The following is a 115,343-nucleotide window of genomic DNA, read 5'->3' as shown; positions in this document are numbered from 1 at the left end:
CCAGTCCGGTGATCCGGGCAGCCGCCACTACCGCGACCTGTTCGGCGCCTGGGCGGGCGACGCCGCCTTCCCTCTTCTCTACAGCCGCTCCGCGGTCGAGGCGGCCACGGAGCAAATCGTCACGCTGGAGCCCGCAGCGGACGGTGCGTAGCGCTGCGAACAAGTCCCGCCTCCCGGCCCGTTGGCGGGCACCCTCTTGTCGTTTACGTTAGCGAGTAACAAAAGTTATCCGCTAACACGGAGGCCCGCATGGACGGTCCCACAGTCCTCGTGGCAGGCGCCGGGCCGACCGGGCTCGCGCTGGCCTGCGGCCTCCGCGCCGCCGGAACGTCCGTCCGCGTCGTCGACGCCGCGAAGGAGCCCGCGCGCACCTCGCGGGCGCTCGGGCTCCAGCCCCGGGGCTCCGAAGTCCTCGACCGCCTGGGCGCGTTGGAGGACCTGCCGCGCAGCTCGATCCCCATCAGGCAGGTGATCGCCCATGTCGACGGCCGCCCCGTCGCACGGCTGAAGCTCGGCCGCCCCACGAAGCTGGTGACCCGGCCAGGTCTGCTCATCTCGCAGGCGGAGGTGGAGGCCCGGCTCCGGAACCGGCTGTCGCAGCTGGGCGTCGAGGTCGAGTGGGGCCGGGAGTTGACGTCCGCGGAGCAGGACGCGGACGGCGTCACGGCCACGCTCAACGGGGACGTGACCAGCGGGACAACCGGCGAGATCGCGGACGGGAACACTGGTGAGCCGATCCGTGCGGACTGGCTCGTGGGATGCGACGGGGCGCACAGCCGCGTGCGGCGAGCGGCCGGGATCGGCTTCCCCGGAGTACCGGTCGTCGAGCGCTTCCTCCTCGCGGACGTACGGGCCCAGCTCCCGTTCCCGCGGGACGCGGCCTCCGTGTGGCTGCGGGGCGAGCAGATGTGCGGTGTCTTCCCGCTGCCGGGAGACACCTGGCGCGTGATGGCTCCGGCCGCCGCCGGCACCGGCGCCGACCTCGGCCCGGAGGAGCTGCTCGGGGTGCTCGCCGGGGCGCTGCGGGAGATGGCGGGGCTGGAGTCCGTGCCGGTCCGGGAGACGCTGTGGACCTCCACGTTCCGCATTCACCGGCGGCTGGCCTCCACGTACCGGCAAGGGCGGATGCTCCTGGCCGGGGACGCGGCCCACATCCACAGCCCGCTGGGCGGGCAGGGCCTCAACACCGGGCTGGGCGACGCGGAGAACCTGGCCTGGAAGCTCGCCCTCGTGGCCTCGGGACGGGCCGGGGACGGGCTGCTGGAGACGTACGAGGCCGAACGCCGCCCCGTCGCACGGGAGGTGGTGGAGTCCACCAGCGCACTGACCCGGGTGGTGACCGGGCAGAACGCACCCGCCAGGGCCCTGAGGGACCACGTTCTCGTGCCTCTGCTGAACCGGCCCCTCGTGCAGCGGCTCGTCTGGGAGGAGGCGTCCCAGCTGAAGATCGGCTACCGGGGCGGGCCGCTCGCCCGCCGCTCACCGCGCACATGGACGACGCGCGGCCCGCACCCCGGCGACCGGGTCCCCGATCTGGAGTGCACGACCGGCGACGGCCGCGGCACCCGCCTGCACGCGGAGCTGGGATCCCGCTGGGCGCTGCTCCTGCCCCGCGGCGCGGAAGGGGGCTGCGCCGAGCTCGCCCGCCGGCGGCTGGGAGGCGCGGAACGTGTCAGCGTCCTCACCCCGGCAGGCCGCAGCCCCGGCGGCGCTTCCGCCCCGCACGCGCTGCTCGTCCGGCCCGACGCCCATCTGGCCTGGCGCGGCACTTCCCCGGACGCGCTGGCCGCATGGCTGACGAGCGCGCTGGTCGGCGGCCATGTCCGGTGACGACGCCCGGCCGCCTCGCGGAAGCGCACCGGGCCCGGACCCCGCTGACGGCGCGGCCGTGAGTCCGTCCCCCGGCAGCTCCTCCGGCTCCTCTCCCGCGCAGGGACAGGGCCTGCGTGAGCGCAAGAAGGCGCAGACCCGCCGGACCATCCAGGAGCACGCCCTGCGGCTGTTCCTCAGCCAGGGCTACGAGAAGACCACCGTCGCGGACATCGCCAGGGCCGCAGGCGTCTCCCACATGACCTTCTTCCGCAACTTCCCCACCAAGGAGTCCGTCGTCGAATCGGACGACTACGACCCGCTGATCGCCCGGCTCATCCGGGAGCGGCCGGCGGACGAGGACGTCGTCACCGCTCTCCACCGGGCGCTGGCCGAGGGCCTGGCCGCCGTGTACGAGGCGGACAGAGAGGCACTGCTCGTACGCACACGGCTCGTACTGACGACGCCCGCGCTGCGCGCCCGCGTATGGGAGAACCAGCACGCCACAGAGCGGCTGTTCACCGACGCGCTGACGGCGCGGCGGCCGTCGGAGGACCCCCTGCGGGTCCGCGTCCTGGCGGCGGCCTCACTGGCCGCCATGACCACGGCCCTCACTGTCTGGGTGGACCGCGCTGGAGACGAGCATCTGCCGGACCTCGTCGACGCGGCGTTCGAAGCGCTGCGCACGCCGCGGCCCGATGGACCGCAACGCGACGGAGACGACCGGTAGTTCGGCCTGCCGGACGTGCCGCCGCTCTCCCCGGCGCACTCCACGGCGCACTCCACGGCGCGCTCCTCGGCGCACTGCGCGGCGGGCCTCCGCGCCGCCCGCTCCGCCGGACTGAATGCGCCCGAGGGGGGTAACCGGGCGCCATGGCAGCCAGGGAGAACGTCTTCGTACTCGGACTCGACGAGCGCAACCGCGAGCTCCTGCACGATCTTCCCCATCTGGCCGCGTACCGCTTCCACGCGCTGCTCGGCCACGAGGAACTGACAGAGGGCGACACGGTGCCGCTGCGGGACCTGCTGGAGAAGGCGGAGAGCAGGCTTGAGGCCTTCGACGGAAGCATCGACGCGATCGTGGGCTACTGGGACTTCCCGGTGAGCTCCATGGTGCCGATCCTGTGCGAGCGCCACGGCCTGCCCTCCGCACCCCTGGAGGCGGTCGTCAAGTGCGAGCACAAGTACTGGAGCCGCCTGGAGCAGCAGAAGGTCTGCGACGCGCATCCGCCGTTCGCCCTCGTCGATCTCGAAGACCCGGTCCCGCCGCCGGAGTTGGACTTCCCGATGTGGCTCAAGCCGGTGAAGTCCCGCTCGTCGGAGCTGGCCTTCCGGGTGAGCGGTCCGGAGGAGTTCGCGGACGCGGCCGCCCGCATCCGCGACGGCATCGGCGGGATCGGCAAGCCCTTCGACTCGGTGCTGTCGCTGCTGGACCTGCCGCCGGAGATCGAGCGGGCGGGCGGCCAGGCCTGCCTGGCCGAGGGGGAGGTCTCCGGCCGCCAGATCACGGTCGAGGGCTACTGCTTCGGCGACAAGCCCCATGTGTACGGAGTGATCGACTCGGTGCTGTACCCGGGGACGTCGAGCTTCCTGCGGTACCAGTACCCGTCCTCCGTGCCGGCCGGGGTCGCCGGCCGGCTGACGGACGTCTCCGAGCGGGTCGTGCGGCAGGTCGGCCTGACGGACTCGACGTTCAACATCGAGTACTTCTGGGACCCGGAGCGCGACCGGATCGACATCGTCGAGATCAACCCGAGGCTCTCCCAGTCGCACGCACCGCTCTTCGAGTTCGTCGACGGGGTGCCCAATCACCAGTGCATGGTCAGCCTCGCGCTCGGCGACGATCCCCGACTCCCGTACCGCCAGGGCCCGTTCGGGGTCGCCGGGAAGTGGTTCCTGCGCCGGTTCTCCGACGCGCGCGTGCGCCGCGTCCCCGGCCGGGACGACGTCTCCCGGGTCGAGCGGGAGATCCCCGGCGCGATCGTCGACGTCGTCCCCGAGGAGGGCGACCTGCTCTCCGGCCTGCCGATGCAGGACAGCTACAGCTACGAGCTGGCGGCCCTCTACATCGGAGCGGAGGACGAGGCCGAGCTCGACCGGAAGTACCGGCGCTGCCTGGAACTGTTGCCGTTCGAATTCGACGAGTAGGAGAGCCGAATGCGGACCACGGGAATGAAGGAGGTCAGCTCCGGACCGCACGCCGTGAAGGAGGAGGAGCACGTCTGGATCCCGGCACGGGACGGGACGCGCCTCGCCGGACGGATCTGGCGCCCCGTCTCCTCCGACACCGAACCGGTCCCCGCGATCCTGGAGTTCATCCCCTACCGCAAGCGCGATCTCACCGCGCTGCGGGACTCCGTCAACCACCCGTATCTCGCGGCGCACGGCTACGCGTGCGTGCGGGTCGACCTGCGCGGCAGCGGCGACTCCGAGGGCCTGCTCGCCGGCGAGTACCTCGAAGAGGAGTTCCGCGACGGCGAGGACGTCCTCGCGTGGATGGTCCAGCAGCCCTGGTGCAACGGGCGCACCGGAATGATGGGCATCTCCTGGGGCGGCTTCAACGCGCTCCAGCTCGCCGCGCGCCGGCCCCCGGGCCTCGGTGCGGTCGCGGCCCTGTGCTGCAGCGACGACCGGTACGCCGACGACGTGCACTACATGGGCGGCTGCCTGCTCAGCGACAACCTGTCGTGGGCCTCGACGATGCTCGCCTACGTCTCGTGCCCGCCCGACCCCCAGGTGGTGGGTCCGCAGTGGCGGGAGATGTGGCACGAGCGGCTGGACGGGATGAGCCCGTGGCTGGCCGAGTGGCTCGATCACCAGCCGCGCGACGCGTACTGGCGCCACGGCTCCGTGTGCGAGGACTACTCCGACGTCGAGTGCCCGGTGCTCGCCGTCAGCGGCTGGGCCGACGGTTACTCCAACGCCGTCTTCCGATTGCTGGAGCGGCTCGACGTGCCCCGCCGGGGCCTGATCGGCCCGTGGTCGCACAAGTACCCGCACCTGGGCGTGCCGGGTCCGGCCATCGGCTTCCTCCAGGAGCTCGTGCGCTGGTGGGACCACTGGCTCAAGGACGAGGAGAACGGCGTGATGGACGCGCCGATGCTGTGCACGTGGATGCAGGAGAGCATGCCGCCGTCCACCGCCTACGACGAGCGCCCCGGGCGCTGGGTGGGAGAGCCCGGCTGGCTCTCGCCGCACGTGCGGCGCGTACAGCACCCGCTCGGGGAGCACCGGATCGGACGGCCCGGCGAGCGGCTGACCTCGCCGCCTCTGAGCGTGGAATCGCCGCTGTCCGTGGGCCAGTTCGCCGGGAAGTGGTGCTCCTACAACGCCCCTCCGGACCTGCCGTACGACCAGCGCGAGGAGGACGGCGGCTCCCTCGTCTTCGAGAGCGAGCCGCTGAGCGAGCGCTGCGAGATCCTCGGCGGACCGGTGCTGCACGCGACGCTGGAGGTGGACCGGCCCGTGGCGATGGTGGCCGTCCGGCTCTCCGACGTGGCGCCCGACGGACGGGCCACGCGGGCCACGTACGGGCTGCTCAACCTCACCCACCGGAACGGCCACGCCGAGCCCGAGGACCTCGAACCGGGTCGGCGCTACCGCGTCCGCGTCCAACTCAACGGTGTGGCACAGGCGTTCCCGGCGGGGCACCGGATCCGCATCGCCCTGTCGACCTCGTACTGGCCGCTGGCATGGCCGCCGCCGGAGCCGGTGCGGATGACCGTGCATCCCGAGGACAGCGAGCTCGAACTGCCGATCCGCCCGATCGTCGAGCCCGACGAGCTGCCCACGCCGCTCTTCGGGGAGCCGGAGGGCGCGCCGCCGCTGCCGAGCGAGGTGATCAGGCCGGGCGAGCAGCGCTGGACCGTCTCGCGTGATCTCGTCGACTACGGGTCGGCGCTGGAGGTCGTCAAGGACCTCGGCGTCCTGTACATGGAGGACATCGACCTGGAGGTGACCCGCCGGGCGTACGAGCGCTACCGCTGGACGGGAGACGACTTCGGGTCCGTGTGCGGCGAGATCGAGTGGGTCATGGGCTTCACCCGGGACGACTGGGACGTGCGTACGACGACGCGGACGGTGCTGACGTCCGACGTGTCGAACTTCTATCTGCACGCCACGATGGATGCGTACGAGGGCAACCGCCGCGTGCGCTCCCGCAATTGGGAATACACCATTCCCCGCGACCACCTCTGAACCTGCTGCCCGGCGTCGGGGCGGTCCTCCCGGTGCCCGGAAGCTGAGCGTGTAGAGCAGCACGGAACTGCGGAGCCGCGCCCGCGCCCCTCGTCTCGGCTTTCGAAGGGCGCACCCGGGCGGGACCGGCCGGGTGGCCCGACGGGTGCGCGCGCCGAGGTCAGTGCGTGCCGTCGGCGCGCGGAACGCCCGCGTCCGGGCGGGTGTTGAGGCACACGGCCATGCAGCCCAGAACGACGGCGGCCGTGACCGGTACGGCCCAGGTGATCCTCTCCGCGAGCAGCAGCCCCGACCAGGTGATCGCCAAGAACGGCTGGGCCAGGTTGAGTTGGCCGACGCGGGCGGTTCCGCCGGCCGCGAGTCCGTACAGCCAGGCCAGCGAGCCGAGGAACATGCTGGCCACTCCCGCGTAGGCGAGGCACGCCCAGGCCGACGGTGCGGCGCTCCCGGCGGCCTGTACGGGGAACAGCACGACCAGCGCGACGGCGCACGCGGGGGCGAGCAGGATCATGGCCCAGCACACCGTCGCCACGGCTCCGATCCCGCGGGCCACGCGTGCGCCCTCGACATAGCCGACGGCCGCACTGAGCACGGCGGCGACGAGCCAGCCGTCGGCCGCGTGCAGGCTGCCTCCGCCCTGCACGATCGCGAAGGCGATCACCGCGCAGAGTCCGATCGCGCAGGCCGCCCAGAATCTCGCGGCCGGACGCTCTCCCCCTCGGATCGCGGCGAGCACCGCGGTGGCGGCGGGCAGCAACCCCACGACGACCGCGCCGTGGTGGGCCGGTACGCGTTCGACCGCCAGCGCGAGGAAGAGCGGGTAGCCGACCGCCTGCCCCAGTCCGGCGATCAGCAGACCGGGCAGCCACCTGCGGCCCGGCCAGCGCAGCCGGCGCGTCGCCGCCAGCGTCGCGACGCCCAGGGCCGCCGCGATCAGTATCCGCGCGGCGGTCAGCGTGCCCGATCCGAAGACCGGGGCGGCGATCCGGCTCACCGGGGCGGTGCCGCTGAAGCACAGGACACCCAGGCTTCCCACGACGGCGCCGCCGAGCAGGCGCGAGCGGCCCGAACCGCGGGCCGGGGCCGCCGCTCCGGCGTTGCCCTGCGTCGCGTCCGCGTCCCGCGTCCCGTCCGCGTTCTGCGCTGCGTCCGTGCTCTGCGTCCCGTCCGCGTTCTGCGTCATGTCCGTTCACCGCCGCGGCGCTGCCGGGCACGGTGGTCGCGTACGTTCTGGCGGTTGCCGCAGCGGCTGTGCGCGCACCAGCGCCGACGGCCCGGCTGGGACGTGTCCACGAAGAGGAACGCGCAGTCGTCAGCGGCGCATTCGCGGAGGCGCCCGGCCAGGGAACCGGTCAGCAGGTCGATGCCGTCGCGTGCCACGGCGGACAGCGACGCGGACGCCTGGTCGCCGGTGAGCAGGCGCAGTTCACCGTCCGCCGAGAGCTGCGGCGCCGGATCGGGTCGCGCCGCCGCGCGGTTGACGACGGCGATCCCGTCCGCAGTCCCTTCCGGGACCCCTGCCGCGAGCGGACGGCCGTGAATGCGCGCGAGGAAGAGCCCGTAGAGCGCTTCGCGCAGCGACCGGGCGGCGCGCAGATCGGACTCGGAGACCGCGCTCGCGCCCGTCCAGAGCCCGGCCCCCACCAGCCACCGCGACAGGTCCTCGGGGCGCTCCAACTGCTCGACGGGCGCGACGTGCCGCCACAGCACCGTGGAACACAGATCCAGGCTCGGCCGCCCCGCACGGAAGCGGAAGCCGTCTCCGTCGGCGGTCCTGGGCGGTTCGGCGGGTGCGGGTCGCTCGGTGGGCACGCGGGCAGCGTAATGAGTTCAAGTGCTTACACGGAAGAGTCTGCCGCGGACGATGCCCGCGGCCCCGTCACCCGGCGTCGGGCCGGTGCGGCGTGAGCCCGCAGCGGTGGGCGGGGGCCGCGAGCGTCAGCGAGAAGCGCTTGGCCGCGGCGGCGACGGCCTCCCCTGAGCCCGAAAGCGACGTACCGTCCGAGAAGTTGCTCAGGGCCGCGGCGCTGATGCCGCCGATGGCCAGGCCCGAGTGGTCGAAGACGGGGGCCCCGGCCGCGATGACACCCGATTCGTTCTCCTCGTGGTCCTCCGCGTAGCCGCGCGCTCGTACCGTCGCGAGCTCGGCGAGCAGCTTCGCCGGGTCGGTGTGCGTGCGCTCCGTACGCGCGGGCATGCCCGTGCGCTTGAGGAGCGCGAGCACCGACTCGTCGGGCATGGAGGCGAGTACGGACTTCCCGACCGACGTGGAGTGCAGGGCGAGGCTCATGCCGACGCGCGAGGCCAGCCGGTAGGGCTTGTCGCCCTCCAACTTGGCGGCGTAGACGGCCTCGTCGCCGGTGAGCAGGGCGAAGTGGACCGTCCAGTTCGTCTCGTCGCGCAGCTCCTCCAGGGTCGGCCACGCCTGTCTCGGCAGGTCGACCTCGCGCTGGTGGCTGCCGACGAGCGTGAGCGTGCGCGGGCCGCTGGCGTAGCTGCCGCGGCCCAGCGAGCGGGCGAAGCCGCGCTCGACGAGGGTCTGCAAGATCCGGTGGACCGTGGGCTTGGGCAGCGCCGTGACCTCGGAGATCTCGGCGATGCTGCGGTGCTGCGCGAGTGCTTCGAGCACATCGAGCGTCTTGTCCGCCGCCGTGCGCCGCCCCTCACTGGCCATCCGCCCAGTCTAGCCAGCCCCGCCGGCGGGGGCGTGCGTGCGGGAAAGCCCGGAAATTCCCCATACGTGAGCAACGTTCGGCCCGTTCCTGCTTGAGCTTCCTGCTGCGAGGTGGGTTCCCAGCGGCAGGAGGCTGTGGCAGCATCTCGGCACTTCGAGTTTTTCCGGAACGGAATTCCTTCAGGCGGAATACCGATCAGGCGGAACACCGAGCTGTGGCGAAGGCGGCAGGAACGTGCGTACGCAGACAGGGAGCGACCGCGAGCGGTCGACCGGGGCGCAGGAGCTGACAGCTCTGGCAGCGCGGCTGCTGGAGGAGTCCGGCCTGGCGCCGCGCTCCGCGCGCTCCGTGGCGGACTCGCTGGTGGCGTCGAACCTGCTGGGACACGACTCGCACGGCGTGCGGCGGCTGCCCGGCTACCTCGCGGCCGTACGCGAAGGGCTGATCGACCCCGGCAGGACCGGGCGCGTCCTCACCCGGCGGGGCGCCACGGCGGTCATCGACGGTGAGCGCGCCTTCGGGCAGCTCGCCGCCGGCCTTGCGACCGACGAACTGCTCGCTCTGTGCGAGGAGTTCGCGGTCGGGGTCGTCACCGTGCAGAACTGCAACCACGTCGGCAGGCTCGGCGAGTACACCGGCCGCCTGGCCGAACAGGGCCTCGTCGCCCTGGCGTTGTCGAACGCCGACCCGACGGTCGCCCCGTACGGCGGCAAGGAGCGCCGTCTGGGGACCAACCCGATGTCCTGGGGCCTGCCCCGCGCGGAGGGCCGGGCGCCGCTCGTCATGGACTGGGCGACGGCGGCCGTCGCCGAGGGCAAGCTGGCCCTCGCGCGGACAAGAGGACTGTCCGTCGCCGAGGGGCTGCTGATCGACGCCTCGGGTACGGGCTCGCGCGACCCGGACGACTTCTACCGGGGCGGCGCCCTGCTGCCCTTCGGCGGTCACAAGGGCTACGGGCTGAGCGTCGTGATCGAGATCGTCGGAGGTCTGCTCAGCCGCGCGGGGATCTCCAGCATGCCCGGCTACGAAGGGCACTTCGGCACGGTGCTGATCGGCGTGCGCATCGACGCGTTCGTGCCGCTCGCCGAATTCCGCACGCAGACCGAGGAGTTCTGTGCCGCGCTGGCCCGGACGGAGCCTTCCGCCGGCGCGGAGGAGGTTCTGGTTCCCGGGGAGCCGGAGGAGCGAACGCGAAGGTACCGGCGCCGGCACGGCATCCCGCTCCCGCAGGGGACGTGGGAGGAGCTGCTGGCGCTCAAGGGCGCCGCCGACGGGGACGGCCAGGACGGTGGACGGCCCGCGCCGCACGGCAACCAGGGGGACCACGCAGATCCTTGAGGAGACGACGATGTCCCAGGCAGCACCACCCCCGACCACGAGGAACACACGGAACGACAGCGAACTGCGGCGTGTGGTCACGGCGTCCGTCGTGGGCACCGCGCTGGAGTGGTACGACTTCTTCATCTACGGCACGGCCGTCGTGCTCGTCTTCAACGACCTCTTCTTCGTCCAGGACGACCCGGCCATGGGCACGCTCATCGGGCTCGCCACCTTCGGTGTCGGGTTCATCTTCCGTCCCGTGGGCGGCTTCTTCTTCGGTGCGCTGGGCGACCGCATCGGGCGGCGCTCGACGCTCGTACTGACCACGCTGGTCATGGGGTTGTCCACCGGCGTGATCGGCCTGCTGCCCACCTACGACTCGATCGGGCTCGCCGCACCGGTGCTGCTGACGCTGATGCGCGTGTGCCAAGGGCTGGGCGCGGGCGCCGAGTTCGGCGGTGCCTCGACGCTGCTCGCGGAGCACGCACCGGCCCCGCGGCGCGGCTTCTACGCCTCGTTCGCGCAGATGGGCGTGCAGGCGGGGCTCGTGCTGGGCATGGTCGTCTTCCTGTTCGTCGGGATGCTTCCGCAGGCGAGCCAGCAGTCCTGGGGGTGGCGGCTGCCGTTCCTCTTCAGCTTCGTGCTGATCGCCGTCTCGCTCTATCTGCGGCTGCGCGTCGCCGAATCCCCCGTCTTCCGGCGGATGAAGGAGAACCGGAGCGTCGTGAGGCTGCCGGTGCGCGAGGCGCTGCGCCGCTATCCGCGCAGCTTCCTCGTGGGGATCGGCGCGCACATCTGCGACACCTCGGTCGTCTACATCTACGCGACGTTCTCGGTGTCGTACGTGACGGTCCAGGTGGAACAGCCCAAGTGGGTCGCGCTGACCGGGGTGATCTCCTTCGGGCTCGTCGTGATCGCGCTTCAGCCCGTGTACGGCGCGCTGTCGGACCGCATCGGGCGCAGGCCTCTCAACCTCTTCAGCGTGATCTTCACCGGCCTCTTCGCGTACCCGTTCTTCCTGCTGCTGGACACCGGTGTGCCCGTCGTCATCTGGCTGGCGCTGATCATCGCCACCTCCCTCGGGCTGGCGCCGATGATCGCCGTCCAGCCGGCCTTCTACGCCGAGCTGTTCGGGGCGCGCGTGCGCTACACCGGGTTCGCCGCGTCACGCGAGATCGGTGCGGCGCTCGCCGGGTTCTCGCCGTTCATCGCCGCCGCGCTGCTCGGCTACGCGGGCGGCGACCCGTGGCTCGTGGCGGCCTTCATGGCGGCGACGGCGGCGGTGTCGCTCGTGGCGTTCCTGTACTCGAAGGAGTCCCGTGAGATGGACGTGACCCTGGAGGAGTACGCACCGGCCGGCCCCGGCGGACCCGAACCCGCCAAGCCGACGCCGCCCGCGGCGGAGACGGACTGACGCGGACGAGCACGGAACGGCGCCGGGGGCGCGGAGAGACGCCGGGAGCAGGGCCGGGCACGCGGCCCCTGGCACGAGTGAAGCGGGAGAGCGGAGAGCGTCATGGAGTTGCGCGACAAGGTCGCCGTCGTCACCGGCGGCTGCACGGGCATCGGGCGGGCCACGGCGCTCGCGCTCGCCGACGCGGGCGCGCGCGGCGTCGCCGCGAACTGGACGCGGTCGGCCGACGCCGCGGACGCCCTGGCCCGCGACGGCGCCTCGCGGGGATGCGAGGTCCTGACGGCCCGGGCGGACGTGTCCGACGACGCGGCCGTGCGGGAGTTCGCCGGGACGGTCCTGGAGCGGTTCGGGCGGGTGGACGTCCTGGTCAACAACGCGGGCACCACCCGTCCCGTCCCCGAGGCCGATCTGGAGGGGCTCGGCGACGACGTCTGGCACGAGCTGCTGGACGTCAACGTCGTGGGCGCCTTCCGCGCCGTGCGGGCCTTCGCGCCCGCGCTGCGGAAGGCGGCGGGAGCGGTCGTCAACGTCTCCTCCATCTCCGCCTACCGCGCGGGCGGCTCCTCGATCGCGTACGGCGTGAGCAAGGCCGCGATGCTTCAGCTCACGCGCAACCTGGCGAGCGCCCTCGCCCCGGACGTACGGGTCAACGCCGTCGCCCCCGGCACGGTCGCGACCCGCTGGCAGACCGGACTGCACGGCGAGGAGGGCTTCGCGGAGCGGGCGGAGGCCGAGCGCAGGAGCGTGCCGCTGCGGCGCACGGCAGGCCCGGAGCATGTGGCGCAGGCCGTACTCGGGCTGCTGGGAATGGACTTGGTGACCGGAGAGACGGTGATCGTGGACGGCGGCAAGCACGTCCGGTACTGACACCGCACGGAGCCGGCCCCTGGTGGCCCCGCGCAGGTCCGCGCGCTGCGGGGCTACTTCGCCAGCGTGCGCGCCTGATCGAGCGCCAGCGCCCACGGGTAGCCCTTGCGGTCGCCCTCCCCCGGCGGGTGCGGCTGGAAGCCCCCTTCGCCGAACAGGACCCGCACCCCGGCGCCCCGCAGCGTCTCGATGCTGCCCCCGAACTGCGGGTGCGTGGCGTACGCGCTGTTGACGCACGGCATCACCACGAGCGGCCACCGCCTGCCGAGAGCCTCGATCACGCGGCCGGTCACGAAGTTCGTCGTCAGGCCCAGCGCGCAGGCGTTGACGCTGTTCAGCGTCGCCGGGGCGAGGACGGTCGCGTCCGCGGGCGGCCACAGCTCGCTGCCGCCGAGCGTCCGCGGGACGTGGCGCACCGGATATCCGGTCTGCCCCTCCAGTGCGGGGAGTTGGTCCTGGAGCCACCCCGCGGCGGTCGGCGTGAGACCGACGCAGACGGTCCAGCCGTCGGCCTGTGCGCGCCACACGACATCGACGAGGTCGACCACGGGCGGAGCCGCGCAGCCCAGGAGGTGCAGCACACGAGAAGCCATGCGAGGTATCCCACCACAGCAGACCCCTCCCGTAACGCGATGTGTCGCGAGCGGATAACCGGGGCGGACGGGCGGAGTGCGCGCGCGAGGCGCGCCGCCGCACCGCCCGTACGTTCAACTCCCGTGCTGGGCAAGGCGATCGGCGGACTTCCGGGCACCGGAGGGCGCGCCCTCGCGGTGCCCGGTGAGGTCGACGACGACGCGCCGTTCGGCCGTCCCCTGCGCCTGCCGCTCCCAGGCGCCGGGCAGCCCGTCCAGGGGCACCACCTCGTGGTCGACGGTGAGGCGTCCGTCCGCCGCGTACCGGAGCAGGGAGCGCAGCGCCTCCCCCTTCTGCTCCGTGCCGATCTCGTTGTTCGTATAGCCGAGAATGCGCGCTGAGCGGCTGCGGACGACGGCGGAGGCGAAGCTCGCCGTCTCGCCTGCGGAGCTTCCGAGGTTGACGAACCTGCCGCCCTGAGCGAGGAGTTGCACGGCGGCCGTCGCCGGCACGCCGCACAGCGGGTCGATGACCACGTCGGTGTCGCGTGCGCCGGCGTCGGCGAGCCTGGCGGCCAGCTCGTCCGGATCGTCGTCGTCGTGCAGCGCGACGACGGCGTGCGCCCCGCACGCCTCCGCCCGCTGCTGTGCGCGGCGCGAACGGGAGGCGGCCACGACCCGGCCGGCGCCCGCGAGGCGGGCCGCCTGGATCGCGACCTGCCCGACGACGCTGCCCCCGCCGAGGACGAGGACCTTCTCACCGGCTCGCATGGCGCCCTTCCAGGTCAGGGCCGTCCATGCGGCGATCGCGGACAGCCCCAGCGCGGCGACGAGGGTGTCCTCGACGCCGCCCGGGAGCGGTGTCAACTCGGTCTCGGGGACCAGCACTTGCTCGGCCATGCTGCCGTCGCCCGGGGCCATCCCGGCGGCGGTCGGGAACCACACCCGCGTACCGCCGGGCAGCCCGGCGGCGTCATGGACGACGCCGACTCCCTGGACGCCGGGGACGTAGGGAAGCTGCGGCGGCCCGAAGTACGACGTGCCCGTGGCGCACAGGACGTCCAGCGGCGTGATCGGCACCGCCGTCGTGGTGATCAGCGCGTGATCCCGGGCGCCCCGCGGCGGCGGACGCTCCCGCAGCACGGGTGCCGTGCCGTGGCGTTCGATGAGGGCTGCTCGCACCGCGCCCTCACGTCGCGTAGTCGGGGTAGGGAAGCGTGAAGTGCTGAAGCCGGCGTGCGTACTCCTTCTGGAATCCCAGCGGTTCGTGGTCGCGCTCGAACATCGCGATGAACAGCGTGAGGGTGAGGAAGGGATGCGCGCCGAGCTCGAAGAGGCGCGGGTAGTCGTGCGCGGCGAGCGCTTCGCGCTCCTCCGGCTCGAACGCCAGCCACGTCGTGGTCTCGGCCCGTACGCAGCCCAGGATGGTGCCCGCGCGCGTGGCCTCCCACCACTCGACGGTCCCACGTGGGTCGTCCCGGTAGCGCTCGACGAGTTCGGGGTCGCGGTCGATGGTGTAGAGGAACTTGTCGACCAGGTACTTGCTCATGCCGGTGCTCCGTTCGGATACCAGGTGAAGTAGGCCTCCATGGTGTGGAAGAGGTCAAGGCTGTCGACGTGGTCGGCCTTGGCGTTCTCACCGGCGACGCCCATCATCAGCATGAAGTCCATGAAGCCGTGGGTCGCGTTCCCCGGAGCGTGCAGGCTCTCCAGGCTCACCTCGGACAGGCAGCCCTCCAGGTCGCCGTTGGCGATCCAGTCGACGGCCTTGCGGTCGAACTCCGGGTCCGGGCCGTGCTCGCCGAACTGGCGGGGGCCTCCGAGCTCCAGCGACAGATGACCCGTGCCGATGATCGCCACCCGCTGGTCCGAGGGCCAGGACTCCACGATCTCCCGTATGGCGCGGCCGAGTTGGACGAAGCGCTTCGGCTGAGGGAGCGGCGGCGCGAAGATGTTCGTGTAGACGGGGACGATCGGGAGGTCCGCCTCCGGGCGCAGCGTGATGACGGGGCACGTGATGCTGTGGTCGATGCGCAGCTCGTCGCTGAACGCGAGATCGAACCCGGCGTCCAGGCCCTGCCGCAGGATGTGCCCCGAGAGCTCCTCGTGCCCGGTCAGCAGCATCCGGGGAAGCCCGAACTCCCGCTCCTCGTTGTAGAAGTTCCCGTCGTAGAAGGGCGCCTTCCCGACGAGGAACTGCGGCATGTTGTCCAGCCACAGCTGGTGGAAGTGGTCGCTGCCCACCATCACCAGGACGTCCGGCCTGGCGCGGGTCAGCGTCTCGCGGAACCTTTCGATCTTCGCCACCCACTCGTCGGCGAAGGGCGGACGTTCCTCTCCCGTCGACGTGCTCGCCCGGTAGTAGAACGGGTGGTGCGTGGAGGCGATAACCGCGACGACCTCGGCCATGGTTGCTCCTTGGGATGTCGTGTCAGGCGGTGTCCGGAGCCACGGAGGTCGCGTTGCGGTCCACGGACAGGTAGATGTCGCCGGCCACCGGCCGGCGGGTCTCCTCGGCCAGCTGCCCGAGCAGTCCCGCGGTGCGCGCGAGGAGCGCGAACCCTCGCAGCAGGTCGACCGGCAGGCCCAGGTCTGCCAGCGCGGCACCGCACACGCCGGCGCCGTTGAGTGGCAGGCGCCTGCCCAGTACTTCGGAGTGCACGCGGCCGACGGCCTCGAACAGGCGCAGATGCGGGCCCTTCAGGCCCTCCTCGTCGGCGACGGCCAGCAGCCGCGCGGTGCGCGGGTCGCGTTCCTTGTGCACGGGATGGCCGAGCCCCGGCACGAAGCGTCCCGCTGTACGGGTCCGCTTCACCGCCGACAGCGCCAGCGCGTCCCAGCCGGCCTCGTCCTCCGGGTCCTCGGGGGTTTCGGCGCGGTGCTCCTCCAGTACGCCGCTGAGGAACCGGCCGCAGTCCTCCGTCACGCCCAGGAACCGGGATCCGCCGCCGAGCAGGCCCGCCGCCAGGGCGCCCTGAAGCGAGTCGGGTGCGGACAGATAGGTCAGCCGCGCGGCGATCGCGGTCGGCGTGAACCCGTGGTCGGCGAGGGCCACGAGCACCGTCTCGAAGAGGCGGACCTGACCGGAGGTGGGGCGCCGCTGCGTCACCATCCACATCGCGAGCTCGCCGAAGCCGACGTGCCCCATCAGGTCGCCGGCCAGGTCGTGCCCGAGCAGCGAGATCGTCTCGGCGTCCGACGTACCGAGCGACGTGGGGTACGACGGTGCGCTGGGCGATGAGCCGTTGTCCACTGCGTGCCCTCCTCGGCGGTCTGGGTGTCCGGTCGTCAGCGGCGCGGCGAGGTGAGCCAGGCGCGCAGCTGCTCACCGTGCTCGTCGAGCCCCGGCGGCGGCAGGTCGTAGCGCGCGGGGCTCTCGGAGAAGGTGATCGGGTTGCGCACCGAAGGGACCGCGCGCTCGCCCTCCCCGACCCGTACGACCGGGTCCAGGCCCAGCTGTTCGGCGAACGCCACGCCTTCCTCGACCGTGTTGATGGGCCCGCACGGGACGCCCGCGTCGAGAAGTTCGCGGAACCAGTGCATCCGCCCCCGCGTCCGCAGCCGTTCGACGAGGAGCGGCCGGAGCTGTTCGCGGTTGGCCGTGCGCTCCTGGTTGGTGCCGAACCTGGGGTCGGCGGCCAGCTCCGGGACGCCCAGCACCTTGCACAGGGCGGCGAACTGCCCGTTGTTCCCGGCCGTGACGATCAGATCGCCGTCGGCGGTGGGCAGCGGCTCGTAAGGGAACAGGCTGGGGTGTGCGTTGCCCATGCGCTGCGGGACGACGCCGCCGGCGACGTAGGCGCTGGTGTGGTTCACCATCCCCGACAGGGCGGTGGAGAGCAGGTTGACCTCGACGTGCTGCCCGCGGCCGGTGCGGTTGCGGTGTTCCAGCGCGGCCAGCACGCCGATGGCGGCCTGCATGCCGGACATCACGTCGAACACCGAGATCCCGGAGCGGTACGGCGGGCCGTCGGGGTCGCCCGTCAGGCTCATCAGCCCCGAGATGGCCTGCACGATGAGGTCGTAGCCGGGCAGCGCGGCGCCGCCGCCGGAGCCGAAGCCGCTGATCGACGCGTAGACCACGGCCGGATTCCCCGCCGCGACGCTGTCGTAGTCCAGACCGAACTTGACCAGGCCGCCCGGGCGGAAGTTCTCCAGCAGGATGTCGGCGCGGGCCGCCAACTCCTGTGCGACGGCGCGGTCTTCGGCGTCGCGGAAGTCCAGCGCGATGGAGCGCTTGTTGCGGTTCATGCCGAGGTAGTACGTCGCTACATCGCCACGGAGCGGGGGCGACCAGGTGCGGGTGTCGTCGCCGGCCGGGCCCTCGACCTTCACGACCTCGGCTCCCATGTCCGCCAGCAGCATGCTCGCGTACGGGCCCGCCAGGATCCGGGAGAAGTCGGCGACGAGCAGCCCGGCGAGGGGCCCCCGGCCCCGGTCCTGCTCCGGATGTGCGTCACCCGCCATGACATCCACCAAGAGAGCCCTCCTGCCCGCTCTCCGGACAACTGTCCGGACTCGGAAAGCATCGGTGCGCGGGCGAGCGGATGTCAAGGGCGCACCGGGAGCCGGGAGGGGCCGGGCGTCGGTACGGGTCGGGCGGGGTCAGGAGACCTCGGGCTCGACCACCGCGCGCGGCAGGGCGTCGTAGACCGCGAGTTCGGCGCTCACCGCGCTCGCGGTCTCCCGCAGCAGGGGCAGGTACTCCCCGGTGAGCGTCTCCACCGAGGTCTCGGCCGCGTGGACGGTGACGTTCATGGCGGCGACGACCCTGCCCGTGCCGTCGCGCAGCGGCGCCGCGATCGAGCGGATGCCGGAGGCCAGGTCTTCGTCGGTCAGGGCCCAGCCCCGCGCCCTCACCTGGCGCAGCACGCGGTCCAGTTCGGCCCGCTCGGGCTGCCACTTGGCGACGACGCCCGCGCGGCTCGGCTCGGCGAGCGTGCGCTCGAGTTCGTCCTCGCCGAGATCGGCCAGGAGGATCTTCCCGAGCGACGTCGCCGGGGCGGGGAATCGCGTGCCGATCTGCACCGCCAGCGTGATGATCTTGGGCACGGCGACCCGGCCGACGTAGACGATGTCGGAGCCGTCGAGCTGCGCGATGGAGCTCGACTCGTGCGTCCGCGCGACGAGTTGCTCCATATGCGTCCGCGCCACCTCCCACAGCCCCATGCCCTGGACGTACGTCAGGCCGAGTTCGAGAACCCGGGGCGTGAGGGCGAAGCCGGCGTCGGCCGCGCGCACGTACCCGAGCGACTCCAGCGTGCGCAGGATGCGGCGCGCGGTGGGACGCGCGAGCTTCGCGGCCGTGGCGACCTCGCTCAGCGACATCACCGGCCTGTGCGGGTCGAACGCCTTGATGACGTCGAAGCCCCGGGCGATGGACTCGATGAAGTCGGGGTCAGGGTCACGGCGGGGCATCGGCACTCCTGCTGCTGGCTGCGTCTCGGTCGACACGTTCCAGGGCCCCCGACGCGCGGTCGCGAGCCTCGCGGACTTGCAGTCAACCACGTGGCGCGTGACCGCCGTCCCGTGACCTTGACAGCCCACAGGCCCGCTCGTACTTTACTGCTCCACGGACGATTGTCCGCACACCGGACACCGCGAGGAGCACGCCGTGACGAGCGTTCCGCAGCAGCAGGTGGATACGGGAACCGCGCAGGGAAGGTCCGCGACCACGCCGAGAGTCGTCGCCGTCGGCTTCGGGGTGCTGTGCCTCTCGTACATGCTCAACGCGATGGACCGGCAGATCTTCTACCCGCTGCTGCCGGACATCAGCGACGAGTTCGGGTTCAGCCTCGAACAGGGCGGCACGCTGGCCACCGGCTTCACGCTGGGCCTGGCAGCGGCCGGACTCGCGGGCGGCTTCCTCGCCGACCGGCTCTCGCGGCGGAACATCCTCGTGATCGCCGTCCTCATGTACTCGGCGGGCACGGTCGGCGTTCCGCTGGCCGGCGGCTTCGTGGACATGAGCGCCTACCGGCTGATCTCCGGCGTCGGAGAGGGCGTGCACGCGGCGGCGCTGTACGCGGTGGTCGGCGCGTTCTTCTTCCACCGGCGGGCGGTGGCCGCCGGTGTCGTCGGCGTCTCGTTCGGCCTCGGCATCTTCCTCGGCCCGCTCGTCGGCACGCAGATCGTCTCGGCGTGGGGCGACTGGCGCGGGCCGTTCTACGTCTTCGCCGCCGCCGGCGTCGTGATGTCGCTGCTCATCGTGGCGGTCGTCTCGAAGAAGCTGACCGAGGTGGTGACCGGTGCGCAGGACTCCTCGGAGCGGACCTACGACCACGTGCCCGCGAACCCGGTGAACCGCAACACCCTGGGTCTCGGCGTCGCCTGCGCCGTCTCGGGCCTGGTCTTCTACGGCTTCCTCGGCCTCTACCCCACGTTCCTCGCCAAGGAGCTCGGATTCGCCGCCGGCGAGGCGGCGTTCGCGCTGTCCATGGCCGGGTTCGGCGCCATGATGGCGCTGCCCGCCGGCTGGCTGGGCGACCGCTACGACCAGCGCATGCTGCTGGCCGCCGGGTTCGCCGGTGCGGGCGTGTGCACGTTCCTCGCCTACCAGGTGGTGACGACGCCGCCGGGGCACTACGTACTGGCCTTCCTCATCGGCACGTTCGCGAGCGGCGTCCTGTTCACCAACTGCACCACGGCCATGCAGCGGGCGGTCCGGCCGCAGCATGTCGGCCGCGGCGCCGGGATGTTCATGCTCACCTACTACGTCGGCGCCGCCTTCTCCGGCCTGGTCTTCGCCTGGCTGGTCGGCCGGCTGGGGTGGGGCGGCGCCGGGCTGTGGCAGCTGACGCTGCTGCCCGTCCTCGGGATCGCCGCGGTCAGCGTCGTGCGGACGTCCCAGATGCTCGTGCCGTACGGCGCCACGGCGAAGTAGCCGCCGCCAGAACTCTGGTGGAGGGGTGGAGTGGTGGAGGGGACAGACATGACAACCGACGGTTGGACTCAGCAGACATCAGAGACAGGACGTCCGGTCGTGCTCCGTCACGGCACCGTTCTCACGATGGACGACAGCAGGACGGTGCTCACCGACGCGGACGTGCTCGTGACCGGCGAGCGCATAGCGGCGGTCGGGCGGGCGCTGGAGGTCCCCGAGGGAACCCGCGAGATCGACGCGGCCGGTGGCATCGTCATGCCCGGCATGATCGACACCCACCGGCACATGTGGCAGACCGCGATGCGCGGGTACGGCGCGGACTGGACCCTGACGCAGTACTTCGTCTGGTACTACCTCGAACACGGCAAGGTCTTCCGTCCCGAGGACGTCTACGCCGGGAACCTGCTGTCTGCGGTCGAGTCGATCGACGCCGGCGTGACCACCACCGTCGACTGGTCGCACGGCCTCCAGACGACCGACCACGCCGAGGCCGCCGTCGACGCGCTGGAGGCGGTCCCCGGGCGGTTCGTCCTCGCGTACGGGAACATCCAGGCCGCGCCGTGGGAGTGGTCCGCAACGGCGGAATTCCGCGCGTTCGTCGAGAGGCGCTTCAGCGGAAGCGACATGCTCGGCTTCCAGATGGCCTTCGACGTGACGGGCGATCCGGAGTTCCCCGAGCGCGCGGCGTTCGAGGTGGCGCGCGACCTCGGCGCCCCGGTGACGACGCACGCCGGCGTGTGGGGCGCGACCAACGACGACAGCATCCGACTCATGCACGACCACGGCTTCATGACTCCCGGCACCGTGTACGTGCACGCCGCGACGCTGAGCCCCGACTCCTACAACCGCATAGCGGCCACCGGGGGAACGGTCTCGGTGTCGACCGAGAGCGAGCAGAGCTGCGGGCAGGGCTACCCGCCCACGTGGGCGCTCAGGGCGCACGGCATCCCCGTGGCGCTCTCCATGGACACCAGCGCCTGGTGGAGCGGCGACCTCTTCTCCGCCATGCGCGCGACGCTCGGAGCCGACCGGGCACGCGAGCATCTGGAGGCGCACGCCGAGGGCGAGACGGTCACGCACTGCCGTCTGCGCGCCGACCAGGTCGTCGAATGGGCGACCCGGGGAGGCGCGAGGGCGCTCGGGCTGGACGACGCCGTCGGCAGCATCGAGCCCGGCAAGAAGGCCGACGTCGTACTGATCAAGAACGACCACTCCCCCGCGATGTTCCCGCTCCTCAACCCGTACGGACACGTCGCCTTCCAGGCCCAACGGGCGGACGTGCACACGGTGTTGGTCGACGGCAGGGTCGTCAAGCACGATCACCGGCTCGTCGGCGCCGACCTGCCCGCGGTCCGCCGCACGGTCGAGGCCACCGTCGAGCATCTGCGCGGCGCCCTCGGCGAGGAGGCGTGGCGGCAGGGGATGAATCCCGAGATCCCCGAGACCAAGGTGCTGGACAACCCGTACACCTACACCGGCTACCGCAGCGCGGCCACGCACCAGGTGAGCGGCTAGGAGCAACCGGCCCCGGACCGGCGAGAGCCGGTCCGGGTTCCAGGGGTTCTAGCGGCCGGACTCGGCGCGCAGGATCTCCGAGGCGCCGGCCATCGCGCGGAGCTTGCCCTCCGCGGACTGCCGCGGCAGGTACTTCATGCCGCAGTCGGTCGCGACGACGATCCGCTCGGGGTCCACGTACGGCAGCGCTCGGCGGACCCTCGCGGCCACGGTCTCGGCGGACTCCACCGCGTGATCGGAGAGATCGATGACGCCGAGTATCACCGTCTTGTCCGGCAGGTGCTTGAGCACCGAGGTGTCGAGGTTGGACTGGGCGGTCTCGATCGAGACCTGATCGCAGGCGCAGTCGGCGAGTTCGGGAAGGAAGGAGTAGCCGGAGGGCCGTTCGTGGATGATCGCGGCGTAGCCGAAGCAGATGTGCACGGCCGTGGTCCCGGGAGCGTTCTCCAGCGCCCTGTTGAGCGCCTTCAGCCCGAACTCCCGCGCGGGTTCGGGGCGTGCCTGCATGTAGGGCTCGTCGATCTGCACGATGTCGGCCCCGGCGGCGAACAGGTCGTGCACCTCGGCGTTGACGGCCTCCGCGTAGGCCATCGCCAGCGCCTCGGGATTGCCGTAGTGGTCGTCCTGCGCCTGCTGCGACATCGTGAACGGCCCAGGCACGGTGACCTTGACGACGCGGTCGGTGTTGGCGCGCAGGAAGCGCACGTCCGCGGCCTGCACCGGCTCGGGGCGCCGTATCGGCCCCACGACGCGCGGGACGGGGTTGGGGTGGCCGCTCCGGTCCAGCGCCTCTCCGGGGTGGTCGATGTCCACGCCCTCCAGCGCGGTGGCGAAGTGGTTGGAGTAGCTCTCCCGGCGCATCTCCCCGTCCGTGACGACGTCGAGGCCCGCCCGCTCCTGTGCCCGTACGGCGAGCAGGGTCGCGTCGTCCTGCGCCTCCGCCAGGTGCTCAGGGTCCGCACGCCACAACTCGCGCGCGCGGACTCGCGGAGGGAACCGGTCGGCCAGCCTCGCCCGGTCGATGAGCCACTCGGGCTGCGCATAGCTGCCGACCAACGACGCGGGGAAGAGAGGAAGTGCGCGCATGGCCGAAACACTCCCGGACACGGCGCCGTGAGGCAATACGAGATCCGCGGCGTCTCGTGTGGCGGGCCGCGGGTCCGTACGGGCGCGGCTACGGAAGCCTCGCCGACGAGGCAGGAAGCGCACGGAATCTAGACTCGGCGCATGTTGTGGGGGCGCGGTGCCGAGCAGGCCGCGATCGACGGGATGCTCGCCGCGGGCCGCGGCGGAGCGGGCGGCGCGCTCGTGCTGGTGGGCGAACCCGGCGCGGGGAAAACGGAGTTACTCGCCTTCGCGCGGTCGCGGGCCGGAGATCTGCGAGTGCTTCACGCCCGGGGCAGCGAGGCCGAGTCGGTGCTCCCCTACGCCGCGGTGCACCAACTGCTGCACCCGGTGCTGGACGGAATGGGGCAGCTTCCCGAGCCGCAGGCGGACGCGCTGAGCATCGCGCTCGGCCGGAAGGCCGGACCGGCCCCCGACCGCTTCCTGGTGTCGACGGCCGTGCTCACCCTGCTCTCCGACCTCGGCGGCGAGCGGCCCGTGCTGTGTCTGGTGGACGAGTTGCACTGGGTGGACGAACCCTCCGCCCAGGTGCTCGCGTTCGTCGCCCGGCGGCTCGGCAGCGAGCCGGTGGTGCTGCTCGCGGCCTCGCGGCACGGCGAACCGGCGGTCGCGACCGGCATGGAAGAGCTACGTCTGCGAGGGCTCGCCCCCGGCGACTCAGCGAAGCTCCTCGACGCGCGCTGGGGCGAGGACCTGTCACCGGCGGTCCGGGACCGGCTGGTGGCGGCGACCGGCGGCAATCCCCTCGCCCTGGCGGAGATCCCCGGAACCCTCACCGAGCGGCAGCTGCACGGACGCGACGCGCTGCCCGATCCCCTGCCGCTGGCAGGCGAGTTGGAGCGGGTCTTCTCCCGCGTGATCAGGCAGCGCGATCCCGCAGAGCGGAGCCTTCTGCTGCTGTGCGCGGCGCAGGGCCCGGGCGATCTGGCCACGATCCGGCGGGCGGCCGGCGCGCTCGGCGTCGGCTGCGCGCCGCTGGAGTCGGAGGAGCTGGCGGGGTTCGTACGCGTGGAGGGCTCCACGGTCGTCTTCCGTCATCCGCTGGTCCGAGCCGCCGCCTACCACGACGCCGCCCCGCACGCCCGGCGCGCAGCGCACGCGGCGCTCGCCGGCGTGCTGGCGGACCACGAGCGCGAGGCGGACCGCAGGGCGTGGCATCTCTCGCAGGCCGCGGACGGGCCGGACGAGAACGTCGCGCGAGAGCTGGAGCGTTCGGCCGGCAGAGCGCTGCGGCGCTCCGGGCACGGCGCCTCGGCCACCGCGCTGGAACGTGCGGCGGAGCTGAGCCCGGACGAGCCCGACCGCGCCCGCCGTCTGGCCGCCGCGGCGGACGCCGCCTGGACGGGCGGCGACCTCGTACGTGCCCGCGGCCTCGCCGACCGGGCCGACCAACTCAGCGGCGCCTCCCCGGCGGTGGAGCTGCGGATGCGGTATCTGCGCGGAATGATCGAGCTGCGCGGCGGTGTCGCGACCGACTCCCTGGCGATCCTGCTGTCCGCCGCGGACAAGGCCGCGGAGAGCGATCCGCGGCTGTGCGTGCGCATCCTCGTCTCCGCCGGAGAGGCCGCCTTCCTCGCGGGCGACGCGGCAGCGGCGCGGGAGGTCGACCGCCTCATGGCACGCCTTCCGCACACCGGCGAGGGCCGCGATCGCGTACTGGCCCGGCTCTTCCTGGCGGTGGCGCCGGTCAGCAGGGGCGAGAGCCCCGCGTCGCTGGCGTCCGATCTCCGACGTGCCGAGGAGACGGGCGACCCCTATCTGCTCGTACGAGCCGGGGGTCTGGCCTTCGCCCGGGGCGACTACGACCTCGCGCGGCGGCTGCGCACCCGCGGAACGGCGCGGGCACGGTCGCTCGGCGCGGCCGGGACGCTCGCCTGGGCCCTGTGGTATCAGGCCAACGACGAGATGCTGCGCGGACGTTACGCACACGCCGAGGCTCTGGTGAGCGAAGGGCACGACCTGGCCGCGGAGACGGGCCAGCCCAATCTCGGGTGGCAGCACCAGGCGACCCGTACCGCCCTGGCAGCGGTACGCGGACGCGGGCAGGAGGCCCGGCGGCTCGCCGGCGAGGTCACCGCGCAGGCCGGCGCCCGCCGGCTGGCGACCGCGGGGGCGACGGTGCGCAGCGCCCTCGCCCGGCTCGCGCTGGCGGAAGGCGACGGCCAGGAGGCGGCCCTGCATCTGGAGACCATGCGCGGCTTGATGTCGACCAGTCACCACCGGGTCTCGCTGACCGTGATCCCCGATCATGTCGAGGCCGCCGTACGGGCGGGACTGCCCGAGCAGGCCCACGAGTTGTACGCGCGCTTCATGCCCCGGGACACCGCGTCGGCGCCCGCCCAGGCGAGGGCGCTGACGGCCCGTACGCGCGCGCTGGTGACCGACGGCGACGAGGCGGACCGCTCGTTCCGGGAGGCCCTGCGCCTGCACGCCGAGGTGGATCTTCCGCTCGACCGCGCACGCACCGTCCTGCTGTACGGCGAGTTCCTGCGGCGGCGGAAGCGGCGGGCCGACGCCCGCACACGGCTGCGCGCCGCCCTGGAGGAGTTCGAGCTGCTCGGCGCGGCGGCGTGGGCCCGGCGCGCCCGCGAGGAACTGCGCGCCACGGGCGAGACCGTGCGCCGCCGGGACCCGCACGCCCTGGAGTCGCTCACGCCGAAGGAGCTCCAAGTCGTGGAGGCGGTCGGCCAGGGCCACACCAACCGGGAAGCGGCGGCGCAGCTGTTCATCAGCCCGCGCACGGTCGACGACCACCTCCGCAAGGTGTTCCGCAAGCTCGGCATCAGCTCCCGTACGGAACTCGTGAGGCTCGCGCTGACCGGCGACGGCGTCGGGGACAGCCACGGTGACGACCCCCGCGGCGCCGCACGGGACCAGCCGTAACTCACGTGTTCCCGCCCGGAGCTGGAATACCGGCGATCTCGCCGGTTCGAGGCACCGGCACCGCTGTCTAGCGTGAGCCGAGCACGGCTTGCGGTCAGCTTGCCGTCGACTTCCGGAACGGCGATCGACCGGCGCACGCCGCCGGTCGCTCAAGGGGGATGTCCATGACGCGTGCCGACGACGCACCGGCGACCGTGCTGGGCGGGGAGTTCATCCACGACCGCCTCGCCCGCTACGAGCAGCTGCGCCGCGAGGGCCCGGTCCACGCGGCGGTGATGCCCGACGGGCTGCGCGTGTGGATGGTGACGCGTTACGACGAGGCCCGCGAGGCCCTGGCCAGCCCGTCGTTGAGCAAGGACTCGCGCCGTGCGGCCCCGTTGCACGAGCGCCGGGCGCGCGAACAGGGAACTCCTCTCACGCCCTTCCCCGAAGCGCTCACGATGCACATGCTCAACAGGGACCCTCCGGACCACACACGGCTGCGCAAGCTCGTCGGCAGGGCGTTCACGGCGCGCAGAGTGGAGATGATGCGGCCACGGATCGAGCAGATCACCGACGATCTGCTCACCGGGCTGGAGAGCGAGCTGGGGCGCACGGGGGAACGGGAAGTCGAGCTCCTCGGCTCCTTCGCGTTTCCGCTGCCGCTGACGGTGATCTGCGAACTCTTCGGCGTACCGGAGGCCGACCGCGCCCCGTTCCGGTCGTGGTCCGACGTCATCGCCCGGTACGCCTACGGCCCTGAGGCGTACGAGGCCACGTTCACGATGCTCGACTTCCTGACGGACCTGGTCACTTCGCGGCGCCGGCGGCCCGCGGACGACATGCTGAGCGACCTGGTGCGCGCGGGCGACGGCGACGGCGACGAGCGGCTCAACACGTCCGAACTGATCGCGATGGCCTTCCTGTTGCTCTCCGCGGGCCACGAGACCACCGCGCACCTGATCGGCAACGGCGTCCTCGCGCTGCTGAGCGACCCGGACCGCGCGGCGGCGCTCCGTGCCGACCCCGGGCTGGTGCCCGGCGCGGTCGAGGAGATCCTGCGGCATCAGAGCCCGGCCGGCATCACGACGCTGCGCTTCACCACCGCTCCCCTGCGCCTCGGCGAAGTGGAGATCCCCGAGGACGAGTTCGTCGTGATCGCCCTCGAATCGGCGAACCGGGACCCCCAACGGTTCGGCGCCGCCGGTGACTTCGACGCTCACCGCTTCGACGCCGGACACGGGCAGCCCGGCCACCTCGCCTTCGGCCACGGCATCCACCACTGCCTGGGAGCCCCGCTCGCCCGGCTGGAAGGCCGGATCGCGCTGGCCGGACTCCTCGCGCGCTTTCCGCGCATGACTCTCGCCACCCGGCCCGAACAGCTGCGATGGAGGAACAGCCTCATCTTCCGCGGCCTGGAGACCCTTCCCGTGAAGCTCACATGAGGGCGGTACGAACCCCGGAGTCTCAGGGAACGACCGAGGAGACGCTGAGCATCGGAGAGCTGGCGTCCCGCTCGGGGCTGCCGGTCAGGACCGTCCGCTACTACTCCGAGATCGGCCTGCTCAAGGAGGCGGGACGCAGCGCCGGCGGCCATCGCCGCTACACGCCGTCGCAGCTCGAACGCCTCTGGCTGATCAGGCGGTTGAGGGCACTGGAGACGCCGGTGACGGCCATCGCCCGCGTCCTCGCCGGCGAACGGACCCTCAGCGACCTCGTCGCGGCCGAACTGGAGGCCGTCCAGGGGGAGTTGAGGCGGCTGAACCGCCGCCGGGCGACCCTCCACGCCTTGCACACGTGCCCGGAGAGGGAGCGCCTGCACCGCCTGGCCTCACTCACGTCGTGCAACGCCCCCGACGACGACCGGAGTTGACCGAATCGGCCGAATCGACCGGAATTGATCGAATGCAGCCCCGTCCACCGGATCCTTCCGGTGGACGGGGCGCGTACGGCGACGGTCGGCGGCGTGGATCGGCGCCGCCGTCGGGCGGCGGCGCTCAGCCGCATTCCAGGCTCAGCCGATTCCCAGGCTTCGCAGGACCTGGCGCTGCCCGGAGTTCAGCCGGGTCGGGAAGTAGAGGTAACACACGCCGCCCGTACCGGACTTGACCTTGCCGTCCTCGTCCTTGCGCTTGGTCCGCAGCCAGATGTTCTCCCACTGGCGGCGCTTGTAGACGTGGCGTACGGCGTCGTTGTCCTCCGAGGCCGGGTCGTTGGCGATGACGTCGCCGTCCTTGGTGAATCCGATGACGGTCATCAGGTGGCCTGCGGTGCCGTAACCGGCGCCGTCCAGTTCGGACTCGATGAACGACTGAGAGGTGATGACGGGGATGCCCGCCGCGACGAGACGTTCGACGTCGGTGAGGCTGCCGAGCCGGGTGACCACCGACTCCATGTCGCGGTACGTGGCCGCGTAGGCGGCGTTGAAGGGCCAGTTGCCGCAGCCCTCGTACTGGTAGTCGAAGGTGTAGCGGGCCGCGTGGCACACCTGGGGGTCGGCGAAGTCCGGGTCGACCCACTCCAGGTCCTTCTCGGACGGCTTGCGGCCCCAGTACTCGAGGATCATCTGCGAGGAGGTGGGGCTGCACCAGGCCTCGCCGCCGCCGTCGTACTCCGGATACTGCCCCTTGTGCACCTCCTGCGAGTAGCGAGGCACCTTCAGCTCGACGCCGCGCCCCGGGCCGGGCTTCGAGGCGGGCACCGTGAAGCGGTCGGGAACGTCCGAGCTCATCGCGCTCAGGCGCCAGACGGCCGGCTCGGCGCCGCCGGCCAGCGCGCGGTAGAGGGTGAGGCGCACCTGGAACGCCTTCAGCCGGAGGCCGCTGTCCAGCTTGTCGATCGAGAACGTGTCGGTCCACACGCTCGACTTGCCGTCGCTCTGGTCGTCGACGGAGGTGCGGCGCGGAACGTCCTTGCCGTCTCCGGCGGTCCAGATGCCCATCGTGTACCAGGGCGTCTTGGTGCCGTCGGTGTAGACACCGTGGAGTTCGACGCGCAGCCACGTGCCCTTTGGTGTGTGCGCGTTCCAGGACGTGACGACCTCGCCCGCGGCGACACCGGCGGGGCGCAGCGGCGAGGTCCACGTGGCGTACTCCCAGGTGGCGGTCTCGCCGGTGTGCGGGTCCTTGTACTCTGCGGTGCCCTGCGGGGTGTCGAAGATCACGGCCGGACGGCCCTGCCGGACCACGCGCGTCCCCTCGGCCTCGCCCTCCGCCCAGTCGCGGGCGGCGCTCCAGCTGCGCAGCGAGATCTTCGACTTCTCGCCTCCCACTCGCCCGGGCCGTGCGGCCCGCTCCGCCGCGGAGGCCGGCGAAGAGCCCGCGAAGGCCGCCGTGGCGACGGCGGCGGCCAGTACGGTACGGCGCGTGGTGGGTCTGCTGTTCATGGCCATCGATCCCTCAATCCCGGTTCCCATGCGGCAGGTGCGCGTCAGAGTGCCACTATCCCCGTTCCGGCGCCCCGCGGGCCAGCAGTCCGGCTGCGGCGCCCCCACCAACATTGGAGTGGACCACTAACAGGGCAGACGGCCACGGCCACGGCCCGGCGGGCCCGGTCCGGGGTCGGGCGGGGGTCGGCCGTGCCCGGGACGATCACGGCCGGATCCCGGCGGCGGGGTCTCCGCCGTACGCTGATCCGGTGTCCAGGCGCCTCCCTGCCGTCCCCGTCGTCCCTCTCGACGCGCTCACCGCCCGGCTGCGGGACCGGCCGCCGTCGTGCGGGCCCGTGCGGCTGGTCGCCGTCGACGGGCACGCCGGGTCGGGCAAGACCACCTTCGCCGGGCGGCTCGCCGGGGAACTCGGGGGCGCCCCCGTACTGCACCTGGACGACCTGGCCAGCCACGACGCCTTCTTCGACTGGACCGGCCGGCTCACCGAGCAGGTGCTCACACCGCTCTCCCAGGGACGCACAGCGCGCTACGCCCCGTACGACTGGACCCGGGCGACCTTCCCCGGCGATCCGGACGCCGCGGCCACCCTGCGGCCCGAGCCGGTGGTCCTCGTCGAGGGCGTGGGGGCGGGGCGGCGTGCCCTGCGGCCGCATCTGGCCTGTCTGCTGTGGATGGACATGGCGGCCGGGGACGCGTGGCGGCGCGGGCGCGCACGGGACGGCGGGAAGCTCACGGAATTCTGGGAGGCGTGGACGCACGCGGAGAGTGCGCATTTCGCGGAGGACCCTTCGCATTCATCTGCGAATTTCGTGGTGCGTCAGGGAGCGCAGGGATTCGAGGTGCGAGAGGGGCCCGCGGGAGGGTGCTGACAGTCCCAACTCCTCACCGTCGGTGACCCGTTGGGAGCTTCCGGCACCTCTTCCGCACCAGGTGCACCGGGGCCGCTTGACCCGGGAGCCTCACAGGAATTACTTTTCCAACAAGCGGTCTGTACAGGTCGCCCGCAGACGCGAAGCCCCCGGTTGTTCCCCCGTGATCGGGGGCTTCGTTCTGCCCGCGTTCCGTCCCGCGGCCGTATCCCCCTCCAGCGGTGTTCACCGTATGTGACGGGAGTTGACCGCCCGGCGTCCCCACAGGGTTCCTGCCGCGTCGAGTGCACCGCCCTTCGGCCCGGACGATCTCGCAGGTACGATGCGTAGGGCGGCGGGACATCGGGAAAACCAGGGTCAACGAGCCCCAATTCCCGCCCGGAGTACGGACGTTCGTCCCACAGCTCATCCGGCTGCCCGGCGCGGGGCACCGGGGCGCAGGGCCCCCGGGGGACGGAGCGGGCGGGCCTTCGGCGGATGACGGGGGGACGTTTCGTGGGGGACGTGATGGACTACGGCACGCAGGGCGGCCCGCATCTGCACACCCCTGCCGACCTCGCCTGGCTGCGTGGCGTGGACGCCTACACCGTGGGCCAGTACGCCCAGGCCGAGGAGGAGTTCCACACGGCCGTACGGCTCGATCCCGGCATGGCCGACGGCTGGCTCGGCCTGCATGCGCTGCGCGCGGACACCGCGACGGCGCTGCTGCGGATGTACCACAACCGCGGTCGCTTCGGTGAGCAGCGCAGGCGTCACGCCCGCAACCTCAACTCCTGGTATTGGCTCGGCTGGTGGGTGCAGCCGGTGCTGGAGAGCGAGCGCGATCTGCTGCTGGCGCACGCGTCGCACTGGCTCGACGGGCGGCACGTCGCCGAGCTCGACAGGGCGCTCGCGGACTGCCCTCCCGTGGAGACCGATCCGCAGGTGCGCTTCCTGCACGCGTGCCGCGCGTATCTCGCCAAGGACTGGGAGCGCCTCGTCGCGCACACCGAACCCCTCGTCGACGACGCGCTGCTGGGCATAGAGGCCGGCCTGTTCGCGGGGATGGCGCGGGTGCGGCTGGAGATGTACGGGCAGGCGGAGCCGCTGCTGGCCGCCGCGCTGATGCGCTGCCGCAGCGAGCAGCCGCAGCGCAAGGAGCTGCGCTACTGGCTCGCGCGCGCCCGCGAGGGCACCGGCCGCAGCGCCGCGGCCCTGCCGCTCTACCGCGCGGTGCACCGGATCGACCCGGCGTTCATGGACACCGCCGCACGGCTGACCACCATCGCGGAGAGCGACGGGCTCGGCGACGGCGGCGACCTGGCCGCGGCCATAACCCTGGCCGGCTCCGACACGGGCGCCGGCGGCCGGGCAGGGCAGGACGGCACCGCCGGCCTGGACGGCCCGTACGAGTCCGGGATGGACGCGGCCGAGACGTCCGCGGCGGAGCCCGGCCCCGGCGGCGGCCCGGCAGCCGGCGCCGGCCTCGACGGGCTGGGCGTGCCCGGCATGGCCGACGTCCCCGACCCCGCGGAGACCGCCGACCCGAACGTCGACCCCGGCGCGGACGCGCTGCGCCTGGAGGACTCCGGCGACCCGGCGGAGCCGGTGCGGGTCGACTCCGACGCCGTGCGGGACCGGATGATCCCGCACGCCGGCGGCTCGGGCGTCGACCGCGTGCTGACCGGCCCGTCCGACCCGGTGCTGCTCGCCCAGGCGCTGGACGAGCTGGAGCGGATGGTGGGCCTGGAGCCGGTCAAGCGGCAGGTGCGTGCGCTCTCGGCCCAGCTGCACATGGCGCGGCTGCGCGCCGCGCAGGGCCTGCCCGTCCAGCCGCCGAAGCGGCACTTCGTCTTCTCCGGCCCGTCCGGCACGGGCAAGACGACCGTGGCACGCATACTCGGCCGCGCGTTCTACGCGCTGGGACTCTTGGGCGGCGACCATCTCGTCGAGGCCCAACGGGCCGATCTGGTCGGCGAGTTCCTCGGTCAGACGGCGGTGAAGGCCAACGAGCTCATCGACTCGGCCCTGGGTGGCGTGCTCTTCGTCGACGAGGCGTACGCGCTGTCCAACTCCGGCTACAGCAAGGGCGACGCGTACGGTGACGAGGCGCTTCAGGTGCTGCTCAAGCGCGCGGAGGACAACCGCGACCAGCTGGTGGTGATCCTCGCCGGCTACCGGGAGGGCATGGACCGGCTGCTGGCCGCGAACCCGGGGCTCTCCTCACGCTTCACGACGCGCGTCGACTTCCCCAGCTACCGGCCGCTGGAGCTGACCGCGATCGGCGAGGTCCTCGCCGCCGACAACGGCGACGTGTGGGACGAGGAGAGCCTGGAGGAGATGCGCAGCATCAGCGGCCACGTCGTCGACCAGGGCTGGGTCGACGAGCTGGGCAACGGCCGCTTCCTGCGCACCCTTTACGAGAAGAGCTGCGCCTACCGCGACTTGCGGCTGTCGGGCTATCCGGGCACTCCGACCAGGGAGGACCTGGCCACGCTGCGGCTGCCGGACCTCATGCAGGCGTACGGTGAGGTGCTCTCCGGCCGGGGTCCGGACGGTCCGCGCCTGGATCCTCCTCCTCCGCTCGCCTGACCGCCCCGACGGAGCCCCCCTCTCCGGGCGTCTCCGCGCCGCGGTCCGCCTCGGCGGGACCCGAAGAGGCCGAACCGGACGAAGCGGCCGACGCCGCCGCCTGTGAAGCCGCGGGTCCCGCGCCGCCCGAAGTCCCGCCCGCACTCCGCTGCTTGGGCGGGGCGCCCGCCGACTCGTGCGCCGGGTCGCGGACTTCACCGACGAGCATCTCCAGCACGTCCTCCAGCGCCGCCAGTCCGAGCACCCGTCCCGACGCGTCCGCGACGGTCGCGAGGTGCGATGCGGCTCCCCGCATCGCCGCCAGCGCGTCGTCCAGGGGCAGTTCGGCGCGGAGCGTCGTCATGGAGCGCCACAGATGCTGCGGCACGGCACGGTCGTGCTCCGCGAGGTCCTCGGTCAGGTCGAGTATGTCCTTCACATGCAGATAGCCCATGAACGCGCCGTCGGAGTCGCACACCGGGAAGCGCGAGTAGCCGGTGCGCACCGTGAGTTCCTCCACCTGCCGCGGCGTGACGTCCGGCCCCACGGTCACCAGGGAGCCGGGGGCGAGGAGCACGTCCGTCACGGGACGCGAGCCGAGCTCCAGGGCGTCGGAGAGGCGCTCGTGTTCCTCGTGGTCCAGCAGCCCGGCCTGGCGTGAGTCCGCGAGGAGGTCGGTGAGCTGCTCGCTGGTGAAGGCGGCCTCGACCTCGTCCTTGGGCTCGACGCGGAAGAGACGCAGTACGACCGTGGAGCAGCTGCCGAGGCCCGCCGTCACCGGGCGGCACAGCCGGGCGAAGGCCACCAGGGCGGGCGAGAGCCGCAGCGCGGTGCGCTCCGGCGCCGCCATCGCGAGGTTCTTCGGCACCATCTCGCCGATGACGAGGTGGCAGGCGACGACGACGGCCAGCGCCACGACGTAGCCGACGGGGTGGACCAGCGCTTCGGGCAGCCGTACGGCGTCGAAGAGGGGCTCCAGCAGGTGCGCGATGGTGGGTTCGGCCACGGCGCCCAGCGTCAGCGAGCACACGGTGATGCCGAACTGCGCGGCGGCCATCATCTGCGGCAGGTTCTCCAGGCCGTTGAGGACCCGGCGGGCGCGCGCCGAACCGGCCGCCGCCAGCGGTTCGATCTGGCTGCGGCGCACCGAGACCAGAGCGAACTCGGCGCCGACGAAGAAGCCGTTGGCGAGCACCAGCAGTATGGCGAAGAGGATTTGGAGGGCGCTCACCCGAGGCTCCTCTCCGCGGGCACGGCGGCCCGCGCGGGCGGCGCACCGCCCCGTCCGCTCTCCTCGGCCCGCACGATACGGACGCGTTCGGCGCGGTGGTGGTCGACGAGGCGCACCCGCAGCTGCCAGCCGGGCGCACCGGAACCGCCCGGCAGGTGCGCGGTGTCGCCCGGGGCGGGGATGCGCCCGAGGCGGTCGGCGACGAGGCCGGCCACCGTCTCGTACGGGCCTTCAGGCGCGTCGAGGCCGATGCGGCGCAGCACGTCGACGCGGCAGGCGCCGTCGGCCTCCCACGCGGGGCGGCCCTCGGGGTCGGGGGCAGCGGGCGCGAGCACGGGTACGTCGTCGCCGTCGTGCTCGTCGCGCACTTCGCCGACGAGCTCCTCGACGATGTCCTCCAGGGTGACCACGCCCGCGGTGCCGCCGTACTCGTCGACGACGACCGCTATGGGCGCCTCCCTGCGCAGCCGCTCCAGCAGCGGCTGCACGGGCAGCGTCTCCGGGACGAGGAGCGCGGGGGCGGTGATGTCGTCGACGGGCGTGCGCAGCCGCTCCTGCGCGGGAACGGCGAGGGCGTCCTTGAGATGGGCGGTGCCGGTGATCTCGTCGAGGCGTCCGCGGCAGACGGGGAAGCGGGACAGGCCCGTGGCGCGGGTCAGGTTGACGACGTCCTCGGCGGTGGCGCCGCTCTGGAGCGCGCTGACGCGCACGCGCGGCGTCATCACGTGCTGCGCGGTGAGGCCGGCGAGGGAGAGCGTCCGTACGAACAGGTCCGCGGTGTCCTCCTCGATGGCTCCCGCACGCGCGGAGTGCCGGGCGAGGGAGACCAGTTCGCCCGGTGTGCGGGCCGAGGCCAGCTCCTCCGCGGGCTGGACGCCGAACGCGCGGACGATGCGGTTGGCGACGGCGTTGAGCAGCGTGATGACGGGGCGGAACGCGGCGGAGAAGAGCCGCTGCGGACCGGCGACGAATCGCGCGACGGCCAGCGGCCGGGAGACGGCCCAGTTCTTCGGCACCAGCTCGCCGATGACCATCTGCACGGCGGAGGCGACCAGCATGCCGACGGTGACGGCCGTGCCGGGCACGGCGCCCTCGGGAAGGCCCGTCGCCGTCAGGGGCCCGCTCAGCAGGTGGGCGAGGGCCGGTTCGCTGAGCATGCCGACGACGAGGGAGGTGAGGGTGATGCCCAACTGGGTGCCGGAGAGCTGGAAGGAGAGCTCCGACAGGGCGGCCGTCACGGCGCGGGCCCTGCGGTCGCCCTCGGCGGCGGCCCGTTCTGCTTCGGGCCGTTCGACGGTGACGAGTCCGAACTCGGCTGCGACGAAGAAGCCGTTGGCGAGGACCAGCACGAAGGCGGCGGCGAGAAGCGTGAGCGAAAGGGTCATGCTGTGTCCCCCCGGAAGGTGCTGGGGAACACAGCGCAGGTACTACAGGACGATCCGTCCATCTCTGACGGGGGTCACTCCTCGGGTAGCGGGTCGCGGTCGGGGGCGGCTGGATCCGCCGTTCCGACCAGAGTAAACACGTCCGTGCGGCGCGCGGCAGAGGCGGCCGGCGGACGAGTCGATTCCGCCGCGAAGGCCGAAGCACGCTGTGACGGCGCCGCGTCGGGGCGTGGCGAAAAGGGGCGGCGACGGGTTTCGCCGCGGGGCCGCGGCGGGTTCGCCGCCGGGCCGGGGCAGGACTCGGCCGCGTCGCGATGGGAACCTGCCGGGGCGGTCAGCGCATCAGCGCACCGTCTCGCCCGTGCCGTGCCGTTCCGCCAGTGCACGCAGCGCGTTCGCGTCGGCGACGGCCCGCTCCTTCGCGATCCCCGGCTGGATGCCCATCGCGGGAAGGCTGGTGCCGTCGGCCAGGTCGAGGCTGACCCACGGGTCGCCCTGGCGGAGGTTGACCCGCAGCACCTCCGCCCATTCGAGGCGGCGCCTGGCCGTCAGGTTGACGACTGTGACTCCGCCCTCGTCGGCGGTCACGTGCGGACGCGACAGCAGAAGCAGTACGCCGAGAAAGAGCAGGCCGGTGACGACGAAGCTGACCCGCTCCCCCGTGCTCGTCGCGGGCAGGGTCAGCGCGACGGCCGTGAGCACGGCGAACACCGCGGCGCCGACCGTGAGGAGGACGGCGCGCGTGCGGCTCGGGCGGAACGTGACGGGCAGGGACGGAAGTTCGGTCATCCGGATCCTCCTGGAGGACGCGCGGCGAATCAGAGGCGGCAGGCGTGGATGCCGGTCGTGAGGATGGCGCGGGCGCCCAACTCGTAGAGGTCGTCCATGATTCGCTGCGCCTCCTTCGTACGGACCATGGAGCGTACGGCGACCCAGCCCTGGTCGTGCAGCGGTGAGACGGTGGGCGATTCGAGCCCGGGGGTGAGGGCGACGGCCTGCTCCAGGTGCTCGGCGCGGATGTCGTAGTCCATCATCACGTACCGGCGGGCGACGAGGACGCCCTGCATGCGGCGGAGGAACTGGCGGACCTTCGGGTCGTCGTCGGGGGCGTCGGTGCCGCGCACGACGACGGCCTCGGAGTGCAGGATCGGCTCGCTGATGATCTCCAGGCCGGCGTTGCGCAGGGTGCTGCCCGTCTCGACGACGTCGGCGATGACTTCGGCGACGCCGAGCTGGATGGCCGTCTCCACGGCGCCGTCGAGGTGCACGACGGAGGCGTCCACGCCGTGCTCCGCGAGGTGCTTGGTGACGATGCCGGAGAAGGACGTGGCGACGGTCATCCCGGTGAATTCGCGTACGTCCGTGGCCGTGCCGGGGCGGGTGGCATAGCGGAACGTCGAGCCGGCGAAGCCGAGTTGGAGGATCTCCTCGGCCTCCGCCCCGGAGTCGAGGAGCAGGTCGCGTCCGGTGATGCCGATGTCGAGCTTGCCGGAGCCGACGTAGACGGCGATGTCACGGGGCCGCAGGAAGAAGAACTCGACGTCGTTCTCGCTGTCCGTCAGGACGAGTTCACGGCGGTCCTTGCGCTGTTTGTAGCCCGCCTCATGGAGCATCTCCGCCGCAGGCTCGGAGAGAGAACCCTTGTTGGGGACGGCGATGCGCAGCATGGTGCGGGCTTCCTTTGCGTGGGTGAGATACGTGGGCGGGTGCCGGACGGGCGCAGGACTGAGACTGCGCGGTGCCCGGCGGAATCCGGTGCGGACGTGCGGAGCGTGACGTGTGAGTGCGGTGCGTGAGTGCGAAGTGCGGAGAGACGAGGTGCCGGGCGGGACTCAGAGGTGAGCGTATACGTCCTCGAGGGTCACACCGCGGGCGATCATCAGGACCTGGAGATGGTAGAGGAGTTGCGAGATCTCCTCCGCGGTGCGCTCGTCGCCCTCGTACTCGGCGGCCATCCACACCTCGGCGGCCTCCTCGACGATCTTCTTGCCGATGGAGTGCACGCCCTGCGCGGCGAGTTCGGCCGTGCGCGAGGTGATCGGGTCGCCGTTGGCGGCCTTGTGCTGGAGCTCGGCGAAGAGCTCCTCGAATGTCTTGTTCGCCATGGTGTTCCCAACTCTACGGGGCGGCTTCCGGGCCTCCCGGGGCAGGGTCGGGCAGGTCAGGCGGTCGGGCCGTCGGGGGGGTCAGGCCGGTGCCGCCACCGAGCGCAGCGCGGCGGCGGTCGCCACGGCGGCGGTGGTGGCCTCGTGCCCCTTGTCCTCGGAGGAGCCCGCCAGCCCGGCCCTGTCGAGGGCCTGCTGCTCGTCGTCGCACGTGAGGACGCCGAAGCCGATCGGCACGCCGGTCTCGACCCCGACCTGCGTCAGGCCCTGGGTCACGCCCTGGCAGACGTAGTCGAAGTGCGGCGTACCGCCACGGATGACGACGCCGAGCGCGACGACGGCGTCATAGCCCGCTTCGGCCAGGGCCCTTGCGGCGACGGGCAGTTCGAAGCTGCCCGGGACGCGCAGCAGCGCCGGCTCGCCCGTGCCCAGCTCGCGGGCGGCGCGCAGGGCGCCGGCCACGAGCCCGTCCATCACCGTCTCGTGCCACTGGGCGGCGACCACGGCCACGCGCAGATCGCCGCTTACCTCCACGGACACTTCGGGGGCACCCTTGCCGCTCACGTTCCTCGCTCCTTGCCTCTATTCGCAGGTCTTGTCTCTGTCGGTCTCGCCGGTCGTCTGTCTCTGGTGCCCGGCGCTCACTGGTTGCCGCAGGGCGAGGCGTTCCGCGCCTCCAGCCAGGGCAGGTCGTGGCCCATGCGGTCGCGCTTGGTGCGCAGATAGCGCAGGTTGTGCTCGCCCGCCTCGACGGGCATGGCGACGCGCTCCTCGACGCGCAGCCCGTGACGCTCGAGCGCCTCGGACTTCTCGGGGTTGTTGGTCATCAGCCGCACGGAGCGCACACCGAGGTCGTCGAGCACGCGGGCCGCCGCCGCGTAGTCGCGGGCGTCTGCTGGCAGCCCCAGTTCGAGGTTGGCGTCGAGGGTGTCGCGGCCGCGCTCCTGGAGCTCGTACGCGCGCAGCTTGGACAGCAGCCCGATGCCGCGGCCCTCGTGGCCCCGCAGATACACCACCACGCCGCGGCCCTCGGCCTGCACCCGCTCCAGGGACGCCTCCAGCTGCGTGCCGCAGTCGCAGCGCAGCGAGCCGAACACGTCGCCCGTGAGGCACTCGGAGTGGACGCGCACCAGCACGTTCTCCCCCGCGCTCGCGGTGAGGTCTCCGACGGCCAGGGCGATGTGCTCGACGCCGTCGGTGGTGGAGCGGTAGCCGTACGCCCGGAACTCGCCGTGCCGCGTCGGCAGGCGGGTGGCGGCCTCGCGCCGGACCTCGGGCTCGTCCGGGACGACGACGGGTACGGGCTCCTCCGCCGCGGCGCCGGAGGTGGCCTCGCGGTAAGCGATGAGGTCCTCGATGGAGATCACCGCGAGGCCGTGCTTGCGCGCGAACGGGAGCAGTTCGGGCAGCCGCAGCATCGTGCCGTCCTCCCCGGCGATCTCGACGATGGCGGCGGCGGGACGCAGCCCGGCGAGCCTCGCCAGATCGACCCCGGCCTCGGTGTGCCCGGCCCGTGCCAGTACGCCGCCCGGCTTGGCGCGCAGCGGGAAGGCGTGCCCGGGCCGTACGAAGTCGGACGGCTCGGCCTCGGGGTCGGCCAGCAGCCGGATGGTGGTGGCGCGGTCGGCGGCGGAGATGCCGGTGGTCACGCCGTGGCGCGCGGTGGCGTCGACGGTGACCGTGAAGGCGGTGCCCATCGCCTCGGAGTTCCGCTCGACCATCTGCGGCAGATCCAGCCGGTCCAGATCCTCGGCCTCCATGGGCGTGCAGATCAGGCCCCTGCACTCGCTCATCATGAAGGCGACGATCTCGGGGGTGATGCGCTCCGCGGCGACGATCAGATCTCCCTCGTTCTCCCGGCTCTCGTCGTCCACGACGACGACCGGGCGGCCGAGGGCGGCATCGGCTATCGCGCGCTCCACGGGATCGAGGGTGAAGTCGTCGGGGCTGCGGTCCGGCAGCTGCGGTGTCCCGGCGGCCTCGCCGTACACGTGCCGGCTGGTGGTGGCTGCGGTCATGCCTGCGCCTCCTCGGTGTGCCCTGCTTCTCGGGCCGGTTGTGCCGGTCTGCGACCCGGCGACGCTGCCGGGCCCGTTCATGGACGTGCTCCTTCGACGGCGGCTCCGCGGCCTGCGGAAGCCGTGGGTGCGGCCGTACGGGTCCTCAGCCACCAGCTGCGCATGCCCCACAGCACGAGGCCGAGGTAGACGACGTACACCAGCCCGGAGAAGGGAAGCCCGCTGCTGAAGGCCAGCGGGACGCCGACGACGTCGACCAGGAGCCAGGCGAACCAGAACTCCACGAGCCCGCGCGCCTGCGCCGTCATCGCGGCGAGGGTGCCGACGAAGATGTAGGCGTCCGGCCAGGGGCTCCACGACAGCTTCGGCACGAGCGTGAAGAGCCCGCCGACCGCGAGGGTGCCCAGGACCGTGCCGGCGAACAGCACGCCGCGCTCGCGGAGCGTCGCGAACCGCACGGTGATCGCGCCGTCCTCGGCGGTGCGGTTGCCGCGGCGCCACTGCCACCAGCCCCACAGCGCGACGACGATGACCAGCAGCTGCTTGCCGACTCCGCCCGCGAGCTGCGCCGAGTAGTACGCGGCCACGAGGACGACGCCGGCCAGCACCTGGACGGGCCAGGTGAGGACGGAGCGCCGCCAGCCCAGGGCGAGCGCGGCCAGGCCGATGACGTTGCCGATGAGGTCGGAGTAGATGACGTGCTGCCCGAGGGCCGTGAACGCCTCGTCGTCGAGGAATCCGAGGGCGTTCACCGGACGGCTTCCCTCGGGTCTGCGGCGCCGCCGTCGGCCGCGGGTTCGCTCCCGCCCGCCTGCGTGCCGCGGTCGTGGGTGAGCAGCCGCTCCACGTACTTGGCCAGGACGTCGACCTCGAGGTTGACCGGGTCGCCGGGCCCCTTGATGCCGAGGGTGGTCAGCTCCAGCGTCGTCGGGATCAGGCCGACGGTGAAGTGCGCGTCGCCCGCCTCGACGACGGTGAGGCTGACGCCGTCGACGGTGATCGAGCCCTTCTCGACGATGTACTTGGCCAGCTGCGGCGGCAGTTGGATCCGTACCGTCCCGTCCTCGGTCCGCTCGGCGACGGTGCCGGTGCCGTCGACGTGGCCCTGGACGATATGACCGTCGAGCCTTCCGCCCAGCGCCATGGGGCGCTCCAGGTTGACGCGGGAGCCGGCGGCGAGCGCGCCGAGGCTGGAGCGGGCAAGGGTCTCGCCGATGACGTCCGCCGTGAACTCCCCGCCGGACGTCTCGACGACCGTGAGGCAGACGCCGTTGACGGCGATCGAGTCACCGTGCCCGGCCCCTTCGGTGACGAGGGGGCCGCGCAGCCGGAGCCGGGCCGCGCCCGGCAGCTTCTCCACGGCGACGACTTCGCCCAGCTCTTCGACGATTCCGGTGAACACTCAGGACTCCTCGGTGGCAGCGGTGGATGCGGTCGTGGCGGCGGAGGCGCCGGTGCCGCCGGCGCGCAGGGCGTCCGCGGGCACCGCGGTCACGCGCAGGTCCGGGCCGACGCGGACGGCTTCGGTGACCTTCAGTCGCAACGCCTGCGCGATGGTGGCGATTCCGGCGTCGCCGAGGGCGGCCGGCCCGGCGCCCAGCAGTACTGGCGCGATGTAGCCGATCACTTCGTCGACGGCCCCGGCCCTTACGAAGGACCCGGCGAGCGTCGGGCCGCCTTCGAGGAGCACCGAGCGGATCTCCCGCGCGTGCAGCTCCTCCAGAAGCGCCGTCAGATCGAGCCCGGGCCGCTCCCCTTCGGCGCGCGGCAGCCTCAACACCTCGGCGGCGCCGCCGAGTCCGTCCGTTTCGGCGTCCTGTGCGACGGCGACGAGCGTGGGTGCGGTCCCGTCGAGCACGCGGGCTCCCGGCCGCACGGCGGACGCGCCGGTGTCGAGCACGACGCGCAGCGGCTGCACCGCGCCGGAGACGCCGCGCACGGCGAGGTGCGGATCGTCCGCACGCACCGTCCCGGAGCCGACGAGCACGGCGTCGGTGCGGGCACGCAGGCGGTGGACGTCGGCGCGGGCCTCGTCGGAGGTGATCCAGCGGCTGGAGCCGTCGGTGGCGGCGATGCGGCCGTCGAGCGTCGCGGCGTACTTCCAGACGACGTACGGGCGGCGCAGCCTCACCGAGGTGAGCCATGCCGCGTTGCCCGCCGCCGCCTCGTCGGCCAGCAGCCCCTTGACCACGTCGATGCCCGCCTCGGCGAGGCGGTTCGCACCGCCGGGCGCGGACGGGTCGGCGACGGCGTAGACGACACGGGCGATGCCCGCCTCGATCAGGGCCAGGGAGCAGGGACCGGTGCGGCCGGTGCGGTCGCAGGGTTCGAGGGTGACGACGGCGGTGCCGCCGCGTGCGTCGTCCCCGGCCTCGGCCAGTGCGTGGACCTCGGCGTGCGGGCCGCCGGCGCGCTGGTGCCAGCCCTCGCCCACGGGGTAGCCCTCCGGGCTGAGCACGACGCAGCCGACGACGGGGTTGGGGCTGGTCGATCCGAGGCCGCGGGCGGCGAGTTCGACGGCGCGGCGCATGGCGGCCCGTTCGGCCGGTTCGGCGGAAGGGGCTGACACTGCGGCTGCTGCGTCGGTGGCCACCGGGTCTCTCCTGCCTCTTCGGGCACGGACTCCGGGGCGCTGTGAGATGTGTACGGGCTCGTCGGGCCGGGGCACCGCCGGTCGGAGGGAGGCGCCTCCGTGCGGTGCACGGGGACGTCCGCCAGCCGGGGCGGTGTACCGGTCTCGGCCCGCCGCGCACTGCCTCCCATCCGGACTTTCACCGTCGGTCCAGGAGTTTCACCTGGTCAACCGGTCGCTGGAGGCGATCGGGTCGCGGACTGTAACCGCCGGTTCGGACTTTCACCGACCCCGGAGTGCGCTGACGTCACTGGTACGCGTTCAGTCTGCCATGAGGCCGCTTCCGGCAGGGCCGGACGGCCTGTGGGCTCACTCACAGTGCGTGCACGCGGATGCGTCGAGTGTGTGCGAAGCCTTTCAGTTTCTTGCAACGGCCTTGCGAAAACCCCTTGTTCGGGTGGGTACGGCGCCTCGTACAGTGGCCCGGATCGCACAGGCCGCGGAGTTCGGTGCGGGGTTGGGGTACCTCCCGCGTAGCTGGGGGAGCAGGGTGCGGAAAGCGCACACCGGAGGAACACACACGTACAGGCCGGAGGTCCCGTACATGCAGCAGACCGCCACCGACGGCGCCACCCGCCGCGCACGGCGCGCGATCTCCGTCGTCTTCGCCGTGCACGGCGGCGTGAGCGGCAGCTTCGCGACCGCCATCCCGTGGATCCGCGAGCACCTCGGGCTGGGCCACGGCTGGCTGGGGATGGCGCTCGTCTTCCTCACCATCGGTGCTTCCGCGGCGATGCCGCTCTCGGCGCGCCTCGCGCACCGCTACGGGCCGCGCCGTTCGCTGGCGTGGCTGTCGCTGCTGTGCTGTGCCGGGCTCGCCCTTCCCCCGCTCGCACCGGGGCTGGTGTGGCTGTGCGTGATCCTCTTCGTGTACGGGTGCGGCCTCGGCCTGATGGACGTCGCGATGAACGCGCACGGGGTGCAGATCGAGGAGCGGTACGGGCGTTCGGTGATGTCCGGGCTGCACGGAATGTGGAGCGTGGGCACGCTGCTGGGCGGTGCGGGGGGCGCGCTCGCGGCGCAGATCGGCCTCGACGGACGGATCCATCTGGGCCTGGTGGTACCGGTGCTGGCGGTGACGGCGCTCGTCGCGTCCCGCTGGACGCTGGACATACGGGAGCAGGGGAAGACCGCACCGGGCGAGGCTGGGCAGGCCGCGGAGCCGGCCGGCGCGGGAGAGTCCGCCGCGGTCGCCGCCGAACCGGCCGAGGAGCCGCCGAACTTCGCCCTGCCGAGCCGGGCCGCGCTCACGGTCGGGCTCATCGGATTCTTCGCGGTCTTCGCCGAGGGCGCCTCGATGGACTGGTCGGCCATCTATCTGCGAGACGTCACGAACGCCGAACCGGGCCTGGCCGCCGGGGCGTTCACCGCCTTCGCCTGCACGATGGCCGCCGCCCGGCTCGTCGGCGACGCGGTGGTCCGGCGCCTGGGACCGGTGCGGACGGTGCGGGCCAGCGGCCTGACCGCGGCGGTCGGCGCCGTGCTGGTGGTGGTGGCCCGCACTCCGGCGCTGGCGATCGCGGGATACGCGCTGATCGGGATCGGCGTGGCGGTGGTGGTGCCGCTGTGCTTCGCCGCCGCGGGCCGCATCCCCTCGGCCTCGCCGGGCCAGGAGATCGCGGGTGTCGCCACCCTCGCCTACGCCTCGGGGCTGGCGGCCCCCGCGGCGGTCGGCTGGATCGCGGAGGCGACGTCGCTGTCCGTGTCCTTCGGGCTGGTCACGCTGATGCTGCTCGGGCTGGTGCTGGGCGCGGGCGTGCTGCGTACCGAAGCGCGCACCACCGCCTCGGGCAAGCCCCTGGACTCGCCCGCCCGTGCAGAGGGCAGTCCGGCCTCCGCTCCCGAAGCGCCATGAGCGCGGGCGCACGGCCCGTTCCGCGTGTGTGATCCGGGCGCATGAGCGGCTGCTGAAGTCGGGGCCCGTCCGGCGGTGTTCCGGTCGTCCCCCGTCCGGGCGCCCCGCGCGCCGTGTCCGCCGCACCGCGCCACCACGGGTGCCACGCTGCCCCCATGACGTCAGCTGAACGGACATCCGCGCCGGGCCGCACGCGGGAACCCCGGCTCGTGGGCGCGCCGCGGCCGCCGGGCGGGCTGCGCTCCGTGGTGCTGCGCATGCGCGGCATCGGTGACGGACTGCCGCAGGGCGACGGCGTGGCCGTCTTCAACAGGGTGTATCTGTCGGTGACGCTGGAGCTCCAACGGCGCCTGGATTCGGGCTGGTTCCCCGACCGTGGGGCGGCGGAGGAACTGGGTGTCCGGTTCGCCGGCCGCTATCTCGCGGCGGTCGAGGCGCAGAGCGAGGGCCACCGCCCGCCCGCCTGCTGGCGCCCGCTCTTCCAGCTGCGCCGCCATCCGTACGTGCGTCCCCTTCAGTTCGCCCTTGCCGGGATCAACGCGCACGTCGGGCACGACCTGCCGCTGGCGCTGCTGGCCACGTGCCGGGCCCGGAAGGCCGAACCGGAGGAGCTGGAGGGCGACTTCGAGCGCGTCGGGGATCTGCTGACGCTTCTGGAGGAGCGCATCCGCGAGGAGCTGATGCCGGGCCCCGACCTCCTCGACGTCGCCGATCCGCTCACGCATCTGGTGGGCTCGTGGAGCCTGGAGATGGCCCGTCGCGGCGCCTGGGCCGCCTTCCTCGTCCTCCGCGGGCTGCGCGAACGGCCGGGGCTGGCCGCGGAGTTCACCGAGCGCCTGGACGCGAGCGCCGGCATGGCCGGGCGGTGCCTGCTCACTCCCCTCCCCTGCCGCTGAACGTCCGATCCCGCCGAACATCCGGTGCCGCTGTGGCGGGAGGGATGGCGGGGGCCCGGAAGGGGCACTCTTGCACGGCGGGGACGTTCCCGTCCGGACACGAGCTGTACGGAGGAGACATGACGCTGCGACTGGGCCTGGGGCTGCCGCAGATGAAGCACTACGTGCCGGGCCGCGACGTGACGGCGGTGGCGCGCGAGGCGGAGGCGATCGGCTACGACAGCCTGTGGGTCTTCGAGCGCACCCTGGTGCCGGAGGACCCCGTCGACGGGATGTACGGCGTCGAGGGCCGCCCGTGGCCCGAGACCTTCCGGGACATCGCGGACCCGCTCGTCACGCTCGCGCAGGCGGCCGCGGTCACCGAACGGGTGCGGCTGGGCACGTCCGTACTGGTCGCGCCGCTGCACGCACCGTTCGAACTCGCGCGCACGCTGGCCACGTTGAGCGCGGCGAGCGGCGGACGCCTGGTCGCCGGGCTGGGAACCGGCTGGTCGCGCGACGAATACGCCGCCGCGGGGGCCGACTTCGACAGGCGGGGCGCGCTGCTGGACGAAGTGCTCGACGTGTGCGAGACGGTGTGGAGCCCCGGCACGTCCGCGTACGAGGGCACCCGTACGCGCCTGGCGCCGGCGGACGTCGGACCCAAGCCGCCCGGCGGAGAGGTGCCCGTGCTGCTCGCCGCGAGCAACTCCCGCACCCTGGATCGGATCGCGCGCCGCGCCGACGGGTGGATCCCCTCCCTCACCCCGCACCCGGAGGTGGCGCGCAACCGTGCGGCACTCCGCGAACTCGCCGAGCGGCACGGCCGCGACCCCGATTCCCTCACCGTCGTCCAGCGGTGCGGCGTGCAGGTCACCGGCAAGCCGATGGGCGGAGACCGCCGGACCTACCAGGGCAGCGTCGAGCAGATCGTCGAGGATCTCGCGGAGGGCGTGGCGGCCGGGGTCGACGAGGCGATCCTCGACTTCCAGAACAGCACGCGCGACGCGGCCGAACTCATCGACGCCGGGAGGGAGTTGCACGCGGCCGTCCGCGCCGCGGGCATGTGAACCGCGCGGCCGGGCCGCTCGCGCGCGGCCCGGCCGGCTCGCTCAGTCCTCCGGCAGCAGCACCGGCGCGATGTCGTCGAAGACGTCGCCCGGTCCGGGATTCGACGGGTCGGTGCCGCCGCCGAGGTGGTGCAGCACCCCCCATACGGCGTTGAGAGCGGTCTGCACCGCGCCCTCCGCCCAGCCCGCCGTCCAGGAGACGTCGTCTCCGGCGAGGAAGAGTCCGCGCTTGTCCTCGGGCAGCGAGTCCTGCATGAAGTGCGTGAACAGCCGCCGCTGGTACCGGTAGTGGCCGGGCAGGTTGGCCTTGAACGCGCCCATGAAGTACGGCTCGTTCTCCCATGAGACCGTGACGGGGCTGCCGGTGATGTGGCTGCGGATGTCGGCCTTCGGATAGATCTCCCCCAGCGACTTGAGCATCACCTCCATGCGCTGACCGGCGTCCAGGGGCAGCCACTTCAGGCTGTCGTCGCACCACGTGTACGACAGGCAGATGACGGCGGGCCGGTCCGGGCCGTCGTCCAGCAGATACGTGCCGCGCGTCATCCGGTCGGTGAGCGTCATGCTCATCACGTCGCGGCCGGTCGGCTCGCCCTTGTCGTCGACGGCCTCGTCGAGCCAGAACGGGCGGTCCACGGGCACGAACAGCTTGGAGGACTCCATGTAGTGGGTGCGCTCCACCGCCGTCCAGTGGTCGATGGGAAGCAGCTCGTCGTCACAGTCGATCTTGCTGAGCAGCATCCACGACTGGGCCGTGAAGACCGCCGCGCGGTAGGTGCGGATCTCTCCCGCGGCGTCGGTGACGGTGATGCGGTTGCCCGCGGTGCGGCGCAGCCCCGTGACGGCGGGCCGGGGGCCGCCGTGGTCCTCGTGGAGCGAGGCGAGGGACGTGCCGGCAGGCCAGTGGACGAGCTTGTCCGGCTCCGACTCCCAGAGGCGCTGCGGGAGTTGCTGGCTGCCGCCGACGATGCTGCGGTGGTCGTCGTCGGCGCCGGTGTAGACGACGCGGAGGATCTCCAGGATGGAGTTGGGGAAGTCGGTGTCCCAGCCGCCGGTGCCGAATCCGACCTGCCCGAAGATCTCACGGTGCCGGAAGGAGGCGAAGGACTCCGAGTCGCAGAGGAACCCGTAGAAGGTCTGGTTGTCGAGCTTCGCCACCAGTCGGGACCAGATCTCGCGGATGCGCGGCACGTCGCGCTCCCGCAACGCCCGCTGCATGGCGGAGAATTCGGCGCCGTCCTCCAGGCAGGCGTTCCAGGCGTCCATGACCTGGTGGAAGACGGGCGGAAGGTCGTCGAGCGTACGGGCGTAGTGCGAGCGGCCCTTGAGGTCGACGACGGTCGAAGGCGTCGCCGGAGCAAGGGGGTTGGGGAACGGCGCGGTCTCCAGGCCGGTCAGCTCGATGTAGTGCTGGAGGGCGGTGGAGGACGGCGGGAAGCGCATCGCGCCCAGCTCGGCGGTGAGTTCGCCGTCGCAGCCGTCGAAGCGCGCGGTGCGCAGGCGGCCGCCGATCTGGTCGGCCTCGTAGACCACGGGCCTGAGTCCGGTCTTCATCAGCTCGTAGGCGGTGACGATGCCGGAGAGTCCGCCGCCCACGACGGCGACCTCGGTGCCGTGTTCGGTGGCGGGGACGGACCCGAGCCCCGCGGGGTGTGCGAGGAAGTCGTCGTAGGCGAACGGGAAGTCCGGCCCGGACATGGTCAGCGGCCTGCCTGCCGCGGCCGCGGGCTGCTGCTCCTCGTGTACGGCTGTGGGCACCGTGGACGTCATCGGCGCACTTCTCCTCTCCGGGTGCGGGTCGGCTCGGGATCGGGGTTGCGGTTGGGATCGGGGTCGCGGTTGGGATCGCGGTTGTGAACGGAGGGCTCGGGGTTGCGAGTTCGGGGGCCCGGTCCGGGCGTCCCGGCGCGGGGCCGGGCCCGGCGGTGGCGAGGTGCCTGCGGGGTCAGGCCGTGTAGAGCCCGGGCCGCCGGTCGGTGAGATAGCTGTTCTCCGCGCGGGAGGCGCGCAGCAGGCCGGTGTCGACGTCGGCGAAGAGCAGGTCCGGCTCCCGCCCGGCGCGGACGGGCACCGTCCCGTCGGGCGCGGCGAGCGCGCTGAGCCCGGCGAAGTCGAACTCCCCTTCCCGGCCGGCCCGGTTGACGTACGCCACGTAGATCTGGTTCTCCCACGCGCGCGCGGGCAGGACCGTCTCCGCCACGATGTCGTACGGGCGCATCAGCGCCGTCGGCACGACCAGCAGTTCCGTACCGGCGAGGGCGTGGGCGCGCACGGCCTCGGGGAACTCCACGTCGTAGCAGACGAGGAGGCCGACGCGGACGTCGTCCAGGACGGACTGCACGACGAGCCGCCCGCCCGGGGTGAAGTGCTCGGTCTCGTAGCTGCCGTAGAGGTGTGTCTTGCGGTAGCCGGCGAGGAGCCGCCCGTCGGGCCCCACGAGGGCGGCCGAGTTGTACAACGCGCCGCCCTCGGGGTCGCGTTCGGGATATCCGTGGACGACGGCGATGCCGTGGGCGGCGGCGATACGGGCCGCCTCGCGGGAGGCGGGGCCGTCCGCCGGCTCCGCCCGCTCGGCGACGCGGTCGCCCAACGCGTAGCCGGTCAGGGAGAGTTCGGGCGTGACGAGAAGCCGTGCGCCCCCGGCGGCGGCCGCGCGGGCGGCGCCGTCGAGCGCGGCGAGACCGTCCTCGACGGTGCCGGGGACACCGGCGGGGCCCTGGTGCAGGGCGAGGCGCAGCGACGGCATGGGACCTCTGCGTGCTCGGGCGCACGGGTGCGGGCGCGGCGGGGCCCGGTCCGTGCGGGTGTACTGGGGAACACTTCGACGGTACGGCCCGCGGCACCGGCCGACAAGGCGCTTCCGTTGCGCGTGCCGGAGCGCTTCGTTGCGCGTCTGGCCTCGTATGCGCCGATTCGTTGCGCGGCGTATACGACGCACCCGTGTCGGCCGTATGACCTGCGCACGGAGCCCGCCCGGCGGCTCGCCGGCGGCACGGACGTCAGCCCAGGCGCGGCGTCAGCCCAGGCGCGGCGTCAGCGCGGTGCGCCCGCCGTGTAGCGGCGCAGCAGCGGCGAGAGCACGAGCACCGACTTCGTACGCTCGACGAACGGCTCGCCGGCGATGCGTTCCAGTACCTGCTCGAAGTGGCGCATGTCGGAGGCGAAGATCTGCACCATGGCGTCCGCCTCGCCGGTCACCGTCGAGGCGGAGGCGACCTCCGGATAGCGGGCCAGCGCGCGGCGGATGTCCTCGGGGCCGGTCTTGGACCGGCAGTACATCTCGATGTAGCCCTCCGTCTCCCAGCCGAGGGCCGCCGGGTCCACGCGCACGGTGAACCCGGTGATGGCCCCCTCCGCCCGCAGCCGGTCCACGCGGCGCTTGACGGCGGGCGCGGAGAGCCCCACTTCGGCGCCGATGTCGGCGTAGGAGCGGCGGGCGTCCTCGGAGAGGGCGTGGACGATGCGTTCGTCGAGGTCGTTGAGGGTCACTGCGGGCCGGTCACTCTTCCGTGAGCGCTGGGTTCGGTGCGTTCGTCAGCCGGGAGCGGCGCATCCCGTACCCGAAGTAGACCACAGCGCCCACGGCCATCCAGACGCCGAACACCGCCCAGGTGACGGTGTCCAGGGAGAACATCATCCACAGGCACAGCCCGAGCCCGACGAGCGGGAAGAGCGGCGAGAGCGGCACGCGGAAGGCCCGCCGCATCTCCGGCCGCGTGCGCCGCAGCACGATCACGGCGACGTTGACGAGGGCGAAGGCGAAGAGCGTGCCGATGCTGGTGGCATCGGCGAGACGCCCGAGCGGCACGGCCGCGGCGAGCGTCCCGCAGAACGCCGAGACGATCACGGTGTTGGCGCGCGGGCTGCCGCTGCGGGGGTGGACCTTGGAGAAGACGGCCGGCACCAGTCCGTCCCGCGACATGGCGAAGAGGATCCGGGTCTGCCCGTACAGCACGGTCAGCACGACCGACGCGATGGCCACGACGGCCCCGAACGCCAGCAGCGTGGGCCAGAAGTCCTGCCCCGTGACGCTGTGCAGGGTTCCGGAGAGCGCCGCCTCGCTCCCCTCGAACCGCCGCCACGGCGTCGCGCCCACGGCCACGGCCGCGACGAGGCAGTACAGCGCGGTGACCAGGACGAGCGAGAGGAGGATGGCGCGCGGCAGGTCACGCTGCGGGTTCTTGGCCTCCTCCCCCGCCGTGGAGGCCGCGTCGAATCCGATGTAGGAGAAGAAGAGGGTGGCTCCCGCGGCACTCACGCCGGCCATGCCCAGCGGCATGAAGGGGTGGTAGTTGCCCGCCCGTATCCCGGTGGCGGCGACGGCGCAGAAGAGCAGCAGCGCGATGACCTTCACCGTGACCATGACCGTGTTGGCGCGTGCGCTCTCCTTCGCGCCGCCGAACAGGAAGGCCATGGCGAGGAGTACGACGACGAGCGCGGGGACGTTGAAGAGCCCGCCGTCGCCGGGCGGCGCGGACAGGGCCTGGGGAAGCGCCACACCGAGAGTGCCGTGCAGCAGTTCGTCGATGTACTGGCCCCATCCGACGGCGACGGCGGCGACCGACACCCCGTACTCCAGGAGCAGACACCAGCCGCAGACCCAGGCGACCAGCTCGCCCAGCGTCGCGTAGGCGTACGAGTACGAGGAGCCGGCGACCGGGATGGTGCCCGCCAGTTCGGCGTAGGACAGCGCGGAGAAGAGGGCCGTGAGGCCCGCGACGACGAACGAGACGATCACCGCGGGCCCGGCGTCGGGCACGGCCTCGCCGAGGACGACGAAGATCCCGGTGCCGAGCGTGGCCCCGATGCTGATCATGGTCAGCTGCCACAGTCCGAGGCTGCGCCGCAGCTCGCCTCCCTCGCCGCGGCCGCCCTCGGCGACCAGCCTCTCCACGGGCTTGCGGCGCATCAGCCGCGCGACGCCGGCCTGCCCTCCTCCGGGCGGCGGCTTCGGGGCGTGCGGTTCTGCGCCCTGCTCCAACACGGCAGCGGCCTCCTCGCTGTTGGTCTGCGTTGGCGCACGACCCTACGAGCCGCAGGTGTCGGCGGGTAACGGGGCATCCTTGCGCGTCGGCGGCGATCCGTTGCGCGCGAAAGGCCCGTTGAGGCGAATCGTTCAGGGAGACTCGGGCCGATCGTTCAGGACCTTCGTCCGGGGCGGGTTCAGGGCAGGTTCATGCAAGTTCAGGAGGCGGCGCCGTCGTTCCGGACGCGTGCGCGCACCCAGGTCTCGTCGTCGGTGAGGTAGCGGTCCACGGCCAGCCCGGCCTCGGCGAGCGCCGCCTCGAAGCGGGGGCGGGGCAGGTTCCGCGAGAAGAACGTCTGCGTCCAGCGGGAGTCGCCGATCTCGTAGGCGAGGCACGAACGCGAAGCGCCGCCGCCCAGCGGCTCGATGGAGACCACCGAGACGGTCAGGTCTCCCCTGCTCCAGCTCTGCCCCGCGCTGAGGGAGTCGTGCATACCGTCGCGTTCACGCTGGACGACGACGCAGCCGCCCGGTTCCGTGTGCCGGACGCAGGTGCGCAGCAGCCGGGTCCGCAGCGCGTCGTCGGCGGTGTTGACCAGGAAGGAGGTGAGGGTCACGGCGCCGAACTGCCGCCCGAGGTCGAGGTCTTCGATGGCGGCGCACACCGTCGGCGCGGTGTCCCCGATCTGATCGAGCATCGCCTCGGACTCGTCGACGGCGGTGACACGGAGCCCGCCCGCCACCAGGGGCCGGGTCATCCGGCCCGCACCGGCGCCGAGCTCGAGGACGGTCGCGCCTCGCGGCACGGCCCCGATGACGATGTCGGCCTCGCCGTTGCCGGGAAGGTGTGAGTACAGCTCGACCGAGCAGCCGTCGCGCGTGAATTCGCCCGGTCCCGTACCTGAGTGCCCGTCACGGGTGAAAGAGGTCATACGAGGATCGGAGCACGGCGCGGGGCGGTCCGGAAGAGATTCGTCCCACGGCGAAGACGGCGGGGAGACCCCCGCCGCCTCACCAACTGACGTGCAGCGGCTCGCCCTCCGCGTACCCCGCGGCGCTCTGCACGCCCACGACGGCCTTCTCCGCGAACTCCTCCAGCGAGGCGGCCCCCGCATAGGTGCACGACGAGCGCACGCCCGCGATGATCGCGTCGATGACGTCCTCGACGCCGGGCCGCGCCGGGTCGATGAACATCCGCGAGGTGGAGATGCCCTCCTCGAACAGCGCCTTGCGGGCGCGGTCGTACGCGGACTCCTCGCTGGTGCGGTGGCGCACGGCGCGCGCCGAGGCCATGCCGTAGGACTCCTTGTAGGCACGCCCGTCGGCGGTCTGCTGGATGTCGCCCGGCGACTCGTACGTCCCGGCGAACCACGAGCCGATCATGACGTTCGACGCGCCGGCGGCGAGCGCCATGGCGACGTCGCGCGGGTGCCGCACCCCGCCGTCGGCCCACACGTACTTGCCGAACTTGCGTGCCTCGGCGGCGCATTCGAGGACGGCGGAGAACTGGGGACGGCCGACGCCGGTCATCATGCGCGTCGTGCACATGGCGCCCGGGCCGACGCCCACCTTGACGATGTCGGCACCGGCCTCGACGAGATCCCGTACACCGTCGGCGGCGACGACGTTGCCCGCGACCAGGGGCACCTGCGGATCGAGCGCGCGGACGGCCCGCAGCGCCTCGACCATGCGCTCCTGGTGGCCGTGCGCGGTGTCCACGACGAGGGTGTCGACACCGGCGTCCAGCAGCGCGCGGGCCTTGCCCGCCACGTCGCCGTTTATGCCGACGGCGGCGGCGACGCGCAGCCGCCCCGCGGCGTCGGTCGCCGGGGTGTAGAGCGTGGCGCGCAGCGCTCCCTTGCGGGTGAGGATGCCCACGAGGAGGCCGTCGGCGTCCACGGCGGGCGCGAGCTTGCGGTGCGCGCTGTCGAGCTGGTCGAAGGCCTCGCTCGGGTCGACGTCCGCCTTGAGTACGAGCAGATCGCGGGACATCACCTCGGACAGCTGCGTGAAGCGGTCCACGCCCGTGAGGTCGGACTCCGTGACGACGCCGACGGGGCGCCCGTCCTGCACGACGACACCGGCGCCGTGCGCGCGCTTGGGCAGCAGCGACAGCGCGTCGGCCGCCGTCTGGTGCGGTGCGAGCGTGATGGGGGTGTCGAGCACCAGGTGGCGGCGCTTGACCCAGCCGGTGACCTCGGTGACGACGTCGATCGGGATGTCCTGCGGGATGACGACGAGCCCGCCGCGGCGTGCCACGGTCTCCGCCATGCGCCGCCCCGCGATGGCCGTCATATTGGCCACGACCAGGGGGATCGTGGTGCCGCTGCCGTCGGGGGACGCGAGGTCCACGCCCTGCCGCGAGCCGACCGCCGAGCGGCCGGGCACCATGAACACGTCGTCGTAGGTCAGGTCGTACGGGGGCTGCTGGTCGTTCAGAAATCGCATACCGGCTCTCTCACCTGCGTCGTCGCTCCATGTCGGGGCACCTCCCAGCGGTGGCTGGGGGAGGGTGGGGAGCGAAGATCTCGGACGCGGCGTCCGGGTGGTGGCTCCTCCTCCATCATCGCCGACCGGCCGCGCCGAGCGCGAAGCGGCCTCCCGCGCGGGCCCGTCGCGGCGATCTCATGGCCCGCGTGCGGGCTTTCCCAGGCCGGTTGCACGCCCGCCCGGAGCGCATCTAGGGTCCCGCTTGGACACATGAATCCATCCATGTTGGGGGGCGTCAGGTGGGTAAGGCTCTCCCCACGTCCCAGCGCGCGTACCAGTACGCGAAGGAACGGATACTGGACGGCATCCTCGCCGGGGGCGATCTGATCAGCGAGGGGACGGTCGCCGACGCGCTCGGCATCAGCCGTACCCCCGTGCGGGAGGCGTTCCTGCGGCTGGAGTCCGAGGGTCTGCTGAGGCTCTACCCTAAGCGCGGCGCGGTCGTCGTGCCCGTCTCCGCGAAGGAAGTGGAGACCGTGCTGGAGACCCGGGAGCTCGTCGAGTCCTTCGCCGCGGAGAAGGTCTCCTCGCTCGGCGCGGCGGCGCTGGAGCGTCTGGTGAAGGAGCTGCGCGAGCAGCTCCACGAGCAGTCGAAGCTGCGCGAGGCCGGCGAGGGCAAGGCGTTCGTCGCCGCGGACCAGGTCTTCCACCAGCTGATCGTGCAGGCCGCCGACAATCCGATCCTGCTCGACCTCTACGCCGGGCTGCGGGACCGCCAGCAGCGGATGGGGCTGTACGCGGTCTTCAACGACAGCGACCGGCTCCGCGCCACGAACCACGAGCACGTCGAGCTCGTCGAGCTGCTCGAGAAGGGCGACCTCGCCGCCTACCGGGCCGCGCTGCGCGGGCACCTGCGAGGCACCCGCGCAGCGGTCCTCGGGCATCAGGACAGCAGCATCCAGCCCAGTACGGCCGTGGACTGAAGGAAGACCAGGACGCACATCAGGAGCAGCAGCACCAGGCTCCACCCGACGACCTTCCGCAGCAGTTCGGGCTCCCGTCCGCCCAGGCCCGTCGCGGCGGCGGCGATGGCGAGGTTCTGCGGGGAGAGCATCTTGCCGAGGACGCCGCCGGAGCTGTTGGCCGCCGCGAGGAGCTCCGGGACGTACCCGGAGTTCTTGGCGGCCGTCACCTGGAGGATGCCGAAGAGGGCGTTGGAGGAGGTGTCGGAGCCCGTGACCGCGACTCCGAGCCAGCCCAGCACCGGCGAGAGGAAGGCCAGCGCGGCTCCGGCGCCCGCGATGAAGTGGCCGATGGTGGAGGTCTGCCCGGAGAGGTTCATCACGTAGGCCAGCGCGAGCACCGTGGCGACGGTCAGGATCGCCCACCGCAGCTGGTGGAGGGTCCGTCCGTACGAACGCACGGCGACGCGTGGGGAGATGACCAGCAGGGCCGCCGTGATCACGCCGCTGAGCAGCAGCATCGTGCCGGTCGCGGGCAGCCAGTTGAAGTTGAAGACCGTGGAGGCAGCGGGCTTCCCGGTGACGGGGTCGGCGACGTCCAGGCCGGGCCAGCCGAAGAGGACCGCGCCCTTCTCCAGGACGGCCTTGATCGCCGGGATCTGGCTGAGGGCGAAGACCACGATGATCACGACGTACGGGAGGTAGGCGTTGACCGCGGCGCGCGAGCTGTCCTGCGTCTGAGGCTCGGTGCTCGTGCTCGTGGCCGTGGGCTGCGTCTGAGTCGCGGGCTCCGTGCCGGAGCCGCCTGCTCCGCCCGTGCCTCCGGCACCGTCCGTGGCGCCGCCTCCCGTGCCGCTGCCGGAGCCGCCGGCTCCCGCGGAACCCGCCGCCGCTCCGTCCGCTTCGTCACCCGGGATGTCCGAGGCCGCGACGGACGGGATGTGCGACATCCGCATCACCAGTACCAGCACGCCGACGGAGACGAGCGCGGCCACGACGTCCGTCAGCTCGACGGAGAGGTAGTTGGAGGTGACGAACTGGGCCGCGCCGAAGGAGAGTCCGCATGCCAGCGCGGGCCACCACGTCTGCCTGACGCCGCGGCGCCCGTCGACGAGGAAGACCAGCAGCACGGGCACGACCGCGGCCAGCAGCGGCGTCTGGCGCCCGACGGTGGCGGAGACGTCCTCCAGCTGGAGGCCCGTCAGTTCGGAGAGCGTGATGACGGGCGTTCCCATCGCTCCGAACGCCACCGGCGCGGTGTTGGCCACCAGCGCGACCGTCGCCGCCTTGAACGGCTTGAAGCCCAGCGCTATGAGCATCACGGAGCTGATCGCGACGGGCGCGCCGAACCCGGCCAGGGCTTCCAGCAGCGCACCGAAGCAGAAGGCGACGATGACGGCCTGGAGGCGCTGGTCGTCGGAGAGCTTGCCGAAGGAGCGGCGCAGCACCTCGAAGTGACCGGTATCGACGGTCATCTGGTAGATCCACAGGGCGTTCACCACGATCCACATGATCGGGAACAGCCCGAACAGGGCGCCCAGCACAGCCGAGTTGAGGCTCTGACCCACCGGCATGCCGTACGCGGCGACCGCGACGACGACGGCCGTGGCGAGCGAGGCCAGCGCGGAGAGCCACGCCTGGATGCGCAGCACGCCCAGGAGCACGAAGAAGACGACCAGCGGGAGGGCGGCGACGAGCGACGACCACCCCAGCGAACCGCCCAGCGGGTCGAGTACGGGTTGGAACACGGTGCCTCCGGGGACGAGTTGGGACTCGGGAAGACTCACCAGGGCCTGACGCCGCGAATCGAGGCGTCGACGACCTGGACGGGATGCAGCACGGGGAGCTGCTTGTCGAGATGGCGCGAAATCTGAAGCAGACAGCCTGGGTTGGCCGTCACCACGGCGTCGGGCGCCGTGGAGCGTACGTTGTCCGCCTTGCGGCGGCCGAGCTCCTCGGCCGGCTCCGGCTGGATGAGGTTGTAGACGCCCGCGGAGCCGCAGCACATGTCGGCCTCGGGGATGTCGACCACCTCCAGCTCCGGCACGCTCCGCAGCACGGCGCGCGGCTGCTCGCGGACGCCCTGGGCGTGGGCGAGGTGGCACGCCTCGTGGTGCGCGAGGCGCGCCCGTACCGGGTGGCGCGGGGCGAGCGGGGTGAGTTCGGCGAGGAGTTCGGAGACGTCGCGCACCTTGGCCGCGAACTCCTCGGCGCGCTCGCGGTATTCGGGGTCGTCGGCGAGGAGCCGTCCGTACTCCTTCAGCGCCGAGCCGCAGCCCGCGACATTGACGACGACCACGTCGACGTCCAGCGGTTCGAACGTGTCGATGAGCTGCCGCGCGCGGCGGACCGCTTCCTCCTCGCGTCCCGCGTGCTCGCTGAGCGCGCCGCAGCAGCCCTGCGCGGGCGGGGCGATCACCTCGCAGCCCTCAGCGGTCAGCACCCGCACCGTGGCCTCGTTGACCTGAGCGAAGAAGACCTGCTGCACACAGCCGGTGACCATGCCGACGGTGCGGCGGGCGGCGGCCCCCGGTGCGCCGGCGTCCCCCGCGTCACCCGAGGCGGAGGCGCCGTCCGAGGCGGAGGCGTCGCCGCCACGGGCCGGGCTGCGCTCCGGGGTCCGGCGCAGCGCCGAGCGCAGGGGCACATCCGGCATCAGCGCCTCCAGCGCGCGCAGCCGCGGCGGCAGCCGCCGCAGCAGACCGGTGCGGCGCAGCGCTCCGCGCAGCCCCAGCCGCTGGTAGAGCGCGCCGAGAACGGCGGCCACGCGCAGCCTGCGCGGATAGGGAAAGAGGCGGAAGATCAGCCCGCGGAAGGCGCGGTCGGAGCGTGAGCGGGCCCAGTTGCGTTCGATCTGCGGGCGCACGGACTCGATGAGCCGGTCGTACTGCACACCGGACGGGCACGCCGTCACGCACGCCATGCAGCCCAGGCAGTTGTCGAAGTGGCCCACCGCCGCGACGTCGAGCGACGCCTCGCCCTCGCTGATGAGCTTCATCTGGTAGATGCGGCCGCGGGGCGAGTTCATCTCCTCGCCGCTCAGGGCGTACGTCGGGCAGGCGGGCAGGCAGAAGCCGCAGTGCACGCAGTCGGAGAGCAGTTCCGGGGACGGCGGGTGGTGGGCGTCGAAGGCACCGGCCGGAGCCGGGGTCTCGGGCGTTCCACCGTGCTGCGTGGTCATTCGGTGCTCCTACGTGAGAGCCGGGGCGGGGTTGCGGGTGCGGGGCTGCGGGTGCGGGGTTGCGAGTGCGGGGTTGCGAGCGCGGAGGGACGGCGCGGTGGTCGCCGGGCGGGCCCGGCCCGGGTCAGAACCAGGGCGCGAAGCGTCCCGGTGCGCACAGACCCCCCGGGTCGAACTGCCGCTTGAGAGACCGCAGTACGGCGACCGCGGGCGGCGCGGGGCCCCATGCCGCCGCGGCGTCCTCGACGCCCTCGCGGCGCCGCCGCAGCGTCACCGACCCTCCGGCCTCGTGCACGGACTCGCGCCACGCGGTCAGGCAGGCGGCGTGCCCGGCCGCGTCGCCGCCGCGCAGCACGACTGTGTGCAGGCCCTGTGCGATGCCGCTGACCAACTCCGCCTCCACGCCGGTCTCCTGGGTCAGCTCGCGCAGCCGCAGGGCCAGGGCGGGGAGTCGCGCGGGGTGTGTTCCCGCGCGGAGCACTGTCTCGCCGTCCTCGCCTCGTACGGTGCGGGACAGCCGCCGCCAGGCGGCCCGCTCCGCCTCGGCGCCGAGCACGCGGGCGCCGTCGAGGCCGGGAACGCCCGGGGCGAGGCGGCCGCGCTCGGCCGCGCTCTCCTCGGTGCCCTGGAAGCGGATCAGCAGGTGCCGTCCGTCCCACTCGACGGCCACGGGCTCCAGCGGCGAGCGCATGACGGCGCGGGCGGCGTCGAGTGCCCGGCCGGCGTCGCCGGCGGCCAGCGCGAGTGTCGTCGTCGCCGCAGGCAGCGGATGCACGCGCAGATTGAGCCGTGCGACGAGGCCGAAGGCGCCGAGCGAGCCGGACATCAGCTTCGCCAGGTCGTAGCCGGCGACGTTCTTGATGACGTCGCCGCCCGTCCGCGCCACGGTGCCGTCGGGGAGCACGAGCGTCGCGCCGATCACCAGGTCGGCGAGGCCGCCGTACTTCAGGCGCCGCGGGCCGGCGTCGCCGCACGCCAGAAGCCCGCCCAGGGTCGCGCCGTCCTCGCCGGAGGGCGGGTCGACGGGGAGCCACTGCCCGGCGGGGGCCAGCAGTTCCTGGAGCCTGGTGAGCGGCATGCCCGCCTCGACGCCGACCGTCCAGTCCTCGGGGGCGTGGCTGATCAGGCGGTCGAGGCCGGAGATCTCCAGCACGAGGCCGGGGTCCTCGACGGGCGCGCCCCACTCCAGCGCCGTACCGGCGCCCTCGAACAGCACGGTCCGCCCTTCGTGCGCGGCGGACGTGAGCGCGTCGGCGGCCTCGGCGAGGCCCGACGGGCGTACGCGGGAGGGCAGTCGGCCCGGCGCGCTCCCCGACTCCGGGTCGGCGGGCGGTACTTGGGCGGACGCGGACGGGGACGCGGATGTGGGTGCGGACACGGGTGCGGCCGTGGTCGGGGACGTGGTCGGGGAGTCGGAGGCAGGCGCGTGCGCGTGCCCGGCGGACGAGCCGTTCTCCCGCAGCGTGCCGGGGTGCTCCTCGGTCACCTCTTCTCACAACCTCTCGATCACGCCGGCCGCCTCCAGCGGGTGCGGCCGGTAGCGTCCGGGTGCCTCTCCGCACAGCCGCGGAGTGGGCAGCACCTTGCCCGGGTTGGCCAGTCCGTCCGGATCGAAGGCCGTACGCAGCGACCGCATCACCGCCAGGTCCGTCTCCCCGAACATCTCCGGCATGGAACACGCCTTGTCGAGGCCGATACCGTGCTCGCCGCTGAGCGAACCGCCCAACTCCACGCACATCTCGGCGATTTCGGCGGACAGCTTCTCCGCGCGCTCCGACTCGCCGGCCTGCTCGTCGAAGAGGACGAGCGGATGCAGGTTGCCGTCGCCCGCGTGGAAGACGTTGGCCACCCGCAGCCCTTCGGCGCGCGACATCGCGGCGATGCGGGTCAGCGCCTCCGACAGCCGGGTGCGCGGGACGACGCCGTCCTGCACGAAGTAGTCCGGGCTGATGCGCCCCACGGCCGCGAAGGCGGCCTTGCGGCCCTTCCAGATCAGCGCGCGCTCGGCGTCGGTCGTGGCGATGCGTACGTTCGTGGTGCCGTTCTCACGGCACATCGCGACGACCTTCTCGAACTGCTCGTCGCATTCGTGCTCCATGCCGTCGAGTTCGACGACGAGCGCCGCCGTGGCGTCGAGGCTGTATCCGGCGTGCACGGCCGCCTCGCAGGCCTCGATCGCGAGGGAGTCGAGCATCTCCACCGCCGCGGGCACGATCCCCGACGCCATGATCCCGCTGACGGCCTCCCCCGCGGCCTCGACGGTCGGGAAGTCCGCGACGAGGGTGCGCACGCTCTCGGGTGTACGCAGCAGCCGCACGGTGATCTCGGTGGCGATGCCGAGGGTGCCCTCGGAGCCGATGAACAGCCCGCGCAGGTCCGGTCCGGCCGACTCGGGTGCGTCCGCGCCGAGTTCGGTGACCGATCCGTCCGGCAGTACGACCCGCAGGGCGGTCACGTGGTGCACGGTGAAGCCGTACTTGACGCAGTGCGCGCCCCCGGAGTTCTCCGCGACGTTGCCGCCGATCGTGCACACCACCTGGCTGGACGGGTCCGGCGCGTAGTAGAGGCCGTGCGGCGCGGCGACGCGGGAGATCTCGGCGTTGGTGACGCCGGGCTGGAGCACCATGCGCCGGTCCTCCGGGTCGAAGTCGAGCACCTGCCGCATCCGGGCCAGGGAGATGACCACGCCCTGCGCCACGGGCACCGCTCCCCCTGACAGGCCCGTGCCGGCGCCGCGCGCGACGAACGGCAGCCCGGCCTTCGCACACAGCGAGACGGCGGCCGCGACCTCGTCGGTGCTGCGCGGCAAGGCGACCAGAGCGGGGACTTCACGGAAGCCGGTCAGCCCGTCACACTCGTAAGTCCGCAGCTGGAGCGGATCTGTCAGTACGGAATCCGTCCCGAGTGCGGCTTCGAACTCTCGGCGCAGTGCGGTGTCGATCATGGCACCGTGCCTCCTGACCCGTAGATCCTCCGACGGAACGGCGTTTCAGCGAATTCCGAAGTCCGGTATTCAACGACCGCGTCACGGAACCTAGGGTCCTTGCATCTATGGGTCAACCCTTCGTTGCATCCATGTTTCACAACGACTCAGCCCAGGCGGGCCTGCCTCCCTCAGCGTGCGCGGCCGGCCGGGAGGACGTACGAGCGACGGTGGCCCGGGAGGCGCCACCGGTCCTTGAGACCTCCGGCCTCAACTCCCCTCCCCTGCCTGGGACCTGCTCTCGCCAACCCTCAACCAGCACTTCAATGGGACGATTGAAGCCAAAGCGAGCAGCGCTCCGGTGCGCGGGAGCGGCCGAAGAGATCCGGCAGGGAGGCGGGGATGAAGTTCCTTCTCGAAGTCGACATGGGAGAGACGGCGTTCGACGGCGACGCCGCGAGCGAACTGGGCCGGATACTGCGGTACTGGGGCGGCAACCTCCGCCACTACGACCTCCGGCCGGGCACCGGCGAGGCTCTCTACGACTCCGGCTATCGCGAGGTCGGCCGGTGGGCAGTCGTGGCAACGGACGGGTCTTGACGGGGAGCTGACCGCACGGGCACGTGAGCGGGCGGGACCGCCTCGCCCCGAACTCGCCCTGGGCGCACCGGCGTTCGGGACCGGGACGGTAACAGCGCGACGGCCCGGCCTCCGTCCGGGGCGACGTGGCCGGCGGAGGCAAGGACACGTCTGGAGCCGGGCGTTCGGCCAGCCTTTGGTTACTTGCGGTTACCCACGTCCTCCGCCGTTGCACGGAGCGCGCCCCACCGGGCGCTGACCGCGCACCACGCAGGTGAGCGGCTCTCTTCCCTCACATACCCTCCCCCGATTCCACGCAAGGGAAGATCCGCAATTCCCTAGGCAGCGAGCCGGGCAGCGAGGTAATTTTCGCCGTCAGTCACTGAACGTCGTGACGCCGGCGGACGGGGTGAGGGTGGTGGTGCTGTGCGCGACTACAGCCTTCCACCGCTCGTAGAGCCGCTGAGATCGGGCGGGCTGGCCGACTCCGTCTACGAACTCGCCGCGCGGGAACCGGGGTTGCCGCAGCTGGCGCGCCGCGAGAGTCAGGACGGCAGCAGCGGCCCATGGCGCGAGATGACCGCGGCCGCCTTCGCCACCCAGGTGCTCAAGCTTGCGAAAGGGCTGCTCGCCGAGGGCGTGCGCTTCGGCGACCGGGTCGCGGTCATGACCCGTACGCGGCACGAGTGGACTCTCTTCAGCTATGCCCTGTGGTCGCTCGGCGTTCAGGTCGTGCCGCTCTATCCGGCTTCCTCCGCCGAGCAGTTGCGCTGGGTCCTCGGCGACTCCGGGGCGTGCGCCGTCATCGTCGAGCACGAGGACCACGCGATGACCGTCGGCTCGGTCGTGGAAGGGCTGCCGCAACTGCGCCACATCTGGCAGCTCGACGCGGGCTGCGTGGGCTGGCTGACGGCGTCGGGCCGCGGCGTCGAGGACAACGACGTGCACCGCCAACGCTGGGCCGTCACCCCGGAGATGACGGCGGCGATCGTCTACACCTCGGGGACCACGGGCCGTCCCCGCGGCTGCGTCATCACGCACCGCAATCTCGCCTCCGAATGCGACACGATCCTCGCCGGCTGGGGCCGGCTGATGGGCGAGCCCGGGCAGCAGCCCTCCATCCTCGCTTTTATGCCCGTGGGCCATGTTTACGGGCTGATGGTGACGGTGCTCTGCATCCGCGGCGGTTATCTGCTGGGGCATCAACCCGACATCTCCGCACGGGAATTGATGCCCGCGATCAGATCTTTCCGGCCGACGTGCCTTTATGCGGTTCCGTACTTCTTCGAAAAGCTCTATGCGGCGGCGCGAATGATGGCGGCGTCGGCGGGCCGCGGCGACATGTTCGACCGCGCCATGGAGGTCTCCAGACGGTACGCGGAAGCGGCGGAGGCTCAGGCGCTCGGCGCCGGACCTGGCCCCGGCACCGCTCTGCGGGCACGGCACGCGGTCTACGACCGCCTGGTCTACCGGCACTTGCGGGACGTGCTGGGAGGCCGCATGCGCAACGTCGTCTCGGGCGGCTCCACTCTCAGCCGCGAACTGGGGCTCGGGCTCGCCGGCGCGGGCATCGTCGTCTACGACTGCTACGGGCTCACGGAGACCACGTGCGCCATCACCGCGCAACCTCCGGGGCGGCCGCGGTTCGGCACCGTGGGACGCCCGATGCCGGGCGCCTCGGTGCACATCGCGCGCGACGGCGAGGTGTGGGTGCGGGGCCCGACGGTCTTCCCCGGCTACACGGGCCGCGCCGAGGACGCGGCCCGCCAGAACGCACCGTACGGGGGCGGCGGCCAGGGGATTCCCGCGCCCGGGCACTCCCAAGTCCCCGACGGCGGCGGCACACACGCGGTGCAGCAGTACGAGGAGACGCTGCGCGACGGCTGGCTCGGCACGGGCGACGTCGGCTATCTCGACGACGGCTATCTCGTCATCACCGGCCGCAAGAAGGACGTCATCATCACCAGCGCCGGCCGGAGCGTCTCACCGCTGATGCTGGAGACGAGGCTGCGCGCCCATCCCCTGATCTCGCAGGCGCTCGTCGTGGGCGACGACCGGCCCCATGTGGCCGCCCTGGTGACCCTGGACCCGGAAGTCCTCGAACAGTGGCGAAAGGGCCGCGAGCAGTGGGGTCCCGCCGGCCCCGGCTACGGCAACACTCCGGCCGAGGAGCTGGAGCGCGAGGTGGGCCGGGCCGTGGCAGCGGCGAACAGCGCCTTCTCGCGGGCCGAATCCATACGCTCGTTCCGCATCCTGCCGGAAGAGTTCAGCGAGGCCGACGGCCTGGTGACCCCGTCGATGAAGCTTCGGCGGGAAGCGATCACGCGGATGTACGCGGCTGAGATCGAAGAGCTCTACTCGAACTGACGGGGGTGCTGCACGACGGCACACGGCAGATACGAGTCGGCAATGTAGCAGTGATGCACCACTACGGGCCGGTTCTTGTCAGGTCGGGACGAAGCCTCGACCACATCCTCACACGCGCCATTAGCGTCCGTCGCACTTCGAAGATGTGGTGTGAGAGGAGGGCGGATGCGGTCCGCCATGACATCCGGACGGGCGATCGGCACGGTGATGGTCGTCCTCGGGCTCGCCGCAACTCTCGCTGCGCTTCTGCTGCCGATCCAGTTCTTCGACGGCAACCGCAGTGTGGCGCTGGCCCGTTCGGGATGGCAGGACGACGGTAAGGGAACCTGGAAAACAGAATACGGGCCCCTTACCCCACTGGACCGCGACTTCATACGGAAAGTGCGGAATGCCGGTTTGTGGGAACTACCGGCCGGTCAGTCCGCGCAGGAGCGCGGGACACGTAAGTCGGTGCGGATCGTGGGCGATCATCTCGTCGACGGGCACACGGAGTTGGATCGACGGGCCATTGAGGCCGGTCGCACCCTGAAGGTTTCACTTCCGAACCAGCCTGCCGGTAAGAACCAGGACTATCTGGACGAGATTGCCAAGGCCAAAGGGGACGAATTCGACCGGGTCCTCGTCGAGAGGCTGCGCCAGGCTCACGGCGTGGTCTTCGGCCTCGTAGGCCTTGTGCGCGATCAGACCCGCAACTCAATGGTGCGGTCGTTGGCGACCCGGGCCAACGCCATTGTCCTCGATCACATAACAGTCCTGGAGGACACCGGGCTTGTTGATTTCGAGGCGCTGAACGACGTGAAATGAGTGGAGTGAAGTCAATATGAGACAAAAAGGCCACAAACGCTCGCGTACGGCGAACAAAACAATAGCCATCGTCGCAGCGCTGGTGGTCGGTGGTGGTGGCGCAGCGGCGATAGGTGTAAGTGCCTTCGCAGGGTCTGACGACTCTGCTCCTGCCGCGAGCACGATCGACTGTCCCGATGTGAGCCTTGCACTGGGCCAGGTACCCGAGGACGCGAAGAAGTCCGTGGGTCAAAAGCTCGCCACTCTGGACCAGCAAGTCGCCCAGGCCTATGGCCAGTGGCACTCCAAGGAGCAGAGCTCCGAGGAGGCCCTCGGCCAGTTGAACCAGCAGCGCTCGGAGACGATCCGCGGCATCGGCCAGGACTTGCAGAACGCCGGCGCCCAGCAACCGTCCGACATGGACTCCATGGCCCAGTGCCAGATGATGCAGGACCAGGCAGCGGCCGACGACGGCGGAGACCAAGGCCAGGCGGGCCAGCAGGGCCCCAAGGCCGAGGACTTCGTCAAGATCGAGGACGTCCAGCCCAACGCCTCGAAGGAGGCGGACCCGGGCGGCAGCTTCGAGACGAAGTGCGGTGCCAACGAGAACGAGCACTTCAACTCGGACAACGTGATCGCCGCTCCGGGTGTCCTGAACGGCGCCCACCACGTGCACGACTACGTGGGCAACGAGGACACCAACGCCCAGTCCAACGACGAGTCTCTCGCCGCCGCAGGCACCACCTGCGCGAAGGGTGACCAGTCGACGCACTACTGGCCCGTGATCCGTTCACTGGACGGGAACGAGGACCAGCGGGGTGCCGTCCAGGAGGGCGACATCCAGGACCAGGGCGGCCAGGCCGGCGACCAGGGTGACCAGGGCGCCAACGACGTCAGCGCGAACAGCTTCGCGGGTGACGACCAGGGTCAGGACCAGGGACAGGAACAGCCCCCGGCCGAGAACGCAGGCCAGGAGCAGCCCCCGGCCCAGGACCAGGGGCAGGAGCAGCCCCCGGCCGACGACCAGGGACAGCAACAGCCCCCGGCCGACGACCAGGGCCAGGACCAAGGTCAGGATCAGGGCCAGGATCAGGGCCAGGACCAGGGCCAGGTTGAGGGTCAGGACCAGGGCCAGGATCAGGGACAGGACCAAGGTCAGGATCAGGGACAGGACCAGGGCCAGGACCAAGGTCAGGACCAGGGCCAGGACCAGGGACAGGGTGACGACCAGGTCGGCGGCGGCGAAGGTGCCGAGGCCCAGCCTGGCGACGGCGGTGCCAACGACCTCAACGTCGGCACCATCCTCGACCCCGAGCCCACGATCAAACTGACCTCGGGCGGTGCCGACAAGGTGACCGAGATGCCGCGCTTCCTGCGCATCATCACCGGTGACGCCAAGGCCTTCACCAACGGTGACGAGAACGCCAACGCATCATGGAGCTGCGAGGGCTTCGAGGACCGTCAGCTGAAGGACAAGTACCCGATCTGCCCCGAGGGCAAGAAGATGATCCGTACGTTCAAGTTCCAGAACTGCTGGGACGGTCAGAACACGGACAGCGGCAACCACCGCGACCACATGGAGTTCTCGGACGACCAGGGCAACTGCCCCGAGGGCTTCCAGAACATCCCGCAGGTGCAGCAGACGATCAAGTACGACATCCCGCAGCAGAACTTGGTCAACGCTGATACGCCCTTCGCGGTGGACTCCTTCCCGGAGCAGCTGCACAACCCGATCACGGACCACAGCGACTTCATCAACGTCATGCCGGAGGACCTGATGAAGACCGCCGTGGACTGCATCAACGAGGACAAGGAGTGCTGATGTAGGACTCGCCGCGGGGCTCCGGCCCCGCGGCGGCGGGAACCAACACAGCGGCCCGGACACAGATCCTGTGTCCGGGCCGCTGCTTGTCGTTCTGTTCGGTTGTCCTGCTCTGTCGCTCTGTTCCTTGTTCTGTTCTGTTGTCGTCGTTCTGGCGTTGTCTTGTTGTCGGCCGGTCTGTTCTGTCTTGCCGGATCTTCTGTTGTCAGTGCCTTACGAGGAGGTTCCGGACCGGCACCCGGCGCGCGAACACCGGGTGCCGGGGGTCACAGACCGTTGACCCGGGCCTCGCGTGCGACACCGAGCGGACGGACGCCGGCAGCAGTGGCGGTGCGCGTCCGGCGTCCTGCCCGGGTGCGCTGCCGCCGTATCTGACCGAGCAGCCGCCGGCCGCGAAGAGTCATCTCCAGCTCGAACCGGGTACGCGGATCGCGCAGAGCCGAACCGAAGAGCTTCTCTATCTGACGAAGCCGGTACCGCACCGTCTGCGGGTGCACCTGGAGCGTCTTCGCCGCCTCAGGTGCTCCCCCGCTCTCGAGCCACGCCAGCAGCGTGACTTCGAGGCGCTCGCTCTGCCGCGGCGTCAGCTCGGCGAGGGGGCCGAGCCAGCGGGCGGAGAGCGCGCAGGCGAGCGATTCGTCCTGCAACAGAAGGAGCATGGACAGATGGTCGTCGACGAAGAGGACCTTTCCGTCCGGGTTGTTTCCGATACCGCCGTTGTTGATCGCGCCGCCGGCGGGTGCTCCTGGCGGCGGTGTGAGCTCCAGCAGTCGCCGGGCCCAGCGCACCGATGATCCCGCGTCGCTCAGCGGGACGGTGTGCCCGACCGCAGCAGTACGACCACGAAGCACGGTCTCCAGTGCTTCGCGGTCGTCTTCCGGATCGGGTATCAGCAGGCACAACTCACTCTCGACGGGGCTGACCAAGGCGTTGCCGAGCGCGGCGGCGAGCTGGGGAACCTCGCTGGGTGAGGCGAGGGCTATCGCACGCACGGTCTCGGGCAACGGCCACCTTGCTGACCTGGCCAGTTCCGTCAGTCGTGATTCTGGGAATTCCTCCTCTCCCATGAGTGCCGTGAACAGCTGCCGTCGGGCTCGGTCTATGGGAACCGCTGCTGTGACGTTGTCAGCATGGGTCCCGGTTCCCGTGTCCGTATCCTTTGTCTCCGGGGAGTGATGTCCCAATGCGGCCAGCAATGCCTGTTCCACGGCCCATTGAGCATCCTCGCGGTCAATTTCCCGCAGAAAAGCGGACATTGCCGGTATGCTGCGCTGTAGAGCTTCCACCACCTGGTCTGCGACGGCGGGCAGCTCCTTTCTCTGAACGCGCGCCCACTCGCCGCGCGGGCGAGATCGGATGCGGTTGAGAACGTCGCTCATCTCTACCTCGTTCCTGCCGGGTTGGGCCTGCCCGAGCACGGGAGGACAAGCCCGCGGAGGTTGCCTCCGGTAACCGGTATCCCGCCCCGATCCCGGAGTTGAGGGTCCCCCTGCTTCCCCTGAAGGGGCATCATCGACACCGCGGGGTGCGGCGGCGATCCCACTGCCAGAATTTGTCACAGAGCGATAAAACCTGTGAAGGTCCCGGGGAGTTCCGAGATGCTTCTGCATCCCGACCACCGCATTCTGGTCGCGCAAAGTAGAGAGCTTCACACCGGAACGTCACGGGTCATTCCCGATTCAACTGCTTTGCGGTATACGGCAGATGCGGGACCGAGGGTCAGGGTCGGACTCGGCGACAGTGCGATCGGAAGATCCGGATGCCCCCAGAACAGATCCGTGTCCCGCCAGCGAAGCGCCGCCCCACGGCGCTCGCAGCCTCCAGGCGAGGTGACGTCTCCCCTCGCCAGGGCCGTCAGCGCTCGGCACAGGGTCCCAGACTCCAGGTCGAGACCCCCGGACGCGGCACCGCGGCACGATTCGTCCCCCGCTACACCGCGTTCGTGATCGCGTCGACGCTCGCGATCGTCTTCGCGATCAGCAATCAGTCGATGGACAGATTGTGGGCATTCGTCGAATTCGGGTCAGGAGTCTTCGCGCTTCTGCTGCTGACATTCTCGGTTCTGTGGGGCGTGGCCGCCGCGGACCGGTTCCTTCTGGACCCGAATCACCGGCTTATCGCCCAGGCCATTCACCGGGGCTCCGCCGTGGGCGGCCTCGGCTTCCTCGGGCTGCACATCTGGTCGAAGATCGCGCTCGGGTCGACCAGTTGGCAGGCGGCGGCGATACCCGGGCTGGACCCGGCCCAGCCGATCCTCATCGGGCTGGGCACGGTCGCGGGATATCTCTTCGTGGCGGTGACGGTGACAGGCGCCGTGCGGGGCGCCTTCGCACGCAAGGGTCAGTCACGTCTGTGGCGGGCCCTGCACATGACCGCCTATCTGGCGTGGGGCGCTTCCCTGGTGCACGGCCTGCGCGCGGGCCGCGCGGTGCAGGACTGGGTGGACTGGGGATACGCCATAGCCCTTACCGGCGTGACCGTCGTCCTGATGATGCGGCTCGCCCCCGGGCGTAATACGTCATCGGCCGACAAGCGCAAGAAGGAGCAATAGTGACATCTGTCGTGCCCTCCCCCGTCTCCGCGTCCAACGCGGACGCGGTGCCCTCCCTCGCCTCGTTCGGGCCGCCACGGCTGCTCGCGGGTCTGGGCACCGGCGCGGGGTGGACCCGGCGCCTGGAGCGCGTCGGCCACCTGACGGTGCACGGAACGATGCCCGAACTGCGGCTCGAAGAGCTGGTCGATCTCGCCGAGAACATCGATCTGCGGGGCCGGGGCGGTGCGGGCTTCCCCTTCGCCCGCAAGCTCAAGGCCGTCATCGAATCGGCCCACCGGCGCCAGCAAGCGCGTGCGGCCGTCGTGGTCAACGGCAGCGAGGGCGAGCCGAGTTGCCTGAAGGACACCGCGCTGCTCCTGTTCACGCCGCACCTGGTGCTGGACGGAGCGATGCTCTGCGCACGGGCGCTCAACTCCGATGAGATCAACGTCGCCGTGACGCGTCCCGACGTCGAACGCTCCGTGCGGGACGCCGTCGCCGAACGCGGCCCCGGCGGCCCGCGCATCCGCGTCATACGCATGCCGGAACGCTTCGTCACGGGCGAGTCCAGCGCGACCGTCAGCGGACTCAACCAGCTGCCGGTGCTGCCGTCCGGCACCGGCGTACGTGCAAGCGACGCCGGTGTGGACGGGCTGCCCACGCTGCTGTCCAACACCGAGACCTTCGCCCAACTCGCCGTCGCCGCACGCCTGGGCGCCCTCGACTACCGCAACGTGGGCCTGCCCACGGAGCCGGGCACCGTGCTGCTGACGGTGGGCGGCGACAAGGTCGTCGAGACGCCGACCGGCGCCCCCCTGCCGTACATCCTCGGGCTGTGCGGCATCGACCCGGGGCAGGGCGTGCTGATCGGCGGCTACCACGGGCGCTTCCTGGAGCGGGACTCGTGCTGGCAGGCGCGGATCTCGCGTGACGCGCTCGAAGCGCTCGGCTCGACGCTGGGCGCCGGCGCGGTGCTTCCGCTGCCCGAAGGCACGTGCCCCGTCGGCGAGATCGAGCTGGTGGCCCGCTGGATGGCGGACGAGTCGGCGGGACAGTGCGGTCCCTGCTTCCTGGGTCTGCCCGCGCTCGCCGACACCGTGGCCTGGGCCGCGGACGGCGGCGGCCAGGAGGCCCTGAACGCGATCCGGGCGCGGACCAGGGGCGTCAAGGGCCGCGGAGCGTGCGGCCACCCCGACGGCACGGCACGGTTCGTGGAGTCGGGGCTGAAGATCTTCGCGGAGGACTTCGAAGCACACGCGCTCGGCCGCGGGTGCGGCAGGCCCGTCTTCGGCTGCCTGTCCGTGCCCGAGGAGGTGCAGCTCGAGGCGGGCTACCGACCGCCCGAACGCCCCGAGCGCCCGCAGCGCGGAGTGCCGCAGCTGGAGCAGCAGAAGCAGAAGCGGCTCGTCGTCGACTGGACGCTGTGCCAGGGACACGGGCTGTGCGCCGGCGTGGTCCCGGACATGATCGAGCTGGACATCGACGGCTACCCGACGGGCGCCTCGGCCACGATCCACCCGCACATGACCAAGCAGGCCCAGCGCGCGGTGCGGCGCTGCCCGGCTCTGGCGCTGCGGATCGTCGAGCGGTAGGTCTCACGGGCCGCCGCGGCGGCCCGTGAGCCCGTACACCGGGCGAGAGCAGGCGGGAGACAGGCGGGGACGGAGGTACGCGGCCGGAGGCAGCCGGAAGCCCAACTGGCCGCGTACCAGGGCGACTTCACGGCCAGCACATTTGCCCCGGTGGCGGAACCCTGCCGTTTGGCACGATCGGACAACTTTCCGCCGCCCCAAACACTCCTGCACCAGACTCACATGCCAGCCACACATAGCCAGCACTGAAGGAGCGGTCATGGGTAAGCAGCGTCACGTGGCTCTGATCGGATCGGCGATCGTCCTCGCGGTGTTCGCTACGGGATGCGGCTACGGCCAGAATGACTACTCCGGCCAGAAGATCAAGCCGGCCGGGCAGGCCGCCGACAGCAACCAGGACGGCAGCGACTCGAGCGGCACCGGCAAGCGCGACGCCCCGGCCAAGTCGCTGGAGGTCAAGCCCACGGCCAAGCTGGGCGACGTGGTCACCGACTCGAAGGGCTGGACGCTCTACCGCTACGACGAGGACACCGCGTCCCCGTCGCAGTCCAACTGCAACGGCGACTGCGAGAAGATGTGGCCGCCGGTGCCGGCGAAGGACGCGCAGGCTTCCGCGGGTATCTCCGGCGAAGAGCTCGGCAAGGTCAAGCGCAGCGACGGCTCGTGGCAGCTGACGCTCGGCGGCTGGCCGGTCTACCGCTACGCCAAGGACAGCAAGCCCGGCGAGATCGAGGGCCACGGCGTCGGCGGCATGTGGAACGCCCTGGCCCCCGACGGCAGCAAGGCGAGCGCGCGCAACGCCAAGCAGCTGAAGGCCGTCGACAACCCGGAACTCGGCAAGATCCTCGCCGACGCCAAGGGCCACACGCTCTACCGGTTCGACAAGGACTCGGCCTGGCCGATGAAGTCCAACTGCAAGGGCGAGTGCCTGAAGTCGTGGGTGCCGGCGAAGCCCGTCGACAAGGACAAGGTCGAAGGCGTCAACCCGAAGCTGCTCAGCACGTACAAGCGCGCCGACGGCACGGAGCAGCTGTCGATGGACTGCTGGCCGCTGTACTGGTTCAAGGGCGACAAGAAGGCCGGAGACATCAACGGCCAGGGCAAGATGGGTCTTTGGCACGCGGCCACCGACGAGGGCAAGAAGGCCGGCGTCGCGAAGTGACCCGCTGAAGGCGGCACCGACGGGAGTCCCCTCCAGGGCCCGCACCCCCGCGCACCGTTCCGACGGACCGCGCAGGGAGCGGGCCCTGAGGGTTTTCCGGGCCCGCGAATCCCTGAACGCCTTTCTGAGGCCCTGGAGAAAGCGTTGTCATGTATAGGGCCAAGCGGTGTACGCGAGGCGCTCAGAAGCCACTCTGAGCGCCCTCAGGCCCTTCCTCCTCCGTCGTCACGGGTGCGGGGGTGACGCCGTACGGTCCGCTCAGCGGGTCAACTCCGGTCAGAACAGGGCTCTTCGGGCAGCGCTTCCGGTGGCGCGACCTGTGGCACGACGGTGGTACGACCGATGGCGGCACGCGGACCGCTCCCGCGGCGTGAACCCAACTCGGGCCCGGCGGACGGGAGTTCGGGTCGCCCACGCGACGAAGGTGACGGCGCGGGCGCCACGGACGGAGCCGAGGGGCTCAGGAGCCGTCCGGGTCGGCCCGCTCCAGTGCGGGCTTCGGCCCGGGCTCGGCTTCCGTCAGCAGATAGTCGGCGGCAGCGGTGTCGGTGACGATGCTGGTGACCAGGCCGGAGCGCAGCACCGCGCCGATGGCCTCCGCCTTGCGCTGCCCCCCGGCGATGGCGATCACCTCGGGGACGCGGCGCAGGCGCTCGGCCTCGACGGTGATGCACCGCTCCCCCAGGTCGCGTCCGATGCGCCGCCCGCTCGTGTCGAAAAGGTGCGCCGACATCTCGGCCGCCACCCCGAGCGAGGAGTAGTGCTCGCGCTCCGAGTCGCTGAGCATGTCGTGGACGGTGGAGATGCCGGGCTCCCACGAGCCGATCGAGACGGCGGCGACCGTCACCTTGTCGAAGTACTCGAAGGCGCGGGCGATGCCGGTCTGGCTGCGCAGCGCGGCGGCCGTGGCGGAGTCGGGCAGCAGCATCGGGGCGTAGACGGGGTGCGCCTCTCCCCCGGCCACCTCCGCGGCCCGCCGTACGGCCTCGACCGATCCGCGGTCGGCCGTCCCCGCGTCGTAGACGCCGGTGAGCTGGACGACCGTGCACGGCGGCAGCTGGCGCAGCGCGGCGGCCATGTGCGTGGTGGAGCGACCCCAGGCGAGGCCGAGCACATCGCCTTCGGTGACGAGCTCCCCGAGCAGCCCCGCGGCGACCTCGCCCAGGTTCTCGGGGTCGGCGCCGTCGTCGGCGGCCTCGGAGGGCGATTCGACGACGACCACGTGCCGGAGCCCGTAGCGGGCACGGAGCGCGTCCGACCGGTCGGCGTCCAGCTCCGCGGGGACTCTGATCTCGATGCGGACCAGGTCCCGCTCCAGCGCCGTCTCCAGCACCCGTGCCACCTTGAAGCGGCTCACGCCGAACTCGTCCGCGATCTGGATCTTCGACTTGCCCTCAAGGTAGAAGCGGCGTGCCATGGCCGCCGCCTGCATGAGCTCGGCGGGTCCCATTCGTGTGGTCCGACCCGACGACACCGCACTCACCTCACTGTCTTGCCGTACGTACGCATCAGCGCTGGGCGTTCATCCTTGCAGATCCCGGGTGACCTCGATCCCACTCTTGCGCCTGCGTGCGCCCCTGCGGGGTGTTCCGGAGCCTGAGTCCAGTGTGCGCGCACGGGCGCCGGAACCGGATCCGCAGGACGGGGCCAGGGCGGACGGCCTCTCCGGCCGCTCAGGAGGCGGCGCTGTTCCCGTCTCCCCCGGCGGCCCGGCGCGCCGCCTCCTCCGCCTGCTGCCGCAGACCCCGTACGGCCGCGGCGGGGTCGTCGGTGCCGTAGACCGAGGACCCCGCGACGAAGACGTCCGCCCCGGCCTCGGCGCACTGCTCGATCGTGGAGGCCGAGACGCCCCCGTCGACCTGGAGCCACATCTGAAGGCCGTGCTTGTCCATCAGGCGCCGGGCCCGGCGGATCTTCGGCAGCATGATGTCGAGGAAGGCCTGCCCGCCGAATCCCGGCTCGACCGTCATCACCAGCAGCATGTCCAGCTCGGGCAGCAGGTCCTCGTACAGCTCGACGGGGGTGGCGGGCTTGAGCGCCATCGACGCGCGGGCGCCGAGCGCCTTGATCTCCCGTGCGAGCCGTACGGGTGCGGCGGCGGCCTCGGCGTGGAAGGTGACGGAGCCGGCGCCGGCGTCGACGTACTGCGGCGCCCAGCGGTCCGGCTCCTCGATCATCAGATGGCAGTCCACCGGGATGTCGGTCGCCTTGCTCAGCGCCTCGACGACGGGCGCCCCGAGCGTGAGGTTGGGGACGAAGTGGCCGTCCATGACGTCGACATGGAGCCAGTCCGCGCCTGTCACCGCGTCGGCCTCGGCCGCGAGACGTGCGAAGTCGGCCGAGAGGATGCTGGGGCTGATCTGAGCCATGTGCCTGGTGCCTGCCTGTCTCGACTCCGGGACCGGGGAGCGTTCCGCCCGGTCCCGCATGTGCTGCCCCCGTGCCGTGCGGCTTCGGGGCGTCCGGGTACCGCACGCCGGATGATGCCATCCCAGCTGGCGGCGGAGTCGCGCGGCCACCCGCAACGAGCCGCGGAGGGCTTCTCCCGGTCCGCATTACGGAGCGCGGGGCCGGCGGCTACCGAGGACTCACCTAGGGGGCGACCCTGCCGGTGAGGAAGGCTGCCCGGCAGCTCGGCGAACTCCGAGCGTCACGGGCATCGGACCAGCCCCTTCAACCAGCCGCTGGGCGACCGCCGTACCGGCCTGTATCTGACGGGCGGCTTCGACGGCGGGAGGCCTGCCGTCGGCTGACACACGGGCGGGCGCCCCCGGGGAGCTGTCCGCTCCGCCGTGGCGCCCGCCCGCCTCGTACGTACGTGTCAGAGCCAGCCCGGGACGACGAACAGCAGCCACGTCACCGGCGGCGCGATGGCGACCATGCTGAACCCCCAGACCATCAACCTGCGGAACACCGTGTCCCGTTGCTCCGCGGGCGAGTTGGCCGTCACCAGCGCGCCGCTGGTCGAGAACGGCGAGGAGTCCACGACCGACGAGGAGATCGCCAGCGCGATGATCAGGCCGACGGCGCCGACGTGACCGCCCTGGAGGAAGGGCACGGCCAGCGGGATCAGCGCGCCGAGGATGCCGGTGGTGGAGGCGAAGGCGGAGACGACCGCGCCGATCAGGCAGATCAGCAGGGCGCCCAGCAGCGGAGCGTTGATGGAGGCCACGCTCTTGCCGAGCCAGTCGATGGTCCCCATGTTCTCCATCATGGTGACGAACGTGACGATGCCGCAGACGAGAAGCACGGTGGACCACGCGCAGGCGTCCACTGCGCCCTTGGCGGACGCGGGGTTCACGAGCGTGAGCACGACACCCACGGTGAGCGCCATCATCCCGGGGTCGAGGTCGAAGAAGAGCGACCCGACGACCATGCCGACCAGACCGACGAGCGTGAGGATCCGGATGCCGGTGAGTTCCACGGCCTCGTCGCCGACGACGACCTCGGAACTGCCCGCGCCGGATGGGGCGGTAGCGGGTGCCGGGGCTCCACCGCCCTTCGCGGCCGCCGGTCCGGTGCCGCCGGCCGATTCCTGCGCCGGTTCGCCGCCGGACCCGGCGGGTGCGCCGGCCGTCACCAGCGAACCGCCCTCGTCGTCCTCGGAGTCCGCCGCCTTCTCCGGCGGTTCGTCTTCCGCGCGGCGGCCGAGCAGGCTGCGTCCGCCGAACAGGAAGAAGAGAACAAGACTGAGGATCACGTTGAAGAGGAACGAGCTGAGGAAGAGGAGCGTGGGATTTCCGTCAAGCTCGTTCCGCTCGACGACGCCGTTCGTGATGCTGCCGAAGATGCTGATCGGGGAAAAGCCGCCGGCACTGGCGCCGTTGATGATGAGCAGACCCATCAGCACCGGATTGATCCGGTAGCGCACGCAGAATCCCATGCCGATGGGCGCGATGATTCCCACGGCCGCCGGAACGACCGCGCCCGACGCCGTCAGCACCGCCGTGACCAGGAACATCACCCAGGGGATGAGCGCAATTCTGCCGCCCACGGCCCGGGTCGCGGAATGGACGAGCCAGCCCACGGTGCCGTTGTTCTTGGCGATGGCGAAGAGGAATGTGACACCGACTAGCACGACGAACAGGTCGCCTGGGAAGCCGCCGAATATGTCGTCTGCGGACTGGCCGACGAATCCGCTTCCGATCACAAAGGCAGCCACGATCGCTAGCGCGCCCATATGGACCGACGTGAAGGTGGCGATGGCGAATACCAGCACCAACCCTGTGATGGCTATGACGTGATCTGACACGAGGCTTCCTCGCCTTCGGTCGTACGGTCACTAGAAAAGGCGTGCCGGCACGTGCCTGAACGGGATCGGAGGCCTTTCCGGGACCTCTGACTCCGCCCTTGCGAGCGCTTCTGGGGATTGCCCGCAAAACGCCAAACTATTCCGCGATCCGGAATCCGGTTTTCGCCTTGGGTGAGTATGAGAGGGGGGTCTGGGCCCGTCAAGAGCCCCGGCGAGGATCCTTCATCTCGCGCCGCCCTCCTCGTGCGCGCGTCCCAGAGCTGTGCTGATTCTCTTGGCCGCTTCGCTGACGAGAGCCCCGTACACGGGTCTCGCGTCGTCGGTCATGCGGCTCGTCGGGACGTTGACGCTGATGCTCGCGACGGGCAGTCCGCCCTCCCCGATGACGGCCGACGCGACGGCCGAGACGTCCGACCGCCACTCGCCGCTGTTGGTGGCCCAGCCGCGCTCGCGCGTCCTGGCCAGCTCCACGCGCAGCTGCGCCGGGTCCGTGATCGTGGTGTCGGTGAACTCCCGCAGCCCCTGGGCGATGTAGCGCTCCACCGCCTCCAGGGGGTCCGCCGCGAGCACGGCCTTGCCGTTGGCGGAGGCGTGCACGGCGAGGTTCTGACCGAGCGGCAGGATGATCCGTACGGGCTGGGAGGTCTCCAGACGCTCGACGAGCACGACCTTGCTGCCCTCGCGCACCGCGAGGTGGATCGTCTCGTCGGTGCGGCGGCGCAGCTCCTCCATCACCGGCAGCGCGATGTCGCGCAGGCCCAGCTCGTCGGTCGCGTGCCGGCCGACGTGCAGGGCCTTGGTGGTGACGACCCATCGGGTGGGAACCGAACCGGTGGCCCGGATCCAGCCCGCCTCCTTCAGCGTGACGAGCGTGCGCTGGACCGAGGACTTGGGCAGGCCCATGGCCCGCGCCAGGTCGGCGACGCCGATCGGCTGCCGGACGGCGATCTCTTCGAGGGCCCGGAGGGCGTTGAGAACGTTCTGCATCCATTGACTCGTTCCGTGGGGGAACCTTAGGCTCCAGCGTGCCGCGAGACGATACAGCGTGCCGCTGAGCGGCACAACCCTTTGCGAGGAGACGGCCCATGACGCCGCGTACCGGTCGCCACTTCCTTCAGATCCCCGGGCCGACGAACGTTCCCGACCAGGTGCTGCGCGCCATGGCGGCGCCCACGATCGACCACCGCGGTCCGGAGTTCTCAGCGCTGACGCTGCGTCTGCTGGAGGCACTGGGGCCGGTCTTCGGCACGTCCGGACCCGTCGTGATCTATCCCGCCTCGGGGACGGGCGCCTGGGAGGCCGCACTGGTCAACACCCTCAGCCCGGGCGACCGGGTCCTCAGCTTCGAGACGGGGCACTTCTCCACGTTGTGGCGGGAGATGGCCGGCTCGCTCGGCCTGGAGACCGGCACCGACTTCGTCCCCGGCGACTGGCGGCACGGCGCCGACCCGGACGCACTCGCCGAGCGGCTCGCGGCCGACACCCAGCACGCGATCAAGGCCGTCTGCGTCGTGCACAACGAGACCTCGACCGGCGTGACCAGCCGCGTCCCGGAGATCCGCCGTGCCATGGACGAGGCGGGCCACCCGGCGCTGCTGCTCGTCGACACCATCTCCTCGCTCGGCTCCATCGACTACCGGCACGACGAGTGGGGCGTCGACGTCACCGTGGCCGGCTCGCAGAAGGGGCTGATGCTGCCGCCCGGCCTGAGCTTCAACGCCGTCAGCGACAAGGCGCTCGCGGCCTCCCGGACGGCGCGGCTGCCGAAGGTCTTCTGGGACTGGCACGCGGTCATCGAGGCGAACCGGCAGGGCTCGTTCCCGTACACCCCCGCCACCAACCTGCTCTACGGGCTCGAAGAGGCGCTGCGGATGCTGGCCGAAGAGGGCCTGCCGCACGTCTTCGCCCGGCACGCGCGGCACGCCGCCGCGACGCGAGCGGCCGTGCGCGGCTGGGGACTTGAGGTTCTCTGCCTCGACGAGCGCGAGCACTCCGGTTCGCTCACGGCCGTGCTGATGCCGGACGGGCACGACGCCGACAAGGTCCGCAAGATCATCCTGGAGCGCTTCGACATGTCGCTGGGTGCCGGTCTCGGGCGGCTCGCGGGGCGCGTCTTCCGCATCGGCCACCTCGGGCACCTCGGCGACCTCACCCTCGCGGGGACTCTCGCCGGGGTGCAGATGGGGCTCCAACTCGCCGGTGTGCCCGTCGACCCGGGCGGCCTCGGCGCCGCCCTGGAAACGCTGCGCGACGCCGAATGACCGCCTGCCCCCGCCCCGCGCTTCTGCCGGGCCGCGCCGAGCGGCCACCGGTACCGCAGCGTCCACGAGCACTTGGAGTCCGCACCACATGACAGCGATCAGCGGCGACGCACCGTCCGCGCCCGCCACGGCGGCATCGGCCCGCGAGGTCGAGGCCCTGCTGCGCGGCACGGTCGAGGGCGAGGTCCTCTTCGACGACTACACTCGGCACCTGTTCTCGCGCGACGCGAGCATGTACGCGATCGAGCCGATGGGTGTCGTCTTCCCACGCCACGCCGGCGACGTGCAGGCCGCGGTGGCGGCCGCCGTCGAGGCCGGCATCCCCGTCGTGCCCCGAGGCGCCGGGACGTCCCTCGCCGGGCAGACCGTCGGCCCCGGTCTCGTACTGGACCTCTCGCGCCACATGAACCGCATCGTGGAGATCGACACCGAGCGGCGGACCGCGCTCGTCGAGACCGGCGTCGTACAGGACCAGCTCAACCGGGCCGCGGCCGCGCACGGACTGATGTTCGGACCCGACACCTCGACGAGCAACCGCGCCACCGTCGGCGGGATGATCGGCAACAACTCCGCGGGCAGCGGCTCGATCCGCTACGGGATGACCATCGACCACGTCCGCGAACTGGACGTCGTGCTCTCCGACGCGACACGGGCGCACCTCGCCCCCCTCACCGAGGCCGAGCGCCGCCGGCGCGCGGAACTGCCGACGCTGGAGGGCCGCCTGTACCGCGAACTGCCGCGCATCGTCCGGGAGAACGCCGAGGCGATCGCCGAGGGCATGCCGCAGTTCTGGCGCCGCGCCTGCGGATACCGGCTGGACAGACTGGCGGCCGCGGCCGCGGGCGTGGGAGCGGGCCCGGGTGTGGGCGCGGGCGCAGGAGCGGGCGGGGAGTTCGATCTGGCGAAGTTCGTCGTCGGCTCGGAGGGCACCCTCGTGCTGGCCACGCAGGCCCTCGTCGACCTCGTGCCCAAGCCCGCCCGTACGGTGATCGCCGTCGGGCACTTCACCTCCGTCGCCGGAGCGATCGCCGCCACCGAGGACGCGCTGGCCTGCGACCCGGCCGCGGTCGAGATGATGGACCGTACGATCCTCGACCTGTCGCGCGAGAAGATCGAGTACGCCTCACTGAGCACCATCCTCGAAGGCGACCCGGAGGCGCTCCTCTTCGTCAGCTTCACCGGCGACGACGAGCGCGACCTCATCGGCAACCTGGAGCGGCTCACGGCTCTCTGGCGGCGCCACGGCCACGGCTACCACACCCTCCAGGCCGTCACCCCGGCCCAGCAGGGGTCGCTGCTGAAGGTCCGCAAGTCCTCTCTCGGGCTGCTGATGGCCGCCAGCGAGGGCACCCGCCGACCGCTGGCCTTCATCGAGGACACGGCGGTCGACCCGCTCCATCTCGCCGACTACACACGGCGCTTCAAGCAGGTGCTGGACCGGCACGGGCTCAACGCGGGCTTCTACGGCCACTGTTCGGTCGGCTGTCTGCACATCCGGCCCTTCGTCGACACCACCGACCCCGCGCAGGTCGCGACGATGCGCACCGTCGCGGAGGAGATCAAGGACCTCGTGCGCGAATACGGCGGCGTCAACTCCAGCGAACACGGCGACGGCCTGGCACGCAGCGAGTTCAACCGCGAGATCTTCGGCGACGACCTCTACGAGGCGATGCGCCGCGTCAAGGGGCTCTTCGACCCCGGCGACCGGCTCAACCCGGGCAAGATCGTGGACGCGCCCGCCATGACCGACAACCTCCGCGACCCGGCGCTGCCGCCCGCCGGACCGCTGCGCACCCGGCTGGACTTCGAGGTGGTCGGCGGAATGCGGGGCGCCGCGGACCGCTGCATGAACATCGGGCTGTGCCGCAAGGCCGACGCCGGCACGATGTGCCCCTCGTACATGGCGACGCTCAAGGAGGAGGACTCCACCCGCGGCCGCGCCAACGCCCTGGTCAAGGCGCTCTCCGAACCCGATCCGCACCGGGCGCTCGGCGACGGGCGCCTCCACGAGGTCCTCGACCTGTGCCTGATGTGCAAGGCCTGCAAGAGCGAGTGCCCCCTCGGCGTCGACATGGCCACCCTCAAGGCGGAGTCGCTGGCCCACCACCACGACGAGCACGGAGTCCCGCGCAGATCACGGGTGTTCGCCTCGATCCGTTCGCTGAACCGGCTGGGCTCGGCGGCGGCTCCGCTGTCGAACCTCCCCGGGCGCGTTCCGTTTCTGCGCGCCCTGCTGGACCGCTGGCTCGGCATCACGCCGTCCCGTCCGCTGCCGGTGTTCGTACGGGGCAATCTCGTGCGCTGGTTCCGGCGGCGCGAGCGCGCGCGGACCTCCGCACCGGGGTCCGCGCCTCCCGGGCCGCAGGGCACGGTCACGTATCTCGCCGACTCCTTCACCACCTACACCGAGCCCGGCATCGGCCGTGCCGCCGTCGAGCTTCTGGAACGGGCGGGCTGGCACGTCGCGTTGGAGTCCCGGGGCTGCTGCGGCCGCTCCGCCTTCTCCAAGGGCCTGCTCGACGAGGCGAAGGACCAGGCGCGCAGACTGACGAGACTCCTGTCGGAGACGGCGCCCGCGGGCTCGCCCGTCGTCGGATGCGAGCCCTCGTGCCTGATGACGCTCCGCGACGAGCACCGGGCGATGCTGCCGCGGGACGAGGCGGTGGCGGACGTCTCCGGCCGCGTACGGCAGGTCGAGGAGCTGCTCACCGAGGCGATCGACGACGGGCGGCTGAGCCTCGCCCCCGAAGCGTGGCCCGCCGGGAAGCGCATCCTCTACCACGGCCACTGCCACCAGAAGGCCGAGGTCGGCACCGCGGCGACCGTGGCGCTGCTGAAGCGCATCCCGGGCGCCGAAGTCGTCGAACTCGACGCGGGCTGCTGCGGGATGGCCGGTTCCTTCGGCTTCGAGTCCGAGCACTACGAGACGTCCATGACCGTCGGCAACGACCGGCTCTTCCCCGCGATCGCCGCCGAGGACGAGAGGACCGTCGTCGCCGCGAGCGGCGTCTCCTGCCGGCAGCAGATCTTCCACGGCACCGAACGCACCGCCTGGCACCCGGTGGAGCTGGTGCGCGCGGCGCTCCTCACCGCGGCCGGAGCCACCGGCCAAGCCCCCGGAGCCGCCCGCCCGGAAGGAGGGACGCAGCAGTGAGCACCGGCCATGCCTCCGGCGCACTCGACGGCGTACGCGTCATCGACCTCACCCAGGTGATGGCGGGCCCGTACTGCACGATGCTCCTCGCCGACCTCGGCGCGGACGTGATCAAGGTCGAACCGCCCGGCGCCGGCGACCAGATCCGCAGCTCGTGGGACTCCCCGGAGCCCGGCCACGACAGCCCCTCCTTCCACGCGCTGAACCGCAACAAGCGCAGCGTGACGCTCGATCTGCGCTCCGAGGAGGGGCAGCGGGAGTTCCGCGCACTCGTCGCCGGCGCCGACGTCGTCGTGGAGAACTTCCGTCCGGGAGTCGCCGACCGCCTCGGCGTGGGCTACGAGGCCGTGCGCGAGACCAGACCGGACGTCGTCTACGCGTCCATCTCGGGCTTCGGGCAGTACGGCCCGTACGCGGACCGCCCCGGCTACGACCTCATCGCCCAGAGCATGGGCGGCGCCCTCAGCGTCACCGGCGAGCCGGGCGGGCCGCCGGTCAAGTGCGGCCTGCCGATTGGCGATCTGGGCGCGGGCATGCTGTGCGCGGTCGGCATCCTCGGCGCGTACGTGCACAGGACGCGCACCGGAGAGGGCCAGTATCTGGAGACGTCGCTGTACGAGGCGGTGCTGGCGATGTCGGTCTGGGAGTCGACCGAGTTCTTCTCCACCGGGCGGGCGCCGGCGCCCCTCGGCTCGGCCCACCGGATGTCCGCGCCGTACCAGGCCGTGCGTACCGCGGACGGTCACGTCACGATCGCCGCCAACAACCAGCGCCTGTGGGAGCGGCTGTGCCTCGCGCTCGGCCTCGGACACCTCGCCGACGACGAGCGGTTCGCCACCAACACGGCCCGCATGGAGCACCGGGCGGAGCTGATCGCCCTGCTGGAGGGGAGGCTCGCGGCCGAGCCCACGGCCGAGACGGTCGCAAGGCTCCTCGACGCCGGTGTGCCTGCCGGCCCGATCCTCGACTACGAGCAGATACTCGGCAGCGACCCCGACCCGCACGCCGAGGCGCGCGGCATGGTCGAGGAGTACGAGCACCCCGTGTCCGGCCGGAAGCGGGTCCTCGGCTTCCCCGTGAAGCTGGGCCGCACCCCGGCGCGGATGCGCCGCCATCCCCCGCTCCTCGGCGAGCACAACGACGAACTCCTGGGAGACGCATGATCGTCGAGGAACAGACTCCGTCCGTCAGCTGGCGCGAGGAGGCCGTGCCGGGCGACACCGAGGGACGCGCCGCGCACCTCACCCTCTCCAACCCGGTCCGGCGCAACGCGCTCACGCTGGAGATGTACGACCAGCTCCGCGAGGCCTGCGAGGAGATCGACGCCGCGCCGCAGGTCCGGGTGACGGTGCTGCGCGGAGCGGGCGGGCAGGCCTTCGCCGCGGGCACCGACATCCGCGAGTTCCGTGCCTTCACGAACGGCGCCGACGGCGTGGCCTACGAGCAGCGCGTCGCGCGCGCCCTGGACCGGCTCGCCGCGCTGCGCATGCCCGTGATCGCCGCCGTCGAGGGACCCGCCGTGGGCGCCGGGGTCGCGCTGACCGCCTGCTGCGACATCGTGGTGTGCACCCCGGACGCGGTCTTCGGGGCGCCCATCGCCCGTACGCTCGGGAACTGCCTCGCACCGGCCGTCGTCGCGCGGCTGTACGCGAGCCTGGGCCGCGCCCGCACCCTCCGCGCGCTGCTGACGGCCGAACTGATCGGCGCCGAGGAGGCGCACGAGGCGGGCCTCGTCTCCGAGATCGCCGACTCCGGCGGACTCGACGAGCACATCGCCGGGCTCACGGCCCGCATCGCCGGCTGCGCGCCGCTGACCCTGGCCGCGCTGAAGGAGGCGGACCGGCGCGTGCTGAGCGGCTCGGCGCCCGGCTCCGCCGAGGACCTCTACGAACTGTGCTACGGCAGCCGCGACTTCAGCGAAGGGGTCTCCGCCTTCCTCGACAGGCGCGCTCCGCGGTGGCAGGGCCGCTGACGGGCGTGATGTGTGCGGTGACGTGTGCGCCGCCGCCGGGCGCGCTCCTCAGCCGCCGGCGGACGTGCGCCGCAGCAGCGCCAGATACATCGCGTCGGTGCCGTGCAGATGGGGCCAGAGCTGTACGTCGGGGCCGTCGCCGAGACCGGGCATGTCCGGCAACAGCGGGCGGGCGTCGATGAGTTCGGCACCGGTCTCCTTGACCAGGTCGTCGACGACGGCGCGGGTCTCCGCCGGATGCGGCGAGCACGTCGCATAGCCGACGACGCCGCCGACGCGTGCGGCGTTCAGCGCCTGCCGCAGCAGATCGCGCTGGAGCGGCGCGAACCCCGGCACGTCCTCCGGCCGCCGCCGCCAGCGCGCCTCGGGGCGGCGCCGCAGCGCCCCCAGCCCCGTACACGGGACGTCGACGAGCACCCGGTCGAAGGCGCCGGGGCGCCAGGCGGGACGGGTGGCGTCGGCCGTGACGACCGCGTACGGACCGGGGTTGCCCTCCAGGGCACGGCTCACGAGCCCCGCGCGGTGCGGCTGCTTCTCCGCGGCGAGCAGCACCGCGCCGCGCTGGGCGGCCAGCGCCGCGAGGAGCGCCGCCTTGCCGCCGGGCCCGGCGCAGCCGTCGAGCCACCGCTCGTCCGGGTTGGTCTCCCCGTCGGTCTCTTCGCCTCCGGTGGACGGCGCGGGCTCCAGCGGTGCGGCGGCCAGGGCGAGCGCGACGAGCTGGCTTCCCTCGTCCTGCACTCCGGCACGCCCTTCCCGTACGGCCTCCAGCTCCCCCGGGTCGCCGCCCTCGGCGAGCCGCACGGCGTGGGGCGACCACCGCCCGGGGGCGGCGTCCCCGGTGAGCAGCTCCTCGGCCGTGGCGCGGCCGGGACGGGCGACGAGCGTCACCTCGGGCCGCTCGTTGTCCGCTTCCAGCAGCTCCTCCATGCCGGCGCTGCCGCCGCCGAGGGCGTCCCAGAGCGCGGAGACGATCCACCGGGGGTGTGCGTGACGGACGCCCAGGTGCTCCTCCGGGTCGTCGTCGTAGGGCGGCGCGACCTTGTCCAGCCAGCCGTCCAGATCGTCGGCGGAGATCTTGCGCAGCACGGCGTTGACGAACTTGGCCCGCCCGTCGCCCAGTACGACGCGGGCGAGTTCGACGGTTGCGCTCACCGCGGCGTGCGTGGGGATGCGCGTGCCCAGCAGCTGGTGGGCGCCGAGGGAGAGCACGTCCAGTACGGGCGGGTCCACGTCGCGCAGCGGCCGGTCCACGCACTCCGCGATGATCACGTCGTATGTGCCCTGCCACCGCAGCGTGCCGTAGACGAGTTCGGTTGCCAGCGCCGCGTCCCTGGTGTCGAAGCCGCCCTCGGCGCGGGCCTGCCGCAGCAGCGGCGGCAGTACGAGGTTCGCGTACGCGTCGCGCTCGTCCACCGCGCGCAGCGCCTCGAAGGCGAGTACGCGGACGGGGTCCTTGCGGGGGCGGCGGTAGGGCTTGGCTGGACGGCGCGGCCGATTGCTCACGTGGAAGGTGCTCCGGTGCTGCGAAGAGGAGGTGGGCGGGCGAGGGGCGGTGTCCGCGGGCCGGATGCCCGCGTTCACGGGCCTGTGCTGCCGGCTGGGCGTTCTGCCAGCGTACGCCCGCACACGTGTCCGGCGGACGCGGGTGGAGCGCCGGCGCCGGGCCCCGCGGGAGTCCGCTGCGTTCTCCGCTGGGGTCTCCGCTGGGTTCTCCGAGAGGCCCTACTTCTCCTGCTCCCCCAGCCGTTCGCCCTCCTCCACGCGTACGCCCCGTGCCCAGTCCGCGGCCGTCATCGGCTTCTTCCCCTGCGGCTGCACCCACTGCACCTCGACCGGGTGCGAACCGGTGCCCGCCCACACGGAGTTCTTGCCGGCGAGCAGCTCGCCGGGCGCCAGTTCGGTGCCCGGCGGCACGGGGTGTTCCGGGCGCTGCGTCAGTGAGCGGATCTTCAGCCGCTCCCCGCGGAAGAGGGTCCACGCCCCGGGCGCGGGCGTGCAGCCCCGTACGAGGCGGTCCACCCGCAGCGCGGGCGCGGTCCAGTCGATGCGCGCGTCCTCGACCTCCAGCTTCGGCGCGAAGGAGATTCCCTCCGCGGGCTGCGGCACGGCGCGCAGCGTGCCGTCCTCGATGCCGTCCATGGTGGCGGCCAGCAGCCCGGCGCCCGCGATGGCGAGGCGGGTGAGCAGGTCGCCGCTGGTGTCGGTCTCCCGCACCTTCTCCGTGATCACGCCGTAGACCGGCCCGGAGTCCAGGCCCTCCTCGATGAGGAAGGTGCTCGCACCGGTCAACTCGTCCCCGGCCAGCAGCGCGTGCTGCACGGGCGCCGCCCCGCGCCAGGCGGGAAGCAGCGAGAAGTGCAGGTTGACCCAGCCGCGGGCGGGGACGTCGAGGGCGACGCGCGGGAGCAGCGCACCGTAGGCGACGACGGGAGCGCAGTCCGGCCCGATCTCGCGGAGACGCGCGAGGAAGTCCTCGTCCCGGGGCCGGGCGGGCTTGAGGACCTCGATGCCCGCGTCCTCCGCCCGCTGAGCGACGGGGCTCGGCACCAGGCGGCGTCCGCGCCCGGCACGGGCGTCGGGCCGCGTCACCACGGCAGCCACCTCGTGCCGCTCCGAGGCGATCAGTGCGTCGAGCGCGGGCACGGCGACCTCGGGGGTGCCGGCGAAGACGAGCTTCATCGGTGGGGAGACCTCTCACTGAACGGCGGCGCCGCGGATTCCGCGGTCACGGACGACGACGCGCCAGTCTACGGGCCTCACATTCCGTCACATTGCGTCGCCCGAGGGGGCGTACGGATCTCCGCGCAACCCCGCCGTCTCAACCACGCCCCGCCCAGGCGTGACTCGGGCCGCAGTTGCCGCGTTGGTCAAGTCATATTGACCGAAACGAGCCGTTCAGCGCGGCTCCTATCCTCTGCAAGACGGTTCGAGAGGCTTGTTCATGGCCGACCACGCAACCCACGACGCCCAGGCGAGGGCCAGCCTGCACCTGCTGGTGCGGGACATCGAGCGGGTCCGCCGCCAGGTGGACGCGCTGCGTACCCTCACCGCCCAACTCGGCAATGTCTACCGCCCGCGACGGTCCGCCCCGTCCGCGGGCTTCGTCGTCTACGGACGCGCTCCCGCCCCGACGGTGCGGCTCGCGCAGGAACTGCGGGACAGCGTGGAGACGCTCGTCACCGCGGCAGTCGACTTCGACCGGTCGCTGGGATTCTCCTGGGACGCCGTGGGATCCGCGCTCGGAGTCACCAAGCAGGCGGTGCACCGCCGTTACGGATCGCGCCGCAACGCCTCGCGTGAACTGGCCGAGCAGGACGGGCAGTCCGCCGACGCTCCGGCCTCGTCCGGGGCCGTACCGGCGATCCCGGGCGCGGCGGGCAGCGGGAAGGCCCTCCCGGCGGGGGCCGCCTCACCGTCCGGTGCGCCGTCGAGGTCCGCGGCCGGGAGCGGGAATCCGCTGGCCGCGCCGCGACCGGTGCCCGGTCAGGGCGACCGCGACCGCCACCACAGACCGGGGGCCCTCCCCGGCCCCCGCAACGGCTGACTCCTCCACGGCCGTTGCTCCACCGCCCGGTGGCGTTCCGTACGCCGCCGGGCGGTGTGACGTCCGCACTCCTCACGCCACGGCTCGTCAGCCGATGTCGGTCGGATCGATCCTGATCTGCACCGGTGCACCCTCACGCCGCGTCAGCCGCGCGGCGTGCGCCGTCTTCAGCGCGGACGCGAGTGCCGCGCCGGAGCCCTGAGGCACCCGTACCAGCGCACGGACCCACTGCTCCCCCGCCGGCGGATCGCCGGGGCGGCGCGGGCGGCCCGGCTCGATCACGGGGACCGGCACCGGCCCCAGCACCTCGGCGTCTCCGGGCAGTTCGGCCTGGGAGAGCAGAGCGGACACGGCCTCGGCCCGGCCGCTGACCGCCGCCATCCGTGAGACCGGGGGGAAGCCCAGCTCCGCGCGGTCCGCGAGCTCGCGCACCGCGAAGCCCGCCGGGTCCCAGCGCACCAGCGCCTGCACGGGCCGCAGCGTGGGCTCGGCGACGATCAGCACGGTCCCGTCCGAGCCCTCCGCCCCGCTCACTCCCGCTCCCTCTCCCCCGTCATCGGTCTCTTCCGCGGTCTCCTTCTCGCCCCCGCCTCCCGGCCGTACGAGCGCGGCGGCCGACAGCCATCTGCGCAGCGCCTCCTCCCCGGCGCGCAGATCGGGACGGCCCAGCAGCGCCCAGCCGTCCAGCAGCAGCGCGGCCGCATATCCGGCGCCCTCCGCGACGGGCTCCGCACCGGGCGTGGAGACGACGATCGCCGGGGAGTCCGGGACGCTGCCCAGTACGTGATCACGCCCCGAGGTGCGCACCGGCACCGAGGGGAACGCCCTCCCCAACTCCTCAGCTGTGCGCCGCGCTCCGAAGACCTGACCACGCAGCCGCACCCCACCGCACTGCGCGCAGTGCCAGTCGGGCGCCTCGCGTGCGCACCAGCCGCAGCGCAGCGCTCCGCCTTCCTCCAGCGCTTCGAGCGGCCCCGAGCAGTGCCGGCACCGGGCGGGTGCGCGGCACCGCTCGCACGACAGCCGCGGTACGTAGCCGCGCCGCGGCACCTGCACCAGGACGGGGCCACGGCGCAGCGCGTCCCGCGCCGTGTTCCAGGCCAGGCTGGGCAGTCGAGCCGTGCGGGCCGCGGGGTCGCGGGCCTCGTCGTACTCGCCGACCGTACGGATCAGGGGCGCCGTCCTGCGCAGCGTCTCCCTGTCGGCCTCCAGGGGCCGCGCCCAGCCCGACTCGACGAGCTGCGCGGCCTCGACGGTGACGCTGTGCCCCCCGAGCAGAAAGCCCGCCTGCTCGGTGACGGCACGCTGGAGCAGCACCTCCCGTGCGTGCGGCTGCGGGGCGTGGTCGTCGCTGTGGGCGGCGTCCCCGTCGTCCCACAGGACGGCCAGCCCGAGATCGCGCACCGGCGCGAACATCGCCGCCCTCGTCCCCACCACCGCGCGCACCGAGCCGCGGTTGACCGCGAGCCAGCGCGCATAGCGCTCCTCGGGCCCGGACTCGGCGGTCAGCAGCACGTGCCGCCCCTCGCCGAGCAGCGAGGTGAGCGCATCGTCGACCCGCTGCGCCGCGCGCCCGTCGGGCAGCACCGCCAGCGCACCCCGGCCCGATGCGAGCGCCGCGGCCACGGCCCGCGCGAGCTCGTCGGGCCAGTGCGGTCCGGGCAGCGCCGCCCATACGGCACGGGGGGTGCCGCCCTCGGCCAGCGCGCTCAGATATCCCGCGCCCTCGGCGTACCGCTCCCAGGTCCCCGGGGCGGGCGGCTCCGGCGAGGGCCGCGGCTCGGGTGAGGCGCGCTTCTCCGCGCGGGCCATGCGCGGAGGCACCGCCAACTGCACGACGTCCGCGAGCGATCCGGCGTACCGGTCGGCGACCGCGCGGCACAGCCGGAGCAGCTCAGGCGTGAGCACACGCTCCGGCGAGAGCACCTGGGCGATCGGCGCCAGGGTCCCCGGATAGTCGCTGCGGGCGACCCGCTCCACGACGAACCCGTTGATCAGCCGCCCGCCCTCACGCCGCCCCTCCTTCTCCCCCGCGCCGAACCGCACGCGCACCCGCACTCCGGGCTGCGCCTCCTCGTCCATCGCCGCCGGCACCGCGTAGTCGAAGTACCGGTCGAGATGTACGAGCCCCTTGTCCACCAGCACCCGCGCCACGGGCCGCTCCGAGGCCAGCTCCGCCCCCCGCCACGTCCGCGGCTTCGCCTTCGGCGGCTTGCGCTTCCGCACGGTCTCCCGCAGCAGCGCGAGCTGCTCCGGCGCCTCACCGGATGACTCCTGTTCCCCGTCACCGCTGCTCACAGCGTTCAGTCATAGCAGACGCCACGGACAGCACCGGCCTGCGGCCGCAGGGGACCGCCCTGAGCCGAGCACGACGAGGCCCGGCCGCCCCGTGAAGGGCGGCCGGGCCCGGAGTCCGTGCGCTCGGCGGTGCGGGGTGCTTACAGCCCGACGGCCTTGCGCAGTGCGTCCACGCGGTCCGTGCGCTCCCAGGTGAAGTCCGGGAGTTCGCGGCCGAAGTGGCCGTACGCCGCGGTCTGGGCGTAGATCGGACGCAGCAGGTCGAGGTCGCGGATGATCGCGGCCGGGCGGAGGTCGAAGACCTCGCCGATCGCCTGCTCGATCTTGTCCACGTCGACGGTGGCGGTGCCGAAGGTCTCGACGAAGACGCCCACCGGCTCGGCCTTGCCGATCGCGTAGGCGACCTGGACCTCGCAGCGGGTGGCCAGTTCGGCGGCCACGACGTTCTTGGCGACCCAGCGCATCGCGTACGCCGCCGACCGGTCGACCTTGGAGGGGTCCTTGCCGGAGAAGGCGCCGCCGCCGTGGCGGGCCATGCCGCCGTAGGTGTCGACGATGATCTTGCGGCCGGTCAGGCCGGCGTCGCCCATGGGGCCGCCGATCTCGAAGCGGCCGGTGGGGTTGACCAGCAGCCGGTAGCCGCTGGTCTCCAGCTTGACGCCGTCCTCGTCGACGAGGCGCTTGAGCTCCGGCTCCACGACGTACTCACGGATGTCGGGGGCGAGCAGGGAGTCGAGGTCGATGTCCGCGGCGTGCTGCGAGGAGACCACGACGGTGTCGAGGCGGACGGCCTTGTCGCCGTCGTACTCGATGGTGACCTGCGTCTTGCCGTCGGGGCGCAGGTAGGGGATCGTGCCGTTCTTGCGGACCTCGGACAGGCGCTCCGAGAGCCGGTGGGCCAGCTGCACCGGCAGCGGCATGTACTCGGCGGTCTCGTCGCAGGCGTAGCCGAACATCAGGCCCTGGTCGCCGGCGCCCTGCTTGTCGAGCTCGTCCTCGTCGCCCTCGACGCGGTTCTCGTACGCGGTGTCGACGCCCTGCGCGATGTCGGGCGACTGGGCGCCGATGGACTCCGAGACGCCGCAGGAGGCGCCGTCGAAGCCCTTCTTCGAGGAGTCGTAGCCGATGTCGAGGATCTTGTTGCGCACCAGCGAAGAGATCGGCGCGTAGGCCTTGGTGGTCACTTCACCGGCGACGTGCACCAGGCCGGTGGTGATCAGAGTCTCGACGGCGACCCGCGAGTGCGGGTCTTCCTTGAGCAGCGCGTCGAGGATGGTGTCGCTGATCTGGTCAGCAATCTTGTCAGGGTGACCCTCGGTCACGGATTCCGAGGTGAACAGACGGCGGGACACATCGCTCCCTGGGGTTGCAGCGGCTGCTGGCTATTCAATGGGCGGACCGGTCGGAGGCTGCGCTCTAGCACGCGCTCAAGCACGATCCGCCGCCAGTTTATCCATCTACGGCCGCATCCAATCACGTCGTCTCGAACTTCGAAACCACGGTGACCTGCGTAACCCTGCCCCGAGCGGCGCCCGAGGCGCCCTTGACGGCTCTGCCGTGCAGCGGCCACCTCGTGACATACCGCACAAGCCGGGCCCCACGGAACCGTTGGTTCCGGCCACTCGGGGAGGCCGTTCGGGGATCACGGGAAACGCAGTGCGACCAGGTCCCAAACCGTATCGGACAGCGCTTCTTTGGGGCCGTAGGGGACCGGTGTCTCGCTGCCGTCCGCGCCGAGCACCACGGCCTCGTTCTCCTCGGCGCCGAAAGTCTTCCTCTCGCCCACCTCGTTGACGACGAGAAGGTCGCATCGCTTGCGCGCGAGCTTGGCTCGTCCGTTGGCGAGGACGTCGTCGGTCTCGGCGGCGAAGCCGACGACGATCTGGCCGGCGCGCGGCCGGTCGGTGGAGAGTTCGGCGAGGATGTCGGGATTGCGCACGAGAGCGACCGGGTCGGGGTCGACGCCGTTGCGCTTCTTGATCTTGCCGGGGGCGTAGACGGCGGGACGGAAGTCCGCGACGGCCGCGGCCATCACGACGGCGTCCGCGTCAGCCGCGGCCTTGACCACCGCCTCCCGCAGCTGCACGGCCGTCTCCACGGTCACCACGTCGACTCCGGCGGGAGCGGCAAGGGTGCTGTTGGCCGCGACCAGAGTGACGCGCGCGCCTCGGGCCGCGGCTGTACGGGCCAGCGCGTAACCCTGCTTTCCGGAGGAGCGGTTGCCCAGGAACCGTACGGGGTCGAGCGGTTCGCGCGTACCGCCCGCGCTGATCACCACGTGCCGCCCGGCGAGGTCGGAGGCCTCGTCCACGCCCCCGCGGTCCAGCACCCGCCGGCACAACTCGTAGATCCTCTCCGGGTCCGGAAAGCGTCCCTTGCCGGTGTCGGCCCCGGTCAGCCGCCCCACGGCGGGCTCGATGACGAGGCAGCCGCGGCGGCGCAGCGTCGCGACGTTCTCCTGCGTGGCCGGGTGCTCCCACATTTCGGTGTGCATCGCGGGCGCGAAGACCACCGGACATCGCGCCGTGAGAAGGGTGTTGGTGAGCAGATCGTCCGCGAGGCCGTGGGCGGCCTTGGCGAGGACGTCGGCGGTGGCCGGGGCGACCACGACCAGGTCTGCGGCCTGCCCGATCCGTACGTGCGGGACCTCGTGGACCGACTCCCACACGTCCGTGGCCACCGGGTTGCCGGACAGCGCGGCGAAGGTCGCGGCGCCGACGAAGTGGAGCGCCGACTCGGTCGGCACCACACGGGTCTCGTGGCCGCTCTCCGTCAGGCGGCGCAGCAGCTCGCACGCCTTGTACGCGGCGATGCCTCCGGTGACTCCCAGAACGACCCTCGGCCGCTCGTGCTGGCGCTGCTCCATCGCTCGCCTCTCCCCACGCGGTGCCCGTCGCTCCGGGCCGGCCTGCCCTGCTTCTGCGTTTCGGCTCACCCGCCCATGACATACCACGGGCCCGGCGGCCGCGCCGCCGGGCCCGTGGGAGAAGCCGGGTGCTGGTCCTGTGCCTGCCGGGAGGCCCGTTACTGCGTGACGGGCACGTCGACGGCCTCGGACGTCAGCAGCCCCGCGTTGATCTCGCGGAGAGCGATCGAGAGCGGCTTCTCGTGGACGTGGGTGTCCACCAGGGGGCCCACGTATTCGAGGAGGCCCTCACCGAGCTGCGAGTAGTACGCGTTGATCTGACGCGCGCGCTTCGCTGCGTAGATCACCAGGCTGTACTTCGAGTCGGTGGCTTCGAGCAGCTCATCAATCGGCGGGTTGATGATGCCCTCGGGCGTGGAGATGGAAGAGGACACGCTCTGCCTTCCGGAGGGTGTGTGAAGGTCGGAAAAAGATCAAGAATCAAGCGATCCGCATCAAGGCTAGCAGCTCGGCGCTGACGTCCTCGACCGAGGTATTGACAAGGGTGACGTCGAACTCTTCTTCTGCCGCCAGCTCCGTACGGGCCACCGCGAGACGGCGCTCGATCACCTCGGGGGCCTCCGTGCCCCGGTCGGTCAGCCGGCGCACCAGTTCCTCCCAGCTGGGGGGCGCGAGAAACACCAGCCGCGCCGAGGGCATCGCCTGCCTCACCAGCCGCGCGCCCTGGAGGTCGATCTCCAGCAGGACGGGCTCGCCGCGTTCCAGATGCTCCAGTACGGGACCGCGGGGGGTGCCGTAGCGGTTGCCCGCGAACTCGGCCCACTCCAGCAGCTCGCCGTTGGCGACGAGCTTGTCGAACTCCTCGTCGCTCACGAAGAAGTACTGCACGCCGTGCACCTCGCCGCGCCGCGGCCTGCGCGTCGTGGCGGAGACGGACAGCCAGACCTCGGGATGGACCTTGCGCAGATGCGCGACGACCGTGCTCTTGCCGACGCCCGAGGGGCCGGAGAGCACGGTCAGCCGCGGCGTGCCGGCGGGAGGTTCGGGGGTGGCCCCCCGGGGGGCTGCGGTACTCATGCAGCGATTATCCCGGTTTTCGGCGGTGCCTTGCCACCACGGCACCGCAGGCCGGAGCCCACGGTGCCGTGCTGTGCGGGGTCAGGCGGACGCGCCGCCGAACTCCCGCTCCAGGGCCGCGATCTGGTTGGAGCCGAGGCCACGTACGCGGCGGCTCTCGGAGATCCCGAGACGCTCCATGATCTGCTTGGCTCGGACCTTGCCGACGCCGGGCAGACTCTCCAGGAGAGCACTGACCTTCATCTTGCCGATGACGTCGTTCTCCTGGCCCTGTTTGATCACATCGTGCAGGGTCGCACCGGAGTGCTTCAGCCGGTTCTTGACCTCGGCGCGCTCCCGGCGAGCCGCGGCGGCCTTTTCGAGCGCGGCTGCGCGCTGTTCAGGGGTAAGGGGCGGAAGAGCCACGCCTACGTCACCTCAGTTAGAACTGTCGGGAAATGGATTCGGTGAGGAACCTCGTAGCCCCGCATGGGCGGGGCAGCAAGCAACGCGCCTGTTCACGCTGCTCCCGACGGAGACTAGCGGGCGAGCGCGCCTGAGTCAGCGAGAACTGCGGAAAAGTCCTGGTCAGACTCAAGTCGATCGGTACATACGGGGGCAAAACACCCCAGTTTTTTGCCCAACTGCGCGTTTTTTCACGGCTGTCGGCGTTGCCGGGAGTCATCTCCGCAGGTACGGCGCGGGTACGGGGCGGCGGAATAAGCGGAACTGTGAAGGGGCATCGGGGGCGCGGACTCGGCCCGTCCAGGCGTCTGGTTCGCGACAGTTCGTGCCGTACTGACCGGGTACGCCGAACTGTGCGGGACTTTGTGCGACTTCACGCGTGGCTTCCCGCGAGGCCTCACGCGAGGGCCTGTGCCAGCAGGCTCGCCTCGCGCACGGCCGCCTCACGCAGGACCACGGCGGACGGCCCGTGCCGCAGCACTCCCCTGCTGATGGACGGCAGGACGTTGGCCACTGCCGGGCCGAAGACCCGGGGCAGATCGTCGGCCGTCGCGCCCTGGGCCCCGATCCCGGGGGCGAGGAGCGGTCCGTTGACGGCGAGGTCGACCCCGCCGCTGCCGGAAGTGCCGAGGGTGGCACCGACGACCGCGCCGAAGGAGCCGAGCGGTGTCTCGTCCGCGTTCTCCCGCGCGAGGTCCGCCAGGATGCCGGATGCGACGCTGCGGCCGTCTTCGCGGACGGCGTGCTGCACCTCCGCGCCCTCGGGGTTGGAGGTCAGGGCGAGCACGAAGAGCCCGCAGCCCGCCGCGCGGGCGCGGTCGACCGCGGGACGCAGCGAGCCGAAGCCCAGATACGGGCTGACGGTCAGCGCGTCCGAGAAGAGAGGGGAGGACGGGTCGAGGTAGGCGTCGGCGTAGGCGGCCATGGTCGAGCCGATGTCACCGCGCTTGGCGTCCATGACGATCAGCGCACCGGCGTCCCGCGACTCGGCGACGGCACGCTCCAGGACCGCGATGCCGCGGGAGCCGAAGCGCTCGAAGAAGGCGGACTGGGGCTTGAGCACGGCGACCCGGTCCGCCAGCGCCTCGACCACGGTGCGGGTGAACCGCTCCAGACCGGCGATGTCGTCGCCCAGACCCCAGTCGGCCAGCAGCGCCGCGTGCGGGTCGATGCCGACGCAGAGCGGGCCGCGCGCGTCGATGGCGGTGCGCAGCCGGGCCCCGAAGGGCTCCTGCCGCCGCTGACGGGAGCCGTTGGCGCCGGAGCCGTTGGCGCCGGAGCCGCCGTCAGTACTGGATTCGCCGTTCGTACTGGAGCCGCCGGATCCGCCAGGGCTCGCGGTGCTGGGGTTCAGCGGGTTCATGCGGCTTCGGCCTTCCTGTGTTCCGCGCCGACGGCCTCGGCGAGTGTCCCGTACGGGCTGGCCGCGAGCCGTGCCGCGAGCCCGTCGTGCAGTGTCCGGGCCCAGCCGGGGCCCTCGTAGACGAAAGCGCTGTACCCCTGTACGAGCGTGGCGCCGGCGAGGATGCGCTGCCACAGGTCCTCGGGCGTGGTGACCCCGCCGACGCCGACCAGGGTGACCCGGTCCCCGACCCGCGCGTACAGGCGGCGCAGCACCTCCAGCGAGCGCTCGCGCAGCGGGGCTCCGGACAGGCCTCCGGTCTCCGCGACGACGGACGGGTCGGCACTCAGCCCGAGCCCGTCCCGGGCGACGGTGGTGTTGGTGGCGATGACGCCGTCCAGCCCGAGGTCGACGGCGAGGTCCGCGACGGCGTCCACGTCCTCGTCGGCGAGGTCGGGCGCGATCTTCACCAGCAGCGGCACGCGGCGGCCCGGCACCGCCTCGTCTGCGGCCTCCCGTACGGCGCCGAGCAGTGGCCGCAGCGCCTCGGCGGCCTGGAGGTCGCGCAGGCCCGGGGTGTTGGGCGAGGAGACGTTGACGACGAGGTAGTCGGCGTATGCGGCGAGGCGCCGGGCCGAGGCGACGTAGTCGGCGACGGCCTCCTCCTCCGGAACCGCCTTGGTCTTGCCGATGTTGACGCCGATCACGGGGCCGCGGCCGGGGCCGCCCCGGCGCCGCGCGCGCGCCGCGAGCCGGGCGGCGACGGCGGCCGAACCGTCGTTGTTGAAGCCCATGCGGTTGATCAGGGCGCGGTCCGGCAGCAGCCGGAAGAGGCGTCTCGGCGGATTGCCGGGCTGCGGCTGCCCGGTGACGGTGCCGACCTCGACGTGGTCGAAGCCGAGCATCGTCAGACCGTCGATCCCCTCGGCGTTCTTGTCGAAGCCCGCGGCGAGCCCGAAGGGCCCCGGCATGTCGCGGCCCAGGGCACGGACCCCCAGCTCCGCGCGGCGCGGCGCGAACCGGGCCGCGGTCAGGGCCCGCACCACCGGCGCCCGTGCCGCGAGACGGATCAGGGCGAAGGCCAGCCGATGGGCCTTCTCGGGATCCATCCGCGCGAAGACGGTCTTGAAGAGCAGGGAGTACATGAGGGCCGGACCTTCGCGTGCGTACGGGCTGAGGGAGTCGACGGAGTTCGGACGGATGGACGGAGACGGGGTGACGGGATGGCTCAGCCGGACCCGCGGGCCGCCGTGAGGTGGTCCGCGTGGTCCTGGAGCGAACGGACCCCGACCTCGCCGCGCGCCAGCGCCTCGATGCCCTGCACCGCGGCGGCCAGTGCCTGGACGGTCGTCAGGCAGGGGACGGCGCGGGCGACGGCGGCGGTGCGGATGTCGTATCCGTCGAGGCGCCCGCCGGTGCCCCAGGGGGTGTTGACGATCAGATCGATGTGGCCGTCGTGGATGAGCTGTACGACGGTGGGCTCGCCGTTCGGGCCGGGGCCCTGGCTGTGCTTGCGTACGACGGTGGCGTTGATGCCGTTGCGCTTGAGGACCTCGGCGGTGCCCGAGGTCGCCAGCAACTCGAAGCCCATGGCGGCCAGTTCGCGCGCGGGGAAGATCAGCGAGCGCTTGTCGCGGTTGGCGACGGAGACGAACGCCCGCCCCTTGGTGGGCAGCGCACCGTACGCGGCGGCCTGCGACTTGGCATAGGAGGTGCCGAAGACGGCGTCGATGCCCATGACTTCGCCTGTGGAGCGCATCTCCGGGCCGAGGACGGTGTCCACACCGCGTCCCTGCACATCGCGGAAGCGCGTCCACGGCAGCACCGCCTCCTTGACGGAGATGGGCGCGTCCAGCGGCAGATCGCCGCCGTCGCCGCTGGCCGGGAGCATGCCCTCGGCCCGCAGCTGCGCGACGGTGGTGCCGAGGGAGATACGGGCGGCGGCCTTGGCCAGCGGCACCGCTGTCGCCTTGGAGGTGAAGGGGACGGTGCGCGAGGCGCGCGGGTTGGCCTCCAGTACGTAGAGGATGTCCCCGGCCATCGCGAACTGGATGTTGATCAGGCCGCGTACGCCGACTCCGCGCGCGATCGCCTCGGTCGAGGCGCGCAGCCGCTTGATGTCGTGTCCGCCGAGAGTGATGGGTGGCAAGGCGCACGCGGAGTCGCCCGAGTGGATGCCGGCCTCCTCGATGTGCTCCATCACGCCCCCGAGATAGAGCTCCCGGCCGTCGTAGAGGGCGTCGACGTCGATCTCGATGGCGTCGTCGAGGAACCGGTCGATGAGCACGGGGTGTTCGGAGATCAGCCCCGCGTGGCGCTCCAAGTACGCGGCGAGCGCGGCCTCGTCGTAGACGATCTCCATGCCGCGTCCGCCCAGCACGTACGAAGGGCGCACCATCACGGGGTAGTTGATGCCGGCGGCGATGTCCTTCGCCTGGTCGAAGGAGTAGGCGGTGCCGTACTTGGGCGCGGGGAGCCCCGCCTCCTCCAGCACCCGCCCGAAGGCGCCGCGCTCCTCGGCGAGGTTGATCGCCTCGGGGGGCGTGCCCACGATCGGCACGCCGGCCTCCTTGAGCGCCTGCGCCAGGCCGAGCGGGGTCTGCCCGCCGAGCTGGACGATGACGCCCGCGACGGGCCCGGCCGCCTGCTCGGCGTGGACGATCTCCAGCACGTCCTCCAGCGTGAGCGGCTCGAAGTAGAGCCGGTCGGAGGTGTCGTAGTCGGTGGAGACGGTCTCCGGGTTGCAGTTCACCATCACGGTCTCGTAGCCGGCCTCACCGAGCGCGAAGGACGCGTGCACGCACGAGTAGTCGAACTCGATGCCCTGGCCGATGCGGTTGGGCCCGGACCCGAGGATGATCACCGCGGGCTTCTCGCGCGGTGCGATTTCCGTCTCCTCGTCGTAGGAGGAGTAGAAGTACGGCGTACGGGCGGCGAATTCGGCGGCGCAGGTGTCGACCGTCTTGTAGACGGGGCGGATTCCGAGCGCGTGCCGCACCTCGCGCACGACGTCCTCGCGCAGGGACCGTACGTCGGCGATCTGCGCGTCCGAGAAGCCGTGGCGCTTCGCCCACGCGAGCAGCTGCGGGCTCAACTCCCGTGCCGCCGCGAGCTCTTGGGCGACCTCGCGGATCAGGAAGAGCTGGTCGGTGAACCAGGGGTCGATCTTCGTCGCGGCGAAGACCTCCTCCTGGCTCGCCCCGGCACGGATCGCGTCCATCACGGTGTTGATCCGTCCGTCGGTCGGGCGGGCGGCCCGCTTCAGCAGCTCGCTCTTCTCCCCCACCGGTGAGATGAAGTCGAACTGGCTGCCCTTCTTCTCCAGGGAGCGCAGCGCCTTGTTGAGCGCCTCCGGGAAGTTACGGCCGATCGCCATCGCCTCGCCCACCGACTTCATGGTGGTGGTGAGGGAGTCGTCCGCAGCCGGGAACTTCTCGAAGGCGAACCGCGGCGCCTTGACCACGACATAGTCGAGGGTGGGCTCGAAGGACGCGGGCGTCTCCTCGGTGATGTCGTTGGGGATCTCGTCCAGCGTGTAGCCCACGGCCAGCTTCGCCGCGATCTTCGCGATGGGGAAGCCGGTGGCCTTGGAGGCCAGCGCGGAGGAGCGCGAGACCCTCGGGTTCATCTCGATCACGACGACCCTGCCGTCGGCAGGGTCGACGGCGAACTGGATGTTGCAGCCGCCGGTGTCGACCCCCACCTCGCGGATCACGGCGATGCCGATGTCCCGCAGGATCTGGTACTCCCGGTCGGTGAGCGTCATCGCCGGGGCGACGGTGATGGAGTCGCCGGTGTGCACGCCCATCGGGTCGAAGTTCTCGATGGAGCAGACGACCACGACGTTGTCGTGCTTGTCGCGCATCAGCTCCAGCTCGTACTCCTTCCACCCGAGGATCGACTCCTCCAGCAGCACCTCGCTCGTCGGGGAGAGCGCCAGCCCCTGGCCGGCGATGCGCCGCAGTTCCTCCTCGTCGTGCGCGAAGCCCGAGCCCGCGCCGCCCATCGTGAACGACGGGCGTACGACGACGGGGTAGCCGCCGAGGCCGTCGACCCCCGCGAGCACCTCGTCCATGGAGTGGCAGATGACCGACCGGGCCGAGGAGCCGTGGCCGATACGCTGCCGCACCGCCTCGACGACCTCCTTGAACTGGTCGCGGTCCTCGCCCTTGTTGATGGCTTCGACGTTGGCGCCGATCAGCTCGACGCCGTACTCGGTCAGCGTCCCCGACTCGTGGAGCGAGATCGCCGTGTTGAGCGCCGTCTGGCCGCCCAGCGTCGGCAGCAGCGCGTCGGGGCGCTCCTTCGCGATGATCTTCTCGACGAACTCGGGTGTGATCGGCTCGACGTACGTGGCGTCCGCGATCTCCGGGTCGGTCATGATCGTCGCCGGGTTGGAGTTGACGAGGATCACCCGCAGCCCCTCCGACTTCAGCACCCGGCACGCCTGCGTACCGGAGTAGTCGAACTCGGCCGCCTGACCGATCACGATCGGGCCCGAGCCGATCACCAGAACGGACTCGATGTCAGTGCGCTTAGGCACGCCGGTCCTCCAAGTGCGGGTTGTCGCTGTGCTGTTCGCCGGTGCTCCGCCCGGCGTCGGTGCCGCCGCCCATGAGCGCGGTGAAGCGGTCGAAGAGGTACGCGGCGTCGTGCGGGCCCGCCGCCGCCTCGGGGTGGTACTGGACGCTGAAGGCGGGCCGGTCCAGCAGGCGCAGCCCTTCCACGACGTCGTCGTTGAGGCAGACGTGGGAGACCTCGGCCCGCCCGTACGGGGTGTCGGAGACCGTGCCGAGCGGCGCGTCGACGGCGAACCCGTGGTTGTGCGCCGTGACTTCGACCTTGCCGGTGACCCGGTCCTGCACGGGCTGGTTGACGCCGCGGTGGCCGTACTTGAGCTTGAACGTGCCGAACCCGAGAGCCCGTCCGAGGATCTGGTTGCCGAAGCAGATGCCGAACAGCGGCGTGCCGCGCTCCAGCACCGCCCTCATCAGCGCGACGGGTCGGTCGGCGGTGGCGGGGTCGCCGGGCCCGTTGGAGAAGAAGACGCCGTCCGGCTCGACGGCGTAGAGGTCCTCGGGGGCCGAGTCGGCCGGCAGTACGTGGACCTCGATGCCGCGCTCGGCCATGCGGTACGGCGTCATGCCCTTGATGCCGAGGTCGACCGCGGCGACGGTGAAGCGCTTGGTGCCGTGCGCCGGCACCACGTACCGCTCCCGCGTCGCGACCTCGCCGCACAGGTCGGCGCCCGTCATCGCCGGAGCCGAACGCACCCGCTCCAGCAGCGCCGTGCCGTCCGCCGCGGCCGCCTCCCCGGAGAAGATCCCGGCGCGCATCGCGCCGCGCTCGCGCAGGTGGCGCGTGAGCGCACGGGTGTCGACGCCGCTGATGCCGACGACGCCCTGCGCGGCCAGCTCCTCGTCGAGGCCGCGCACGGAGCGCCAGTTGGACGGCTTGCGGGCCGGGTCGCGCACGACGTATCCGGCGACCCAGATGCGGGCGGACTCCGGATCCTCGTCGTTCACGCCGGTGTTGCCGATGTGCGGGGCGGTCATCACGACGACCTGGCGGTGGTAGGAGGGGTCGGTGAGGGTCTCCTGGTATCCCGTCATTCCGGTGTTGAAGACGGCTTCCCCGAAGGTCTCCCCCACCGCTCCGTACGCGCGTCCGCGGAAACTGCGGCCGTCCTCCAGGACGAGTACGGCGGAACCCTCGGCCGCAGGCCGGTCGGTGCTCGTCATCATGTGTCCCTCTCCGGGGTTACTGCGGGGTGGTGCGGTCCCGCGACGCCGCTGTCGCCGGACGCGAGTGCTTCGATGCGCTCCGCCCAGTCCGCCTGCCCGGCGGCCCGGTCGAGGCGGAAGCCGGAGTCGAGGCGGCGGTCGCCGAGCTGCCAGGTGATCACCAGCAGGCCGCCCTCGGTGAGGACCTTGCCGGCGATGCCCTTGTCGAGCCGGGCGCCCAGCAGCCGCCGGGCGGGGACGAAGAAGTCACGCGCCCCGGGCCGTACGACGTGAACGCCCGCCTCCGTCAAGGTGAGTTCGGCACGGCTGCGGGTGCCCAGGCCGTGCGCGACGATCCGGTCCAGCCACTGCCCGGCCGAGGTGGAGCCGTGGTAGCGGCCGGCCGCGTGGAGCAGGGTCTCGCCGCTCTCCTCCGGCGCCGGGAGTGCGGACGGCTCCGGGAGGTCGCCCTGGAGGGTGCCGCGCCACTTCCAGCCCTGCCGCATCAGCCAGTAGAGCAGCGCGACGAAGAGCATCAGGCCGACGACCCATCCGATGCGTGCGGCCCAGTGCGTGACCTCCTGCGACTTGGGCTCGGCCGCCAGATGGGCCGTCACCCCGGCCGTCAGCGAGGCGAGGGGGTGTGCGATGGCGAGGGGTTGTGCGATCACGCCAGTTTCCCGTCGAAGAGAGTTGCCCGTCCCCGCAGCCAGGTGTGCGTGACGCGTCCCGGCAGTTCGCGGCCCTCGTACGGGGTGTTACGGCTGCGGGAGGCGAAGCCCGCGGGGTCCACCGCCCCACGGTAGTCCGGGTCGACGAGCAGCAGGTTCGCGGGTTCGCCGGCGGCGACGGGACGGCCCTGGCCGCTGAGCCGGCCGATGGCGGCCGGGCGGTGCGACATCCGCTCGGCGAGGCCGGCCCAGTCCAGCAGTCCCGTCTCGACCATCGTGTGCTGGAGCACCGGCAGCGCCGTCTCCAGGCCGAGCATCCCCATGGCCGCCGCGCCCCACTCGCAGTCCTTGTCCTCGTGGGGGTGCGGGGCGTGGTCGGTGGCGACGCAGTCGATCGTGCCGTCCGCGAGCGCCTCGCGCAGGGCCCGCACATCGGCCTCGGTGCGCAGCGGCGGGTTCACCTTGTAGACGGGGTCGTAGGAGCGTACGAGGTCGTCCGTGAGCAGCAGATGGTGCGGCGTGACCTCCGCGGTGACGTTCCAGCCCTTGGACTTGGCCCAGCGCACCAGCTCGACGGAGCCGGCCGTCGACAGGTGGCAGATGTGCACGCGGGAGCCGACGTGCGCGGCGAGGAGCACGTCGCGGGCGATGACCGACTCCTCGGCGACGGCGGGCCAGCCGCCCAGGCCGAGTTCGGCGGAGACGGTGCCCTCGTTCATCTGGGCGCCCTCGGTCAGCCGCGGCTCCTGCGCGTGCTGGGCGACGACGCCGTCGAAGGCCTTCACGTACTCCAGGGCGCGGCGCATGATCACGGCGTCGTCGACGCACTTGCCGTCGTCGGAGAAGACCCGCACACCCGCCGCCGAGTCGTGCATGGCACCGAGTTCGGCGAGCTGCTTGCCCTCCAGCCCGACGGTGACGGCGCCGACGGGCTGCACGTCGCAGTAGCCGGACTCGCGGCCCAGACGCCAGACCTGTTCGACGACTCCGGCGGTGTCGGCCACCGGGAAGGTGTTGGCCATGGCGTGCACGGCGGTGTAACCGCCCCGGGCGGCGGCCATGGTGCCGGTGAGAACGGTCTCGGAGTCCTCGCGGCCCGGCTCGCGCAGGTGCGTGTGGAGATCGACGAGGCCGGGCAGCAGGATCCGTCCTCCGGCCTCGACGACGTCGGCGCCGGCAGCCTCCAGGCCGCTGCCGGTCTCGGCGATCTTCTCGCCGTCGATCAGTACGTCCTGGGGCTCGCCGCCGAGCACGCGGGCGCCGCGGAGGAGCGTCCTGCGGGTGGTGCTGTTCCTGCCTGCCATGGTCACTGGTTCTCCTCGGTGCGGGCGGCTTCCGTGCGGACGGTCTCCATGTGGGCGTCCGTGTGCGCTGAGGCGGCGCCGGAGACGGCGGGTTCGGCGCCGCCCAGCAGCAGATACAGCACGGCCATGCGGATGCTGACGCCGTTGGTGACCTGCTCGACGGCGGTGCAGCGGGGCGAGTCGGCGACCTCGGCGGTGATCTCCATGCCGCGGTTCATGGGGCCGGGGTGCATCACGACGGCGTGCTCGGGCATCCGGGCCATGCGCTGCCCGTCCAGTCCGTAGCGGCGCGCGTACTCGCGCTCGGTCGGGAAGAACGCCGCGTTCATACGCTCGCGCTGCACGCGCAGCACCATCACCGCGTCGGACTTGGCGATGACGGGGTCGAGGTCGTAACTGACCTCGCACGGCCAGGCGCCCACTCCGACGGGCACCAGCGTGGGAGGCGCCACCAGCGTGACCTCGGCCCCGAGCGTGCTGAGCAGATGGACGTTGGAACGGGCCACCCTGCTGTGCAGTACGTCGCCGACGATCGTGATGCGCCGGCCCGTCAGATCGCCCTCGCCTCCCGCGAGGCGGCGCCGCATCGTGAAGGCGTCCAGCAGGGCCTGCGTGGGGTGCTCGTGCGTCCCGTCCCCGGCGTTGACGACGGAGCCGCCGATCCAGCCGGAGGTGGCAAGCCGGTGCGGCGCCCCGGAGCCGTGGTGCCGGATGACGACGGCGTCGGCGCCCATCGCCTCCAGGGTGAGCGCGGTGTCCTTCAGGGACTCGCCCTTGGAGACGGACGATCCCTTCGCGGAGAAGTTGATGACGTCCGCGGAGAGGCGCTTGGCGGCGGCCTCGAAGGAGATGCGGGTGCGCGTCGAGTCCTCGAAGAAGAGATTGACGACGGTGCGGCCGCGCAGAGTCGGCAGCTTCTTGATCGGCCTGTCCGCGACCCGGGCCATCTCCTCGGCGGTGTCGAGGACGAGCACGGCGTCGTCGCGTGTGAGGTCGGCGGCCGAGATGAGGTGACGCTTCATCTGTTGCCTTCCGTGGGTCAGTTGTCCGTGGACGTGTGGGGGCGGGCGGCGGTGACCTGGCGGCCGTGGCCGCGCGGGCGTCGCGCGGCGGTGCTCAGGTGCGGGGCAGGGCGTGCCGTCGGAGTACGCGCGTGCGGCCGGGTCGTGCGGTGCACCGTCCGCGCGCATCGCCTCGGGCTCTCTGAGGCGGGGTCAACTCTCCACGTGCTGCACGGCATGGGGGCCGCCGTGCTTCGCCGCGCCCGGGGCGGCGGTGCCGAGGAGCACCCCGTCGCGCCCGTCCTCCTCCGTGAGCTGGACCCTGACCGTCTCGCGCAGCGAGGTGGGCAGGTTCTTCCCGACGTAGTCGGCGCGGATGGGGAGTTCGCGGTGTCCCCTGTCGACGAGCACGGCGAGCTGGACGGCGCGGGGCCGCCCGATGTCACCGAGAGCGTCCAGGGCGGCACGGATGGTGCGCCCGGAGAAGAGCACATCGTCGACGAGCACGACGAGGCGGCCGTCGACGCCGTCGGCCGGAATGTCGGTTCGCGCCAGCGCGCGGGCCGGCCCGAGCCGGAGGTCGTCGCGGTACATGGTGATGTCGAGCGACCCGTGCGGAACCGGCCTGCCGGTGACCTCCGCGAGCTTGGCCGCGAGGCGCCGTGCCAGGAAGACGCCGCGCGTGGGGATTCCGAGAAGCACCACGTCGTCGGCGCCCTTGGCGCGCTCGACGATCTCGTGGGCGATGCGGGTGAGGACGCGCGCGATGTCCTGCGCCTCCAGTACGGGGCGGCCGGCGACGGCTCCCCTGCTGCCCTCGTCCGCGGGCATGCCTGTGTCCATGCGAAAAGGACCTCCTTCCCCGCCTCACGGGACGGGCCTTAAAGGACGTCTGAACTGTCAGCGCAACGGTACCAGGGGGCCGGAGTCCGCCAGGACCGGGGCCGGATTTGATCGGAGAGATGTTCGGACGCAGACCGGAGCTTTCAATTCCGCTCTACCTCGCAAAGCTGATCGGCGTTCGGCTTGACGGCAGACATTACGCTGCGTAACCTCACAGTGAGTTACCACTTTCTCGTCCGCGGGGAGCGATATGTCCAGCGAATACGCCAAGCAGCTCGGAGCGAAGCTCCGTGCCATCCGCACCCAGCAGGGCCTCTCCCTCCACGGGGTCGAGGAGAAGTCCCAGGGCCGCTGGAAGGCGGTCGTGGTCGGTTCGTACGAGCGCGGAGACCGGGCCGTCACCGTTCAGCGCCTCGCCGAGCTGGCCGACTTCTACGGCGTCCCGGTGCAGGAGCTGCTGCCCGGCACCACGCCCGGCGGCGCCGCCGAGCCGCCGCCGAAGCTCGTGCTCGACCTGGAGCGCCTGGCTCACGTGCCGGCGGAGAAGGCCGGCCCCCTCCAGCGTTATGCGGCCACGATCCAGTCCCAGCGCGGCGACTACAACGGCAAGGTCCTCTCCATCCGTCAGGACGACCTGCGCACCCTCGCCGTCATCTACGACCAGTCCCCCTCGGTGCTGACCGAGCAGCTCATCAGCTGGGGCGTCCTGGACGCCGACGCACGCCGCGCAGTGGCCCACGAGGACGCCTGACGGCCTGACCGGCCGCGGCTCCCGCCACCGACCCCGAAACGTACCGCCGCCGGCGGTGTGCCCTGCCCAGGCGCACCACCGGCGGCGGTTTTGCGTCCTTCTCCGTGCCAGGCGGTCTTGACGTGAGCACCCCGACACAGACAGTCACAACTGGCCCGGTACGAGCGCCCACTCACACGATCGGGCCAACTGCCGTCCACGAATTCTCACGAAATCCGACGGAGGGCTGCGCAAGCGGAAAGGGGCCGCGGAAGCGGCCCCTTTCAGCGGCGGAGGGTCGGCTTGAGGTCCTGCAAGCGACCGAGCAAGCCATTGATGAACGGCGGGGACTCGTCCGTCGAGAACTCCCGCGCGATGTCCAGGGCCTCGTCTATGACGACCGCTTCGGGGACGTCTTCCGACCAGATCAGCTCGTAGGCCGCCAGCCGCAGGATGCACCGGTCCACGACCGGCATCCGGTCCAGCGTCCAGCCCACCGAGTAGGTGGAGATGAGCTCGTCGATCCGCTCGGCGTTCTGCGAGTAGCCCTCGATGAGCTGCTTCGTGTACTCGCTGACGGGCGGCTGCCGCTCGTCCGTCCCGGCGTGCCGGATCCAGTCCTGCATGACGGCCGTGGGCGTACTGCCCCGCTGGTCCGCCTCGAAGATGATCTGGAAGGCACGCTTTCGCGCCTTGTTGCGAGCGGCCACGGCTAGCTGTTCACCCGGCCGAGGTACTCGCCGGAGCGGGTGTCGACCTTGATCTTCTCGCCGGTGGTGATGAACAGCGGCACACCGACCTCGTAACCCGTCTCCAGGCGCGCGGGCTTGGAGCCGCCGGTGGACCGGTCGCCCTGAACTCCCGGCTCGGTGTGCTCGATGACCAGCTCGACGGCCGCGGGCAGTTCGACGAAGAGCGCGTCGCCCTGGTACATGGCGACGGTCGCCTCGAAGCCCTCCATCAGATAGTTGGCGGTGTCGCCGACGATCTCGGGCGCGATGTGGATCTGGTCGTAGGTCTCCATGTCCATGAAGACGAAGTACTCGCCGTCCTTGTACGAGAACTGCATCCCGCGTCGGTCCACGGTGGCCGTGTCGACCTTGGTGCCCGCGTTGAACGTCTTGTCGACGGTCTTGCCGGACATGACGTTCTTCAGTTTCGTACGGACAAAGGCGGGCCCCTTGCCGGGCTTGACGTGCTGGAACTCGACGACGGACCAGAGTTGGCCGCCTTCGAGCTTGAGCACCATGCCGTTCTTGAGGTCGTTCGTGGATGCCACGGTTGCGGAATCTCCTGAGACTGCTGCTGCGGAGACCAGAGCGCCGCCCCGGCTCCGTCGCCCCCTCAGGGGCTAGAGAGCGAGCAGCTCTTTGGTCGTGATGGTGAGTAGCTCGGGTCCGCCGTCCGCCGCGGGGCGGACGACGAGGGTGTCATCGATCCGGACACCGCCCTGGCCCGGAAGATGGACCCCGGGCTCGATGGTGACCGGCACACAAGCGTCCAGTTTACCCATGGCCCCAGGTGACAGCCGAGGGTCCTCACCGATTTCCAGTCCCACCCCGTGGCCCGTCGCGGAGCCGAGCGCCTCGGCGTGCCCGGCGCCCCTCAGCACCTGCCGCGTGGCCCGGTCGACGTCGCTACAGGCCATGCCCGGAGTCAGCGCCTCCCGGCCGGCCCGCTGAGCGGCGAAGACCAGGTCGTACAGCTCGACCTGCCAGTCCTCGGGAGCGGTTCCGATCACGAACGTACGCCCGATCTGGCAGCGGTAGCCGTGGTATTGGGCACCCAGGCGCACCGAGAGGAAGTCGCCCTCCTCCACCCGCCGGTCGGTGGGACGGTGCTGCGCGAGGCCGGAATTGCGTCCCGTCGCCACGCACGTGGGGAACGCGGAGCCCTCGGCCCCGTGGTCGATGAGCCTGCGTTCGAGCTCCAGGGCGAGATGCCGTTCCGTGCGTCCGACGAGGATCGACTCCAGCAACTCGCCGAGCGCCTGGTCAGTGATCTCGGCGGCGATGCGCAGGGCGGAGATCTCCTCGTCGTCCTTGATGACGCGCTGGGTCTCCACGGGGCTGGCGAGTGCCGACAGCCGGAGCGAGGCGGCGACGGACGCCATGGCTCGGTACCGGGCGACGGTCAGATGGTGCTCCTCGACGGCGAGCATGCGGGCGCCCGCCGTCGCGGCCAGGTCGGCGGCCGCCACGGCCGGGTCGCCCTCGGGGCTGGAGAGCCGGCCGGTGCGCAGCTCGTCGTCGGACGGGCCGCCCGCGTAGTGGTCGGGGCCGTCGGCGGAGGCCGGGCCGAGCATGGTGTCGGTGCCGTCGGGTCCGATGAGCAGGGCGGCCCCGCGCGGCGGACGGCCGGTCAGATAGCGGATGTTGGCGGGTCTGGTGATCAGGACCGCGTCGGGGGGACCGTCCTTCGCCGCAGTCGCGGAGCAGCGCTCGCGGAGCAGCGCGCGGCGAGCCACATGGACCTCGGACATGTTTCCGAGCCTACGGAGAGCCGCGCCCGGGAGCAGTCCGTGCGGGGCCGTGCGGGCGACGGAGCCCGCCGCGCGGCCGGGGACTCCGCGCCACGAGCGGCCGGGGTCTGCGTGGGGCGCCCTGTCCGTGCGCAGGGTGGGGGCGCCGGCGCATGTCCGGGCTCACCAGCGCGGGGGGCTCGCCAGGCTGCGGGCCACGACGTCGTCGAGCATCCGGGCCGTGGTGGCCACGTCCTGGCGGGAGTTGTCGATGATGGGCAGGCCCGAGCCGTACCAGCCCGCCATGCGGCCGTGGATCTGCGCGACCTCCTCATCGCTGAGGCGGCGGTTGCCGCTGCGGGCGGCGTTGCGCTCCAGCACGATCTCCAGCCCCGGCAGCAGCACGACGGGGATCATCCCGGGCCCGACGTGGCGCTTCCAGCCGCCGAGTCCGACCACGGGGCGGTCGGGGAAGACGGCGTCGTCGAGGATGCACGAGATGCCGTTGGCCAGGAAGTTGCGGGCGGCGAAGCCGCAGGTGCGGCGCGCCAGCCGGTACTGGGCCTCGGAGTGGTCGTTCCAGCCGCTCTGCGGGTCGGCGAAGCCCGAGCGCACCCACTCGCGTACGTCGTCGAGGCTGATGTGCGAGGTGGGCACGGCCCGCCGGTCGGCCCAGTAGCGGGCGACGGTGGTCTTGCCCGCGCCCGCAGGGCCGATCAGCAGCACCGCGACGGCGGCGCGGGTCGCATCGAGCTGCGCGGGGTCGGCGTCGGGCGTGGGGATCTCGACGGGTGCGCCACGGGAGAGCTGGAGATGGCCCGTGGACTCGGTGGGGTGGACCTCCATGTCGCCATATCCCTGGCCGTGTCCCTGCGGCGGGGGTGCGGGCACCGGCGCGTTCGGCACCGGCGGCGGCGCACCCGGGGCGGGCGGAGGCGGTGCGGGGGCCGGCGGCCGGCCGGGTACGTGGGGACGCCCCGGCGGCTGAGCGGGCGGCTGTGCCGGGGGCTGGAGAGGGTGTTGCGGCGGCGGCTGGGAGTGGGCTCCGGCACCCGGCCAGTTCGGCTGCGGCGGCTGAGCGGGTGCGGGCGGAGGTGGCGGGGGCGCCTGTCCGTTGAACTGCCCGTCGGTCTGGCCGCTGAACTGGCCGTCATGCTGGCCGCTGAACTGTCCGTCGTGCTGGGGACGCGTGCCCTGCTGATCGCCCGGTACGGAGTCCGGAGGAGGGACGGGCTGTTGCGCCCCGTACTGCTGCATCCGCTCCCCAACTCCGCTCGCCGCCGCCGACGCCGCCCCCGCAGCGCCATGATTGTGTGACAGTACCGGAAGGTACCGTCCTGGTCGTTCCTGTTGAACGGCGGAGACCAGCGACGAGTGCCCATCGACGGGAATCGACCCGGCCGTTCGGTCCGGTCTGCCGACCCGTACGACCGCCCCGCTCGCCTCCGCTCAGTCCGCTACGCGGCGATCTCCGCGTGTGCCGCGAGCAGCATCGCCGGGTCGGGCCCCTCCAGCACGGACGGCTTCGCCAGGCCGTCGAGGACGATGAAGCGCAGCAGGTCACCCCTGGACTTCTTGTCCACGCGCATCGTCTCCAGCAGCTTCGGCCACTGGTCGCCGCGGTAGGTCACGGGCAGCCCCACCGACTCCAGTACGGCGCGGTGCCGTTCGGCCGTGGCCTCGTCCAACCGGCCCGCGATACGGCCGAGTTCGGCCGCGAAGACCATGCCGACTGAGACGGCGGCGCCGTGCCGCCACTCGTACCGCTCGTTCTTCTCGATGGCGTGGGCGAGCGTGTGCCCGTAGTTGAGGATCTCGCGCAGGCCGGACTCCTTCAGGTCGGCGGAGACGACCTCCGCCTTGACCCTGATGGAGCGCTCGATCAACTCGGCGGTGTGCGGGCCCGAAGGGGAGCGCGCCGCCTGCGGATCGGCCTCGATCAGGTCGAGGATGACCGGGTCCGCGATGAACCCCGCCTTGATGATCTCCGCGAGGCCGCCGACGTAGTCGTGCACGCCCAGCGACTCCAGCGCCGCCAGGTCGCACAGCACCCCCGCGGGCGGGTGGAAGGCGCCCACGAGGTTCTTGCCTTCGGCGGTGTTGATGCCGGTCTTGCCGCCGACGGCGGCGTCGACCATGCCGAGCACGGTCGTGGGCACGGCGACCCAGCGCACGCCGCGCAGCCAGGTGGCGGCGACGAAGCCCGCGACGTCGGTGGTCGCGCCCCCGCCGACGCCGACGATCACATCGCTGCGGGTGAAGCCGGTCTGCCCCAGCGCCTTCCAGCAGTACGCGGCGACCTCGGCGGTCTTGGACTCCTCTGCGTTCGGCAGCTGTACAGCGATGGCCTCGTAGCCCTGCGCCGCCAGGTCTTCGCGCAGCACCTGGCCGGTCTCGGCGAGCGCTTCGGGGTGGAGTACGGCGACGCGCTTGGCGGCGGTGCCGATGAGCCCCGCCAGCTCTCCCAGGAGCCGGTGCCCGACCAGCACGTCGTACGGCGGGGTGCCGTCCCGGCCGCCGACGGTGATGCGGGTGTGCGGGTCGCTCCCGTTCGAGGCGGCGGGAGGAGCGGTCTCGCTGGTCATTTCTGCTTCAGCTCCAGGATGTCGAGGATCTCGCCGGCGACCTCGTCGGGCGTGCGGTTCTCGGTGCTGACGACTGCCCTGGCGACCTCGGTGTAGAGGGGGCGGCGCGCGTCCATCAGCTCCCGCCACTGCTTGCGCGGATTCATCATCAGCAGCGGGCGCGGTGCGTCGAGCCCGACGCGCTTGACCGCCTCCGCGACGTCCATGTCCAGGAAGACGACGGGAGCCCCGGCCAGCAGCTGCCGGGTCTCGGGTGCGAGCACGGCGCCGCCACCGAGCGCCAGCACGCCGGTGTGCTCGGCGAGCGCCGTGCGTACGGCCTCGCGTTCCAGTGCCCTGAACTTCGGTTCGCCGTCGTCGAGGAAGATCTCGGAGATCGGCTTGCCGGCGGCCCGCACGATGTCCTCGTCGGTGTCGCGGCAGCCGGTGCCCAGACGGCGGGCCAGGAGTTCGCCGACGGTCGTCTTCCCCACTCCCATGGGGCCGACGAGGATCACGGCCGGGCCGGTCATTTGATCTCCAGGCTGTCGAGGAAGCCGGTCACGTTGCGGCGGGTCTCGGGGACGCTGTCGCCGCCGAACTTCTCGGCCACCGCGTCCGCCAGTACGAGCGCGACCATCGCCTCCGCCACGATTCCGGCGGCCGGCACGGCGCACACGTCGGAGCGCTGATGGTGGGCCCGGGTCTCCTCGCCGGTGTGCACGTCGACGGTGGCCAGGGCGCGGGGCACGGTCGCGATCGGCTTCATCGCGGCCCGTACGCGCAGGAGTTCACCAGTCGAGAGCCCGCCCTCGGTGCCGCCGGAACGGCCGGAGCTGCGGCGGATCCCGTCGGGCGTCGAGACGATCTCGTCGTGCGCCTTGGACCCCGGCACGCGCGCCAGCCCGAACCCGTCGCCCAGCTCCACACCCTTGATCGCCTGGATGCCCATCAGGGCCCCGGCCAGCCGGGAGTCCAGGCGCCGGTCCCAGTGGACGTGCGACCCGAGGCCGACCGGCACCCCGTGCGCGGCCACCTCCACGACGCCGCCGAGGGTGTCTCCGTCCTGGTGCGCCTGGTCGATCTCCGCGACCATCGCCTTGCTCGCGTCGGCGTCGAGGCAGCGGACCGGGTCGGCGTCCAGCCGCTCCACGTCGCCGGGCTGCGGGACGGTTCCGTACGGGGCCTTGGCGGCGCCGAGTTCGACCACGTGCGAGACGATCTCGATTCCGGCGGTCTCCCTCAGGTAGGAGCGGGCGACGGTGCCGAGCGCCACGCGCGCCGCCGTCTCCCGCGCCGAGGCCCGCTCCAGCACGGGGCGAGCCTCGTCGAAGCCGTACTTCTGCATGCCCGCGAGGTCGGCGTGGCCGGGGCGGGGGCGGGTGAGCGGCGCGTTCCGCGCAAGGCCGGCCAGTTCGTCCGGATCGACCGGGTCGGCGGCCATCACCTGCTCCCACTTGGGCCATTCCGTGTTGCCCACCATGATCGCGACGGGCGAGCCGAGCGTCAGCCCGTGCCGTACGCCGCCGATGAAGGTGACCTCGTCGCGCTCGAACTTCATGCGCGCCCCGCGCCCGTAACCCAGCCGCCGGCGCGCCAGCGCGTCGGCCACCATGTCGGTGGTGACCGGAACGCCGGAGGGCAGTCCCTCCAGCGTCGCCACCAGTGCGGGGCCGTGCGACTCCCCCGCGGTCAGCCAGCGCAACCTGCTCAACGGTGCTCCTCGATCTCGCGCCTCGGCGCCTGTGCGGTCCCTGCCGGATGTGGGCCTGCCCCGATCTTCCCACGTGCGCGGGCGGGGGCAGGTCCGCAGTCCGGTGGCCGGACAGCCTGACGCGCCGTGAACACTGTGCGCGCCCGGATCAGGCCGTACGCGTGTGCAGCGCCGCCTCGCCCGCGGCCCGCATCGCGGCGAGCGGCGCGGGGGCGCGCCCCGTCATCAGCTCGACCTGAAGCACCGCCTGGTGCACGAGCAGGTCGAGCCCGGAGACGACGGTGCCGCCCCGCTCCGTCCACGCCGCGGCGAGCGGGGTCGGCCACGGGTCGTAGAGGACGTCGAAGAGCGTGCCGGGGTTCGGGGGCACGCGGGCCGCGAGTGCGTCGGTGCTGCCCGCCGGGGTGGTGGCGATCACGAGCGGCGCCGCGAACGCGTCCGCCACCTCCGTCCAGCCGGCGGTGCGCACCCGCACGCCGAGGCGCTCCCCCCAGCCGCGCATCTCGCGGGCCCGCTCGTCGCTGCGTACGTACGCGGTGACCTCGCCGTGGCATACCTGCGCGAGCGCGGCCAGCGCGGAGGACGCAGTGGCGCCGGCACCGAGGACGGCCGCCCGTTCGACGCCCGTGACCCCGCGCTCCCGCAGTGCGGCGACGATCCCCGGGATGTCGGTGTTGTCCCCGATGCGCCTTCTGCCCCTGAAGACAACGGTGTTGGCGGCCTCGATGGAGCGCGCGGTGTCACTGACCTCGTCCAGCAGCGGGATAACGGCACGCTTGAGCGGCATCGTGAGGGAGAGGCCCGCCCACTGCTCGTCCGTGGCAGCGAGAAACCCGGCGATGCCCTCCTCGTCGACCTCGTACCGCTCGTACGTCCAGTCCGCCAGGCCCAGTTGCTCGTACGCGGCACGGTGCAGCACCGGCGAGAGGGAGTGGGCGACGGGTGAGCCGAGGACGGCGGCTCGCCGCACGGCCGGTGACGCGGCGGGCGCCGGCCGTGCGGGGTGGTGCGGGTCCATCAGCCGCCGTTCTCCTTCTGCTTGCGCTGTTCCTTGTTGAAGTCCTGGACGTTGCGGTCGTGTTCGGCCTTGCTGTCGGTGAAGCGCGTGTCGCCCGGCTTGACGGTGACGAAGTACAGCCAGTTGCCCTTGGTCGGCTTCAGCGCCGCCTCGATGGCCTGGTGCCCGGGGTTGTCGATCGGGCCGGGCGGCAGACCGGGGTTGAGATAGGTGTTGTACGGCGACTTGAACTTGGTGTCCTCGACCGAAGTGTCCAGCGACGAACGGCCCTTGGCGTAGTTGATCGTCGAGTCGAAGCCCAGCCGCATGCCCTTCGCGAGCCGGTTGTAGATGACGCGGGAGACCTTGCCGAACTCCTCGTCCTGCTGCGCCTCGGCCTGGATGAGGGAGGCTATGGTCAGGACCTCCTCCGGCGTCTTGCCGGCCTTCTTCGCCTCGCCCGCCAGATCGACCTTGGTGTGCTCGGCCTTGGCGCGTCCGACCATGTCCCGCAGGACGTCCACGGGGTCGCTCTTCTCGCCGACGCTGTAGCGCGAGGGGAAGAGGAAGCCCTCCGGGTTGCCCTCGGCGAAGCGCGGCAGGCCCAGGTCGGCGGCGCGGGCGTTCTTGGCGGCCTTCTCCGTCGTGCCCTTGGACTTGCCGAGCTTCTTGTCGACCAGTTCGTAGATCGCCTTCGCGCGCAGCCCCTCGGAGATGATCAGGCCGTTCTGGCTGGCGGGGTCGAGCATCAGCTTCACGGCCGCGGCGCCGGACATCCTCTTGCGGAGGCTGTACGTACCGGGCTGGATGCCGCTCGACTTCTTCTCCGCCTGTGCCGCCTCGACGAACGCGCCCGCGCTCTTGACCACGCCGGCCTTCTGCAACTCGGCGCCCATGTCGGCGATCGAGGCGCCGTCCGGGATCTTCACCTGTGTCTGCCCGGAGCCCTTGCCCGAATAGTCGGGTGCGGGCGCGAAGTACGTCTTGTAGAAGTCGTATCCGTAGTAGCCGGCGGTGCCGAGACCTCCCGCGAGGAGCACCGAGACGACCAGGCACGCGCAGCCGCCGCGGCGCTTCTTCTCGCCGTCGCGGTTGCGGCGGCCGGAGCGGCTGGAGCGCCCCTCGATGTCGTCGTCGTAGTCGCCGTCATCGTCGTCGCGGTCGGCGAAAAAAGCGTGTTCGCCCTGGTCGGGCCCCGGGTCCCAGCCGGTCTCCGGGTCGGCGTCGGGCCGGCCCGCGGGACCCTCCGGACCGCCGGGATGCGGAGCCAGATAGCCGTCCGGGCCGGTCTGGGGACCCGGCTGTGCGTACGGCCCGGGGTAGCCCTGCGGCGGATGCTGCTGTGGATAGCCCTGCTGGGCCGCGTAATAGCCGGGCTGGGAGCCGGTGTTGTACGGGTCCGGGTTGTACGGGCCGGTCGCGGCGGGCATGCCGTGCGGATCCGTGGCAGTCATGCCCTGCCCGGTGTCGTAGGGGCCGGGGCCTCCGGCGCCGTCGTAGCCGCCCTGACCGTAGAACTGCTGCTGCGGCTGCTCACCGTAGTAGCCCTGCTGGTGCGGGACCTGATGCTGACCCGTGGCGTACGGATCGGCGTACTGGCCGGCATAGGGGTCGCCGTCGGCCGGGTAAGTGGCGTCTCTGCCACCGTCCCACCCCTGATCCCCGAAGAGAGGGTCGTCGGGATGCCACGATGGAGGACTCTGCCCCCGGCCATACTCAGTCATCGATCCCCTAGCTCCGCCGGACGGCAGCCGACTGCCGAACGCAATAGGCAGGACACCCGCGGCCGCGTGGGAATGCCTCCCCCTCCGGCGGTTGCACGTGTCGCGGGAACGTTACCGTATCGCGATCAGACAACCACTTCGACGCATTCGCCGGGAGGGCTCCCTGACATCCGCTCAGTCTCCAGAGCACTCTGGAGGATGACCACCGCAGCGGCCTGATCGACCCGTGAGCGGCCCTTCTTGGAGTTCACGCCGGACGCACGCATGTCCTGTGCAGCCGTGACTGTACTCATACGTTCGTCGACCAGCCGAACCGGCACCGGTGTGATCTTCCTCGCCAGCTCTTCCGCGAACGCGCGGACCTTGGCCGCCGCCGGACCCTCGCCCCCGCTGAGGGAGCGAGGGAGGCCCGCCACCACCTCGATCGGCTCGTACTCGGTGACGAGCGCCGCCAACCGCCGCCTGGCGGCGGGCAGATCACGCCCCGGCACCGTCTCGACCGGAGTCGCCAGCAGGCCGTCCGGGTCGCTGCTCGCGACGCCGATGCGGGCGTCGCCCACATCGACGGCGAGACGGCGGCCACGCCGCATCAGGCGCTGCCGCTCTCTGTCACGAGCCGTTCGACGGTGGCGACCGCCTCGTCCACGGCGTCCGGGTTCTGCCCGCCGCCCTGTGCGACGTCCGGCTTGCCGCCGCCGCCACCGCCGAGGGTCTTGGCGGCGGCGCGCACCAGGTCGCCCGCCTTGAGGCCGCGGTCGCGCGCGGCCTCGTTCGTGGCGATGACGGTCAGCGGACGGCCGGCGGTGACGGCGAAGAGCGCCACGACCGCCGGACGCGAGCCCGGGATGCGCTGGCGCACGTCGAGCACGAGGGTGCGCAGGTCCTCCGCGGCGGTGCCGTCCGGGACGCGGGCGGCGGCCAGGGCCACGCCCCGTACGTCCATGGCGCCCTCGGCGATGCCGGCGGCGGCCTGGAGCACCTTCTCGGCGCGGAACCGCTCGATCTCCTTCTCGGCGTCCTTCAGCCGCGTCACCATCGAGGAGATCCGCTCGGGAAGCTCCTCCGGGCGACCCTTGAGAAGGTCCGTGAGCTGGGAGACCACCGTGTGCTCGCGGGCGAGGAACTTGTAGGCGTCGACGCCTACGAGGGCCTCCACGCGCCGCACGCCGGAGCCGATGGAGGACTCCCCGAGCAGCTTGACGAGGCCGAGCTGGGCCGTGTTGTGGACGTGGGTGCCGCCGCACAGCTCCTTGGAGAAGTCGCCGATGGTCACGACGCGCACCCGGTCGCCGTACTTCTCGCCGAACTCGGCGAGCGCACCCTGCTTCCTGGCGTCGTCGATGCCCATGTACTCGGCCGATACGTCGAGTTCGCGGGCCAGCACCTCGTTGATCTTCTGCTCGACGTCCGTGAGCACGGTCCCGGGAACGGCCGACGGCGAGCCGAAGTCGAAGCGGAACCGGCCGGGCGAGTTCTCCGAACCGGCCTGCGCGGCAGTGGGCCCGAGGGCGTCGCGCAACGCCTGGTGGGTGAGGTGCGTGGCGCTGTGGGCGCGGGCGATGGAACGGCGCCTGTCCACGTCGATCTGGGCGTGCGCGGAGGCGCCGACGGTCACCTCGCCGACCTGGACGACGCCCTTGTGCACGGACACGCCCGCGACCGGCTGCTGCACGTCCCGCACCTCGACCACCGCGCCGTTGTCCAGCCGGATGCGGCCGGTGTCGGCGAGCTGGCCGCCGCCCTCGGCGTAGAACGGCGTGCGGTCGAGGACGACTTCGACCTCGTCGCCCTCGTGGGCCGCGGGCGAGGAGACGCCGTCGACGAGCAGGCCGACGACGGAGGCCTCTCCCCCGGTGTGCTTGTAGCCCGTGAAGTCCGTGGCGC

96 protein-coding genes and 1 riboswitch (2 of these 97 running past the window's edge) are annotated in these 115,343 nt (G+C 71.9%); of the genes, 32 read left to right on the top strand and 64 right to left on the bottom strand.

Going from position 1 to position 115,343, the window contains the following annotated elements:
• The 5 genes from QQM67_RS10770 to QQM67_RS10750 form a co-directional block, all read left to right on the top strand.
• On the top strand, nt 1-151 hold the 3' end of the coding sequence (locus QQM67_RS10770) for a penicillin acylase family protein (protein WP_314173469.1). 242 nt of this gene lie to the left of the window's left edge; only the last 151 of its 393 coding nucleotides appear in the window; its start codon lies beyond the left edge, outside the window; its stop codon occupies nt 149-151.
• Nucleotides 152-249: 98 nt separating this feature from the next.
• Nucleotides 250-1,830, top strand: a complete 1,581-nt coding sequence (locus QQM67_RS10765; protein WP_314173468.1) for an FAD-dependent monooxygenase — start codon at nt 250-252, stop codon at nt 1,828-1,830.
• Between the two features lie 58 nt (nt 1,831-1,888).
• Entirely contained in the window at nt 1,889-2,539 is a 651-nt protein-coding gene (locus tag QQM67_RS10760) for a TetR/AcrR family transcriptional regulator (RefSeq protein WP_314173467.1), read from the top strand.
• A gap of 143 nt (nt 2,540-2,682) precedes the next feature.
• Complete coding sequence (locus QQM67_RS10755; RefSeq protein ID WP_314173466.1) at nt 2,683-3,957, top strand: ATP-grasp domain-containing protein; 1,275 nt, start codon at nt 2,683-2,685, stop codon at nt 3,955-3,957.
• A 24-nt stretch (nt 3,958-3,981) separates the two neighbouring features.
• A complete protein-coding gene (locus tag QQM67_RS10750) occupies nt 3,982-6,006 on the top strand; it encodes a CocE/NonD family hydrolase (protein WP_314173764.1) in 2,025 nt (674 codons plus the stop codon).
• A gap of 160 nt (nt 6,007-6,166) precedes the next feature.
• On the opposite strand, the gene QQM67_RS10745 is transcribed toward QQM67_RS10750, so the two are convergent.
• The 3 genes from QQM67_RS10745 to QQM67_RS10735 all read right to left on the bottom strand — a co-directional run bounded on the left by QQM67_RS10745 (nt 6,167) and on the right by QQM67_RS10735 (nt 8,680).
• A complete protein-coding gene (locus tag QQM67_RS10745; protein ID WP_314173465.1) occupies nt 6,167-7,189 on the bottom strand; it encodes a DMT family transporter in 1,023 nt (340 codons plus the stop codon).
• Nucleotides 7,186-7,818, bottom strand: a complete 633-nt coding sequence (locus tag QQM67_RS10740; protein ID WP_314173464.1) for a CGNR zinc finger domain-containing protein — start codon at nt 7,816-7,818, stop codon at nt 7,186-7,188. The genes QQM67_RS10745 and QQM67_RS10740 overlap by 4 nt, the downstream gene beginning before the upstream one ends.
• Before the next feature lie 67 nt (nt 7,819-7,885).
• The gene (locus tag QQM67_RS10735; RefSeq protein ID WP_314173463.1) at nt 7,886-8,680 is read right to left on the bottom strand and encodes an IclR family transcriptional regulator; all 795 of its coding nucleotides are present in this window, start codon (nt 8,678-8,680) and stop codon (nt 7,886-7,888) included.
• 235 nt (nt 8,681-8,915) lie between these two features.
• On the opposite strand from QQM67_RS10735, the gene QQM67_RS10730 reads away from it, so the two are divergent.
• The 3 genes from QQM67_RS10730 (at nt 8,916) to QQM67_RS10720 (ending at nt 12,282) form a co-directional block, all read left to right on the top strand.
• Nucleotides 8,916-10,019, top strand: a complete 1,104-nt coding sequence (locus QQM67_RS10730; RefSeq protein ID WP_314173462.1) for an Ldh family oxidoreductase — start codon at nt 8,916-8,918, stop codon at nt 10,017-10,019.
• 10 nt (nt 10,020-10,029) lie between these two features.
• Nucleotides 10,030-11,415, top strand: coding sequence for an MFS transporter (locus QQM67_RS10725; RefSeq protein ID WP_314173461.1), 1,386 nt, complete (start codon nt 10,030-10,032; stop codon nt 11,413-11,415).
• Nucleotides 11,416-11,517: 102 nt separating this feature from the next.
• Nucleotides 11,518-12,282, top strand: coding sequence for an SDR family NAD(P)-dependent oxidoreductase (locus QQM67_RS10720; RefSeq protein WP_314173460.1), 765 nt, complete (start codon nt 11,518-11,520; stop codon nt 12,280-12,282).
• Between the two features lie 53 nt (nt 12,283-12,335).
• On the opposite strand, the gene QQM67_RS10715 is transcribed toward QQM67_RS10720, so the two are convergent.
• The 7 genes from QQM67_RS10715 to QQM67_RS10685 all read right to left on the bottom strand — a co-directional run bounded on the left by QQM67_RS10715 (nt 12,336) and on the right by QQM67_RS10685 (nt 18,272).
• On the bottom strand, nt 12,336-12,875 hold the full coding sequence (locus QQM67_RS10715; protein WP_314173459.1) for a flavoprotein: 540 nt from the start codon (nt 12,873-12,875) through the stop codon (nt 12,336-12,338).
• A 114-nt stretch (nt 12,876-12,989) separates the two neighbouring features.
• Nucleotides 12,990-14,036: a quinone oxidoreductase family protein gene (locus tag QQM67_RS10710; RefSeq protein ID WP_314173458.1), complete on the bottom strand. Its 1,047-nt coding sequence runs from the start codon at nt 14,034-14,036 to the stop codon at nt 12,990-12,992.
• 7 nt (nt 14,037-14,043) lie between these two features.
• On the bottom strand, nt 14,044-14,403 hold the full coding sequence (locus QQM67_RS10705; protein ID WP_314173457.1) for a hypothetical protein: 360 nt from the start codon (nt 14,401-14,403) through the stop codon (nt 14,044-14,046).
• The gene (locus QQM67_RS10700; protein WP_314173456.1) at nt 14,400-15,263 is read right to left on the bottom strand and encodes a DODA-type extradiol aromatic ring-opening family dioxygenase; all 864 of its coding nucleotides are present in this window, start codon (nt 15,261-15,263) and stop codon (nt 14,400-14,402) included. Before QQM67_RS10700 ends, QQM67_RS10705 begins: the two co-directional genes overlap by 4 nt.
• A gap of 22 nt (nt 15,264-15,285) precedes the next feature.
• Nucleotides 15,286-16,107 carry a citryl-CoA lyase gene (locus tag QQM67_RS10695; protein WP_314173455.1) on the bottom strand — a complete coding sequence of 274 codons (822 nt, stop codon included), beginning with the start codon at nt 16,105-16,107 and terminating at the stop codon, nt 15,286-15,288.
• Nucleotides 16,108-16,142: 35 nt separating this feature from the next.
• On the bottom strand, nt 16,143-17,321 hold the full coding sequence (locus QQM67_RS10690) for a CaiB/BaiF CoA transferase family protein (protein WP_314173763.1): 1,179 nt from the start codon (nt 17,319-17,321) through the stop codon (nt 16,143-16,145).
• 138 nt (nt 17,322-17,459) lie between these two features.
• Complete coding sequence (locus QQM67_RS10685; protein ID WP_314173454.1) at nt 17,460-18,272, bottom strand: IclR family transcriptional regulator domain-containing protein; 813 nt, start codon at nt 18,270-18,272, stop codon at nt 17,460-17,462.
• 196 nt (nt 18,273-18,468) lie between these two features.
• Between QQM67_RS10685 and QQM67_RS10680 the strand changes: the two genes are divergently transcribed.
• Both QQM67_RS10680 and QQM67_RS10675 read left to right on the top strand, forming a co-directional pair.
• Entirely contained in the window at nt 18,469-19,737 is a 1,269-nt protein-coding gene (locus QQM67_RS10680; RefSeq protein ID WP_314173453.1) for an MFS transporter, read from the top strand.
• A 48-nt stretch (nt 19,738-19,785) separates the two neighbouring features.
• Nucleotides 19,786-21,252: an amidohydrolase family protein gene (locus QQM67_RS10675; protein WP_314173452.1), complete on the top strand. Its 1,467-nt coding sequence runs from the start codon at nt 19,786-19,788 to the stop codon at nt 21,250-21,252.
• A gap of 48 nt (nt 21,253-21,300) precedes the next feature.
• On the opposite strand, the gene QQM67_RS10670 is transcribed toward QQM67_RS10675, so the two are convergent.
• On the bottom strand, nt 21,301-22,338 hold the full coding sequence (locus QQM67_RS10670) for a uroporphyrinogen decarboxylase family protein (protein WP_314173451.1): 1,038 nt from the start codon (nt 22,336-22,338) through the stop codon (nt 21,301-21,303).
• Between the two features lie 141 nt (nt 22,339-22,479).
• Here QQM67_RS10670 and QQM67_RS10665 point away from each other — a divergent pair, with 141 nt between their 5' ends.
• From QQM67_RS10665 to QQM67_RS10655, 3 genes are all read left to right on the top strand, one after another.
• Nucleotides 22,480-25,260, top strand: coding sequence for a helix-turn-helix transcriptional regulator (locus QQM67_RS10665; protein WP_314173450.1), 2,781 nt, complete (start codon nt 22,480-22,482; stop codon nt 25,258-25,260).
• Nucleotides 25,261-25,424: 164 nt separating this feature from the next.
• Entirely contained in the window at nt 25,425-26,684 is a 1,260-nt protein-coding gene (locus QQM67_RS10660; protein WP_314173449.1) for a cytochrome P450 family protein, read from the top strand.
• Entirely contained in the window at nt 26,681-27,112 is a 432-nt protein-coding gene (locus QQM67_RS10655; protein WP_314173448.1) for a helix-turn-helix domain-containing protein, read from the top strand. The genes QQM67_RS10660 and QQM67_RS10655 overlap by 4 nt, the downstream gene beginning before the upstream one ends.
• 141 nt (nt 27,113-27,253) lie before the next feature.
• On the opposite strand, the gene QQM67_RS10650 is transcribed toward QQM67_RS10655, so the two are convergent.
• Entirely contained in the window at nt 27,254-28,624 is a 1,371-nt protein-coding gene (locus tag QQM67_RS10650; RefSeq protein WP_314173447.1) for a peptidase C39 family protein, read from the bottom strand.
• Nucleotides 28,625-28,875: 251 nt separating this feature from the next.
• On the opposite strand from QQM67_RS10650, the gene QQM67_RS10645 reads away from it, so the two are divergent.
• Both QQM67_RS10645 and QQM67_RS10640 read left to right on the top strand, forming a co-directional pair.
• Nucleotides 28,876-29,496 carry a uridine kinase family protein gene (locus QQM67_RS10645; protein WP_314173446.1) on the top strand — a complete coding sequence of 207 codons (621 nt, stop codon included), beginning with the start codon at nt 28,876-28,878 and terminating at the stop codon, nt 29,494-29,496.
• Between the two features lie 507 nt (nt 29,497-30,003).
• Nucleotides 30,004-32,067, top strand: a complete 2,064-nt coding sequence (locus QQM67_RS10640) for an AAA family ATPase (RefSeq protein WP_314173762.1) — start codon at nt 30,004-30,006, stop codon at nt 32,065-32,067.
• Here the strand turns inward: QQM67_RS10640 and QQM67_RS10635 are convergent.
• The 10 genes from QQM67_RS10635 to ribD form a co-directional block, all read right to left on the bottom strand.
• Complete coding sequence (locus tag QQM67_RS10635; protein WP_314173445.1) at nt 31,988-33,277, bottom strand: hemolysin family protein; 1,290 nt, start codon at nt 33,275-33,277, stop codon at nt 31,988-31,990. The two genes, QQM67_RS10640 and QQM67_RS10635, sit on opposite strands and share 80 nt — an antisense overlap.
• Nucleotides 33,274-34,662, bottom strand: coding sequence for a hemolysin family protein (locus QQM67_RS10630; RefSeq protein ID WP_314173444.1), 1,389 nt, complete (start codon nt 34,660-34,662; stop codon nt 33,274-33,276). Before QQM67_RS10630 ends, QQM67_RS10635 begins: the two co-directional genes overlap by 4 nt.
• A 342-nt stretch (nt 34,663-35,004) precedes the next feature.
• A complete protein-coding gene (locus QQM67_RS10625) occupies nt 35,005-35,451 on the bottom strand; it encodes a PH domain-containing protein (protein ID WP_314173443.1) in 447 nt (148 codons plus the stop codon).
• A 29-nt stretch (nt 35,452-35,480) separates the two neighbouring features.
• Nucleotides 35,481-36,329 carry an ATP phosphoribosyltransferase gene (gene hisG / locus QQM67_RS10620; RefSeq protein ID WP_314173442.1) on the bottom strand — a complete coding sequence of 283 codons (849 nt, stop codon included), beginning with the start codon at nt 36,327-36,329 and terminating at the stop codon, nt 35,481-35,483.
• A gap of 165 nt (nt 36,330-36,494) precedes the next feature.
• Nucleotides 36,495-36,767 (bottom strand): phosphoribosyl-ATP diphosphatase, encoded by a 273-nt coding sequence (locus tag QQM67_RS10615; protein ID WP_314173441.1) that lies wholly within the window; start codon nt 36,765-36,767, stop codon nt 36,495-36,497.
• Nucleotides 36,768-36,848: 81 nt separating this feature from the next.
• Nucleotides 36,849-37,331: a 6,7-dimethyl-8-ribityllumazine synthase gene (gene ribH, locus QQM67_RS10610; protein WP_314173440.1), complete on the bottom strand. Its 483-nt coding sequence runs from the start codon at nt 37,329-37,331 to the stop codon at nt 36,849-36,851.
• A 77-nt stretch (nt 37,332-37,408) separates the two neighbouring features.
• Nucleotides 37,409-38,785 (bottom strand): bifunctional 3,4-dihydroxy-2-butanone-4-phosphate synthase/GTP cyclohydrolase II, encoded by a 1,377-nt coding sequence (locus tag QQM67_RS10605; protein WP_314173439.1) that lies wholly within the window; start codon nt 38,783-38,785, stop codon nt 37,409-37,411.
• 77 nt (nt 38,786-38,862) lie between these two features.
• Nucleotides 38,863-39,537: a nicotinamide mononucleotide transporter family protein gene (locus tag QQM67_RS10600; protein WP_314173438.1), complete on the bottom strand. Its 675-nt coding sequence runs from the start codon at nt 39,535-39,537 to the stop codon at nt 38,863-38,865.
• A complete protein-coding gene (locus QQM67_RS10595) occupies nt 39,534-40,187 on the bottom strand; it encodes a riboflavin synthase (protein WP_314173437.1) in 654 nt (217 codons plus the stop codon). Before QQM67_RS10595 ends, QQM67_RS10600 begins: the two co-directional genes overlap by 4 nt.
• Nucleotides 40,188-41,315: a bifunctional diaminohydroxyphosphoribosylaminopyrimidine deaminase/5-amino-6-(5-phosphoribosylamino)uracil reductase RibD gene (gene ribD / locus QQM67_RS10590; RefSeq protein ID WP_314173761.1), complete on the bottom strand. Its 1,128-nt coding sequence runs from the start codon at nt 41,313-41,315 to the stop codon at nt 40,188-40,190.
• Between the two features lie 215 nt (nt 41,316-41,530).
• A riboswitch (FMN riboswitch) is annotated at nt 41,531-41,661 on the bottom strand.
• 300 nt (nt 41,662-41,961) lie between these two features.
• Between ribD and QQM67_RS10585 the strand changes: the two genes are divergently transcribed.
• The 3 genes from QQM67_RS10585 to QQM67_RS10575 all read left to right on the top strand — a co-directional run bounded on the left by QQM67_RS10585 (nt 41,962) and on the right by QQM67_RS10575 (nt 45,217).
• Complete coding sequence (locus QQM67_RS10585; protein ID WP_314173436.1) at nt 41,962-43,272, top strand: MFS transporter; 1,311 nt, start codon at nt 41,962-41,964, stop codon at nt 43,270-43,272.
• Between the two features lie 155 nt (nt 43,273-43,427).
• Nucleotides 43,428-44,168 (top strand): DUF5995 family protein, encoded by a 741-nt coding sequence (locus QQM67_RS10580; RefSeq protein WP_314173435.1) that lies wholly within the window; start codon nt 43,428-43,430, stop codon nt 44,166-44,168.
• A gap of 119 nt (nt 44,169-44,287) precedes the next feature.
• Nucleotides 44,288-45,217: an LLM class F420-dependent oxidoreductase gene (locus QQM67_RS10575; RefSeq protein ID WP_314173434.1), complete on the top strand. Its 930-nt coding sequence runs from the start codon at nt 44,288-44,290 to the stop codon at nt 45,215-45,217.
• 42 nt (nt 45,218-45,259) lie between these two features.
• Here the strand turns inward: QQM67_RS10575 and QQM67_RS10570 are convergent, their stop codons facing one another.
• The 6 genes from QQM67_RS10570 to QQM67_RS10545 form a co-directional block, all read right to left on the bottom strand.
• The gene (locus QQM67_RS10570; protein WP_314173433.1) at nt 45,260-46,987 is read right to left on the bottom strand and encodes a flavin monoamine oxidase family protein; all 1,728 of its coding nucleotides are present in this window, start codon (nt 46,985-46,987) and stop codon (nt 45,260-45,262) included.
• 175 nt (nt 46,988-47,162) lie between these two features.
• Nucleotides 47,163-47,963 carry a carbon-nitrogen hydrolase family protein gene (locus tag QQM67_RS10565; RefSeq protein ID WP_314173432.1) on the bottom strand — a complete coding sequence of 267 codons (801 nt, stop codon included), beginning with the start codon at nt 47,961-47,963 and terminating at the stop codon, nt 47,163-47,165.
• A gap of 287 nt (nt 47,964-48,250) precedes the next feature.
• Complete coding sequence (locus tag QQM67_RS10560; RefSeq protein ID WP_314173431.1) at nt 48,251-48,706, bottom strand: Lrp/AsnC family transcriptional regulator; 456 nt, start codon at nt 48,704-48,706, stop codon at nt 48,251-48,253.
• Nucleotides 48,707-48,716: 10 nt separating this feature from the next.
• The gene (locus QQM67_RS10555) at nt 48,717-50,201 is read right to left on the bottom strand and encodes an amino acid permease (RefSeq protein ID WP_314173430.1); all 1,485 of its coding nucleotides are present in this window, start codon (nt 50,199-50,201) and stop codon (nt 48,717-48,719) included.
• A gap of 200 nt (nt 50,202-50,401) precedes the next feature.
• Complete coding sequence (locus QQM67_RS10550) at nt 50,402-51,115, bottom strand: class I SAM-dependent methyltransferase (RefSeq protein WP_314173429.1); 714 nt, start codon at nt 51,113-51,115, stop codon at nt 50,402-50,404.
• Nucleotides 51,116-51,194: 79 nt separating this feature from the next.
• Entirely contained in the window at nt 51,195-52,631 is a 1,437-nt protein-coding gene (locus tag QQM67_RS10545; RefSeq protein ID WP_314173428.1) for a GuaB1 family IMP dehydrogenase-related protein, read from the bottom strand.
• Nucleotides 52,632-52,912: 281 nt separating this feature from the next.
• Here QQM67_RS10545 and QQM67_RS10540 point away from each other — a divergent pair, with 281 nt between their 5' ends.
• Nucleotides 52,913-53,596: a GntR family transcriptional regulator gene (locus QQM67_RS10540; RefSeq protein ID WP_314173427.1), complete on the top strand. Its 684-nt coding sequence runs from the start codon at nt 52,913-52,915 to the stop codon at nt 53,594-53,596.
• Here QQM67_RS10540 and QQM67_RS10535 read toward each other — a convergent pair.
• From QQM67_RS10535 to QQM67_RS10520, 4 genes are all read right to left on the bottom strand, one after another.
• Nucleotides 53,557-55,323, bottom strand: a complete 1,767-nt coding sequence (locus QQM67_RS10535) for an L-lactate permease (RefSeq protein ID WP_314173426.1) — start codon at nt 55,321-55,323, stop codon at nt 53,557-53,559. The genes QQM67_RS10540 and QQM67_RS10535 overlap by 40 nt on opposite strands.
• 35 nt (nt 55,324-55,358) lie before the next feature.
• On the bottom strand, nt 55,359-56,756 hold the full coding sequence (locus QQM67_RS10530; RefSeq protein WP_314173425.1) for a (Fe-S)-binding protein: 1,398 nt from the start codon (nt 56,754-56,756) through the stop codon (nt 55,359-55,361).
• A 124-nt stretch (nt 56,757-56,880) separates the two neighbouring features.
• Nucleotides 56,881-58,242: an FAD-binding oxidoreductase gene (locus QQM67_RS10525; RefSeq protein WP_314173424.1), complete on the bottom strand. Its 1,362-nt coding sequence runs from the start codon at nt 58,240-58,242 to the stop codon at nt 56,881-56,883.
• 6 nt (nt 58,243-58,248) lie between these two features.
• Complete coding sequence (locus tag QQM67_RS10520; protein WP_314173423.1) at nt 58,249-59,700, bottom strand: FAD-linked oxidase C-terminal domain-containing protein; 1,452 nt, start codon at nt 59,698-59,700, stop codon at nt 58,249-58,251.
• Between the two features lie 381 nt (nt 59,701-60,081).
• Here QQM67_RS10520 and QQM67_RS10515 point away from each other — a divergent pair, with 381 nt between their 5' ends.
• From QQM67_RS10515 to QQM67_RS10500, 4 genes are all read left to right on the top strand, one after another.
• Nucleotides 60,082-60,279: a hypothetical protein gene (locus tag QQM67_RS10515; protein ID WP_314173422.1), complete on the top strand. Its 198-nt coding sequence runs from the start codon at nt 60,082-60,084 to the stop codon at nt 60,277-60,279.
• A gap of 405 nt (nt 60,280-60,684) precedes the next feature.
• Nucleotides 60,685-62,625: an AMP-dependent synthetase/ligase gene (locus tag QQM67_RS10510; RefSeq protein WP_314173421.1), complete on the top strand. Its 1,941-nt coding sequence runs from the start codon at nt 60,685-60,687 to the stop codon at nt 62,623-62,625.
• Between the two features lie 165 nt (nt 62,626-62,790).
• Nucleotides 62,791-63,429 (top strand): DUF4142 domain-containing protein, encoded by a 639-nt coding sequence (locus tag QQM67_RS10505; protein WP_314173420.1) that lies wholly within the window; start codon nt 62,791-62,793, stop codon nt 63,427-63,429.
• Nucleotides 63,430-63,607: 178 nt separating this feature from the next.
• The gene (locus QQM67_RS10500; RefSeq protein WP_314173419.1) at nt 63,608-65,230 is read left to right on the top strand and encodes a DUF1996 domain-containing protein; all 1,623 of its coding nucleotides are present in this window, start codon (nt 63,608-63,610) and stop codon (nt 65,228-65,230) included.
• Between the two features lie 266 nt (nt 65,231-65,496).
• On the opposite strand, the gene QQM67_RS10495 is transcribed toward QQM67_RS10500, so the two are convergent.
• The gene (locus QQM67_RS10495; protein ID WP_314173418.1) at nt 65,497-66,609 is read right to left on the bottom strand and encodes a PucR family transcriptional regulator; all 1,113 of its coding nucleotides are present in this window, start codon (nt 66,607-66,609) and stop codon (nt 65,497-65,499) included.
• A 563-nt stretch (nt 66,610-67,172) separates the two neighbouring features.
• Between QQM67_RS10495 and QQM67_RS10490 the strand changes: the two genes are divergently transcribed.
• The 3 genes from QQM67_RS10490 to QQM67_RS10480 all read left to right on the top strand — a co-directional run bounded on the left by QQM67_RS10490 (nt 67,173) and on the right by QQM67_RS10480 (nt 70,517).
• Complete coding sequence (locus tag QQM67_RS10490) at nt 67,173-67,781, top strand: hypothetical protein (RefSeq protein ID WP_314173417.1); 609 nt, start codon at nt 67,173-67,175, stop codon at nt 67,779-67,781.
• Nucleotides 67,781-69,355 carry an NADH-ubiquinone oxidoreductase-F iron-sulfur binding region domain-containing protein gene (locus QQM67_RS10485; protein WP_314173416.1) on the top strand — a complete coding sequence of 525 codons (1,575 nt, stop codon included), beginning with the start codon at nt 67,781-67,783 and terminating at the stop codon, nt 69,353-69,355. The genes QQM67_RS10490 and QQM67_RS10485 overlap by 1 nt, the downstream gene beginning before the upstream one ends.
• Nucleotides 69,356-69,614: 259 nt before the next feature.
• Nucleotides 69,615-70,517: an SCO0930 family lipoprotein gene (locus QQM67_RS10480; RefSeq protein ID WP_314173415.1), complete on the top strand. Its 903-nt coding sequence runs from the start codon at nt 69,615-69,617 to the stop codon at nt 70,515-70,517.
• A 460-nt stretch (nt 70,518-70,977) separates the two neighbouring features.
• Here QQM67_RS10480 and QQM67_RS10475 read toward each other — a convergent pair whose 3' ends face one another.
• The 4 genes from QQM67_RS10475 to QQM67_RS10460 all read right to left on the bottom strand — a co-directional run bounded on the left by QQM67_RS10475 (nt 70,978) and on the right by QQM67_RS10460 (nt 75,756).
• Nucleotides 70,978-71,967: a sugar-binding transcriptional regulator gene (locus QQM67_RS10475; protein WP_314173414.1), complete on the bottom strand. Its 990-nt coding sequence runs from the start codon at nt 71,965-71,967 to the stop codon at nt 70,978-70,980.
• A 223-nt stretch (nt 71,968-72,190) separates the two neighbouring features.
• Nucleotides 72,191-72,886 carry a ribulose-phosphate 3-epimerase gene (gene rpe / locus QQM67_RS10470; protein WP_314173413.1) on the bottom strand — a complete coding sequence of 232 codons (696 nt, stop codon included), beginning with the start codon at nt 72,884-72,886 and terminating at the stop codon, nt 72,191-72,193.
• Nucleotides 72,887-73,338: 452 nt separating this feature from the next.
• On the bottom strand, nt 73,339-74,769 hold the full coding sequence (locus QQM67_RS10465) for an SLC13 family permease (protein WP_314173412.1): 1,431 nt from the start codon (nt 74,767-74,769) through the stop codon (nt 73,339-73,341).
• Between the two features lie 222 nt (nt 74,770-74,991).
• On the bottom strand, nt 74,992-75,756 hold the full coding sequence (locus tag QQM67_RS10460) for an IclR family transcriptional regulator (RefSeq protein ID WP_314173411.1): 765 nt from the start codon (nt 75,754-75,756) through the stop codon (nt 74,992-74,994).
• A gap of 98 nt (nt 75,757-75,854) precedes the next feature.
• On the opposite strand from QQM67_RS10460, the gene QQM67_RS10455 reads away from it, so the two are divergent.
• The 4 genes from QQM67_RS10455 to QQM67_RS10440 all read left to right on the top strand — a co-directional run bounded on the left by QQM67_RS10455 (nt 75,855) and on the right by QQM67_RS10440 (nt 82,156).
• Nucleotides 75,855-77,030 (top strand): pyridoxal-phosphate-dependent aminotransferase family protein, encoded by a 1,176-nt coding sequence (locus QQM67_RS10455; protein WP_314173410.1) that lies wholly within the window; start codon nt 75,855-75,857, stop codon nt 77,028-77,030.
• Nucleotides 77,031-77,118: 88 nt separating this feature from the next.
• Complete coding sequence (locus QQM67_RS10450) at nt 77,119-80,184, top strand: FAD-binding and (Fe-S)-binding domain-containing protein (protein WP_314173409.1); 3,066 nt, start codon at nt 77,119-77,121, stop codon at nt 80,182-80,184.
• On the top strand, nt 80,181-81,347 hold the full coding sequence (locus QQM67_RS10445) for a CaiB/BaiF CoA transferase family protein (RefSeq protein ID WP_314173408.1): 1,167 nt from the start codon (nt 80,181-80,183) through the stop codon (nt 81,345-81,347). Before QQM67_RS10450 ends, QQM67_RS10445 begins: the two co-directional genes overlap by 4 nt.
• Entirely contained in the window at nt 81,344-82,156 is an 813-nt protein-coding gene (locus QQM67_RS10440; protein WP_314173407.1) for an enoyl-CoA hydratase, read from the top strand. The genes QQM67_RS10445 and QQM67_RS10440 overlap by 4 nt, the downstream gene beginning before the upstream one ends.
• A 48-nt stretch (nt 82,157-82,204) precedes the next feature.
• Here the strand turns inward: QQM67_RS10440 and QQM67_RS10435 are convergent, their stop codons facing one another.
• Together QQM67_RS10435 and fmt are read right to left on the bottom strand one after the other, a co-directional pair.
• Nucleotides 82,205-83,659 (bottom strand): RsmB/NOP family class I SAM-dependent RNA methyltransferase, encoded by a 1,455-nt coding sequence (locus QQM67_RS10435; protein ID WP_314173406.1) that lies wholly within the window; start codon nt 83,657-83,659, stop codon nt 82,205-82,207.
• Nucleotides 83,660-83,878: 219 nt separating this feature from the next.
• Nucleotides 83,879-84,835, bottom strand: coding sequence for a methionyl-tRNA formyltransferase (gene fmt / locus QQM67_RS10430; RefSeq protein ID WP_314173405.1), 957 nt, complete (start codon nt 84,833-84,835; stop codon nt 83,879-83,881).
• Between the two features lie 262 nt (nt 84,836-85,097).
• On the opposite strand from fmt, the gene QQM67_RS10425 reads away from it, so the two are divergent.
• Nucleotides 85,098-85,700, top strand: a complete 603-nt coding sequence (locus QQM67_RS10425) for a hypothetical protein (RefSeq protein ID WP_314173404.1) — start codon at nt 85,098-85,100, stop codon at nt 85,698-85,700.
• Between the two features lie 87 nt (nt 85,701-85,787).
• Here QQM67_RS10425 and QQM67_RS10420 read toward each other — a convergent pair whose 3' ends face one another.
• From QQM67_RS10420 to pyrR, 14 genes are all read right to left on the bottom strand, one after another.
• Nucleotides 85,788-87,998 (bottom strand): primosomal protein N', encoded by a 2,211-nt coding sequence (locus QQM67_RS10420; RefSeq protein ID WP_314173403.1) that lies wholly within the window; start codon nt 87,996-87,998, stop codon nt 85,788-85,790.
• 140 nt (nt 87,999-88,138) lie between these two features.
• A complete protein-coding gene (gene metK, locus QQM67_RS10415) occupies nt 88,139-89,350 on the bottom strand; it encodes a methionine adenosyltransferase (RefSeq protein ID WP_314173402.1) in 1,212 nt (403 codons plus the stop codon).
• Between the two features lie 290 nt (nt 89,351-89,640).
• Nucleotides 89,641-90,864 carry a bifunctional phosphopantothenoylcysteine decarboxylase/phosphopantothenate--cysteine ligase CoaBC gene (gene coaBC / locus QQM67_RS10410; protein ID WP_314173401.1) on the bottom strand — a complete coding sequence of 408 codons (1,224 nt, stop codon included), beginning with the start codon at nt 90,862-90,864 and terminating at the stop codon, nt 89,641-89,643.
• 158 nt (nt 90,865-91,022) lie between these two features.
• Entirely contained in the window at nt 91,023-91,298 is a 276-nt protein-coding gene (gene rpoZ, locus QQM67_RS10405; protein WP_028431631.1) for a DNA-directed RNA polymerase subunit omega, read from the bottom strand.
• A 46-nt stretch (nt 91,299-91,344) separates the two neighbouring features.
• Nucleotides 91,345-91,941, bottom strand: coding sequence for a guanylate kinase (gmk, locus tag QQM67_RS10400; protein ID WP_314173400.1), 597 nt, complete (start codon nt 91,939-91,941; stop codon nt 91,345-91,347).
• 81 nt (nt 91,942-92,022) lie between these two features.
• Nucleotides 92,023-92,346: an integration host factor, actinobacterial type gene (gene mihF, locus QQM67_RS10395; RefSeq protein ID WP_028431629.1), complete on the bottom strand. Its 324-nt coding sequence runs from the start codon at nt 92,344-92,346 to the stop codon at nt 92,023-92,025.
• A gap of 436 nt (nt 92,347-92,782) precedes the next feature.
• Nucleotides 92,783-93,748, bottom strand: a complete 966-nt coding sequence (gene pyrF, locus QQM67_RS10390) for an orotidine-5'-phosphate decarboxylase (RefSeq protein WP_314173399.1) — start codon at nt 93,746-93,748, stop codon at nt 92,783-92,785.
• Nucleotides 93,745-94,872 (bottom strand): quinone-dependent dihydroorotate dehydrogenase, encoded by a 1,128-nt coding sequence (locus QQM67_RS10385; RefSeq protein ID WP_314173398.1) that lies wholly within the window; start codon nt 94,870-94,872, stop codon nt 93,745-93,747. The genes pyrF and QQM67_RS10385 overlap by 4 nt, the downstream gene beginning before the upstream one ends.
• Nucleotides 94,873-94,955: 83 nt before the next feature.
• Complete coding sequence (carB, locus tag QQM67_RS10380) at nt 94,956-98,270, bottom strand: carbamoyl-phosphate synthase large subunit (RefSeq protein WP_314173397.1); 3,315 nt, start codon at nt 98,268-98,270, stop codon at nt 94,956-94,958.
• Complete coding sequence (gene carA, locus QQM67_RS10375) at nt 98,263-99,468, bottom strand: glutamine-hydrolyzing carbamoyl-phosphate synthase small subunit (protein WP_314173396.1); 1,206 nt, start codon at nt 99,466-99,468, stop codon at nt 98,263-98,265. The genes carB and carA overlap by 8 nt, the downstream gene beginning before the upstream one ends.
• Nucleotides 99,468-100,121, bottom strand: a complete 654-nt coding sequence (locus tag QQM67_RS10370; protein ID WP_399066088.1) for a PH-like domain-containing protein — start codon at nt 100,119-100,121, stop codon at nt 99,468-99,470. The genes carA and QQM67_RS10370 overlap by 1 nt, the downstream gene beginning before the upstream one ends.
• Complete coding sequence (locus QQM67_RS10365) at nt 100,118-101,425, bottom strand: dihydroorotase (protein ID WP_314173395.1); 1,308 nt, start codon at nt 101,423-101,425, stop codon at nt 100,118-100,120. Before QQM67_RS10365 ends, QQM67_RS10370 begins: the two co-directional genes overlap by 4 nt.
• A 2-nt stretch (nt 101,426-101,427) precedes the next feature.
• Entirely contained in the window at nt 101,428-102,447 is a 1,020-nt protein-coding gene (locus QQM67_RS10360) for an aspartate carbamoyltransferase catalytic subunit (protein ID WP_314173394.1), read from the bottom strand.
• A 192-nt stretch (nt 102,448-102,639) separates the two neighbouring features.
• Nucleotides 102,640-103,269 (bottom strand): bifunctional pyr operon transcriptional regulator/uracil phosphoribosyltransferase PyrR, encoded by a 630-nt coding sequence (gene pyrR / locus QQM67_RS10355; protein WP_314173393.1) that lies wholly within the window; start codon nt 103,267-103,269, stop codon nt 102,640-102,642.
• 250 nt (nt 103,270-103,519) lie between these two features.
• Between pyrR and bldD the strand changes: the two genes are divergently transcribed.
• Complete coding sequence (gene bldD, locus QQM67_RS10350) at nt 103,520-104,020, top strand: transcriptional regulator BldD (protein WP_028431622.1); 501 nt, start codon at nt 103,520-103,522, stop codon at nt 104,018-104,020.
• Between the two features lie 263 nt (nt 104,021-104,283).
• Here the strand turns inward: bldD and nusB are convergent, their stop codons facing one another.
• From nusB to alaS, 11 genes are all read right to left on the bottom strand, one after another.
• The gene (gene nusB, locus QQM67_RS10345) at nt 104,284-104,709 is read right to left on the bottom strand and encodes a transcription antitermination factor NusB (protein WP_314173392.1); all 426 of its coding nucleotides are present in this window, start codon (nt 104,707-104,709) and stop codon (nt 104,284-104,286) included.
• Between the two features lie 2 nt (nt 104,710-104,711).
• The gene (gene efp / locus QQM67_RS10340; RefSeq protein ID WP_314173391.1) at nt 104,712-105,278 is read right to left on the bottom strand and encodes an elongation factor P; all 567 of its coding nucleotides are present in this window, start codon (nt 105,276-105,278) and stop codon (nt 104,712-104,714) included.
• Between the two features lie 72 nt (nt 105,279-105,350).
• Nucleotides 105,351-106,481 (bottom strand): M24 family metallopeptidase, encoded by a 1,131-nt coding sequence (locus tag QQM67_RS10335; protein ID WP_314173390.1) that lies wholly within the window; start codon nt 106,479-106,481, stop codon nt 105,351-105,353.
• 162 nt (nt 106,482-106,643) lie between these two features.
• Nucleotides 106,644-107,717, bottom strand: a complete 1,074-nt coding sequence (locus tag QQM67_RS10330) for an AAA family ATPase (protein WP_399066081.1) — start codon at nt 107,715-107,717, stop codon at nt 106,644-106,646.
• A gap of 200 nt (nt 107,718-107,917) precedes the next feature.
• Nucleotides 107,918-109,045 carry a 3-dehydroquinate synthase gene (gene aroB / locus QQM67_RS10320; RefSeq protein WP_314173389.1) on the bottom strand — a complete coding sequence of 376 codons (1,128 nt, stop codon included), beginning with the start codon at nt 109,043-109,045 and terminating at the stop codon, nt 107,918-107,920.
• Nucleotides 109,042-109,557 (bottom strand): shikimate kinase, encoded by a 516-nt coding sequence (locus QQM67_RS10315; protein WP_314173388.1) that lies wholly within the window; start codon nt 109,555-109,557, stop codon nt 109,042-109,044. Before QQM67_RS10315 ends, aroB begins: the two co-directional genes overlap by 4 nt.
• On the bottom strand, nt 109,554-110,738 hold the full coding sequence (aroC, locus tag QQM67_RS10310; protein WP_314173387.1) for a chorismate synthase: 1,185 nt from the start codon (nt 110,736-110,738) through the stop codon (nt 109,554-109,556). Before aroC ends, QQM67_RS10315 begins: the two co-directional genes overlap by 4 nt.
• A gap of 148 nt (nt 110,739-110,886) precedes the next feature.
• Complete coding sequence (locus QQM67_RS10305; protein ID WP_314173386.1) at nt 110,887-111,756, bottom strand: shikimate dehydrogenase; 870 nt, start codon at nt 111,754-111,756, stop codon at nt 110,887-110,889.
• Complete coding sequence (mltG, locus tag QQM67_RS10300) at nt 111,756-113,459, bottom strand: endolytic transglycosylase MltG (RefSeq protein ID WP_314173385.1); 1,704 nt, start codon at nt 113,457-113,459, stop codon at nt 111,756-111,758. Before mltG ends, QQM67_RS10305 begins: the two co-directional genes overlap by 1 nt.
• Before the next feature lie 125 nt (nt 113,460-113,584).
• Nucleotides 113,585-114,049 (bottom strand): Holliday junction resolvase RuvX, encoded by a 465-nt coding sequence (gene ruvX / locus QQM67_RS10295; RefSeq protein ID WP_314173384.1) that lies wholly within the window; start codon nt 114,047-114,049, stop codon nt 113,585-113,587.
• Nucleotides 114,049-115,343, bottom strand: the 3' end of a protein-coding gene (gene alaS / locus QQM67_RS10290; protein ID WP_314173383.1) for an alanine--tRNA ligase. The gene runs 1,378 nt beyond the window's last position; the window shows 1,295 of its 2,673 coding nt (coding positions 1,379-2,673); its start codon lies off the right edge, out of view; the stop codon is at nt 114,049-114,051. The genes ruvX and alaS overlap by 1 nt, the downstream gene beginning before the upstream one ends.

Source organism: Streptomyces winkii, from assembly GCF_032248595.1.
GTDB classification, from domain to species: domain Bacteria; phylum Actinomycetota; class Actinomycetes; order Streptomycetales; family Streptomycetaceae; genus Streptomyces; species Streptomyces winkii.
The sequence above is the reverse complement of the archived record's forward strand: the minus strand, read 5'-3'. Positions and strand labels throughout refer to the sequence as shown.

Coding starts and splice junctions, on each gene's coding strand:
- QQM67_RS10615 (WP_314173441.1), bottom strand. CDS start 36,767: ATGGCGAACAAGACATTCGAGGAGCTCTTCGCCGAGCTCCAGCACAAG.
- QQM67_RS10755 (WP_314173466.1), top strand. CDS start 2,683: ATGGCAGCCAGGGAGAACGTCTTCGTACTCGGACTCGACGAGCGCAAC.
- QQM67_RS10725 (WP_314173461.1), top strand. CDS start 10,030: ATGTCCCAGGCAGCACCACCCCCGACCACGAGGAACACACGGAACGAC.
- QQM67_RS10585 (WP_314173436.1), top strand. CDS start 41,962: ATGCAGCAGACCGCCACCGACGGCGCCACCCGCCGCGCACGGCGCGCG.
- QQM67_RS10450 (WP_314173409.1), top strand. CDS start 77,119: ATGACAGCGATCAGCGGCGACGCACCGTCCGCGCCCGCCACGGCGGCA.
- QQM67_RS10480 (WP_314173415.1), top strand. CDS start 69,615: ATGGGTAAGCAGCGTCACGTGGCTCTGATCGGATCGGCGATCGTCCTC.
- QQM67_RS10735 (WP_314173463.1), bottom strand. CDS start 8,680: ATGGCCAGTGAGGGGCGGCGCACGGCGGCGGACAAGACGCTCGATGTG.
- QQM67_RS10650 (WP_314173447.1), bottom strand. CDS start 28,624: ATGAACAGCAGACCCACCACGCGCCGTACCGTACTGGCCGCCGCCGTC.
- coaBC (WP_314173401.1), bottom strand. CDS start 90,864: ATGGAGCAGCGCCAGCACGAGCGGCCGAGGGTCGTTCTGGGAGTCACC.
- QQM67_RS10640 (WP_314173762.1), top strand. CDS start 30,004: ATGGACTACGGCACGCAGGGCGGCCCGCATCTGCACACCCCTGCCGAC.
- QQM67_RS10670 (WP_314173451.1), bottom strand. CDS start 22,338: ATGCGCGCACTTCCTCTCTTCCCCGCGTCGTTGGTCGGCAGCTATGCG.
- QQM67_RS10625 (WP_314173443.1), bottom strand. CDS start 35,451: ATGACCGAACTTCCGTCCCTGCCCGTCACGTTCCGCCCGAGCCGCACG.
- hisG (WP_314173442.1), bottom strand. CDS start 36,329: ATGCTGCGCATCGCCGTCCCCAACAAGGGTTCTCTCTCCGAGCCTGCG.
- QQM67_RS10530 (WP_314173425.1), bottom strand. CDS start 56,756: ATGACCACGCAGCACGGTGGAACGCCCGAGACCCCGGCTCCGGCCGGT.
- QQM67_RS10360 (WP_314173394.1), bottom strand. CDS start 102,447: ATGAAGCGTCACCTCATCTCGGCCGCCGACCTCACACGCGACGACGCC.
- QQM67_RS10455 (WP_314173410.1), top strand. CDS start 75,855: ATGACGCCGCGTACCGGTCGCCACTTCCTTCAGATCCCCGGGCCGACG.
- QQM67_RS10690 (WP_314173763.1), bottom strand. CDS start 17,321: ATGGCGGGTGACGCACATCCGGAGCAGGACCGGGGCCGGGGGCCCCTC.
- QQM67_RS10440 (WP_314173407.1), top strand. CDS start 81,344: ATGATCGTCGAGGAACAGACTCCGTCCGTCAGCTGGCGCGAGGAGGCC.
- QQM67_RS10505 (WP_314173420.1), top strand. CDS start 62,791: ATGCGGTCCGCCATGACATCCGGACGGGCGATCGGCACGGTGATGGTC.
- QQM67_RS10605 (WP_314173439.1), bottom strand. CDS start 38,785: ATGACCGCAGCCACCACCAGCCGGCACGTGTACGGCGAGGCCGCCGGG.
- fmt (WP_314173405.1), bottom strand. CDS start 84,835: ATGAAGCTCGTCTTCGCCGGCACCCCCGAGGTCGCCGTGCCCGCGCTC.
- mltG (WP_314173385.1), bottom strand. CDS start 113,459: ATGACTGAGTATGGCCGGGGGCAGAGTCCTCCATCGTGGCATCCCGAC.
- QQM67_RS10720 (WP_314173460.1), top strand. CDS start 11,518: ATGGAGTTGCGCGACAAGGTCGCCGTCGTCACCGGCGGCTGCACGGGC.
- bldD (WP_028431622.1), top strand. CDS start 103,520: ATGTCCAGCGAATACGCCAAGCAGCTCGGAGCGAAGCTCCGTGCCATC.
- QQM67_RS10665 (WP_314173450.1), top strand. CDS start 22,480: ATGTTGTGGGGGCGCGGTGCCGAGCAGGCCGCGATCGACGGGATGCTC.
- QQM67_RS10655 (WP_314173448.1), top strand. CDS start 26,681: ATGAGGGCGGTACGAACCCCGGAGTCTCAGGGAACGACCGAGGAGACG.
- QQM67_RS10715 (WP_314173459.1), bottom strand. CDS start 12,875: ATGGCTTCTCGTGTGCTGCACCTCCTGGGCTGCGCGGCTCCGCCCGTG.
- QQM67_RS10330 (WP_399066081.1), bottom strand. CDS start 107,717: ATGCAGCAGTACGGGGCGCAACAGCCCGTCCCTCCTCCGGACTCCGTA.
- QQM67_RS10675 (WP_314173452.1), top strand. CDS start 19,786: ATGACAACCGACGGTTGGACTCAGCAGACATCAGAGACAGGACGTCCG.
- QQM67_RS10520 (WP_314173423.1), bottom strand. CDS start 59,700: ATGATCGACACCGCACTGCGCCGAGAGTTCGAAGCCGCACTCGGGACG.
- QQM67_RS10460 (WP_314173411.1), bottom strand. CDS start 75,756: ATGCAGAACGTTCTCAACGCCCTCCGGGCCCTCGAAGAGATCGCCGTC.
- QQM67_RS10685 (WP_314173454.1), bottom strand. CDS start 18,272: ATGCCCCGCCGTGACCCTGACCCCGACTTCATCGAGTCCATCGCCCGG.
- QQM67_RS10565 (WP_314173432.1), bottom strand. CDS start 47,963: ATGCCGTCGCTGCGCCTCGCCCTGCACCAGGGCCCCGCCGGTGTCCCC.
- QQM67_RS10705 (WP_314173457.1), bottom strand. CDS start 14,403: ATGAGCAAGTACCTGGTCGACAAGTTCCTCTACACCATCGACCGCGAC.
- QQM67_RS10765 (WP_314173468.1), top strand. CDS start 250: ATGGACGGTCCCACAGTCCTCGTGGCAGGCGCCGGGCCGACCGGGCTC.
- QQM67_RS10545 (WP_314173428.1), bottom strand. CDS start 52,631: ATGCGATTTCTGAACGACCAGCAGCCCCCGTACGACCTGACCTACGAC.
- QQM67_RS10580 (WP_314173435.1), top strand. CDS start 43,428: ATGACGTCAGCTGAACGGACATCCGCGCCGGGCCGCACGCGGGAACCC.
- carA (WP_314173396.1), bottom strand. CDS start 99,468: ATGACGAGCACCGACCGGCCTGCGGCCGAGGGTTCCGCCGTACTCGTC.
- QQM67_RS10550 (WP_314173429.1), bottom strand. CDS start 51,115: ATGACCTCTTTCACCCGTGACGGGCACTCAGGTACGGGACCGGGCGAA.
- QQM67_RS10475 (WP_314173414.1), bottom strand. CDS start 71,967: ATGGGACCCGCCGAGCTCATGCAGGCGGCGGCCATGGCACGCCGCTTC.
- QQM67_RS10365 (WP_314173395.1), bottom strand. CDS start 101,425: ATGGCAGGCAGGAACAGCACCACCCGCAGGACGCTCCTCCGCGGCGCC.
- QQM67_RS10385 (WP_314173398.1), bottom strand. CDS start 94,872: ATGTACTCCCTGCTCTTCAAGACCGTCTTCGCGCGGATGGATCCCGAG.
- gmk (WP_314173400.1), bottom strand. CDS start 91,941: ATGAGTACCGCAGCCCCCCGGGGGGCCACCCCCGAACCTCCCGCCGGC.
- QQM67_RS10630 (WP_314173444.1), bottom strand. CDS start 34,662: ATGACCCTTTCGCTCACGCTTCTCGCCGCCGCCTTCGTGCTGGTCCTC.
- ribD (WP_314173761.1), bottom strand. CDS start 41,315: ATGCGCCGCGCCGTCGAACTCGCCGCCCGCGGCCTCGGATCGACCAGC.
- QQM67_RS10575 (WP_314173434.1), top strand. CDS start 44,288: ATGACGCTGCGACTGGGCCTGGGGCTGCCGCAGATGAAGCACTACGTG.
- QQM67_RS10700 (WP_314173456.1), bottom strand. CDS start 15,263: ATGGCCGAGGTCGTCGCGGTTATCGCCTCCACGCACCACCCGTTCTAC.
- QQM67_RS10305 (WP_314173386.1), bottom strand. CDS start 111,756: ATGGACCCGCACCACCCCGCACGGCCGGCGCCCGCCGCGTCACCGGCC.
- aroB (WP_314173389.1), bottom strand. CDS start 109,045: ATGACCAGCGAGACCGCTCCTCCCGCCGCCTCGAACGGGAGCGACCCG.
- QQM67_RS10570 (WP_314173433.1), bottom strand. CDS start 46,987: ATGACGTCCACGGTGCCCACAGCCGTACACGAGGAGCAGCAGCCCGCG.
- QQM67_RS10745 (WP_314173465.1), bottom strand. CDS start 7,189: ATGACGCAGAACGCGGACGGGACGCAGAGCACGGACGCAGCGCAGAAC.
- QQM67_RS10750 (WP_314173764.1), top strand. CDS start 3,982: ATGAAGGAGGTCAGCTCCGGACCGCACGCCGTGAAGGAGGAGGAGCAC.
- QQM67_RS10495 (WP_314173418.1), bottom strand. CDS start 66,609: ATGAGCGACGTTCTCAACCGCATCCGATCTCGCCCGCGCGGCGAGTGG.
- ruvX (WP_314173384.1), bottom strand. CDS start 114,049: ATGCGGCGTGGCCGCCGTCTCGCCGTCGATGTGGGCGACGCCCGCATC.
- QQM67_RS10315 (WP_314173388.1), bottom strand. CDS start 109,557: ATGACCGGCCCGGCCGTGATCCTCGTCGGCCCCATGGGAGTGGGGAAG.
- pyrF (WP_314173399.1), bottom strand. CDS start 93,748: ATGAACCCGCTGAACCCCAGCACCGCGAGCCCTGGCGGATCCGGCGGC.
- QQM67_RS10425 (WP_314173404.1), top strand. CDS start 85,098: ATGGCCGACCACGCAACCCACGACGCCCAGGCGAGGGCCAGCCTGCAC.
- QQM67_RS10660 (WP_314173449.1), top strand. CDS start 25,425: ATGACGCGTGCCGACGACGCACCGGCGACCGTGCTGGGCGGGGAGTTC.
- QQM67_RS10515 (WP_314173422.1), top strand. CDS start 60,082: ATGAAGTTCCTTCTCGAAGTCGACATGGGAGAGACGGCGTTCGACGGC.
- rpe (WP_314173413.1), bottom strand. CDS start 72,886: ATGGCTCAGATCAGCCCCAGCATCCTCTCGGCCGACTTCGCACGTCTC.
- pyrR (WP_314173393.1), bottom strand. CDS start 103,269: ATGGACACAGGCATGCCCGCGGACGAGGGCAGCAGGGGAGCCGTCGCC.
- QQM67_RS10335 (WP_314173390.1), bottom strand. CDS start 106,481: ATGTCCGAGGTCCATGTGGCTCGCCGCGCGCTGCTCCGCGAGCGCTGC.